Origin of the sequence: Pseudomonas sp. 30_B, from assembly GCF_017491605.1 — a bacterium.
Classification (GTDB): Bacteria; Pseudomonadota; Gammaproteobacteria; order Pseudomonadales; family Pseudomonadaceae; genus Pseudomonas.
This window is the reverse complement of the sequence record NZ_JAFGYY010000012.1, coordinates 72,934-188,276: the sequence shown is the minus strand read 5'-3', so window position 1 is coordinate 188,276 and position 115,343 is coordinate 72,934. Positions and strand designations below refer to the sequence as shown.

Annotated in this window: 82 protein-coding genes (1 of these 82 running past the window's edge); 51 read left to right on the top strand and 31 right to left on the bottom strand. The window is 66.3% G+C overall.

The features are described 5' to 3' along the window. A protein-coding gene (locus tag J5M67_RS15565; protein ID WP_207886238.1) for an efflux transporter outer membrane subunit crosses the window boundary here: on the top strand, nt 1-398 show its 3' end. 1,099 nt of this gene lie to the left of the window's left edge; only the last 398 of its 1,497 coding nucleotides appear in the window; its start codon lies beyond the left edge, outside the window; it ends in the stop codon at nt 396-398. Here the strand turns inward: J5M67_RS15565 and J5M67_RS15560 are convergent. Then, on the bottom strand, nt 395-1,018 hold the full coding sequence (locus J5M67_RS15560; RefSeq protein WP_207886237.1) for a DUF4157 domain-containing protein: 624 nt from the start codon (nt 1,016-1,018) through the stop codon (nt 395-397). The genes J5M67_RS15565 and J5M67_RS15560 overlap by 4 nt on opposite strands. A gap of 273 nt (nt 1,019-1,291) precedes the next feature. On the opposite strand from J5M67_RS15560, the gene J5M67_RS15555 reads away from it, so the two are divergent. The 11 genes from J5M67_RS15555 to lysA all read left to right on the top strand — a co-directional run bounded on the left by J5M67_RS15555 (nt 1,292) and on the right by lysA (nt 16,751). Then, nucleotides 1,292-1,696 carry an SgcJ/EcaC family oxidoreductase gene (locus J5M67_RS15555; protein ID WP_207886236.1) on the top strand — a complete coding sequence of 135 codons (405 nt, stop codon included), beginning with the start codon at nt 1,292-1,294 and terminating at the stop codon, nt 1,694-1,696. Then, a complete protein-coding gene (locus tag J5M67_RS15550; protein ID WP_207886235.1) occupies nt 1,693-2,178 on the top strand; it encodes an ATP-binding protein in 486 nt (161 codons plus the stop codon). Before J5M67_RS15555 ends, J5M67_RS15550 begins: the two co-directional genes overlap by 4 nt. A 51-nt stretch (nt 2,179-2,229) precedes the next feature. Continuing rightward, nucleotides 2,230-3,168: a class I SAM-dependent methyltransferase gene (locus tag J5M67_RS15545; RefSeq protein ID WP_207886234.1), complete on the top strand. Its 939-nt coding sequence runs from the start codon at nt 2,230-2,232 to the stop codon at nt 3,166-3,168. Between the two features lie 229 nt (nt 3,169-3,397). Next, entirely contained in the window at nt 3,398-5,047 is a 1,650-nt protein-coding gene (locus J5M67_RS15540; protein ID WP_207886233.1) for a VRR-NUC domain-containing protein, read from the top strand. Next, entirely contained in the window at nt 5,044-7,359 is a 2,316-nt protein-coding gene (locus J5M67_RS15535; RefSeq protein ID WP_207886232.1) for an ATP-dependent DNA helicase, read from the top strand. Before J5M67_RS15540 ends, J5M67_RS15535 begins: the two co-directional genes overlap by 4 nt. Nucleotides 7,360-8,042: 683 nt before the next feature. Continuing rightward, on the top strand, nt 8,043-8,657 hold the full coding sequence (gene imuA / locus J5M67_RS15530) for a translesion DNA synthesis-associated protein ImuA (protein ID WP_207886231.1): 615 nt from the start codon (nt 8,043-8,045) through the stop codon (nt 8,655-8,657). Between the two features lie 7 nt (nt 8,658-8,664). Further along, on the top strand, nt 8,665-10,074 hold the full coding sequence (locus J5M67_RS15525; RefSeq protein WP_207886230.1) for a DNA polymerase Y family protein: 1,410 nt from the start codon (nt 8,665-8,667) through the stop codon (nt 10,072-10,074). Beyond that, nucleotides 10,071-13,157, top strand: a complete 3,087-nt coding sequence (locus J5M67_RS15520) for an error-prone DNA polymerase (RefSeq protein ID WP_207886229.1) — start codon at nt 10,071-10,073, stop codon at nt 13,155-13,157. The genes J5M67_RS15525 and J5M67_RS15520 overlap by 4 nt, the downstream gene beginning before the upstream one ends. Before the next feature lie 665 nt (nt 13,158-13,822). Next, nucleotides 13,823-14,176 carry a DUF1428 domain-containing protein gene (locus J5M67_RS15515; RefSeq protein ID WP_207886228.1) on the top strand — a complete coding sequence of 118 codons (354 nt, stop codon included), beginning with the start codon at nt 13,823-13,825 and terminating at the stop codon, nt 14,174-14,176. Between the two features lie 315 nt (nt 14,177-14,491). Continuing rightward, nucleotides 14,492-15,427, top strand: a complete 936-nt coding sequence (locus tag J5M67_RS15510) for a LysR family transcriptional regulator (protein WP_207886227.1) — start codon at nt 14,492-14,494, stop codon at nt 15,425-15,427. Nucleotides 15,428-15,506: 79 nt separating this feature from the next. After that, nucleotides 15,507-16,751, top strand: a complete 1,245-nt coding sequence (lysA, locus tag J5M67_RS15505) for a diaminopimelate decarboxylase (RefSeq protein WP_207886226.1) — start codon at nt 15,507-15,509, stop codon at nt 16,749-16,751. Between the two features lie 299 nt (nt 16,752-17,050). Here the strand turns inward: lysA and J5M67_RS15500 are convergent, their stop codons facing one another. Then, complete coding sequence (locus J5M67_RS15500) at nt 17,051-17,848, bottom strand: helix-turn-helix domain-containing protein (protein ID WP_207886225.1); 798 nt, start codon at nt 17,846-17,848, stop codon at nt 17,051-17,053. Between the two features lie 94 nt (nt 17,849-17,942). Between J5M67_RS15500 and J5M67_RS15495 the strand changes: the two genes are divergently transcribed. Continuing rightward, nucleotides 17,943-18,836 (top strand): DMT family transporter, encoded by an 894-nt coding sequence (locus J5M67_RS15495; RefSeq protein ID WP_207886224.1) that lies wholly within the window; start codon nt 17,943-17,945, stop codon nt 18,834-18,836. 100 nt (nt 18,837-18,936) lie between these two features. On the opposite strand, the gene J5M67_RS15490 is transcribed toward J5M67_RS15495, so the two are convergent. Continuing rightward, a complete protein-coding gene (locus tag J5M67_RS15490) occupies nt 18,937-19,989 on the bottom strand; it encodes a nitronate monooxygenase family protein (protein ID WP_207886223.1) in 1,053 nt (350 codons plus the stop codon). A gap of 98 nt (nt 19,990-20,087) precedes the next feature. Between J5M67_RS15490 and J5M67_RS15485 the strand changes: the two genes are divergently transcribed. Both J5M67_RS15485 and J5M67_RS15480 read left to right on the top strand, forming a co-directional pair. Then, complete coding sequence (locus J5M67_RS15485; protein ID WP_207886222.1) at nt 20,088-20,960, top strand: LysR family transcriptional regulator; 873 nt, start codon at nt 20,088-20,090, stop codon at nt 20,958-20,960. After that, nucleotides 20,957-22,111 carry a YbfB/YjiJ family MFS transporter gene (locus J5M67_RS15480; protein ID WP_207886221.1) on the top strand — a complete coding sequence of 385 codons (1,155 nt, stop codon included), beginning with the start codon at nt 20,957-20,959 and terminating at the stop codon, nt 22,109-22,111. Before J5M67_RS15485 ends, J5M67_RS15480 begins: the two co-directional genes overlap by 4 nt. A 206-nt stretch (nt 22,112-22,317) precedes the next feature. Here the strand turns inward: J5M67_RS15480 and J5M67_RS15475 are convergent, their stop codons facing one another. Then, entirely contained in the window at nt 22,318-22,758 is a 441-nt protein-coding gene (locus J5M67_RS15475) for a carboxymuconolactone decarboxylase family protein (protein WP_207886220.1), read from the bottom strand. Nucleotides 22,759-22,908: 150 nt separating this feature from the next. Between J5M67_RS15475 and J5M67_RS15470 the strand changes: the two genes are divergently transcribed. Together J5M67_RS15470 and J5M67_RS15465 are read left to right on the top strand one after the other, a co-directional pair. Then, the gene (locus J5M67_RS15470; protein ID WP_207886219.1) at nt 22,909-24,342 is read left to right on the top strand and encodes a PLP-dependent aminotransferase family protein; all 1,434 of its coding nucleotides are present in this window, start codon (nt 22,909-22,911) and stop codon (nt 24,340-24,342) included. Between the two features lie 583 nt (nt 24,343-24,925). Then, nucleotides 24,926-25,216 carry a putative quinol monooxygenase gene (locus tag J5M67_RS15465; protein ID WP_207886218.1) on the top strand — a complete coding sequence of 97 codons (291 nt, stop codon included), beginning with the start codon at nt 24,926-24,928 and terminating at the stop codon, nt 25,214-25,216. A 14-nt stretch (nt 25,217-25,230) separates the two neighbouring features. Here J5M67_RS15465 and J5M67_RS15460 read toward each other — a convergent pair whose 3' ends face one another. Beyond that, nucleotides 25,231-26,874 (bottom strand): mechanosensitive ion channel family protein, encoded by a 1,644-nt coding sequence (locus tag J5M67_RS15460; RefSeq protein WP_243434683.1) that lies wholly within the window; start codon nt 26,872-26,874, stop codon nt 25,231-25,233. A 291-nt stretch (nt 26,875-27,165) separates the two neighbouring features. Here J5M67_RS15460 and J5M67_RS15455 point away from each other — a divergent pair, with 291 nt between their 5' ends. From J5M67_RS15455 to J5M67_RS15435, 5 genes are read left to right on the top strand one after another with little or no spacing between them, the layout of a single operon-like run. Next, nucleotides 27,166-38,526 (top strand): VCBS domain-containing protein, encoded by an 11,361-nt coding sequence (locus J5M67_RS15455; RefSeq protein WP_207886217.1) that lies wholly within the window; start codon nt 27,166-27,168, stop codon nt 38,524-38,526. Nucleotides 38,527-38,578: 52 nt separating this feature from the next. Further along, nucleotides 38,579-40,129 (top strand): TolC family protein, encoded by a 1,551-nt coding sequence (locus J5M67_RS15450; protein ID WP_207886216.1) that lies wholly within the window; start codon nt 38,579-38,581, stop codon nt 40,127-40,129. Then, nucleotides 40,110-40,880, top strand: coding sequence for an efflux RND transporter periplasmic adaptor subunit (locus tag J5M67_RS15445; RefSeq protein WP_207886215.1), 771 nt, complete (start codon nt 40,110-40,112; stop codon nt 40,878-40,880). The genes J5M67_RS15450 and J5M67_RS15445 overlap by 20 nt, the downstream gene beginning before the upstream one ends. Next, a complete protein-coding gene (locus J5M67_RS15440) occupies nt 40,873-42,213 on the top strand; it encodes an efflux RND transporter periplasmic adaptor subunit (RefSeq protein WP_207886214.1) in 1,341 nt (446 codons plus the stop codon). The genes J5M67_RS15445 and J5M67_RS15440 overlap by 8 nt, the downstream gene beginning before the upstream one ends. A 5-nt stretch (nt 42,214-42,218) precedes the next feature. Then, nucleotides 42,219-44,318: an HlyD family efflux transporter periplasmic adaptor subunit gene (locus J5M67_RS15435; protein WP_207886213.1), complete on the top strand. Its 2,100-nt coding sequence runs from the start codon at nt 42,219-42,221 to the stop codon at nt 44,316-44,318. Nucleotides 44,319-44,629: 311 nt separating this feature from the next. On the opposite strand, the gene J5M67_RS15430 is transcribed toward J5M67_RS15435, so the two are convergent. Next, entirely contained in the window at nt 44,630-45,862 is a 1,233-nt protein-coding gene (locus J5M67_RS15430; RefSeq protein ID WP_207886212.1) for an NADH:flavin oxidoreductase/NADH oxidase family protein, read from the bottom strand. Between the two features lie 132 nt (nt 45,863-45,994). Then, nucleotides 45,995-46,681 (bottom strand): type 1 glutamine amidotransferase domain-containing protein, encoded by a 687-nt coding sequence (locus tag J5M67_RS15425; protein ID WP_207886211.1) that lies wholly within the window; start codon nt 46,679-46,681, stop codon nt 45,995-45,997. A gap of 292 nt (nt 46,682-46,973) precedes the next feature. Here J5M67_RS15425 and J5M67_RS15420 point away from each other — a divergent pair, with 292 nt between their 5' ends. Continuing rightward, on the top strand, nt 46,974-47,975 hold the full coding sequence (locus tag J5M67_RS15420; protein ID WP_207886210.1) for an acetoacetate decarboxylase (ADC): 1,002 nt from the start codon (nt 46,974-46,976) through the stop codon (nt 47,973-47,975). Between the two features lie 42 nt (nt 47,976-48,017). Here J5M67_RS15420 and J5M67_RS15415 read toward each other — a convergent pair whose 3' ends face one another. Then, the gene (locus J5M67_RS15415) at nt 48,018-48,482 is read right to left on the bottom strand and encodes a MerR family transcriptional regulator (RefSeq protein WP_207886209.1); all 465 of its coding nucleotides are present in this window, start codon (nt 48,480-48,482) and stop codon (nt 48,018-48,020) included. Nucleotides 48,483-48,824: 342 nt separating this feature from the next. Between J5M67_RS15415 and J5M67_RS15410 the strand changes: the two genes are divergently transcribed. Further along, nucleotides 48,825-49,655 (top strand): alpha/beta fold hydrolase, encoded by an 831-nt coding sequence (locus tag J5M67_RS15410; RefSeq protein WP_207886208.1) that lies wholly within the window; start codon nt 48,825-48,827, stop codon nt 49,653-49,655. Nucleotides 49,656-49,798: 143 nt separating this feature from the next. Beyond that, on the top strand, nt 49,799-50,785 hold the full coding sequence (locus J5M67_RS15405; protein WP_207886256.1) for an NAD(P)H-quinone oxidoreductase: 987 nt from the start codon (nt 49,799-49,801) through the stop codon (nt 50,783-50,785). A gap of 113 nt (nt 50,786-50,898) precedes the next feature. Here the strand turns inward: J5M67_RS15405 and J5M67_RS15400 are convergent, their stop codons facing one another. Then, nucleotides 50,899-52,359, bottom strand: coding sequence for a serine hydrolase (locus J5M67_RS15400; protein ID WP_207886207.1), 1,461 nt, complete (start codon nt 52,357-52,359; stop codon nt 50,899-50,901). Nucleotides 52,360-52,559: 200 nt separating this feature from the next. Between J5M67_RS15400 and J5M67_RS15395 the strand changes: the two genes are divergently transcribed. Continuing rightward, nucleotides 52,560-53,552, top strand: coding sequence for a helix-turn-helix domain-containing protein (locus J5M67_RS15395; RefSeq protein WP_207886206.1), 993 nt, complete (start codon nt 52,560-52,562; stop codon nt 53,550-53,552). 191 nt (nt 53,553-53,743) lie between these two features. Here J5M67_RS15395 and glsB read toward each other — a convergent pair whose 3' ends face one another. The 4 genes from glsB to J5M67_RS15375 form a co-directional block, all read right to left on the bottom strand. After that, complete coding sequence (gene glsB, locus J5M67_RS15390) at nt 53,744-54,652, bottom strand: glutaminase B (protein WP_207886205.1); 909 nt, start codon at nt 54,650-54,652, stop codon at nt 53,744-53,746. Between the two features lie 90 nt (nt 54,653-54,742). Beyond that, nucleotides 54,743-56,899 (bottom strand): bifunctional diguanylate cyclase/phosphodiesterase, encoded by a 2,157-nt coding sequence (locus tag J5M67_RS15385; RefSeq protein ID WP_207886204.1) that lies wholly within the window; start codon nt 56,897-56,899, stop codon nt 54,743-54,745. Further along, nucleotides 56,880-60,605, bottom strand: coding sequence for a response regulator (locus J5M67_RS15380; RefSeq protein WP_207886203.1), 3,726 nt, complete (start codon nt 60,603-60,605; stop codon nt 56,880-56,882). The genes J5M67_RS15385 and J5M67_RS15380 overlap by 20 nt, the downstream gene beginning before the upstream one ends. A gap of 255 nt (nt 60,606-60,860) precedes the next feature. Then, the gene (locus tag J5M67_RS15375) at nt 60,861-61,778 is read right to left on the bottom strand and encodes a LysR substrate-binding domain-containing protein (protein ID WP_207886202.1); all 918 of its coding nucleotides are present in this window, start codon (nt 61,776-61,778) and stop codon (nt 60,861-60,863) included. A 134-nt stretch (nt 61,779-61,912) separates the two neighbouring features. Here J5M67_RS15375 and J5M67_RS15370 point away from each other — a divergent pair, with 134 nt between their 5' ends. The 5 genes from J5M67_RS15370 (at nt 61,913) to J5M67_RS15350 (ending at nt 66,199) form a co-directional block, all read left to right on the top strand. Beyond that, nucleotides 61,913-62,251 (top strand): hypothetical protein, encoded by a 339-nt coding sequence (locus tag J5M67_RS15370; RefSeq protein ID WP_207886201.1) that lies wholly within the window; start codon nt 61,913-61,915, stop codon nt 62,249-62,251. Nucleotides 62,252-62,254: 3 nt separating this feature from the next. Next, nucleotides 62,255-62,863 (top strand): glutathione S-transferase, encoded by a 609-nt coding sequence (locus J5M67_RS15365; protein ID WP_207886200.1) that lies wholly within the window; start codon nt 62,255-62,257, stop codon nt 62,861-62,863. Between the two features lie 264 nt (nt 62,864-63,127). Further along, on the top strand, nt 63,128-63,946 hold the full coding sequence (locus J5M67_RS15360; RefSeq protein ID WP_207886199.1) for a transporter substrate-binding domain-containing protein: 819 nt from the start codon (nt 63,128-63,130) through the stop codon (nt 63,944-63,946). After that, entirely contained in the window at nt 63,943-64,782 is an 840-nt protein-coding gene (locus J5M67_RS15355; protein WP_207886198.1) for an amino acid ABC transporter permease, read from the top strand. The genes J5M67_RS15360 and J5M67_RS15355 overlap by 4 nt, the downstream gene beginning before the upstream one ends. 43 nt (nt 64,783-64,825) lie before the next feature. Continuing rightward, nucleotides 64,826-66,199 carry an LLM class flavin-dependent oxidoreductase gene (locus J5M67_RS15350; RefSeq protein ID WP_207886197.1) on the top strand — a complete coding sequence of 458 codons (1,374 nt, stop codon included), beginning with the start codon at nt 64,826-64,828 and terminating at the stop codon, nt 66,197-66,199. A 77-nt stretch (nt 66,200-66,276) separates the two neighbouring features. On the opposite strand, the gene J5M67_RS15345 is transcribed toward J5M67_RS15350, so the two are convergent. The 5 genes from J5M67_RS15345 to J5M67_RS15325 form a co-directional block, all read right to left on the bottom strand. Further along, nucleotides 66,277-69,372 carry an efflux RND transporter permease subunit gene (locus J5M67_RS15345; protein WP_207886196.1) on the bottom strand — a complete coding sequence of 1,032 codons (3,096 nt, stop codon included), beginning with the start codon at nt 69,370-69,372 and terminating at the stop codon, nt 66,277-66,279. Beyond that, nucleotides 69,369-70,478: an efflux RND transporter periplasmic adaptor subunit gene (locus J5M67_RS15340; RefSeq protein ID WP_207886195.1), complete on the bottom strand. Its 1,110-nt coding sequence runs from the start codon at nt 70,476-70,478 to the stop codon at nt 69,369-69,371. The genes J5M67_RS15345 and J5M67_RS15340 overlap by 4 nt, the downstream gene beginning before the upstream one ends. Before the next feature lie 28 nt (nt 70,479-70,506). Beyond that, nucleotides 70,507-71,994 carry a TolC family protein gene (locus tag J5M67_RS15335; protein ID WP_207886194.1) on the bottom strand — a complete coding sequence of 496 codons (1,488 nt, stop codon included), beginning with the start codon at nt 71,992-71,994 and terminating at the stop codon, nt 70,507-70,509. Nucleotides 71,995-72,111: 117 nt separating this feature from the next. Next, the gene (locus J5M67_RS15330) at nt 72,112-72,327 is read right to left on the bottom strand and encodes a hypothetical protein (RefSeq protein ID WP_207886193.1); all 216 of its coding nucleotides are present in this window, start codon (nt 72,325-72,327) and stop codon (nt 72,112-72,114) included. A gap of 127 nt (nt 72,328-72,454) precedes the next feature. Further along, the gene (locus J5M67_RS15325) at nt 72,455-75,382 is read right to left on the bottom strand and encodes an AAA family ATPase (protein WP_243434681.1); all 2,928 of its coding nucleotides are present in this window, start codon (nt 75,380-75,382) and stop codon (nt 72,455-72,457) included. 228 nt (nt 75,383-75,610) lie between these two features. Here J5M67_RS15325 and J5M67_RS15320 point away from each other — a divergent pair, with 228 nt between their 5' ends. The 7 genes from J5M67_RS15320 to J5M67_RS15290 all read left to right on the top strand — a co-directional run bounded on the left by J5M67_RS15320 (nt 75,611) and on the right by J5M67_RS15290 (nt 84,524). Continuing rightward, nucleotides 75,611-77,266 (top strand): bifunctional 3-(3-hydroxy-phenyl)propionate/3-hydroxycinnamic acid hydroxylase, encoded by a 1,656-nt coding sequence (locus tag J5M67_RS15320; RefSeq protein WP_207886192.1) that lies wholly within the window; start codon nt 75,611-75,613, stop codon nt 77,264-77,266. Nucleotides 77,267-77,268: 2 nt separating this feature from the next. Continuing rightward, nucleotides 77,269-77,931, top strand: a complete 663-nt coding sequence (locus tag J5M67_RS15315) for a TetR/AcrR family transcriptional regulator (protein WP_207886191.1) — start codon at nt 77,269-77,271, stop codon at nt 77,929-77,931. Nucleotides 77,932-78,226: 295 nt separating this feature from the next. Next, nucleotides 78,227-78,841 (top strand): TetR/AcrR family transcriptional regulator, encoded by a 615-nt coding sequence (locus J5M67_RS15310; RefSeq protein WP_207886190.1) that lies wholly within the window; start codon nt 78,227-78,229, stop codon nt 78,839-78,841. Nucleotides 78,842-78,925: 84 nt separating this feature from the next. Further along, nucleotides 78,926-80,017 (top strand): 2,4,5-trihydroxytoluene oxygenase, encoded by a 1,092-nt coding sequence (locus J5M67_RS15305; RefSeq protein WP_207886189.1) that lies wholly within the window; start codon nt 78,926-78,928, stop codon nt 80,015-80,017. A gap of 168 nt (nt 80,018-80,185) precedes the next feature. Next, nucleotides 80,186-81,142 (top strand): fumarylacetoacetate hydrolase family protein, encoded by a 957-nt coding sequence (locus tag J5M67_RS15300; protein WP_207886188.1) that lies wholly within the window; start codon nt 80,186-80,188, stop codon nt 81,140-81,142. Beyond that, a complete protein-coding gene (locus J5M67_RS15295) occupies nt 81,142-83,043 on the top strand; it encodes an acyl-CoA synthetase (RefSeq protein ID WP_207886187.1) in 1,902 nt (633 codons plus the stop codon). Before J5M67_RS15300 ends, J5M67_RS15295 begins: the two co-directional genes overlap by 1 nt. Nucleotides 83,044-83,204: 161 nt before the next feature. Next, nucleotides 83,205-84,524: an OmpP1/FadL family transporter gene (locus J5M67_RS15290; RefSeq protein WP_207886186.1), complete on the top strand. Its 1,320-nt coding sequence runs from the start codon at nt 83,205-83,207 to the stop codon at nt 84,522-84,524. A gap of 379 nt (nt 84,525-84,903) precedes the next feature. Here the strand turns inward: J5M67_RS15290 and J5M67_RS15285 are convergent, their stop codons facing one another. The 5 genes from J5M67_RS15285 to J5M67_RS15265 form a co-directional block, all read right to left on the bottom strand. Next, complete coding sequence (locus J5M67_RS15285; RefSeq protein WP_207886254.1) at nt 84,904-85,191, bottom strand: DUF2845 domain-containing protein; 288 nt, start codon at nt 85,189-85,191, stop codon at nt 84,904-84,906. Between the two features lie 195 nt (nt 85,192-85,386). Then, on the bottom strand, nt 85,387-86,250 hold the full coding sequence (locus J5M67_RS15280; protein WP_207886185.1) for an OST-HTH/LOTUS domain-containing protein: 864 nt from the start codon (nt 86,248-86,250) through the stop codon (nt 85,387-85,389). A 251-nt stretch (nt 86,251-86,501) separates the two neighbouring features. After that, nucleotides 86,502-90,917: a response regulator gene (locus J5M67_RS15275; RefSeq protein WP_207886184.1), complete on the bottom strand. Its 4,416-nt coding sequence runs from the start codon at nt 90,915-90,917 to the stop codon at nt 86,502-86,504. 42 nt (nt 90,918-90,959) lie between these two features. Beyond that, nucleotides 90,960-92,117 (bottom strand): two-component system response regulator, encoded by a 1,158-nt coding sequence (locus J5M67_RS15270; RefSeq protein ID WP_207886183.1) that lies wholly within the window; start codon nt 92,115-92,117, stop codon nt 90,960-90,962. Nucleotides 92,118-92,359: 242 nt separating this feature from the next. Then, a complete protein-coding gene (locus tag J5M67_RS15265; protein ID WP_368735934.1) occupies nt 92,360-93,307 on the bottom strand; it encodes a transporter in 948 nt (315 codons plus the stop codon). 292 nt (nt 93,308-93,599) lie between these two features. On the opposite strand from J5M67_RS15265, the gene J5M67_RS15260 reads away from it, so the two are divergent. Next, nucleotides 93,600-94,091, top strand: coding sequence for a GNAT family N-acetyltransferase (locus tag J5M67_RS15260; protein WP_207886182.1), 492 nt, complete (start codon nt 93,600-93,602; stop codon nt 94,089-94,091). A 110-nt stretch (nt 94,092-94,201) separates the two neighbouring features. On the opposite strand, the gene J5M67_RS15255 is transcribed toward J5M67_RS15260, so the two are convergent. The 3 genes from J5M67_RS15255 to J5M67_RS15245 are packed head-to-tail and all read right to left on the bottom strand — an operon-like array spanning nt 94,202 to nt 97,057. Continuing rightward, entirely contained in the window at nt 94,202-95,458 is a 1,257-nt protein-coding gene (locus J5M67_RS15255) for an NAD(P)/FAD-dependent oxidoreductase (RefSeq protein ID WP_207886181.1), read from the bottom strand. A gap of 40 nt (nt 95,459-95,498) precedes the next feature. After that, nucleotides 95,499-96,257, bottom strand: coding sequence for an SDR family NAD(P)-dependent oxidoreductase (locus tag J5M67_RS15250; protein WP_207886180.1), 759 nt, complete (start codon nt 96,255-96,257; stop codon nt 95,499-95,501). 20 nt (nt 96,258-96,277) lie between these two features. Further along, a complete protein-coding gene (locus tag J5M67_RS15245) occupies nt 96,278-97,057 on the bottom strand; it encodes an SDR family NAD(P)-dependent oxidoreductase (protein WP_207886179.1) in 780 nt (259 codons plus the stop codon). A gap of 180 nt (nt 97,058-97,237) precedes the next feature. On the opposite strand from J5M67_RS15245, the gene J5M67_RS15240 reads away from it, so the two are divergent. The 4 genes from J5M67_RS15240 to J5M67_RS15225 all read left to right on the top strand — a co-directional run bounded on the left by J5M67_RS15240 (nt 97,238) and on the right by J5M67_RS15225 (nt 101,435). After that, complete coding sequence (locus J5M67_RS15240) at nt 97,238-98,143, top strand: LysR family transcriptional regulator (RefSeq protein ID WP_207886178.1); 906 nt, start codon at nt 97,238-97,240, stop codon at nt 98,141-98,143. A gap of 98 nt (nt 98,144-98,241) precedes the next feature. Further along, on the top strand, nt 98,242-98,721 hold the full coding sequence (locus tag J5M67_RS15235; RefSeq protein ID WP_207886177.1) for a MarR family winged helix-turn-helix transcriptional regulator: 480 nt from the start codon (nt 98,242-98,244) through the stop codon (nt 98,719-98,721). Between the two features lie 166 nt (nt 98,722-98,887). Further along, nucleotides 98,888-100,108 carry a 3-(3-hydroxy-phenyl)propionate transporter MhpT gene (gene mhpT / locus J5M67_RS15230; protein WP_207886176.1) on the top strand — a complete coding sequence of 407 codons (1,221 nt, stop codon included), beginning with the start codon at nt 98,888-98,890 and terminating at the stop codon, nt 100,106-100,108. Between the two features lie 73 nt (nt 100,109-100,181). Next, complete coding sequence (locus tag J5M67_RS15225; RefSeq protein WP_207886175.1) at nt 100,182-101,435, top strand: thiolase family protein; 1,254 nt, start codon at nt 100,182-100,184, stop codon at nt 101,433-101,435. A 110-nt stretch (nt 101,436-101,545) separates the two neighbouring features. Here the strand turns inward: J5M67_RS15225 and J5M67_RS15220 are convergent, their stop codons facing one another. The 5 genes from J5M67_RS15220 to J5M67_RS15200 all read right to left on the bottom strand — a co-directional run bounded on the left by J5M67_RS15220 (nt 101,546) and on the right by J5M67_RS15200 (nt 106,883). Further along, complete coding sequence (locus J5M67_RS15220; RefSeq protein ID WP_207886174.1) at nt 101,546-103,402, bottom strand: feruloyl-CoA synthase; 1,857 nt, start codon at nt 103,400-103,402, stop codon at nt 101,546-101,548. Between the two features lie 101 nt (nt 103,403-103,503). Further along, nucleotides 103,504-104,955 carry an aldehyde dehydrogenase gene (locus J5M67_RS15215; RefSeq protein ID WP_207886173.1) on the bottom strand — a complete coding sequence of 484 codons (1,452 nt, stop codon included), beginning with the start codon at nt 104,953-104,955 and terminating at the stop codon, nt 103,504-103,506. Nucleotides 104,956-105,015: 60 nt separating this feature from the next. After that, entirely contained in the window at nt 105,016-105,846 is an 831-nt protein-coding gene (locus J5M67_RS15210) for a p-hydroxycinnamoyl CoA hydratase/lyase (protein ID WP_207886172.1), read from the bottom strand. Between the two features lie 61 nt (nt 105,847-105,907). Further along, a complete protein-coding gene (locus J5M67_RS15205) occupies nt 105,908-106,354 on the bottom strand; it encodes a thioesterase family protein (protein WP_207886171.1) in 447 nt (148 codons plus the stop codon). Between the two features lie 358 nt (nt 106,355-106,712). Next, the gene (locus J5M67_RS15200) at nt 106,713-106,883 is read right to left on the bottom strand and encodes a hypothetical protein (RefSeq protein WP_207886170.1); all 171 of its coding nucleotides are present in this window, start codon (nt 106,881-106,883) and stop codon (nt 106,713-106,715) included. Nucleotides 106,884-107,220: 337 nt separating this feature from the next. Here J5M67_RS15200 and J5M67_RS15195 point away from each other — a divergent pair, with 337 nt between their 5' ends. The 8 genes from J5M67_RS15195 to J5M67_RS15160 all read left to right on the top strand — a co-directional run bounded on the left by J5M67_RS15195 (nt 107,221) and on the right by J5M67_RS15160 (nt 115,329). Next, nucleotides 107,221-107,700, top strand: coding sequence for a DUF2846 domain-containing protein (locus J5M67_RS15195; protein ID WP_207886169.1), 480 nt, complete (start codon nt 107,221-107,223; stop codon nt 107,698-107,700). Between the two features lie 14 nt (nt 107,701-107,714). Beyond that, complete coding sequence (locus J5M67_RS15190) at nt 107,715-108,317, top strand: hypothetical protein (protein ID WP_207886168.1); 603 nt, start codon at nt 107,715-107,717, stop codon at nt 108,315-108,317. A 134-nt stretch (nt 108,318-108,451) separates the two neighbouring features. Then, nucleotides 108,452-108,853 (top strand): MAPEG family protein, encoded by a 402-nt coding sequence (locus tag J5M67_RS15185; protein ID WP_207886167.1) that lies wholly within the window; start codon nt 108,452-108,454, stop codon nt 108,851-108,853. 408 nt (nt 108,854-109,261) lie between these two features. Further along, complete coding sequence (gfa, locus tag J5M67_RS15180) at nt 109,262-109,840, top strand: S-(hydroxymethyl)glutathione synthase (RefSeq protein ID WP_207886166.1); 579 nt, start codon at nt 109,262-109,264, stop codon at nt 109,838-109,840. Between the two features lie 356 nt (nt 109,841-110,196). Continuing rightward, nucleotides 110,197-110,679, top strand: a complete 483-nt coding sequence (locus J5M67_RS15175) for a formate dehydrogenase subunit gamma (RefSeq protein WP_152223241.1) — start codon at nt 110,197-110,199, stop codon at nt 110,677-110,679. Further along, nucleotides 110,673-112,232, top strand: coding sequence for an NADH-quinone oxidoreductase subunit NuoF (locus J5M67_RS15170; RefSeq protein WP_207886165.1), 1,560 nt, complete (start codon nt 110,673-110,675; stop codon nt 112,230-112,232). The genes J5M67_RS15175 and J5M67_RS15170 overlap by 7 nt, the downstream gene beginning before the upstream one ends. Further along, nucleotides 112,229-115,111, top strand: coding sequence for a formate dehydrogenase subunit alpha (gene fdhF / locus J5M67_RS15165; protein ID WP_207886164.1), 2,883 nt, complete (start codon nt 112,229-112,231; stop codon nt 115,109-115,111). Before J5M67_RS15170 ends, fdhF begins: the two co-directional genes overlap by 4 nt. After that, nucleotides 115,108-115,329, top strand: coding sequence for a formate dehydrogenase subunit delta (locus J5M67_RS15160; RefSeq protein ID WP_207886163.1), 222 nt, complete (start codon nt 115,108-115,110; stop codon nt 115,327-115,329). Before fdhF ends, J5M67_RS15160 begins: the two co-directional genes overlap by 4 nt. Nucleotides 115,330-115,343 lie beyond the last annotated feature (14 nt).

Below are 115,343 nucleotides of genomic sequence, written 5' to 3'. Positions count from 1 at the left end.
CGGTGCCGATCTTCGACAATGGCCGGCGACGCTCCAGCATCAACCTGCGCAAACTGGAGCAGCAGGAAGCCGCCGTGGCCTACCAGCAGACCGTGCTCAAGGCCTGGCAGGAAGTCGACGACAGCCTCAGCCAGTACGGTGCCGAACGCCAGCGCAACCGCCAGTTGCAGGACAAGCAGCGCAGCGCCGACATCGCCTACGGCATGGCCAAGGCGCGTTACGCCGGCGGGATGACCGACTTCCTGGTGGAACTGGACGCCCAGCGCGCCTACCTGCAATCGCGCCGCGACCTGGTGGACAGCGATACCCAGCTGCGCCTGAGCCTGATCGCCCTGTGCAAGGCGCTCGGTGGCGGGACGCCTACGCCAGAGGCTGCCGGAGCCTCCGCCAGCCGCTAGTGCTGTACGGCGGCCGTCTGCCGGCTGTCGCGCAGGTCCTTGGCTACCCGCCGCTGCATGGCGTAGGCCGGCATTTCCACGGCCTCGTAGTCGTCGCTGTAGCGGCTGGCGAAGCCCTGCACGCCCCACTCCTGGAACTGCTTCACGTGCCACAGCTCGTGGGCCCAGAGGGCGACGTCGTTCTGCGCGTCTTCCTCGCGGCGGAAGACGATCACGTCCACCAGAGTGACGGCCTCGGTGTCGGGGTTCTGCATCATGGTCTGGGCGGCGTTCAGTTCGTCCAGCGCGCCGGTGGAATAGCGCGCCGCCATCAGCACCTCATCCGGGAAATAGGCTTGGAGCTGCGCGCGGATTTCCAGCGGAATCGGCTGGGTGCCGCCCTGCTCCGCCTGGTCGCGGGACTGCTGCAGCCACACGCCCAGCGCCTGCCCGGCCATCTTGCGGGTATCGGCGATCACCGGACCGAGCACGGCGCCCAGGTCCGGCAGGCAGACGCAGGTGTCCAGGCAGACCTGGCGCTGCCCCGTGGGGCAGCTGACGGCGGGCGTTTCGGCGGACATGACCAACCCGGCGAGCAGCGCCAGCGCGCGCAGGATGCGGGTTGGATGGGGGGATGGCATGGGGGTGCTCCGCTACAGCGAGGAGAAAGACTTGGCCGTTGGACCACGGCGCGGCGCGATCATGCCATGACGCCAGCAAAAAAAGAGTGCTGGCGCGACGGACGAAACTTCTGCTAGCTTCTGACCCCATGAATGCCGCCAACCGCACCTTCCAGCAGATTATTACCACCATCGCTCCGATGGTGGGTTAGCGCATTCCGCGAACAACCAAACCCGCCTCCCGGCGGGTTTTTTAATGCCCGCCGTCCGAGGCTCCCGATCGAGGAGACACTGATGGACCTGGCAAACCACCCTGCACCGCATCCCGTGCAAGCGCTCATCCAGGCCGCCGACGAAGCCATCGGCCGCGAGGATTTCGACGCGCTGCTGGCGTTCTACACCGACGATGCCGTGCTGGTGGTCAAGCCCGGCCTGCTGGCGCGCGGCAAGGAGCAGATCCGCCGCGCCTTCGTCGCCATCGCCGAGCATTTCGGGCACAAGCTGCGGGTACGCCAGGGTCGCCTGGAAATCCTCGAAACCGGCGACACCGCTCTGGTGGTCGCGCAGACCCTGCTCGACACCCGCCACGGCAAGCTGAGCCGCCGCGCCACCTACGTGTTCCGCCGCGAGGCCGACGGCGCCTGGCGCTGCGCCGTGGACAACTCCTATGGCACCGACCTGCTGGAGGCCTCGACATGAGTACCGGCACATTGCACTTGTTGTGCGGCAAGGCCGCGTCGGGCAAATCCTGCCTCGCGCGGCAGCTGGCCGAGGCGCCGGGCACCGTGATGCTGGCCGAGGAACAATGGTTGGCCGAACTCTTCCCCTGGGGCATCAGCAACCCCGACGACTACCAGCTCTACGCCCGCCGCGTGCGCAAGGTCATGGGCCCGCACGTGGTCGGCCTGCTGCGCGCCGGCACCAGCGTGGTGCTGGACATCCCTGCCAACACACTGGCCGACCGCCGCTGGCTGATCGACCTGGCGCAGCAGGCCGGCGCCGCGCACTGCCTGCATTTCCTCGACGTCGACCCGGCCACCTGCCGCAGCCGCCTGCTGGCGCGCCACGCCCTGGCGCCCCTGGCCGCGCCGCTGGACCCGGCCGGCTACGAGGCGCTCAACCGCTACTTCGTCGCCCCGCGTCCGGAGGAAAAGCTGCAGGTGCGGCGCCATGGCGCGTAGAATCGCCGCCCCGATTGGCCCCAATCGCCTGAACTCAGAAAGACCAGAAAGATGAACACCGAAGCCATCGCCACCCTTCGCGAGCAACTGCTCAGCGCCCTGAACCCCGCCCCCGCGGAAACCCGCCGCCTGTTCCATGGCCGCGGCCGCCGCTGGCCGGGGTTGGAGCAGGTCACCGCCGACTGGCTGGAAGGCGTGCTGCTGGTGTCGCTATTCCGCGAGCCGGCCGAAGACGAACTGGCCGCGCTGCGGGCGATGCTGGTGAAAGTGGCACAAGGCGATATCTGGCGCGCCACCGGCGCCCGCAGCCTGATGCTGCAGCACCGCTACACCCTGGAAAGCACCATGGAAGTGCTGTTTGGCGAAGCCTTCGACGGCTGGCAGATCAGCGAACACGGCCTGCGCTACCAGTTGGACCTGGGCCGCAAGCAGAACAACGGCCTGTTCCTCGACATGCGCTACGGCCGCCAGTGGGTGCAGGCCAACGCCAAAGACCTGCGCGTGCTCAACCTGTTCGCCTACACCTGCGGCTTCTCGGTGGCGGCGATTGCCGGCGGCGCGCAGAAGGTGGTCAACCTCGACATGGCCCGCGCCGCCCTCAGCCGTGGCCGCGACAACCACCGCCTGAACGGCCACGACCTGTCGAAGGTCAGCTTCCTCGACCACGACCTGTTCAAGTCCTGGGGCAAGGTGAAGAAATCCGGCCCGTACGACCTGATCATCATCGACCCACCGAGCTTCCAGAAAGGCAGCTTCGTCCTCGACAAGGACTACGCCCGCGTCCTGCGCCGCCTGCCGGAGCTGCTGGACGGCACCGGCACCGTGCTGGCCTGCGTGAACGATCCGGCCGTGGGCGTGGACTTCCTCCTCCAGGGCATGGCTGCCGAGGCGCCGCAGCTGCGCTTCGTCGAGCGCCTGGAAAACCCGCCGGAGTTTGCCGATATCGAGGAAGACAGCGGGCTCAAGGCACTGGTGTTCCGGCTGGATTGATCCGGTGAAACACCGTGGGGCGTGAAGAGCGTCCGTAGGATGGCGTGGAGCGAAGCGATACCCATCGATCCTGCGCACCTAGCCGCATGGGTATCGCAAGCTCCACCCATCCTACAAAAGAGCCCCTCAGCCGATGTCGGACATATCCCGATAAAAGGCCGCCACAACCCTTGCGGCCAAGCCCCCATCACGCCATCCTTGCCACTGTATGTAAAACCAGTGCCTGCCGATGTCCGCGCCGCTCGACCCCAGCCTTTACTACCTGACCAACTTCCACCGCGCCCTCGACTGGATCGACGAACGCTACGCCGACCTGCTCGACGCCGAGGAAGCCCGGTTCATCGCCGATTTCCGCTCCCTGCCGCTGCCCTCGCGGGCGCTGCTGGTGCGGCTGGTGATGCGCAAGGGGCCGCATTTTCGCGCCGGCAAGCTGAGCTACGCGGAGATCGGTGACATCCCCAGTGCCGCTGCGCCGCTGCTGGAGCTGGGCTGGCTGGACGACGCCTGCCCGCTGGCATTGGAAGAGCTGCTGCCGCTGCTGCTCAAGGACGAATTGCTCGCGCGCTTTCGCGATGACCTGCCGCGCGGCACGCTGAAGAAGGCTGAGCTCTACGAGCACCTGCACGCCTACCACGGGCAGGTGCAGCCCTTCGGCGCCTGGTATCCGGACCTCGACCCGCTCTACACGCTGATGGCGACACCGCTGTGCGACCGCCTGCGCCTGCTGTTCTTCGGCAACCTGCAGCAGGACTGGTCCGAATTCGTCCTCGCCGACCTCGGCATCTTCCGTTACGAAAGCGTGCCCTTCACCGCCGATTCCCGCGCCTTCCGCCGCCGCGACGACTTGGAGGCCTACATCCACCTGTGGAACGGCGCCGTCCGCTTCGATAGCGGCGACCCCATCGCCGAGCTGCTGGCCGAACTGGGCGATTTCCACAGCGACAACCCCTACCTGCAAGCCCGCCACGGCCGCCTGCTGTACCGCATGGCCTACCAGCTGGAGCGCGAAGGCGAGCTGGACGCCGCGCTGGCGCTGTACCAGCGCACCACCGCCGGAGGTTCGCGACAGCGGCAGATCCGAGTGCTGGAACGCCTGCAACGCTTCGAGGAAGCCCACGCGCTGGTCCAGGCCGCACTGGCCGAGCCGGAAAGCGATGGCGAGCTGCAGCTTGTAGAGCGCGCGCTGACCCGGCTGGTCCGCCAGCTCGGTCTGCCGAAGGAGAAAGCCGCCAAGGCCGTGCCGCCGCTGCGCATCGACCTGGAGCTGCAGCGCCCGGACGTCAACGTCGAGTTCGCCGTGCAGGCCGTCCTCCATGAGGACGAAGCGCCGGTGCACTACGTTGAAAACGCGCTGGTCTGCAGCCTGTTCGGCCTGCTCTGCTGGGAGGTGATCTTCGCGCCGCTGCCCGGCGCCTTCTTCCACCCCTTCCAGGCCGGCCCCAGCGACCTCTACCGCAGCGACTTCGTCAGCCGCCGTGCCGAAGCCTTTGCCGCACGCCTGGCGTTGCTGGACAGCGACGCGTACCGGACGGCGATCCGCGAAACCTGGGCCGCCAAGTCCGGCATCCTCTCCCCCTTCGTGCACTGGGACCTGCTCGACGAAAACCTGCTGGAACAGGCGCTGCACTGCCTGCCGGCGGCGCACCTGAAGCTGTGGTTCGAACGCCTGCTGGCCGACCCTAAGGCCAACCGCGCCGGCATGCCCGACCTGATCCAGTTCTGGCCCGGCGAGGCGCGCTACCGGATGATCGAGGTGAAAGGCCCCGGCGACCGCCTGCAGGATAACCAGAAGCGCTGGCTGGCCTTCTGCGCCGAGCACGGCATGCCGGTGGAAGTCTGCTACGTGCGCTGGGCGGACGAAATGGCGGAAAGCGCGTGAGCTACGCTATCGCCGTGCGCGCGCTGTGCGAATTCACCGCCAAGGAAGGTGACCTCGACCTGCGCTTCACCCCCGCCCCCACGGCTCAGGAAGGCATGGCCGGGCACGCCACGGTGGTCTCCCGCCGGGGGCTGGGCTACATCGCCGAATTGCCGTTGCGCGGCGAATATCCGGGGCTGGTGGTCAGCGGCCGCGCCGACGGCTACGACCCGAGCGAAAACCTGCTGGAAGAGATCAAGACCCACCGCGGCGACGTCGCGCGCATCCCGCAGAACCACCGGCTGCTGCACTGTGCGCAGGTGAAGGTCTACGGCTGGCTCCTGTGCCAGACGCTGGAGATCGACGCCATCGATCTCGCCGTCGTCTACTTCAACGTCATCACCCAGAAGGAAACCGAGTTCCGCGAGCGCTTCGCCGCCGAGGACCTGCGCGCCTTCTTCGAGCTGCAATGCCAGCGCTTCGTGCAGTGGGCCGAGCAGGAAAGCGCCCACCGCGTCGAGCGCGACCAGGGACTGGAAGCGCTGCGCTTCCCCTATGCCGACTTCCGCCAGGGCCAGCGCATGCTCGCCGAGTCGGTCTACCGCGCCGCCCGTGACGGCCAGACCCTGATGGCGCAGGCCACCACTGGCATCGGCAAGACTCTCGGCACGCTGTTCCCGCAGCTCAAGGCCTTCCCCGGCCAGCAGCTGGACCGACTGTTCTTCCTCACCGCCAAGACCCCCGGCCGACGCCTGGCCCTGGACGCCCTCGCCACGTTGCGCCAGCAGGAGGCCGCCCAGCCGCTGCGGGTACTGGAGCACGTCGCCCGCGACAAGGCCTGCGAGCACCCGGACAAGGCCTGCCACGGCGAATCCTGCCCGCTGGCCAAGGGGTTCTACGACCGCCTGCCCGCCGCCCGCGAGGCCGCGCTCAAGCAGTGCTGGCTGACCCAGGAAGCGGTGCGCCAGGTGGCGCTGGAGCACCAGGTCTGCCCGTACTACCTGAGCCAGGAGCTGTGCCGCTGGTCCGACGTGGTGGTGGGCGACTACAACTACTACTTCGACATGACCGCCCTGCTCTACGGCCTCACCGTGCTCAACGACTGGAAGGTCACCCTGCTGGTGGACGAGGCGCATAACCTCATCGAGCGCGGCCGCGGCATGTACAGCGCCGAGCTGGACCAGGGCGAGTTCAACGCCCTGCGCAAGGTCGCCCCGGCCAAGCTGAAAAGCGCGCTGGAGCGCGTCGGCCGGCACTGGAACCAGCTGCACCAGGACCAGGATGCGGAGTACCAGATCTACCCGACCATCCCCGACCTGTTCATCGCCGCGCTGCAGAAGGCCGTCAGCGCCATCACCGACCACCTCACCGACCAGCCCACCGGCAACGAGGCCGAGCTGCTGCGCTTCTACCTCGACGCCATGCTGTTCTGCCGGCTGGCCGAGGCCTACGGGCCGCACTCGCTGTTCGACATAACCCGCCACGACGTCAGCGCGCGGCGGGTGCTCTCGACCCTGTGCCTGCGCAACGTGGTGCCGGCGCCCTTCCTCGCCGAGCGCTTCAAGGTGGCCCACAGCACCACGCTATTCTCCGCCACCCTGACCCCGGCGCACTACTACGCCGACCTCCTCGGCCTGCCCGAAGACACCGGCTGGCGTGAGGTGGAATCGCCCTTCCACGCCCAGCAGCTGGAAGTCCACACGCTGAGCAACCTGTCCACCCGCTACCAGCACCGCGAGGCCAGCCTCACGCCGATCAGCACCCTGATGGCCCGGCAGTTCCGCGCGCGCCCCGGCAACTACCTGGCCTTCTTCAGCAGCTACGCCTACCTGCAGCAGGCGCTGGAGCGCTTCACCGCCGAGCACCCGGATATTCCCTGTTGGGTGCAGTCGCGCAGCATGAACGAGATCGAGCGCCAGGCCTTTCTCGACCGTTTCACCACCCAGTCACGCGGCATCGGCTTCGCCGTGCTCGGCGGCGCTTTCGGCGAAGGTATCGACCTGCCGGGCGAGCGGCTGATCGGCGCCTTCATCGCCACGCTGGGCCTGCCGCAGGTGAACGAGGTCAACGAGGAGATCAAGCAGCGCATGCAGGGGATGTTCGGCGACGGCTACGACTACACCTACCTGTTCCCCGGCTTGCAGAAGGTCGTCCAGGCGGCCGGGCGGGTGATCCGCACGACGACGGATTCGGGGGTGATCTACCTGCTGGATGACCGCTTCAACCAGCCGGCGGTGAGGAGGTTGCTGCCGGGGTGGTGGAAGCCGGAGCGGTTGAAGTTCATCGCCGACCCGCCGCGGTTCAAGGCGCCGCAGGGGTATCTGCTGCTGTAGCCCTTTGCACGAAGCCCTTGTAGGAGCGGGCCTTGTCCGCGAAATCCATCGCGGTGGATTGAGAAGGTACAGGGATACTCCGCGTACGGCCTGCCGACGATTCGCGGAGAAGCTCCGCTCCTACGAGAGCGGCAAAGCCAGCGCCCAGGCTTTGGCTCTTGAAGTCTTCCAGAGAAACCTCCGCACACGCCGAATGCCCCGTTCAGGAGGCCTCGTTGAAGCGGAGTTTCAGGGGTTGAGCGACATGGATGTCGCGAGAGCTGCGATGGGCCAGGGATGGCCCTTCGCAGCGTGCCCCTGAAACTTCGATTCAGCGAGGGCATTTTTCGCCCCAAGCGAAAAACCGGATGTCCGGGGCAAGACCTTTTGGTTCCTTTTGGGAGGGCGGCTATCCGACGTTTGCCAAAAGGGACTCGCCCGAGGGGGCGAAACACAAAGTCTGCGCGCGCACCGCAGCGACGCGTAACACCCAAACTAGAAGCATCGCGGACAGAGTCCGCTCCTACAGGCCAACCCCGGCGAGCCTGAATAGCCTCCAGACCAACCACCATTGACGGCCCCATTCCACCGGATAAACTGTATATCCATACAGCCATATTCGAGCCACCCATGCCCCGCCATCCCATCCCCCAGCTCGCCCGCCGGACGCATGACCGCCTCCGCTCGCCGACCAGGAGCGCGTGATGGGCAGCGTAGTCGCGCTCGACACCCTGTTTAACCAGCGCCAGGTCTGGAAGGGTCAGCCCCAGGGTCTGCCGCCCAACCTGCAACCCACCGGCCATGCCGCGCTGGATGCCGTCCTGCCCAGCGGCGGTTGGCCGGAAGCGGCGCTCAGCGAAATCCTCCTGGCCGCCGAAGGCACCGGCGAACTGCAGCTGGTCTGGCCGACCCTTGCGCGGCTCAGCGCGGCGGGAGAGCGCATCGTGCTGGTCGCACCGCCCCACATCCCCTACCCGGCCGCCTGGCAGGCCGCCGGCGTCATACTGGACCAGCTCACCATCGTCCAGGCAACCGGTCGCGATGCGCTCTGGGCCGCCGAGCAGTGCCTGCGCTCGGGCAGTTGCGGCGCCGTGCTGTGCTGGCCGCAGCAAGCCGACGACCGCGCCCTGCGCCGCCTGCAGGTGGCCGCCGAAACCGGGCAGACCCTGGCCATCGCCTACCGCTCGCAGCGCGAAGCACTCAACCCGTCGCCCGCCGCGTTGCGCCTGGCGCTGGACGCCAACCCGGCGCAACTGCGCGTGCTCAAGTGCCGTGGCGGCCTGGCGCCGGCGCGGCCCATCCCGCTGCCCTGGCACTGAGGCCGCCATGCTCTGGGCCTGCATTCTCCTGCCGCAGCTGGCGATGGACGGCGTGCTGCGCGGCCGCTCCGAGCCGGACGCCGCCCTGGCGCTGCTCGCCGGACCGCCCCAGCGCCGTGTGCTGCAAGCGGTGAACCCGGCCGCGCGGGCGCTGGGCCTCAAGCCCGGCCAGTCTCTCACCGCCGCCCAGGCCCTGAGCCGCGACTTCGAAACCGCCGAATACGACCTGCGCGACGTGCAGCGCTGGCAGAACCTGCTGGCCGCCTGGGCCTACGGCTTCAGCTCGCAGGTCAGCCAGCATTACCCGCGCGCGCTGCTGCTGGAGGTAGAGTCCAGCCTGCAACTGTTCGGCCCCTGGCCGCGCTTCGAAGCGCGCCTGCGCGAGGAGTTGAGCGGACTGGGCTTCCGCCATCGCATCACCGCCGCGCCCAATCCGGCCGCGGCGCGCATCCTCGCCAACGGCCACGACGGCCTGGCGATCCACGACAACCAGCAGCTGCGCCAGTACCTGGGCCGGATGCCGCTGGAGCGCCTGGGCCTGGACCGCGACGCCGCCACCTCCCTGGGCCGCATGGGCCTGCGCAGCCTGCAGCAGCTGCTCGTCCTGCCCCGCGAGAGCCTGGCCCGGCGCTTCCCGCCGCAGGTGCTGCGGCAGGTCGACACCCTGCTCGGTCAGCGCCCGCTGACCCTGGAGTTCTACCGGCCGCCGGACCGCTTCGAGTCGCGCATCGAACTGAACTTCGATGTGGAATCCACCCAGGCACTGCTGTTCCCGCTGCGCCGCCTGACCGCCGACCTCGCCGCCTTCCTCGCCGGGCGCGACAGCGGCGTGCAGCGCTTCGTCCTCTATCTGGAGCACCACGAAGGCAGCGACACGCAGATGCCGGTCGGCCTGCTCAGCGCCGAGCGCGAGGCAGCGATGCTCTTCGAGCTGACCCGTGGCCGCCTGGAACAACTGCAACTGCGCGCCCCGGTGCACAGCGTGCGGCTGCTGGCTGACGACCTGCCGCCCTTCGTGCCGCAGCACCGCGAGCTGTTCGACGACCGCCCGCAGCAGTCGCTGCCCTGGGAACAGCTGCGCGAACGCCTGCGCGCACGCCTGGGCGACGACGCCGTACACAGTCTCGGTGGCCGCGCCGACCATCGCCCCGAGCGCGCCTGGCAAGACAGCACCACGCCGCTGCAGATCGTCACCGATGACCCGCGCCCCGGCTGGCTACTGGCCGAACCCCAACCGCTGCGCGAATTCGCCCCGGCGCTGCTGGCCGGGCCCGAGCGCATCGAATCCGGCTGGTGGGACGGCGAGGACATCCGCCGCGACTACTACCAGGTGCGCACCCGCAGCGGCCAGCGCGCCTGGGCGTTCCGCCCGGTGGGCGACGACGGGCCATTGCTGCTGCACGGCTGGTTCGCATGAGCGCGCCGGCCGAAGGCATCGGCTATGCCGAGCTGCATTGCCTGTCCAACTTCAGCTTCCAGCGCGGCGCCTCCAGCGCGGCCGAGCTGTTCGAGCGGGCAAAGAAGCTCGGCTACCGGGCACTGGCGATCACCGACGAATGCAGCCTGGCCGGCATCGTCCGCGCCTGGCAGGCGGCGAAGGAACACAAAGTCCCGCTGATCACTGGCAGCGAACTGGCCATCGAGCAAGGCCCAAAGCTGGTGCTGCTGGCGGAGAACCTGACCGGCTACGAGAACCTCTGCCGCCTGCTCACCCACGCCCGGCGCCGCGCGGAGAAAGGCAGCTATCGCCTGGTGCGCGCGGACTTCGACGGCAGCCTCGACCACCTGCTGGCGATCTGGCTGCCGCGAGACGACGGGGACGACGACGGCCGCTGGCTACGGGAGCTGTTTCCTGAACGCCTGTGGCTCGGCGTCGAGTTGCACAAGGGGCCGGACGACGCCAGCAAACTGCGCCGCCTGCAGGAACAAGCCGTACGCCTGGGCATCCCCGCCGTGGCCTGCGGCGACGTGCACATGCACGCCCGTGGCCGCCGCGCCCTGCAGGACTGCATGACCGCCATCCGCCAGCACCTGCCGGTGCACGAGGCCGGCCGGTTTCTCTATCCCAATGGCGAACGGCATCTGCGGCCGTGGGAGGCACTGGCGTCGATCTACCCCGCCGAGTTGCTGGCAGAGACGCTGAAGATTGCCGGGCGCTGTACCTTCGATCTGAGCGATCTGAAGTACCAATACCCGCGCGAGCTGGTGCCCGAAGGGCATACGCCCACTACCTGGCTGCGGGAGAAGACCGAGGAAGGCATCAAGCGGCGCTGGCCCGATGGCGAAACCGAGAAAACGCGCACACAGGTGGAATACGAGCTGGAGCTGATCGCCGAGCTGGGCTACGACAGCTACTTCCTCACCGTCCACGACATCGTCGCCTTCGCCCGCAGCCAGAACATCCTCTGCCAGGGACGCGGCTCGGCGGCCAACTCGGTGGTCTGTTTTGCCCTGGGCATCACCGAACTGGACCCATCCAAGGCCAAGCTGCTGTTCGAACGCTTCATCTCCCGCGAGCGCAACGAGCCGCCGGACATCGACGTCGACTTCGAGCACGACCGCCGCGAGGAGGTCATCCAGTACGTGTTCCGCCGTTATGGCCGCAGCCGCGCCGCGCTCACCGCCGTGGCCAGCACCTACCGGGGCGCCGGCGCGGTACGCGACGTGGCCAAGGCGCTGGGGCTGCCGCCGGACCAGATCGGCGCGCTGGCCGACTGCTGCGGCAGCTGGAGCCGTGAAGCGCCGCCGCCCGAGCGCCTGGTGGAAGCCGGTTTCGACCCGGACAGCCCGATTCTGCGCCGCGTGCTGGCCCTGACGTCGCAACTGGTCGGCTTCCCCCGGCACCTGTCGCAGCACCCCGGCGGCTTCGTCATTTCCCAGCAGCCGCTGGAAACCCTGGTGCCGGTGGAAAACGCGGCGATGCCCGAGCGCACCCTGATCCAGTGGGACAAGGACGACCTCGACGCCGTCGGCCTGCTCAAGGTCGACGTGCTCGCTCTCGGCATGCTCAGCGCCCTGCGCCGCTGCTTCAACCTGATCGCCGGCTATCGCGGCAAGCAATGGACCCTCGCCACACTGCCGCAGGACTGCGCCAAGACCTACGAAATGATCAGCCGCGCCGACACCGTGGGCGTATTCCAGATCGAGTCCCGCGCGCAGATGGCCATGCTGCCGCGCCTCAAGCCCGAAAAGTTTTATGACCTGGTCATCGAAGTGGCCATCGTCCGCCCCGGCCCGATCCAGGGCGACATGGTCCATCCCTATCTGCGGCGGCGGAACAAGGAAGAGCCGGTCGACTACCCCTCAGAGGAACTCAAGCCGGTATTCGAGCGCACTCTGGGCGTGCCGCTGTTCCAGGAACAGGTGATGCAACTGGCGATCATCGCCGCCAACTACAAGCCCGGGGAGGCCGATGACCTGCGCCGTTCCATGGCTGCCTGGAAACGCCACGGCGGGCTGGAGCCGCACCGCAAGAAACTGTTCGAACGCATGACCGCCAAGGGCTACGAACAGGAGTACATCGCGCGCATCTTCGAGCAGATCAAAGGCTTCGGCAGCTACGGCTTCCCCGAGTCCCATGCCGCCAGTTTCGCCCTGCTCACCTACGCCAGCTGCTGGCTGAAATGCCACGAGCCGGCGGCCTTCACCTGCGCGCTGATCAACAGCTGGCCCATGGGCTTCTACAGCCCCGACCAGTTGCTGCAGGACGCCCGCCGCCACGGTCTGGAAATCCGTCCGGTCGACGTGCGCTACAGCCACTGGGACTGCACCCTGGAGCCCATCGCCGACCGCCAGCCGGCGGTCCGCCTCGGCCTGCGCATGGTGCGCGGGCTGCGCGAAGAGGTCGCCAGTGCCATCGCCCAGGCGCGCGAACAACGCCCCTTCGCCGACGTCGCCGACCTCTGCCTGCGCGCCCACCTCGACGGCCGCGCCCGCGAACAGCTGGCCGACGCCGGCGCCCTGCGCGGCCTCGCCGGCCACCGGCACAAGGCGCGCTGGGCGATCGCCGGGGTCGAGCCGCAGCTGCCGCTGTTCGCAGGGCAAGTCACCGAGGAAGCGCCGGTCAGCCTGCCGCTGCCCAGCCGTGGCGAAGACCTGCTCACCGACTACGCGACCCTCGGCACCACCCTCGGTCCACACCCCATGACCTTGCTGCGCGGCGCCCTCAAGGCCCGCCGTTGCCGTAGTTCGCGCGACCTGCTGAAGCTGGAAGCCGACCGCCCGGTGCGCGTCGCCGGCCTCGTCGTCGGCCGCCAGCGCCCCGGCACCGCCAGCGGCGTCACCTTCGTCACCCTGGAAGACGAGTTCGGCATGATCAACGTGATCGTCTGGCGCGACCTCGCCGAACAGCAGCGCCGCCCCTTCCTCAGCGCCCACCTGATGCAGGTGGACGGCACCCTGGAAGCCAAGGATGGCGTGCGCCATGTGATCGCCGGAAGGCTGACGGATCTGAGCGAGCTGCTGGAAGGGCTGGATGTGCGGAGTCGGGATTTCCACTGAGCCCAGTTGGCGAACGAATCTCGCAGGAATGCAGGTTCGTAGGATGGTGTGGAGCGCAGCGATACCCATCACGGCGGATAGCTCGGCGTTGCCTGTAACTCTAATCGCGGGCATGGCCCGCTCCTACAAGAGACGCCTTGCACTCACCCGTAGGAGCGGGCCATGCCCGCGATGCTCTTGCTCTTGCTCTTGCTCTTGCTCTTGAAGACTTCCAGAGAAACCTCCGCGCACTCCGAGCGCCCCTTCAGGAGGCCGAGTGGAATCGGAGTTTCAGGGGTTGAGCGGCATGGATGCCGCGAGAGCCGCGATGGGCCAGGGATGGCCCTTCGCGGCGTGCCCCTGAAACTTCGATGGAGCGAGGGAAGTCCCGCGAAGCGGGACCCGGATGATGGGGCAAAGACCTTTGGTTACTTTCTGTCGTTTGAGAAAGTAACTCGCCCGAGGGGGCGAAACAGAAGACATCCGAGCACGCCGAAGCGGCGCAGAAACACCGAACAAGACGGCAGATAACCGCGAACAGTCGTACCCCAACGTGCCGGCTCCTGCCCCCTCGCCGACCGCCCGTCGCCCCACTCCTCCATCCTGTCGATCCCGCCCTTCGCCCTTCGACTACTGATCAAAGGCAGGCGGCATCCGGCCGTCCGTCCACCCGCAGGAGATGAACGATGACCTATGTCGATGGCTTCCTCGTACCAGTGCCCACCGCCAGCCGCGAGCGCTACATAGAGGTGGCGCGCAAGGCGGCGGCGATGTTCAAGGAGTACGGCGCGCTCGGCGTCGTCGAGTGCTGGGGCAACGACGTTCCCGAGGGCAAGGTGACCTCCTTCCCCATGGCGGTGAAGCTCAAGGAAGACGAGACCGTGGTGTTCTCCTGGATCACCTGGCCCAGCAAGGAAGTGCGGGACGCGGGCATGAAGAAGTTCATGGAGGACCCACGGATGAAGACCGAATTCAGTGACATGCCCTTCGACGGGCAACGCATGATCTTCGGCGGCTTCGAAGTGATAGTCCAAGCCTGATGCCGCCCAGTTCCAGCAACGTAGGGCGCATAACCTGGAACGGGTTATCCGCCAAACGGCGAATAACGCCCTATGTGATTCCATCCTGACGCCATGCGCTGGGCCTGTCGCAGGCATGGCCAGCTCCTACAGGTCGACCGCGCACTATTCCTGTAGGAGCGGGCCATGCCCGCGATAAGCGGACAAAGTCCGCACCGACATACCGCGCCAGACCTCGATACGCTCCCAATCCGTCCGCGAACGCGCTGCCTGGCCCCACTGGTGCCCTAACCCGAACAACGACACAATGACCCGCACTCCAGCATCGGACCCAGCATGATCACCCTCCGCCACATCGAAGTCTTCCGCGCGGTCATGACCACCGGCAGCGTCACCCGCGCCGCAGCGTTCCTGCACACCAGCCAGCCCACAGTGAGCCGCGAGCTGGCACGGCTGGAGCAACTGGTCGGCTTCGAGCTGTTCCTGCGCGAGCGCGGGCGGCTGGCGCCGACGGCGCGGGCGTTGATGCTGTTCGAGGAGGTGGAGCGTTCCTTCACCGGGCTGGACCGCATCGTCGCCTTCGCCGGGAGCCTGGGGCAGTTCGCCGAGGGCAAGTTCTCCATCGGCTGCCTGCCGGCGCTGTCCCAGGCGCTGCTGCCGGAAGCCTGCAAGCGTTTCAGCCGGGAGAACCCGGCCATCAGCCTGGAGGTGGCGGCGCTGGAGTCGCCGCACCTGGAGGAGGCGCTCAGCGCCCAGCACCACGACATCGGCCTGATCGAGAACGACGACGCACCCCGCGGCACCGAACTGCAGCCGCTGCTGGCGGTGGATGAGGTGTGCATCCTCCCGGACGGCCATCCGCTGCTGGCCCGCGAGCGCCTTGAAGCGGCGGACTTCGCCGGCCAGCCCTTCGTCAGCCTGGCCACCAGCGACCGCTACCGGCACCTGATCGACGCCGTATTCCTCGCTGCTGGGGTGCAGCGGCAGATGCAGGTGGAAACCCACAGCGCCGTCTCGGTGTGCAGCATGGTCCGCTCGGGATTGGGCCTGGCCGTGGTCAACCCGATCACCGCGCTGATGTTCCAGGGCCAGGGCATCCAGTTGCGCCCGCTGGCATTCTCGCTGCCGTTCCAGGTGAGCGTGGCAAAGCCGCTGTACCGCCCCGCCACGCCGCTGCGCGAACGCTTCGTGGCGGCGCTTCAGGCAGAAGCCGGGGTGCTGGTGCAGCGCCTGCGCGAGGCCGGCGTGGGCTGCACCCTATATCAAAATTGAATTGATCCGATAACAAGCGGCATTATTCAGACATGCAAAGGGCCGGTAGACTAGCGCCATCTACCTTCGGAGCCCATTCATGCCCTTCCTCGCCCTGCCCCGCGCCGAACAGCTCGCCCTGCAATTCGGCACCCCGCTGTGGGTCTACGACGCCGCCACCATCCGCGGCCAGATCGAGCGCCTGAAGAGCTTCGACATCATCCGCTTCGCCCAGAAGGCCTGCTCCAACCTGCACATCCTGCGCCTGATGCGCGAACAGGGGGTGAAGGTCGACGCGGTGTCCCAGGGAGAGCTGCTGCGCGCCCTGGCCGCCGGCTACTCGTGCCGCGAGGATGAATCCGAGATCGTCTTCACCGCCGACCTGCTGGACCGCGCCACCCTGGAAACCGTGGTCGAGCACGGCATCCCGGTGAACGCCGGCTCCATCGACATGCTCCGCCAGCTGGGCGAAGTCGCCCCCGGCCACCCGGTGTGGCTGCGCATCAACCCCGGTTTCGGCCACGGCCACAGCAACAAGACCAACACCGGCGGCGAACACTCCAAGCACGGTATCTGGCACGCCGACCTGCATGCCGCCCTGGACGTGATCCGCGAACGCGGCCTGCGCCTGGTGGGGCTGCACATGCACATCGGCTCGGGCGTCGACTACGGCCACCTGGCCCAGGTCGGCGAGGCCATGCTCGGCCTGGTGCGTCTGGTGAAGGACGCCGGCCATGACCTGTCCGGGATTTCCGCCGGCGGCGGCCTGTCCATCCCCTACCGCGACGGCGACCCGGAAGTCGACACCGCGCACTACTTCCAGCTGTGGGACAACGCGCGCAAGGCGGCCGAAGCCGTGGTCGGCCACAAGCTGCACCTGGAGATCGAGCCGGGCCGCTACCTGGTCGCCCAGGCCGGTTGCCTGCTCAGCGAAGTGCGCGCCACCAAGGACGCCGGCCGCAATCACTTCGTGCTGGTGGACGCCGGCTTCAACGAGCTGATGCGCCCGTCCATGTACGGCAGCTACCACGGCATCAGCGTGCTGGCCGGCGACGTGGCCAGCCGCGAGGTGATCGACACCGTGGTGGCCGGCCCGCTGTGCGAGTCCGGCGACGTGTTCACCCAGGGCGATGGCGGCGTGGTCATCCCCCGCGCCCTGCCGCGCGCCCAGGTCGGCGACCTGCTGCTGATCCACGACACCGGTGCCTACGGCGCGTCCATGTCGTCGAACTACAACAGCCGTCCGCTGATCGCCGAGGTGCTGCTGGAAGGCGCGGAGGCGAAGCTGATCCGCCGCCGCCAGCGCGTGGAAGAGCTGCTGGCGCTGGAAGGCGACCTGGGCTGATCGCGTCTCCCGCTGGAGAGCATCGCGGACGAAGTCCGCTCCTACGAGATAAATCTGCGCTCAGGTTGGCCCTCACCCTAACCCTCTCCCAGGGGGAGAGGGCTGGGGTGAGGGGGATGTATCGGCACGCCCCCCCAGAAGGAGACAGTTGCTCCTACGAGGCGGTACTGCGTTCGCAACCGTCGTGTTGTGCGCACGCGGCCCTTGTAGGAGCGAACTTGCTCGCGAACTGCCCCAGCTTTGAAGTCGCCGGGAAATCCGTTCGCGAGCAAGCTCGCTCCTACGAAATCACAAGTCCCTCACGCCTGCTCCAGCGCGCGGAAGGTGGCGCGGTACTGCTCTGGCGTGGTACCCGAGAGCCGGCGGAACATCGCGATGAACGCCGACGGGCTGCTGTAGCCCAGGTTGAAGGCGATCTGCTGCACCCCTTCCCCCGATCCCAGCGCCTCGATGGCGGCGAGAAATCGCAAACGCTGGCGCCATTCCCCGAACGACATTCCCAACTCCCGCTGGCAGGCCCGCGCCAGGGTGCGCTCGGTGCTGTGCACGCGCTCAGCCCACTGGGCAAGGGTGCGGTTGTCGCCGGGCACGGCCTGCAGCGCGGCCAGCACTTCGCCCAGTGAGCCGCCGCTGGCGTATGGCAGGTAATCGTCGTGGGGCTGCGCAGCCTGCAACTGGTCGATCACCACGTCGGCCAGGCGCCGGTCCGCATCGCTTTGCGGGACGTTCACCTCACGGGCGGCGAAGTCGGAAAGGATAGCCTTGAGGATGTCGCTGATCGCCAGGGTGCAGGGCGCGGTCGGCAGCTTGCGCGACAGCTCGGCGGACACATAGAGCGACCGGTAGACAATGGCCTGGCGGTTGTAGCAGCTGTGCTCCCGTCCCGGCGGCACCCACACGGCGTACTGCGGCGGCGAGAGAAAACGCTGGCCGTCCACCTCCAGCTCCATCACCCCGTGGGAGGCGTAGTTGAGCTGGCCCCAGGCGTGGCGATGGCTGGGCGAGTGGCTGCCGGCGTCGAACTCGTCGTAGCGGAAGTAGATGTCCGACGGCAAGGCGTCGAAAGCGGGCGGGAAAAGTGCCGTGGCGCGGGTCATGTCCGAATGCCGGGGTGGATTGTCCGGATTTCATTATACGTCTCGATTCGGACGGGCCGACAATACGCACCGTTATCCCCGGAAGCGTTCCACCATGAATTACCTGTTCCCCCTGCTGGCCGTGGTCATCTGGTCCGGCAACACCGTCGTCAACAAGCTCGCCGTGGGGCAGATCGCCCCGGCGGAGATCGGTTTCTTCCGCTGGCTGCTGGCCGGCCTGCTGCTGACACCCTTCCTGCTGCGCGCCACCCTCGCCCACTGGCCGGTGATCCGCGCCAACCTCGGCAAGATCGTCACCCTCGGCCTGCTCGGCATGGCCGTCTACCAGTGCCTGGCCTATTACGCCGCCGCGCTGACCTCGGCCACCAACATGGGCATCATCCTCTCGCTGATGCCGCTGATGTCCCTCGCGTTGGCGTCGACCCTGCTGGGCCACCGGATGAGTGTCGCGGCCCTGCTCGGCGCACTGGTGTCGCTGAGCGGCGTGCTGCTGGTGATCACCCAGGGCAACCCGCACCAGTTGCTCAGCCATGGCGTGAACCTGGGCGACGGCATGATGATCGTCGCCACCCTCGCCTATGGGGTGTATGGCGTGCTGCTGAAGAAGTGGAACCTGCGCCTGCCGCCGCTGGTGATGCTCTACCTGCAGGTGCTCGTGGCGATCCTCGCGCTGCTGCCGCTGTACCTGGCCTCGCCACACATGGGGCTGAGCGCCGCCAACCTGCCGCTGGTGCTCTATGCAGCCCTGTTCGCCTCCATCGTCGGTGCGCTGGCGTGGATGCAAGGCGTGGCGCGCATGGGGCCGAGCCGCATGTCGCTGTTCTTCAACCTGCTGCCGGTGCTGACCGCCGCCATCGCCGCCGTGGTACTGGGCGAACGGCTGACCGGCTATCACCTGGTCGGCGGCGCACTGACGCTCGGCGGGGTGCTGCTGGCCGAACTCTGGCGGCCTCGAGCGAAGCCCACGGCCGCCGTCGGCGCCCAGTGAACCATGCGCTCGGAGCCGGCACTTCTTGTCGGAGCGAGCTTGCTCGCGAACAGGCTCCCCGATGGCGCCGGCGTCAGGTGGTTCGCGAGCAAGCTCGCTCCTACAGACCCGAGCGGAACTCGGCCATGAGGGTTTCCAGCAGCTCCGCCGCCGGCATCTCCCGCGACAGCGGCGCGCCCTGCCCAGCCCACTGCACGGCGAAGTCGGTATTGCCCTTGGCGGTAGCCGCGGCGGTCAGCGCCTTGGCCGCGTCGTAGGTGATGGGATAGTCGGGCAACGCTGGCGCATCCGCGCGCCCGACGTCGGTGAACAGCCGGTTGACCATGCCCCGCGCGGCGCGGCCGGAAATCGCCGCCGTCACCTCGGTGCGTTCGCCCCGCTCGCCACGCAGCGCCGCCTTGAATGCGGCATTGGCCGAGGATTCGTCGGCGGAGATGAACGCCGTGCCCATCTGCACCGCCTGCGCGCCCAGTTCGAACATCGCGCGCATGCCCTGCCCATCCATGATCCCGCCCGCCGCGATCACCGGCAGCCCAGCCCCCTTCACCAGCGTGCGGACCAGAGCGAAGGTGCCGATGCGCGCGTCCTTCTCCGGCTCGAACACGCCACGGTGGCCGCCGGCTTCGTAGCCTTGCGCAACGATGGCATCGATACCCGCCGCCTCGATGGCGCGGCCTTCGTCCAGGCAGGTGGCGGTTGCCAGCAGACGGATGCCGGCGGTCTTGAGGCGGTCGATCCACGCCTGCGGCGGCAGGCCGAAGTGGAAACTGACCACCGCCGGGCGCGCTTCGATCAGGAATTCCAGCATCTCGGGATCGGCCAGGAAGCTGCGGTAGATCTCGGTGATCTTCGCTGGCGGCTGCGCATCGAACTCGGCGAACAACGGGCGCAGGTGCTCCAGCCAGGCCGCTTCGCGCTCGGCATCCGCCTGCGCCGGGCGATGGCAGAACAGGTTGAGGTTCAGCGGCCCGTCGGTGAGCGCACGGGTCTGCTCCAGCAGCGTGCGGGCCTGCGTGGCATTGCTCGCGCCAAGGCCGATGGAACCAAGGCCACCGGCATTGGACACCGCCGCCGCCAGCGCCGGCGTGGACACGCCGACCATGGGTGCCTGGATGATGGGGTGCTGGATGCCGAGCAGTTCGGTGATGGGCATGACGGAGTCCTCGTCGTCGATCCGGCGGTATCGCCGCTTGACTTACCATCTCATGAAGAGAATATTTGCCGCAACACGTTCTCTATTGAAGATTAATCATGGATCTCTCCAGTCTGGAAATCTTCCGCTGCGTGGCCGAGGAACAGAGCGTCACCCGTGCCGCCGCTCGCCTTCAACGGGTGCAGTCCAACGTCACCACGCGCATCCGCCAGCTCGAAGAGGACCTCGGCGCGGCGCTGTTCCTGCGTGACGGCAAACGCATGACGCTGACCGACCAGGGCCGCGAATTCCTCCGCTATGCCGAACAGCTGCTGGCCCTCGCCAACGAGGCACGCCAGTCGCTGCACCCGCAGAGCGCCACCGGCAGCCTGCGCCTGGGCAGCATGGAAGCCGCCGCGGCGAGCCGGTTGCCGGAAATCCTCGCGCGCTTTCATCGCGCTTACCCGGAGGTGGAACTGCACGTCACTACCGGGCACAGCCAGAAACTGATCAATGAGGTGCTGGAGCGTCGGCTGGACTGCGCGCTGATCTCCCACCCGGACATCCTGCATGCCGAGCCCGGCTTCGAATCGCTGCTGGAGCGCGGCCTGTGCGCCGAACCGGTATTCCGCGAGGAGTTGCTGCTGGTGCTGCCCGGCGACCACCCGCCGGTAACCCGCCCCGAGGATGTGCAGATCCGCACCCTGGTGGGCTTCGCCCGCGGCTGCACTTACCGCCAGCTGCTGGAACGCTGGTTGAAGGGCGCATCGCTCGCCGTGCAGGAAGTCGGCTCCTACCACGGCATCCTCGCCTGCGTGAACGCCGGCTCCTGCTTCGGCGTGCTGCCGCGTTCGGTGCTGGAACTGCAACGGGAGATGCCGGACCTGCAGGTCGTCCCGCTGATGGAAGTCGACACCCTGCTGATCTGGCGCGACGGCTATGCCACCGGTGCCTTCCAGCGCTGGCGGGAAACCCTGGAGGCCCGTCCGTGAAGCCCTCGCGACGCCTGCCTGCCGCCTTCTCCGCCGCGCTGATCCTCGCCGTGGGCATGGGCTTTGGTCGCTTCGCCTTCACCGGCCTGTATCCGCTGATGGTGCGCGACGGCCTGCTCAGCGTCAGCGGCGGTTCCCTGGCCGCCTCGGCCAACTACACCGGCTACCTGCTCGGCGCGCTGCTGCTGGCGCGCAGCCATGAACGCCATGCCGCACGCATCAGTGCGATCGCCCTGGCCGGTACGCTGATTGCCCTGGCCGCCATGGCCATCCCGGCGCCAACCGGGTTCGCCATCGGCGTGCGCCTGCTGGCCGGCGTGCTCAGTGCCATGGCGCTGGTGGGCGCGGCGCAGTGGCTGCTGCAATGCATGGGCGAAAGCCAGGGGGCGCCGATGATGTTCGCCGGCGTCGGTATCGGCATCCTCGTTTCGGCGGAGCTGATCGTCGCCGGCAACGCCTTCGGCCTGGGCAGCGCGGCGATCTGGTGCGTGCTGGCGCTGGCCGGATTGGTGCTGGCGCTGCTGGCCGCGCCGGCGCTCCGGCAATCGGGGCCATCCACCGCGCAGCAGGCGGCGCCCCATGCAGGCCAGGCGCCACAGTTCTCCGCGCCGATCATCCTGCTGGTCTACGGGCTCGCGGGGTTCGGCTACATCATCACCGCCACCTACCTGCCGCTGCTGATGAAGAGCGGCCTGGGCGCCATCGACCCGTTGCAGGTGTGGGCGGCCTTCGGTCTGGGCGCGGCGCCGTCGTGCTTTCTCTGGCACCGCCTGCACCTGCGCCTGGGCAGCCGACGGGCACTGGCGCTGAACCTGCTGGTACAGGCGGTGGGCGTGATGCTGCCGGCGCTGGGCGAGTCGGCCTTCCTCTATCTGGGCAGCGCGGTGCTGGTCGGCGGCAGCTTCATGGGCACCGTGACCATTGCCATGCCGGCAGCGCGTGCAGTGGCCGGCCGAGTGCGCTTCAACATGCTGGCGGCGATGACGGCGCTGTATGGCGTCGGGCAGATCGTCGGGCCACTGGTGGCCAGCGGCCTGCGCGGGCTGACCGGCAGCTTCGTCCCGGCACTGGGCGCCGCCGCCGGGGCCTTGCTGGTCGGGGCGTTGTGCTGCCTGCCGTTGCGGCGGCCCGCCGTGGCGCAACCCTTGTAGGAGCTGGGTTTTGCTCTGGAACGAATTAATGGGTAGCCATGTCGCTGAGGCGGTTCGCGAGCAAGCTCGCTCCTACAGAGGAACCCAGCGCTCCCGGCTGGCGGTTTGCGCCAGTGGCTTTTCGTAGGAGCGAGCTTGCTCGCGAACAATTTCCCGGCCACATTGGTGCTGGCCGGTTCGCACGCGCCCCCAGCCCTACAAGAACCTCAGACCGGCGGCAACTGGCGGAACGACACGCCCAGCCGATTCCACACATTGATCGCCCCGATCGCCACCGTAAGGTCCACCAGCTCGCGTTCGCTGAACTGCTCCCGCGCCTGTTGGAACACCGCCTCCGGCACCTTCGACTCTGACAGCAGCGTCACCGCCTCGCACCAGTCCAGCGCCGCCCGCTCGCGCTCGGTGAAGAACGGTGATTCGCGCCAGACGCTGACGGCGAACAGCCGCCGCTCCGTCTCCCCGGCGCGCCGGGCTTCCATCGCGTGCATGTCGGCGCAGAAGGCGCAGTTGTTCACCTGCGAGACGCGCAGGCGCACCAGCTCCAGCAGGGGTCGCTCGACGGACAATTCGAAGATCGCCGCCTCCAGGGCCAGTACCGCCTTCAGGGCCTCGGGGGATGCGGTGTAATAGTCCAGGCGCGGCTGCATGGTGCTTTCCTCGGGATGGGCACAATCGCATTGTGCGGGGCGCCGGACGCGGCAGCGGTGGCCAATTCGCGGGAAATTCACCACGCAACTTCACCGGCCAATCCGCCCGGCGCTACTCTTCCAGCTCTGCCACGCCTGCCGGAGCCAGCTTTGGAGCTTCACCTGATCATCCACGGCCAGAAAGACCTGGCCGGGCAACTCTATCGCCAGCTGCGCGAAGCCATCGATTCCGGGCGCCTCGCCGCCGGCACCCGGCTGCCGCCCAGCCGCCTGCTGGCCGAGCAGCTGGGTATCTCGCGCAAGACCATTTCCGACACCTACGCGCAGCTCACCTACGAGGGCGTACTGGTGGGCAAGGTCGGCAGCGGCACCTTCGTCAACGCGCGGGTACCCCACAACGAACGACGCCAGGCGAATTTCCGCTTCGCAAGCCAGGCCAACATCGATCACTGGGCCAGCCTCGACCCGCGCCTCAGCCACCCCGGCCACGCAGGCACGGCCAGGGCCGACTTCATCGGCGGCGCCACCACCCAGCTGCAGTTTCCCCTGGAGGAATGGCGGCGCTGCGTGAATTACGCGATTCGCCAGATGAACACGCCGCGCGGGCACTACAGCCGCTCCGAAGGCATCGCGCCGCTGCGTGACGGCATTGCCCGGCACATTGCCTATGCACGCGGGGTGAACTGCCAGCTGGACGACGTGATGGTCTGCAACGGTGCGCAGCAGGCGCTGGACCTGCTGGCGCGGGTGATGCTGCGCCCGGGCGAGAAGGTCGCCATGGAAGACCCCGGCTACCCGCCGGCGCGGCTGCTGTTCCGCATGCTCGGCGCCGAGGTGGTGAGCGTGCCGGTGGACGCCGAAGGCATGCAGGTGGAGCGCATTCCCGACGGCACGCGAATGATCTACACCACACCCTCGCACCAGTTCCCGCTGGGCATGCCGATGAGCCCGGCGCGCCGCGAGGCGCTGCTGGCGCGGGCGGTGGAGCTGGGCGCACTGGTGATCGAGGACGACTACGACAGCGAGTTTCGCTACGAAGGGCGCCCCACCGACGCCCTGCAGAGCCTCGACCGCCACGGCGTGGTGGCCTATATCGGCACCTTCTCCAAGGTACTGCTGCCGGAGCTGCGCCTGGGCTACCTGATCCTGCCGCCCTCGCTGTTCCCGGCGGTGATCCGCGCCCGCCAGCTGTGCGACTGGCACAGTTCCACCCTGCCGCAATGGGCGCTGGCCAAGTTCATGGCCGAGGGCTACCTGCTCAAGCACATCCGCCGCTGCCACGGCATCTACGCCGGCCGCCGCGAGCGCATCCTCACCCGGCTGGAGGGCGACCTCTCGCCCTGGCTGGAGCCGGTGCCCACGGTGGCCGGTTTCCACCTCACCGCGCTGCTGCGCCAGCCGACCAACGTGCCGCTGCTGATGGAGCTGGCGCGCAAGGTCGAGGTCGGTCTCTATGGCCTGGCGCCCTTCTACGACCGGGAGCCGGCGCGCGACGGGCTGGTGCTGGGCTTTGGCGCCATCGACACGCTGGACATCGACCCGGCGCTGGACAAGGTGCGGGACCTGTTGCAGCAGTTGGGCTGATCTGGCGCGCTCGTTGTAGGGCGCATAACCCGGAACGGGTCATCCGCCACGACGGCGGATAACGCCCGAGGCGTTATGCGCCCTACATCTGCCTTCCGTGCCTGCACTTCCCCTCACCCCAGCCCTCGGCTTTGGCATCCTGCGTCGCTCTACCTCCTGCATCCATGCAGTCGTCTCCCGGAGGGAGAGGGAGATGTCCGTGCCGGCTGAGAGCGAGATTTCCTCCTGCACCGAATGGTCCCCTCTCCCCTTGAGCGGGGCGCGCAGCCAGGGTTAGGGTGAGGGCCGACCCGAGCGCACGAGTTTCCCTGTAGGAGCGGACTCTGTCCGCGATCAATGTCACCAGCCGCACCAGCGTGACGATTCAATCGAAAAGCATCGCGGACGGAGTCCGCTCCTACGGGGACTCCTGCATGAAGCGAATGGATTGGCCTGGTGCTTTTCCGGGGAATTGGCGGTTCAAGCTCAGGAGCGGCGCGCTTAACCTTCCAGCATCGGTTTTGAAAGCCGGTTCCGGCCTTTACCGGCCAACCGCTGCCCGCGCCCAATGGCGCCTGACCAGTCCGCAGAAAGGAGCCCCGCCATGTCCCCGTCCGCCATTGCCACCGTCCGCGTCCAGGCGTTCCCCGGCCAGGCCACCGCGCTGGGTGACTACCTCGGCGAACTACTGGAGCAGGTCCGCCTGCAACCCGGCTGCCAGTCCGGCGAGTTGACGCCGCTGGATGCCACCCATTGGCAGCTGCAGACCTGCTGGGCGAGCCGAGCCGAGCTGGAAGCGCACCTGTCCGGCGCAAAGGCCCAGCAATGGCTCAGCCGGCTCGGCTGCGGCGATCTGGCGCTGGGCCTTGAGTTCGAGAGCCGCAACATCGATTGAATGAGCGGTCGCCCTTATTCATTTCGCGACACATCGCCGCCCGGCGGGCGAGCTGGGGCGCTGTACCACTGGTCCCTCGGCACCCATTTGGGATGGTTCGGATCGCCCAGGTAGTGCGGCGACATGATCTGCACGCCGTACTCGTTGAACACATCCTGGATATTGGCGTGCAGCACGCTCAGCAGCTCGGCGCGCGGCCGCGGCTCGCTGGGAATGGCCTGGGCCACCAGGCGGTATTCGGGGTAGAAGTCCGACAGCGCGGTCTGGAACACGGCGGGCGCCGGCTTGTCGAGGATGCCCTCGGTGCGCCGCGCCGCCTCGATCAGCATGGCCTCCACCTGGCGCCAGGGCGTGTCGTAGCCGATGGTCACCACGGTATCCACCACATAGCCCTGGCCCTGGACGATGCGCGAGTAGTTCTTGGTCACCGAACCGGTGATCATCGAGTTGGGCAGCGTCAGCACCTCGCCCAGGCCGGTACGGATGGTGGTGTTGAACATGCCGACCTCGGTCACCGTGCCCTCATGCTCGCCGACCCGCACGAACTCCCCGGCGCGCAGGGTCCGCGAATAGGTGAGGATCAGTCCGGCGGCGGCCTGGCCGACCACGCTGGAGGCGCCGAGGGAGATCATCAGGCCGATCAGCACCGAGACGCCCTTGAAGGCCTCCGTACCCGAGCCCGGCAGATACGGATAGGCCATCACCAGGGCGAACAGCCAGATCGCCAGGGAGGTCAGCCGGGTGGTCGGCTGCAGCGTTTCCTCGGTCAGCCAGCCCAGGGTGCCGGGGCGCGCCAGGCGCTGCAGCAGGCGCCGGGAAAAGCTGCTGACCCCTCGCGCGATCAGCACGATGCACAGCGCCACCGCCAGCCCCGGCAAGGCGTCGAGCACGCCGTTGAGCAGGTAGCGCGCCAGGTCGATCAGGTGCACGTTGAGGCTCTCGCCCCACGGCCGGGTGTAGGGGAACTGCGACAGCACGAAGCTCAGCCACTGGTAGCTGAACAGGAACACCACCACCCAGTAGAGCAGCCAGACCAGCCGGCCGAACAGGTAATAGAGGTACTGCACGTCGAGCAGCGTCGTGTTGCCCATCCTGAACCACTGCTTGTGCTGGCTCATCAGGCGCGGCATGCGTTCGAACAAGCGACGCCGCCCCAGGCTGACGCCGCGCAGCAGCAAGAAATAGATCACGGTGGCCAGCGCCGAATAGCCCAGTGCCATCAGCAGGAAGCGCAGGTTGCGCGCCTGACCGCTCTCGGTCACCACGCGGCGCAGGTTGTCGGCCGCCTGCTCCGCCGCGACGCGCACCGAGCTGCCCGGCGGGTCGACATCCTGCGGAGTGACGATGAAGGCGCGGCTGTATCCCAGCAGCACGATGTAACTGCTCTGGATCGGGTCGACGCTCACCGCGAGCTCGCCGGCGCCCTGCAGGGCGTCCTCGATGGCCGCCTTGGCCCGGCGTACGCGCAGCTCCGGGGTTTCGCCCAGCAGGTTGCCCCGGAAAGTCATGACCGTGCGGTTCTCGATCCGCAGCTCGGCCGGCACCGCGTCAGGCGCCGCGTCAGGTGCCACCACGGCAATATCGCTGCCCGCCGGATCGGCAAAACCCGCCAGTGGCCAGAACACCAGCGCACACCACAGCAACATCCCGTAACGCATCCCCCGCTCTCCCCTTGCCCTGTCCGCGGTCGGCCTTTTGTTCGCGAATAGCCTGGCCGTTCCCTGAGGCTCAAGCGTAGCCATTCGGAAAATGCCTGGGAAGCGGCTTGGAGCGCCTATGAATCAACTCGACTCACTGTCTGAACAGTCAGAAACCAACCAAAGACGTGTCGCGAAATGCACACGGATATTCCTATTCGCTATCGAGAATCCGCGGCTAAGCTTGCCCCTCGTATGTGCTTGAGATTGTGTTCCAAGCCGTGATCATTGACCGATCCGACGGGTACTGAAATGGATAATCAGGGCAAGGCGCGCGCCGCATTCCTTCTTCGCCCCCACACCCACGCTCTGGCTCTGGAGCAACGCATTCTCTTCGACGGCGCCGCTGCAGCGGCAGTCGACCAGCAACACCACGACTCCCAGCCCACCGAGGCCAAGGACAGCACCCCGCCCGCCACCGCCGTGGAGGCACGCGCCCAGGCCGCCGCGCCCGCGCCCGGCGCACCGCGCAATCTGGTGGTGATCGACGCGCGCCTGGAGAACCGCGACCAGCTGGCCGCCAACCTGCCGGTCGGCAGCACCGCGCTGGTGGTCGACGCAGGCCAGGACGCCATTGCCGCCATCAGCAACGCCCTGGCGCAACTGGGCAAGGTGGACTCCATCCAGGTGTTCTCCCACGGTGCCACGGGCCAATTCACCCTGGGCAACCAGACCTTCACCGCACAGACCGTCGACCAGCTCGGCGAACGCCTGAGCGCCTGGCGCAGCGAGCTCAGCCCCGGCGCGGACATCCAGCTCTACGGCTGCGACACGGGCGCCGGCAGCGCGGGCCAGACCCTGGTCAACGAGCTGGCGCGCTGGACCGGCGCCGACGTCGGCGCCTCCAGCAACGCCACCGGTTCCACCGCCGCCGGCGGCGACTGGAACCTGGAAGTCCGCGCGGGCGATCTGGACAAGAAAATCGCCCTCTCCGCCTCGACCCTCGACCACTTCCAGGGCCTGCTGGCCAACGCCAGCCCGACCGTGAGCATCAGCATCCCCAGCCCCGACGTCCTGCTCGGCGATCAGTTCACCTTCAACGTCGACCTGCGCAACACCTCCAGCCAGGTCGGTTTCGCGCCCTACATCGACCTGTTCCTGCCTGCCACCGGCAAGGACGGCGACGACGGCATCCGCTTCGTCAGCGCCAGCTACCTGGGGCATGCGGTCAAATCCTACGTAGTGACCTTCGACGCGGCCGGCAACGCCACCCACCCGCTGGCCAAGGACGCCAGCGGCAAGGCGCTGGTGATCACCGCCGCCAGCGTCGGCATGAAACCGGGCGACCAGTTCGTGGTACTGCAGGTGCCCTACGCCAGCGTCTCGCAGGACCAGCCGGTCATTTCCCTGCAGGTCACCGCGACCCTCAGCAACCTGGCCGACACCAGCCTCACCACCGGCAGCCCGGACCTGACCATCAACGCCCGTGGCGGTTTCGAATACGGCAACGACTCGCTGAACAACCCCACGGTCGACCCCAGCCTGGTGGAGGCCAGCCTTCACCCCCTGGTGATCCACCCGACCCTGCTCGACATCACCCAGAGCATCAACATGACCGAAGGCGAGACCGCCACCGGTCCCAACTTCGTGCACACGCAAACCGTCACCGTCACCCCGGCCGACGGCCAGACGCTGCACAACGTTGTGGTCACCCAGAGCGTGCCGGCGGACGTGCGGGTCACCGCCATCACCCCCGGCGCCGGTGGCACCCTGACCTCGGTGACCCTGCGCAACGGCACGGTGCTGACCAATCCGGCGCTGATCAATGCGGCCATCGCCGACCCGAACATCTTCGTCGTTTCCTACAGCATCACCTATGCGACCCTGAGCGCGCCGACCAGCTCCACCGTGGACTTCTACGTGCCGGAAGTCGGGGCCGACGGCGACCCGGTGATCGACCCCACCACGGGCAATCCCGTCACCATCAGCTTCGGCGCGCCCACCGCTACCGGGCAGTGGGCGCCGCTGGACCCGCGCGACGTGACGCCCCCCGCCACCGATGTCGACTTCAGCGCCACCGGCGACGGCACCGGCGCGCAGTTCGTGGCCAAGAGCATCACCCTGCAGAAGCAGGCGCTGCTGCAGAACGACATCGGCAGCACCGGCCTGAGCCCGGGCGACACCCTGCGCTATGTGCTCAACGTGGCGCTGTCGGACTACTTCGCCTTCGGCGAGAACCTCTTGCGCGAAGGCCAGTTCACCGTCACCGACACCCTCGCCGATGGCCAGCGCATCGTCGGCACGCCGACCATGACCATCAGCCAGAACGGCGTCCCCCAGACCATCGCCCTGGTCTACAGCGCCGTTGCCAACGCCGACGGCACCACCACCCTCACCGTCGATATCGGCGCATCGATACTCAACGCCGTGAACAACCTGGGGCTGGGCGCGCTGTACGGTGACCTGGCCTTCGACGACGTACAGACCGCCGCCACCACCGCGGTGATCAGCTACAACGCGATCATCAACCAGGCCTATACCACCAGCCACCCGCCGCACACCGAGATCAACGAAGGCGACCGCCTGGGCAACAACGCGACGGTGAGCGCCACCGTCCTCGAAGATGCCATCAACATCGGGGCACTGCAGACCGACGGCTCCAGCACCCTCAGCACCATTCCCACCAGCCAGGTCGACATCAACCTGTTCAAGGTCAATGGCGGCAATCCACCGGCCGATGGCGAGCTGCGCCCCGGCGACGTGGTGACCTTCCAGCTGTCCTATAACCTGGTCACCGGCGACTACGAGAACTTCAGCCTCACCGCCTACCTGCCCTTGCCCCTGCTCAACGTCAGCGGTATCGGCTGGAACGTCGGCAACGGCGTCGGCCAGTGGAGTCTCGGCGCCGGCAACAGCGACCCGGGACGCGCGATCACCGTCAGCAGCGGCGCCGGAAACTCGGTGGTGTTCAACTTCGGCAACTACACGGTCAACCAGACCACCGGCGGGCGCATCGAGCTGACCTTCACCCTGCGCGTGGGCGACCAGCCTTTCGCCGACCAGCGCTCGCTGGACGTGCTGGCGCAATCCAGCCAGACCACCACGATCGACAAGACCGTGCTGGTGTCGTCCGACGTCGCAGTGGTCCAGTCGATCGCCGAGCCCGTGCTCAACATCAAGCACGGCGTGGTCTCCAGCTACAACGGCACGGTGACCGGGACCACTGGCACCTGGAACAAGCCGGGCACCAGCGGTGTGCCCTTCGGCGGCAGCGTCACCGACCTTGCCGCCATCGACGGCAACATCACCGGCATCGACGGCGGCGACATGCTGCGCCTGGCCACGGCCATCGAGAACACCGGTGGCGGCGGCGCCTTCGACGTGGTCACCAGCATCACCCTGCCCCCGGACCTGGCCTTCGTCGGCGGCAGCCTGGCGGCGGCCAACCTGCAGATCTACCGGGGCGACGGCACCCTGCTGCGCGCAGGCGTGGACTACAGCGTCTCCGGCAGCCAGATCACCTTCCTCGATGCCAACTTCACCGCCAGCCTGCTGCCGGGCCGCGCCGGCACCACGGCGGATACCAGCGGGCAGAACATCGTCGTCATCACCTACGACGTCGTCGCCAACAACGCCATCGCCGCCGGCCGCACGCTGCAGAGCACGGCGATCCTGAGCAATTACGCCAGCGTCAACAACGGCACCGACTTCACCCCCACCGACCTCACCGACATCGCCAACCAGCAGGTGGCCGCACCGGAAATCCGCAAGGTGTTCGCCGGCGGCAGCCTGAGCGACAACGACTCCAGCGCCAGCCACACCACCGGCAACAACCTGGTGGTGGGCGAGAGCATGCTCTACGACATCGTCGTCACCCTGCCCGAGGGCACCACGCGCAACCTCTCGATCGACGACCTGATCCCCGCCGGCCTGCGCCTGGACACCAGCTTCAACGGTGGCCGGGGCTACCAGTTGATCCTCACCGCCGCGGGCAGCGGCGGCTCGCTCAGCCGGGACTTCCTCGGCAGCATCGTCATCAGCGGCATGAGTGGCGTGGGCGGCGCGCTGGGCGCCGACGGCGTCGATGCACGCTTCGCCTTCAGCGCCTCCACGGCCGGCGTCGACAACGAGGCCGGCAACAGCAGCTTCGTCATCCGGGTACAGCTGGTGGTCAGCAACGTCATCGGCAACCAGGCGACCCGCTCGCTGCAGAACGACGCCCGCCTGGTTTACCAGGACCCGGACGGCGACACCCCTAACGGCACGATCCCGCTGGACCGCACCGTCAACCGCAGCGGCGGCGCACCGACGGTCATCGTCCGCGAGCCGACCCTGCAGATCACCCAGGCCATCACCTCCACCCCCGGCATCGGCGGCTACGACCAGGGCGACCGGGTGGACTTCACCGTCACCCTCAGCAATGGCAACGGCGCCAACGACTACGCGGCGTTCGACATCAACCTGCTGGACATCCTGCCCACCGAGCTGGACAACATCACCCTCACCGGCGTGCTCTACCAGGGCGGCGCCACCAACAACGGCGGCGTCGACTTCGTCATCCAGAACGGCCAGCTGATCACCGCCAACGGCGCCAACATCGACATCGCCAAGGGCGGCAGCATCACCCTGCGCCTCACCGGCGTGGTCAACGCCACGGCGGCCGGCCAGGCGACCTTCGCCAACAACGCACGGGTGCAATGGACCAGCCTGGATGGCACAAATGCGGGCGAACGCACCGGCGCCGACGGGGTGCTCAACGGCGGCACGCTCAATGACTACCGGCAGATTTCCGCGCTGCTCTTCCCGGTCTCCAACGGCATCCTGATCTCCCGCGTCGGCGGCCTGCCGGATACCCCGCCGCCCAGCGACGGCGCCGGCGTCACCACCTCCGCGATCAACGAGAACGTGGCCGTCGGCGAACTGATCCGCTACCGCGTGGTGGTCCTGGTGCCGGCCGGCGACAACCCCAATTACCAGCTGCGTCTCGAACTGGCCGCCGGGCTGCAATTCCTCCCGGCCGACCTGAACAACATCCTCATCGCGCTGATCTCGGACAATCCCAACGGCCTGACCACCGACGCCAGCCTGATCAAGGGCGGCACCCTGTGGATGGCCGGCAGCGAAGCCAGCCCGGTGGCCGGGTACATCACGCCCGACCTCAGCGGCGTGAACCCCACCGGCATCTTCGACGGCAATGCCACCAACCTGAACATCGTCACCAACGCCAATGGCAGCCAGACCGTCACCTTCAACCTGGGCAACGTGATCAACCGCGAAACCGTGGACGGCAACATCGAGGGCATCGTCCTCGACTTCAACGTGCGGATCACCAACGTCGCCAGCAACCAGGCGGGCTCGACCCTGGGCGTGAAGGCCATCGAGCACGTCGGCCTGCCCGGCCAGGACGTCGACCGCGGCACCAGCAACACCCTGCTCGAACACGTGGTGGAGCCCAGCTTCGACCGCGTGCACAAGCAGGTCGTCGACATCCAGCCGGGCCCCAGTACCACCACCGCCACCGTGTCGGTGGACTTCACCCAGAACGGCGGCGTCCCCGCCTACAACGTGCACCTGCAGGACCAGTTCCCCAGCGGCAGCAATTACCAGGTGCAGAGCATCCTGCTCAACGGTACCGCGCTGAACCTCGGCAGCCTGCCCGCGGGCATACGGGTCAGCACCGGCGGCGCCCTCTCGGTGGACTTCGACCGCCTGGCAGTGGGCGACAAGGTGCAGGTCATCTACCGCGTCACCGTGCCCAGCGCGGTGGTGGTCGACAACGCCGCCAGCTCCGCGGTGCTGACCTGGACCAGCCTGCCGACCAGCTTCGAGACCGGCGGCTGGGGCGGCTCGGTGCCCGGCGCCGCCGGCACCGCCAGCGGCGAACGCACCGGCCAGGACGGCGCAGCCGGGCTGAACAACTATGTGCTCAGCGACGGCGTGGGCCTGGGCGTCGTCCAGGGCACCCTGTGGAACGACACCAACTCGGCCACCGGCAGCATCACCCCCGACGGCCCCGGCTTTGCCGGACGCGCCGTGCAGCTGACCTGGGCCGGCGCCGACAACAGCTTCGGCACCGCCGATGACCGCGTGTTCAACACCGTCACCGACGCCAACGGCCAGTACAAGTTCGCCGTGCTACCGACCGGCAACTACCTGGTGGTCATGCCCAAGTCCTTCCAGCTCGCCGCCGACAACCGCTTCAACGTGCGCATCGACACCGATACCGGCACCAGCGCCAGCGGCCTGGGCAGCGTCGCCGTGTCGCTGGGCGAAGGCGCCGTGCGCAATGCCGACGCCGGCTACGTGCACCTCAACGAAGCGCCGGTCAATACCCTCGCCGGCCAGCATGGCCGCGAAGACACCGTGCTGCACCTGCTGGGCCTGGCCGTCGCCGATGCCGATGCCGGCAGCGGCATCCTCAGCGTCACCCTGAGCGTCCAGCACGGTGTGCTCTGGCAGACCGCCACCGCCCCCGGCCCCAATGCCGTACCGCCGGGCGGCGCCGGGCGCAGCCTGACGCTGACCGGTACCCTGGCGCAGCTGAACGTGCTGCTGTCGCAGGTCTATTACAAGGGCGACCAGGACTTCAACACCTTCCGCAACGCCGAAACCCTGACCATGACCACCAATGACCAGGGCAATTTCGGCGACGCCAACGGCGACGGTATTCCCGGCCAGAACCCGGCCGATGCGCTGACCGATGTCGACCAGGTGCAGATCATCGTCGACCCGGTCAACGACGCCCCCATTGCCCGCAACGACGCCGCCGACGCGGTGGAAGCCGGCGGCACCAACAACCAGACGCCGGGCAGCAATCCGTCGTTCAACGCGCTGGACAACGACAGCGATGTCGACATCGCCACCAACAACGACGTCATCCGGGTCGCCACCGCGGGCCGCCAGGGCGGCACTCAGTTCCTGGTGCCGAACGGCTCGTTCCAGGCCATTGCCGGCGGGCATGGCCTGCTGGTGATCTACAGCTCCGGGGCGGTGACCTACACCGTCGACAACACTGACGCCGCCGTCCAGGCGCTGCGGCAGTTCAGCGATACCCTGACGGACACCTTCACCTACACCATCACCGACCTGGCCGGTGCCACCTCCACCGCCACCATTACCATCACCATCCACGGCGCCAACGACGCCCCGGTGGCCGTCGACGATCCCGACAGCGCCGCCGAGGCCGGCGGCGTGAACAACAGCAGCGGCGGCCAGGACGCCGTCGGCAACGTGCTGACCAATGACACCGACGTCGATCAGTTCGGTGAAACCAAGACGGTCACCGGCATCCGCACCCTGCGCGAACGGGTCCCCGGTCCGATCACCGACGTGGTCAGCGGCGTGCCGCAGGTCATCGTCGGCACCTACGGCACCCTGACCATCAACTCCGACGGCTCCTACCGCTATGTGGTCGACAACACCAAGACCGCCGTCGAGCGGCTGGTGCCCGGCGACACCCTGAACGAGTACTTCACCTACCGGGTGACCGATGCCGGCGGCCTCAGCGACCTGGCCGAGCTGCGCATCACCATCAGCGGCAACCACGACAACCCGGTGGCCAGCGACGACCGCGCCGTGGCCCAGGCCGCGGCCACCAACGATCCGACGCTGGAAAGCAACCCCACCGGCAACGTCATCCTCTTCCCCAGCCGCCCCGGCTCGATCACCCAGCCCGGCGGTAACGGCGTGGACACCGACGTCGACCGTATCGACCGGCCGAGCTCCAAGCTCTCGGTGATCGGCATCGGCTCGATGCGCGAGGACCCGTCGACCCCGCTCGCCGGCGTCGGCGCCGGCACCACCTCCAGCAACGGTACGGCCATCAGCGCCTCCTACGCCGAGATCAATGGCGCCGTCGTGACCGACCCCGATCCCTTCGGTACCCTGACCATCGGCGCCGATGGCTCCTTCAGGTTCGACGTCAACAGTGACAACGCTACCATCCAGGGCCTGCCGGCCGGCCAGGCGGTGGTGGTCTACTACACCTACGAGATCGTCGACCAGGAAGGGCTCAAGGATCGCGCACAACTGGTCATCACCATCCGTGGCGTCAACGACCCGCCCGTGGCGCAGATCGTCGTGGCCACCGCCGTGGAGAAAGGCGGCGTCGGCAACGGCAGCGGCGGCAGTGATCCGAGCGGCGACATCACCCTCAACGCCACCGACCCGGACGGCGACCTGATCAGCGTGTATTCGGTGAACGGCCAGACCTTCCCGGCCGATCCGAGCCTGCCGCTGGTGGTCAACGGTACCTACGGCACCCTGACCATCTTCCGCGACGGCACCTACCGCTACGCGCTGAACAATGACGACCCGACCGTCGATGGCCTGCGCCTGAACACCGACCACCTGTTCGACGGCTTCACCTACGTGCTCGCCGACGACAACGCCTCCGTCGGTCTCTCCGATCCGTCCTTCGTCCTCATCGTCATCCACGGCGCCAACGACAATCCGGTGGCCAGCGACGATGGCGTAGCGCCCGGCGCCCCCGTGGTGGCGGTCGAAGCCGGCGGCGTCAACAACAACCAGCCCGGCAGCGACCCCAGCGGCAACGTGCTGGACAACGACAGCGACGTGGATTCGGTCGACCTTGGCGAAACCAAGGCCGTCGACTCGGTGCGCACCGGCAGCGAGTTCGCCACCGGCACCGCCGGCAGCCTGGGCGTGGAACTGCGCGGGACCTATGGCTGGCTGACCCTCAACGCCGACGGCAGCTACCACTACCGGCTGGACAACAACGACCCGCGCGTACAGGCGCTGCGCAGTGCCGCCGACCAGCTGACGGACGACTTCACCTACGCGGTAATCGATACCGAGGGTGCCCAGGACCTGGCCACCCTGCGCATCACCATCCACGGCGCCAACGACACGCCGGTGGCGCAGAACGACAACGTCATCGCCATCGAAAAGGGCGGCCGCGACAACAACCTCCCCGGCTTCAACCCCAGCGGCAACGTCCTGGCCAACGACAGCGACGTGGACGCCGGCGACACCCTGGTGGTGACTGGTGTCCGCCAGGGCCTGAACAACGGCGCCCTGGGTACCGCCTTCGTCGGCACCTACGGCACCCTCACCCTCAACGCCGACGGTACCTTCAGCTACGTCCTGGACAACGACAACCCGCTGGTCGAGGCGTTGCGCAACGACAACGACAGGCTGGAAGAAACCTTCACCTACAGCATCCGCGACCTGGCCGGCGCCACCTCGGTGGCCCAACTGACCATCAGCATCCACGGTCGCAACGACGCGCCCCATGCGCCCGCCCTGGCGGTCTTCGCCACCGAGGCCGGCGGTACCTTCAACGGCACCCCCGGCATATCACCCACCGGCAACTCGCTCACCGATGTCCGCGACGTGGATGCCTACGGCGAAACCCGCCTGGTGAATGGCATCCGCAACGGCGACCGCAACTCCAACGGCACCTTCAATGCCGTCGGCAACGCCGATACCACCCTGCTCGGCCGCTACGGCGTGCTGCACATCCGGGCGGACGGTCAGTTCCAGTACTTCATCAACAACCGCCTGCCGGAGGTGGAAGCGCTGAAACCCGGCGAGAGCCTGGTGGAGTTCTTCTCCTATCAGGTCGTCGACGCCGATGGCGCCAGCGACATCGGCGTGCTGCGCGTCACCGTCCTCGGCGCCTGGGACGCCCCCGTTGCCCATGACGACCTGTCCCTGGCCCTGGCGCAGACCCAGGACGGCGGCACCGGCTACAACCCCAGCGGAAACGTGCTGAACAACGACACCGACGTGGACGCCGGCGACGGCAAGGTGGTCAGCGGCATCCGCGTCGGCACCGAGGCGGCCGGCGGCACGCTGGAGGCGGTGACTGCGGGCACCAGCAACGCCGACGGCACCCTCATCCAGGGGCTGTACGGGCAACTGATCATCGGCTCCGACGGCAGCTACACCTACAACGTCGACTCGAACAACCCGGCGGTGCAGGCGCTTTCCCTGCTGGAGACGCTGGTCGAACGCTTCACCTATGAAGTACGCGACAACGGCGGCCTGGTCGACCTGGCCCAGTTGAACATCATCGTCTTCGGCCGCAACGACGCGCCCCACGCCAACCCCGACGCGGCGGAAGCCATCGAGGCCGGCGGCCTGCACAACGCAACGCCGGGGCTCAACCCCAGCGGCAACGTGGTGGCCAACGACACCGACCTGGAAGGCGACACGCTCACCGTGTTCGACATCCGCACCGGGGGCGATGCCTCCGGGCCGGCCAACGGCGTGGTCGGCACCCCGCTGCGCGGCCTCTACGGCACACTGCTGATGAATGCCGACGGCAGCTGGAGCTACGAGGTCGACAACAGCCTTCCCGCCGTGGAAGCCCTGCGCCTCTCCGGCCAGACGCTGACCGAGGTCTTCACCTACGGCATCCATGACAAGTTCAACGCCTCGGACTACGCCCGCCTGACCATCGTCATCCGCGGCGCCAACGACACCCCCATCGCCCGCGACGATGCCGCCACCGCTGTGGAAGCCGGCGGCGTGAACAATGGCACCCCCGGCGTCGACCCCAGCGGCAACGTGCTGGACAACGACAGCGACGTCGACGGCGTGGCCAACGGCGAAACCCGCCAGGTGGTGCAGTTCAGCGCCCAGAACGGCCGCAGCGCCAACGCCGGGCAAAGCCTGCAGGGGCTTTACGGCACCCTGGTGATCAATGCCGACGGCAGCTACCGCTACCTGGTGGACAACAGCAACCCCACCGTGCAGGCCCTGCGCAGTGCCGGCGAGACCCTCACCGAAGTCTTCACCTACCGCATGCGCGACACCGCCGGGGCCACCTCCGACGCGCGCCTGACCCTGACCATCCAGGGCGCCAACGACAACCCGGTGGCACGCGACGACAGCAACTTCGCCAGCGACCAGGTGCCGGCGCCGCACACCAGCGGCAACGTGCTGCCCAACGACAGCGACGTGGATGGCGGCGACCAGCTCAGCGTCAGCGGCATCCGCACCGGCCAGGAGAACGAAAGCGGCACCGCAGGCACCGTCGGCCAGCCCATCGCCGGCCGCTACGGCACCCTCGTGCTCAATGCGGACGGCAGCTACACCTACACCATCGACCTGAGCAATCCCGAGGTGCTGGCGGCGGCCGGCCTCGGGCAGGTGCTGAAGGACTACTTCACCTACACCGTGAGCGACCTTGCCGGCGCCACCGACCAGGCGTTGCTGACCATCACCCTGGACATCTCGACGCCCTACATCCCGCCGGGCCCCTACGTCGGCCTCTTCGCCGAGGACGGCCGCCCGCTCGACCCGGTGCTGGGGCTGGAGCCGGCGATCTTCGTGCAGCCGGTAGTGGAGCGCATCGACCACAACCTCTCGCTGTCCGCCTGGGGTGCGGACGGCAGCAACATCAACCTCTTCGCCACCCCGGAAATCCAGAGCCAATCCCTCGGCGCCCAGCTCGGCCAGATCAAGGGCCAGTTCGTCGCCCGCGCGGTGGGCGAAAGCCGCCGCGCCAGCGACCTGGACAAGCGCTGGGTGGAGGGCCGCCACGGCGTCACCAGCCTCAGCGCCGACGGCCTGCTGCCCGACCCGTCGCTGTGGGCGCCACTGCCCGGCGACATGGTGGCCAAACCCGACAAGACCGCGCAGACCGCAAGGGGCTTCCGCGCCCAGCTGCGCGACGCCGCCCAGCGCAGGAGCGGCAACCCATGATGCTTCGCAACAATCACGGATGGAGCCCTTACGGATGGAGCGAGGACTGAACATGCCCGCATACGCCCTGAAATGCCTGAGCGCCACGATTGCCAGCAGCGTACTGCTGGCTGCCTGCTCGCACTTCGAACCCAAGCCCTACACCCAGGACGAAATGCGCCAGCGGGTCATCGAAGACCAGGCTCGGATGTACAAGGAACAGGAGCCGGTGAACGGGCCGATCACCTTCTACGAGGCCTCGGCGCGCGCGTTGAAATACAACCTCGACTATCGCCTGAAGCTGCTGGAAAGCGCGCTGGCCTCCGACCTGCGCGACGTCACCAGCCACGAGATGCTGCCACGCCTGGTCGCCTCGGCAGGCTACGCCGGGCGCAACAACGACTCGGGCGGCACCTCCATCGGCATCGAGGACCGTCAGGTCAGCCTGCGCCCGTCCACCTCCGAGGAGCGCTACCGCACCCTCTACAGCCTGGGCCTGTCCTGGAGCCTGCTGGACTTCGGCGTTGCGTACTACCGCACCCAGCAGAAGAACGACCAGATGCTGATGGCCGAGGAGCGCCGCGAGAAGGTCGCGCAGAACGTCCTGCAGGACGTGCGCAACGCCTACTGGCGCGCCTTGGGCGCCCAGCGCCTGCTGCCGGAAGTGGACGGCCTGCTGATGCGCACCCACCGCGCGCTGACCGCCGCCCGCGAGGCCGAGGGCAAGGGCCTGCTGCCGCGCCAGGACATCCTCGCCTACCAGCGCGCCCTGCTCGACTCGGTGTACATGCTCACCGTGCGCCGCCAGGACCTGGAATTCGCCCGCGCCGAACTGGCCGCGCTGATGTCGCTGCCACCGAACACGAAAATGGTCCTGGCCGATATCGGCGAACAGCCGCTGCCGCTGGTGACCAACAACACCGACCAGCTGGAGCGCCTGTCCCTGGAGCACCGCCCGGAGATCATGGAGGAGTGGTACCGCAAACGCGTCGACATGAACGACCTGAAGATCGCCAAGGCCCAGCTGTGGCCGAACGTGAGCTTCAACTACGGCTACGAGTACGACTCCAACAAATACCTCTACAACAACGACTGGAACCAGACCGGCATCAATGTCTCGATGAACCTGCTGCGCCTGCTGCAGTACCCGGACATCCAGGCCGCCGAAGAGAGCCAGGAGAAGACCGACGACATGCGCCGCACCGCGCTGTCCATGGCCATCCTCACCCAGGTCCGGGTGGGCCTGCTGCGCTACCAGCTGGCGCGCCAGGAAGTGGAATTCGCCGACGAAAGCCTGCGGGTGGACAAGAGCCTGCTCGACTACGCCCAGTCCGCCCGTGGCGCCGCCCTGGGCAGCGAACTGGAGCTGATCCGCGCCGAGGGCCGCTACCTGCTTTCGCGTTACCAGCGCGAAGCCGCCTACTCCGACGCCCAGGCGGCCTGGGGGCGGCTGTACAACTCGGTGGGCTTCGAGGTGATGCCCAAGGAAGTCCAGAGCCACGACGTGAAGACCCTGGCGCGGGAAATCCAGCGCACCCTCGAACAGCAGTCCAGCACCAACCTGCTCGTCAGCAGCGTATCCCGTGCTGAAGAAGGAAGCGCCAATGCCGCACCCGTGCAATAAGCCGTACCTGCTCCTCCCGCTGTGCCTGATGCTGCTGCACCCGGCATGGGCCGACGATGCCCTGCCGACGCCGCCGGACAACGATCCGGGGGCGATCCGCGTGCTGCTGGTCTCCGACCTGGAAACCACCCTTTCCGCGCAGATGAACGGCACCCTCGGTGCGCTCAAGGCCAGCCTCGGCGAGAAGGTCGCCAAGGACGCGCAGCTCGCCCAGCTGGGCTGCACGGAAGTGAACGCGCGCGCCAAGGTCGCCGCCGCCGAGCTGAACATGGCCCGCGCCAACCTCGCGGCCAAGCGCAACCTGCGCAAGCTCGACGCCGTGGGCGACCTGGAAGTGGCCCTGGCCAGCACCGAGGTGGAAAAGGCCGACGGCGCCCTCACCCTGGCCCGCGCCCAGGCCGGCTACTGCCTGGTGGACGCGCCCTTCGCCGGGCGCATTGCCAAGGTCTACGTCAAGCCGTACCAGACGGTTTCCGCCGGTACGCCGCTGTTCGACCTGGTCAGCGACGGCGCCCTGAAGGTCCGTCTCAACGTGCCCTCCTCGCTGCTGCCGCGCCTGCAAGCGGGGATGCCGCTGCAGGTGGACATCCATGAAACCGGCCAGCACTACCCGGCGAAGATCAGCGCGATCAACGCGCGGGTCGATGCGGTGGCGCAGACCGTGGAGCTGGAGGCCAAGCTGGACGCCAGCTACCCCGAACTGATCGCCGGCATGAGCGGGGTCGCGCGCTTCCCCGAAAACCATGAGTGAGCTGCTGCCACCCCCTCAGCTGCTGCTGAGCCTGGCCAACGTCCGCGACCGGGCACTGGCGGCCGACTCGCTGAACGCCCTGGCTTTCAGCATCGCCAACGACCTGTTCCCGCTGCTGCGTTTCCACCAGGCGCTGGTGTTCGCCTGCCACGATGCGCGCAACGAGCTGCTGGCCGTCTCCGGCCTGGCCAGGCCGACGGAAGACTCGCCCTACCTGGTGTGGCTAGAACGCGCCAGCCGCTGGGTTGCCACGCAGCTGCCCGACGGCACGCCCAACTGGCTCGCCCGCGAAGCCCTCGATCCGCCGGCGGACATCGCCGAAGGCTGGGCCGAATGGTGGCCCGCCGGGCTCTGGTGCGTGCCGCTGCATGATCGTGCCGGCCAACGCCAGGGCTTGGTGCTGTTCCTCCTCGACGAAGCGCCCGCGCGCAACCTGCAACCGCTGCTGCAAGGCATCTGGCAGACCTGGGCCCACGCCTGGGCCGCCTTCGGCCCGCGCCCGCGCCTGCGCTTCTGGCGGCCGAGCAAGCGCCAGGTGCTGGTCGGGGTAATTGCCCTCGCCGCACTGCTGCTGATCCCGGTCCGGCAGACCGCCCTGGCGCCGGCCGAGGTCGTCTCGCGCAACGCCCAGGTAATCAGCTCGCCCATCGACGGGGTGATCGCCCGGATGCTGGTGCGCCCCAACCAACCGGTGGAGGTCGGCACGCCGCTGTTCGTGCTGGACGAAACCACCCTGCGCAGCCGCGCCGAGGTGCTGGCCAAGGAAGTCGCCGTGGCCGACGCCGAACTCCTGGCCGCCAGCCAGCGCGCCTTCGACAACCCACAGAGCAAGGGCGAACTCTCGGTGCTCGATGGCCGCGCCCGCCAGCGCCGCGCCGAGCTGGCCGCCGTGCAGGCGCAACTGGCACGCACCCGTGTGCTCTCGCCGCGTGCCGGGGTCGCCGTGTACAGCGACCCCAACGACTGGCTGGGCAAGCCGGTGGTGACCGGCGAGCGCATCCTCCAGGTGGCCGACCCGAGCGAGCCGGGCATGCGCATCCAGTTGCCAGTGGCCGACGCCATCGCGCTGGAGCCGGGGGCGAAAGTGGCGCTGTTCCTCACCGCCTACCCGCTCGACCCGCTGCACGGGGAAATCCTCGACACCAGCTACCAGGCCAAGCCCAGCGACGAAGGCGTGGCCTCCTACCGCCTGCTGGCCAGCGTGGAAAACACCCCGCCCCACGCCCGCCTGGGTCTGCACGGCACCGCCAAGCTCTACGGCGAACGCGTGGTGCTCGGCTACTACCTGCTGCGCCGCCCGCTGGCCTCGCTGCGCGCCTGGACCGGCTGGTGACGGGGATGGACGTCGCCGTCGAAGACCTGCCCACCCCGCCGCTGCGCGACGATCTGCGCCTGTCCGAAGCCGCGCCCGGCCCGGATGGCGAACCGGTATGGGTGATCCAGGACAGCGTGCTCAACCGCTTCTACCGCATCGGCTGGCTGGAGTTCGAGTGCCTGCTGCGCTGGGAGCAGACGCCCCGGCAGATCAGCGAGCAGATCGCCGAACAGACTGCGCTCAAGCCGGACGCCGAGCAGGTGCTGGGATTCCGCCAGTTCCTCGAACACCACCAGCTGCTGCGTTCCGGGCCCGAGGCGCTGGCGCGCTTGCAGGCCCGCAGCGAGGGCAGGCAGTGGACCACCTGGAACTGGTGGCTGCACCACTACCTGTTCTTCCGCATCCCGCTGCTCCGCCCGCAGCGCTTCCTGCGCGCCATCGCTGGCAGCCTCGACTGGCTGTTCAATCGCTACGTGGCGATGCTGGTGGTGCTCCTGAGCCTCGCCGGCATCGTGATGGTGACGCACCAGTGGGACACCTTCACCCATGATGTGGTGGAGTCCTTCTCCTTCGAAGGCCTGCTCAGCTTCGCCGCCGCGCTCATGGTGGCCAAGACGCTCCACGAGCTGGGCCACGCGCTGGTGGCGACCCGGCTGGGGCTGAAGGTCGCGCACATGGGCGTCGCCTTCGTGGTGATGTGGCCGATGCTCTACACCGACACCGGGGAAAGCTGGAAGCTGCGCAGCAACCGCCAGCGCCTGGCCATCGCCAGCGCGGGGATCGTTACCGAGCTGGGGCTGGCCGGGCTTTCCACCCTGGGCTGGGCGCTGGCCGATCCGGGGCCGCTGCGCAATGGCTTGCTGTACCTGGCCACCACCAGCTGGGCGCTGTCTGTCGCGCTGAACGCCAGCCCCTTCATGCGCTTCGACGGCTACTTCATCTTCTCCGACCTGCTGGACTTCCCCAACCTGCACGAGCGCGCCGGCGCCCTCGCCCGCACCACATTGCGGCGCAACCTGCTGGGGCTGGAGGAGCCCTGGCCGGAGCACTTCCCCGCCGGCAAGCGCCGCCTGCTGGTGGCCTTCGCCTTCGGCACCTGGGTCTACCGCCTGCTGCTGTTCCTCGGCATCGCCGTGGCGGTCTACTACTTCTTCTTCAAACTGCTGGGGATCTTCCTGTTCGCCGTGGAAATCAGCTGGTTCATCGTTCAGCCCGTGTGGCGCGAACTCAAGGTCTGGGGGCAGCGCCGCACGGAAGTGAAGCCGCGGCGCAAGCTGGTGTTCCTCACGCTGCTCGGCGCCCTGCTGCTCCTGCTCGCCATCCCCTGGCGCACCCAGGTGCACGCCATGGGCGTGGCCCGCGCGGCGCAGCAGCTGCACGTCTACGCGCCCTTCCCCGCGCTGCTGCGTGACGTGCGCGCCGGTGGCGAAGTGGCCAAGGGCGAGACCCTGGCGGTGATGGAGGAACCGGACATCGCCGCCAAGGTGCGCGGCAGCGAGGCGAGCATCCGTGGCTACGAAGGCCGCCTGGCGGGCATGCTCGCCGACCCGGCGGGCCTCTCCGAGGAAGCCGTCACCCGCCAGCGCCTGGGGGTGGAATACCAGCAGGCCCGCGCCGCCCGCAACGAGATGGCCCGCCTTACCCTGCAGGCCCCCTTCGCCGGCCGCTGGATGGACGTCGGCCCGGAATGGAAGGCCGGCCAGTGGATCAACAGCCGCGAACCGCTTGGCGTGCTGGTCGATCCGAGTTCCTGGCTGGTGGACGCCTACGTCAAGCAGGACGAAGTCCAGCGCCTCACCGACGGCGGCCGCGTGCGCTTCTATCCCGAAGGCGTGCCCAGCCCCATCGACGGCCAGGTGGTGCTGATCGGCACCACGCGCGTCAGCCAGCTGGAGCAACCGATGCTCGCCTCGCGCTACGGCGGCCCGCTGAACGTCAATGCCCAGGGCGAAGTACTGGTGCCCAACCCGGCGCTGTTCCATGTACTGGTGAAACTCGACGCACCGCCGCCGAACCTGCACGAGACCCGTGGTCACCTGCAGATCGACGGGGCACGGCGCAGCTGGCTGGGGGAAAGCGTTACCCGCCTGCTGGCGGTGGCGTTGCGCGAGAGCGGCTTCTAGTTGCGAATGCAGGGCTGGCTGCAGCCAAGGTCAGACGGCGTATAACGTCGAACGTTATACGCCCTACGTCCCCGCACCCAGGTTGCAGTATGAACACCTGTAGGACCGAGGGGGACGCCCAGTCCTTGCTCGCGAACCGCCCGACATTGATGTGTCCGGGAGACTCTGTTCGCGAGCAAGCTCGCTCCTACGAAGAGCAGCCCGGTGCACGGCGTGTACCCTGTAGGGCGTACAACCGCGAGCGGTTGTACGCCGATACGCCGTGCGCATGGTCGGCTCCATGGCCAACTCGGGATAGGCTGCAGCCAAGGTCAGGCGGCGATACGCCGGACCCAACGCCGATACCGCCAGGTCCGCACCTGCGTATCCAGTTGCTGCTCCAGCAGCGCCAACGCCGGCGCGACATCCGGGTTGGCGGCCCTGCCGAGGCTCAGGCGGCGCAGTTGGTGCTTCACCATCGCCATGTAGCCGATCGATGCGAGCACCTTGTTCTTCCAGGTGATTGGCCTGAGCATCGGGGCACTTGCGAGCCCCGCCCGCCACTCCTTGGGCAGGTTGGGGTTGATGGCCAGCGCCGTGCCCATTCCCACCATGTCGATGCCGCTCTCCAGCACCTGCTCGGCCACCGACAACCGGCGTACGCCGCCCGTGACCATCACCGGCATCTGCGCGACGGCGGAAATGTCCTTGGCGAACTCCAGGAAGTAGGCCTCCCGTGCCAGCGTGCGGCCGTCGCGGGCCTGCCCGTGCATGGCCGGTGCTTCATAGCTGCCGCCCGACAGTTCGATCAGGTCCACGCCCAGGGGATTGAGCAGCTCGATGACCCGCTTCGCATCGTCGGTGCTGAACCCGCCGCGCTGGAAGTCGGCCGAGTTGATCTTCACCGCCACCGCGAAGCGCGGCTTCACCACCGCTCGGACTTCCTTGACCACGTCCACCAGCAGGCGGGCCCGGTTCTCGATCGAACCGCCCCACTGGTCCGTGCGCTTGTTGGTGATCGGCGACAGGAACTGGCTGATCAGGTAGCCGTGCGCCGCATGGATCTGCACGCCGTCGAAGCCGAAGCGTTCGGCGAGTACGGCTGTCCTGACGAAGCGCGCCTTGACCTCCGCGATATCCCCGGCGGTCATCGCCCGTGGCGGAATGAACTGCTTGGAGAAGTTGCCCAGGTCCATGGGGACCTCGGACGGCGCGATGGTGTCCTGCTTCAGCGCCGCCGGCATCTGGCGCCCCGGATGGTTGATCTGCATCCACACATGGCCACCGTGGGAGCGCGCCGCCTCCGCCCAGGCCCGGAAGCGTTCGCCATGGCGCTCGGACTCCAGCACAACGCCGCCCGGACCGGTCATGGCGCGGTGGTCGATCATGACGTTGCCGGTGATCATCAGGCCGGTTTCTCCCTCGGCCCAGGTGCGATAGAGACGGATCAACGCCTCCGATGGCGCATGGTCCTTGTCCGCCATGTTTTCTTCCATGGCGGCTTTGGCGAGACGATTCGGAATCACTGCCCCACTGGGCAAGGTCAACGGAGAGAAGGCGCTCATCACGGGCTCCAGGATGGGTGATGGCAGCACCATAACCTTGAAGCAAACTTTAAGGTCAAGCGAATATTCCGGAGCAGGGAGAGAGGTCGAATGCTCCGATCGACTCTCCCCCTCCAAGCGCTCCGAACACCCTCAGCTCAGCAGCGCGACCACCCGCTCCGCCGTCGCCTTTGCCGATTGCGGGTTCTGCCCCGTGACCAGCCGACCATCGACGGCGACATTGGATACGAACGGCAGCAAGGCCTTCTCGTAGCGTGCGCCGCGGCGCTTCATTTCTTCCTCTGAGTTGTAGGGCACCTGCTTCGCGACACCCGCCAGCACTTCCTCGATCCAGGAATAACCGGTCAGTCGCTTGCCGGCGACCAGCAGGCGGCCGTCCGAAAGCCGGGTATTCAGCAACCCGCAGTAGCCATGGCACACGGAAGACACTATCCCGCCGCGCTCGTAGATTTCCCGGGTGAGCCGCTGCAATCCGGCATCGTCGGGAAAGTCCCACATCACGGCATGCCCACCGGTGAAGTAGATGGCGTCGAAGTCGGCGGAGTCGATGTCCTCCGGCCGCGCCGTGGTCGCCAGGCGCGACATGCTGCCCTCATCGTTCAGCCAGGCCTTGGCCGTGCGGTCGAGCAGCGGCCATTTCAGGGCGCGCGGCTCCAGGGGCGACAGCCCGCCCCTGGGGCTCACCAGGTGCTGCTCGTAGCCCATGGCGGAAAAGACGTGATAGGCGTGGGTCAGCTCGCTCAGCCACAAGCCGGTGGGCTTCGACGGATCGGCGTAATGAGCGACGTTGGTAACGACGTGAAGAATGCGCTTGGCCATGTTTCGGGTGTCCTCCTGTCCAGCCGCCTTCACTCTAAGGTTGAACTCAACTTCAAGGTCAATGCCGTCGTTCCTTATGGCGTACATTCACAGAATTTATTGAGAGGTGCACGGAATATCATCAGGAACCCCGGAAATCGCCGTGCTGCCCGGTTAAACGCCCCCTCGGGGCTGACTCTCCAGACACGAAAAGCCGTCTTGACCTTAAAGTTTAGTTAAAGGTTAGGGTTCCGCCGGCAAGCCGCTGAAAGCGTGCCGCCAAGGCCACCCATGACTCTGGAGACAGTTGAAGATGAAACTCGGAAGTGTTGCCGCAATAGCCGGACTGTTCGTCAATGCCCTTGCGGCCACCGCCTGGGCTGAAGTTCCGCCAACGAAGTCGGAAAGTACCCTCATCGATATCGCCGGTCATCAGGTGCCCGTGGTCAAGGGCGGCCTGTACGACCGCTACCGTTCGAACCCTCCGCTCTCGGTCATCGCCAGCGAAGCGCCGGATATCGACCTGAGCTGGTTCAAGGGGCTGATCAAGACGAAGGTGGACATCGGCTTCGAATCCTATTCGCCGAATTTCTACTACAGGAACAGCCGGGTCACCGCGGTCTTTACCGCCGATATCGAGAAACTGCGGGAACTGATGCCGGCCAAGGTGCTGGAGCAGGTGCAGCCGCTGCAGATCTGGCCGGGGCGCGGCCTGGTGGCCTTTACCGCCTATTCCTATCACTACTGCGACAATGACAGCTACAACGAGGTCGCCCTCTCGATCATCACCAACAAGCCCGGCAACTCCAACCTCGGCCCGATCACGCTGATCGGCCAGTCAATCTCCAAGGATTTCTGGGGCTATGTGCTCAAGCTTCCGGTGAATACCGAGCTGGCCCGGGTGCGCGGCGTCGTGGGTTACAACCTGCCCAAGTGGCTCACCGGCATAAACGTCAGGGAGGACGAGCACAGCGTCTCCTACGACATCATCGATAGCCAGACGGGGAAAGTGGATGTCGTCTTCCGCGGCGACAAACTCGACGGACTCTCGAAGGACGCTGAGCTGGTGACCAACAGCTTCACCAATACCGACAAGGCCGGTGAGCTGACCTATGGCTATGCGGTTTCGCGGCAACTCAGCCACGCCTCCAGTACCAGTGGCGATTCGGCGCGACTGACGCTCGGCGATGGCAGCCTCTCGGCCTACATCAAGCCGCTGAAGCTGGGGAAGATGATGAAGTATGAGTACGTTCCGGACTTCCAGAGCGCGCTGTACGCCCCCAAGCCGCTTGCCACGCTGATCGGGAAGAACTGACCCCATCAAGCCTGGCCGACAAGGCCTGGCTTTTCCCAGGGGTTACTCCTCGGCTCCCGCCAGGGCCGCGCCGACAGCTTTGCGCGGCTTGGCGAGTGTCCGCGCTTCCTCGCGCAGGCGCTCCAGCACGCGTTGCGTGTTGTCAACGCAGTGCATGCCTTCGGGCTTGCTCTCGATGCCGTCGATGACCATCAGCAACTGCGCCCTGCTCTGCTTCAGGCGTTCCTGCAGCACCTCGATTTCCGCCACCTTGCGCTTGAGGCCGGCGAGCAGTTCGCCGTGCTGCCAGCCATTGGCATTGACCGGCAGCAGGTGACGGATCTCCTCCAGGGAGAACCCCGCACTCTGGGCGCCCGTGATGATCTCCAGAATCCACACGGTGTCTTCGCTGTAGTCCCGGTAACCATTGGCCTTGCGCTCGACGGAATGGATCAGTCCGCTCGCCTCGTAGAAGCGAATGCGCGACGGCGCCAGCCCACAGCGCTTCGCCAGTTCTCCAATTCTCATGCCGTACCCTCGAAAAAAGCTTTGACCTTAAAGCTTACTTTAATCCTAGAGTGAACAGACGGCCAAGCGATGGGTTGCCCCATCCAGCGTGCGACAACGCCACGGCCGCTCATGGAAGAGCCCCCGCCAAGCGCAGACCGGCCATGCTCCGGTAAGCGAGCCGTTCCGGGGGGAGCCGGACGGAGCTGTTCGAAGCGTGCGTGCCGGGCCCAGGCGGTCCGCCACCTCAATCGAACCTCGCTCTGTCCGGTGAGAACGGAAATGAACTCCCGTCACGAGCGGCAATGACCAGCAAGGCTGATTGCTGGGTGCCGAACTCCACCCACCACAGGAGATGCAAACATGGGATACGTCACTACAAAGGACGGCGTAGAAATCTTCTACAAAGACTGGGGCCCGCGTGATGCCCAGGTGATCCACTTCCACCATGGTTGGCCGCTCAGTGCCGACGATTGGGATGCCCAGATGCTGTTCTTCCTGGCCAACGGCTTCCGCGTCGTCGCCCACGATCGCCGCGGGCATGGGCGTTCCAGCCAGGTCTGGGACGGCCACGACATGGACCACTACGCCGATGACGTGGCCGCGGTGGTGCAGCACCTCGGCACCCAGGGGGCGGTGCATGTCGGCCACTCCACGGGTGGCGGCGAGGTCGTCCACTACATCGCCCGGCATCGCGAGGACCCGGTGCCCAAGGCCGCCATCATCGCTGCGGTCCCTCCGCTGATGGTGAAGACGGCGAGCAATCCCGGCGGCCTGCCCAAGGATGTCTTCGACGACCTCCAGGCCCAGCTCGCGGCCAACCGCGCGCAGTTCTACCACGACATCCCGGCGGGCCCCTTCTATGGCTACAACCGCCCCGGTGCGAAGCCTTCGGAAGGCATCATCTGGAACTGGTGGCGGCAAGGCATGATGGGGTGTGCCAAGGCGCATTACGACGGCATCGTCGCCTTCTCGCAGACGGACTTCACCGAGGACCTGAAGAACATCGCCATTCCGGTGCTGGTGATGCATGGCGACGACGACCAGATCGTCCCCTATGAAAACTCCGGCCTGCTCTCGGCGAAGCTGCTGCAGAACGGCACGCTGAAGACGTACTCCGGCTTCCCGCACGGCATGCCGACCACCCAGGCCGATACCATCAACGCCGACCTGCTCGCCTTCATCCGCGGCTGACAGGCGCGGGAGCCAGGGATTCGCTCCTGGCTCCCTTCCTCCTTCGGCCGTTCGCGGCCTCGCTGCGCACCCGCCGAACGCCCTTCTCCTGTCGACTCCCACGCGAGACTCGCACCATGAACGCTCATGCTATTCCCACCCACATGACCGCCATCGAAATCAGCCAGCCGGGAGGGCCGGAAGTCCTGGTTCCCGCCGAGCGGCCTACCCCCAGCCCGGGCGCAAGGGAGGTGCTGATCAAGGTGCACGCGGCCGGCGTGAACGGCCCGGACGTACTCCAGCGCAAAGGCCTGTATGACCCGCCGCCCGGCGCCTCGGACATTCCAGGGCTGGAAATTTCCGGCGTGGTGGTGGCCCTCGGAGCGCAGGTGAGCGGTTTCGCCCTGGGCGACGAAGTCATGGCGCTGGTACCCGGCGGTGGCTACGCGCAGTACGCCGTGGCGGACGAACGCACCACCCTCCACCTTCCCAATGGCTTGAGCCGGGTGGAGGCCGCTGCGCTGCCGGAAACCTTCATGACCGTCTGGGCCAACCTGTTCCAGCGCGGGCAGTTCAAGGCCGGCGAATCGGTACTGATCCACGGTGGCGCATCGGGCATCGGCACAACCGCCACCATGCTCGCCCGGGCGTTCGGCGCCTCGACAATATTCACCACGGTGAAGAACGAAGAACAGCAGGCCGCGAGCCGGTCCCTGGGCGCCCACCATCCGATCAACTACACCGAGCAGGACTTCGTCGCCGAAGTGATGCGGGAAACCCAGGGACGCGGCGTCGACGTGGTGGTCGACATCATCGGCGGCGATTACGTCGATCGGAACTTCCAGGTCGCGGCCATGAATGGCCGGATCGTGCAGATCGGCGTCATCAAGGGGCCCGCCACCCAGGTCAATCTCTTCCCGATGCTGGTGAAGCGCCTGACGCATATCGGCTCCACCCTGCGCTCCCGGACCGCCGACGAAAAGAAGGCGATCATCGACGAACTTGAGACCCAGGTCTGGCCCCACGTCCGCAATGGCGAGGTGAAACCGCTCATCTTCAAGACCTTCGGCCTGGCGGAGGCCGGCGCGGCCCATGAGCTGATGGACTCGGGCAAACATATCGGCAAGATCGTGCTCCTCAGCGGGTCCTGACGATCGGGATCGCCTCGCCCCAGCCGGGGCCGGTCTGCGGGAGTATCAGAATTCTCACATCCGGCTGCGGTTAAAAATGCAGGGGGCCCCCTCTGACGCCCCCTGCACGTGCATCAATGCAGCGCGGTAATCATGGCGTTCAGGAAGGTCGATTCTTCACCATAGGGGTTGCTGGCGAGATAGCTTGATTCCGATACGTCACAGCAGGTCGGATCGGGCTTGTCCCAGACCGACCACTGGACAACCACGAGATTCTCTTTCTGGTTGATCGCAATCATCTGGCCGAAGACCCCGATTGCCGCGAACGTCCAGTCGGACACCGAGCCCGGCAACCCCTGGACGGCTGCGCGCCCCTGTACCGGTACCGCCCCGGCCGGATTGGTGGTGTTTTGCAGCGGGGCGCCAACAGGGGCGAACAGAGGTGATGGCTTGTGGACGCCATCATCGTATGCGGGGCTGAACCACCACATGTATCCGTATTGGCCGTTATCCGAAACCGCGGGTTCGGCCGACGCCAGCGTCCAGGTCGTAGCGTCCCGCACCCAATTGTCCGGAAGCACCGAGGAGCCGTCGGACAGGCGTCCGTTATTGAGGACGAACAACCCGAAGCGGCCATAATCCCGCAGCGTCGCATTGAACCCACCGCCACCGAAGGACACACCATCGGAAGTCCAATAGTTACCGTCGGCCTCCATGCCAAAGGGTTGCCAGATCTTCTGTTCGAGGTATTTGGCCAGGGTCTTCCCGGTGGCCCGTTGAACCACCAGGCCGCTCAGGTAGGCCTCGCCGGTGCTGTAGTTGAAGACGTCACCCGGTGCGACGGGCTTCCCCGTTGCGGGATCAACCGTACGTTTCAACGTCCGCATGAGGTTGAGCATGCAGCCCGCCGTGTCGCCCTTGTCACGCTGGCAAGCCAGCTGCGCCACGATGTCGGACTTCGGGTCCAGATAGTTTTCGTCCCAGCTCACGCCTGAAGTCATCCGCAGCATGTCGCGCAGCGACACCCCTTCATAGGCTGACCCCTTGAGCTCGGGGATGTACTTCTCCACGGTGTCGTCCAGGCTCTTGATGTAGCCATCCTTGATGGCCACGCCCATCAGCGTGGAGGTGACCGACTTACCGACCGATTTGCTGTCCCATACCGTGGAGGCGTTGACACCCATCGCGTATTTTTCGAGGACGATGGCTCCGTCCTTGATTACCAGGAGGCCCGTGGCCTTGCTGTGAGCCATGTAGTCATCGACCGTATTGTCACGCTTCGGCGCGCCATCGGCGCCGCTCCCGTATTGATAGGTGACGGCCTGCGCACGTTCTATCAGGGCGCTGCTTCCCGAGGGAAGCGCCAGCACGTCAGCCCCGCGCCGAAAGGCCTCGGTACCATACAAGTCGGCGCTATGGCTGAACCCGGCCACCTTTTCCTGCGTCGTCCACGAGAAAAGATTCTTCGGGTTCGGCAACGGCAGCTTGAGTGCCGTGGGAGTGACGGCATCGGCGCTCCCGTATGCGCTGAGCGCACCGATTGCCGAAATTGACGCCGCGATCAGCGTCGTGATGCCACGGGTTCTCAGGTTCATAGCGTCCTTGTTTCCTTCGCGGGTTCGGTTGTTGTCGGCTCATCCATCGTCGTGGGAGCGCAAGGCGCAAGTTCAACAAGAGGCCAGTCCTCCGCCAACCCTGCATTTGCAGTGGCAATGCTGTGTAGGCGCTCCGGCGTCAGCTGCGTAGAATCGGGCAATCATCTTGTCACTGGCCTGGGGAAGGGCCCCGCGACGACATGCAACTCGCAACCCTGTCATCCCTGCTCCTGGCATGGCACCGGCTCTCCACACAGTCGACGCTCGAGGGTTTCCGCGAAGGCGCCCTGGCCTTGCTGGAGGACCATATCCCCATCAGCGCCGCATGGTGGGGAGTAGCGCATCTGAGAGGTGGCTCGCCCAGGGTGCTCCAGAGCTACCTTCATCGGCTCCCGGCGGGATTTGCCGATGACTGGCTCTCCAGCGCCGGGATCGATGAGCTGGCCCACACGGTCATCGAGCATCCCGGCGTCACGGTGAGGTACACCGGTTGCGAACCGCCAGAGGACTTCGATGCGAACTACGGAATCGCATCCGCCCTGTCGACTGCGATGCCCGCCCAGAACACGGGGCTCGTCCATTTTCTGTCGATCTATCGCGACGACGCGTTGCCGTTATTTACGGAAGAAGACCGCGCACTGGTCGAGTTGCTGATGCCCCACCTGTTCCTGGCCGAAGAAAAACACGCGCTGGCAACATGGCAAGGCGAGCCGGCCGATGCCCACCAGTTGACCGCGACGGTGAGCAAACAGGCATGGCTGGAGCAAGCCACGCCCGCTTTCTGTCAGGTGCTGATGGCGGAGTTTCCCGAGTGGTTCGGGGGCCACCTGCCCAATGCGCTGCTCGACCTGATTCGTACCGGTGCCGGCCAATGGCAGGGGCGCACGCTGGACGTGTCGGTGTCCCGGGGCGAGGATGGCGGCTGTCACCTGAACCTGCAGCTACGAGCCAGCCTCGGGCTGACACGCCGCGAGGAAATGGTGGCGCGTGCCTATGCTGCCGGGAGCTCGTACAAGGAGATTGCCCGCGACCTCGGGCTTCAACCGGCAACGGTCCGTGGCTACCTTCAGCAGTGCTACCTGAAGCTCGATGTGACGAACAAGGTTTCGCTGGGAGAGGTATTGAGAGGTCGCGGCAGACCTCACCCGGATATCGCCCGGCGCCAGATGACTTCCCGCCACGAAAGAGTTTGAGTTCGAGACCGTGGGCAAGCACCGGCGGCTGGAGATCGTTGCAGATGACGCGCCTGATGCCGGGGAGCAGTTACGCTGTCGTTTCCGCCCCCGGCCTGGCGAAGAGTCGCCTCCCGTTGCAAACACTGTGGCGCTTGTCCAGAAAGAAACTCTGGACCGACTCGCGCACCTCGCATGGCCCCGCCCGCCGATCAGAACACCGACCAGCCAATCCGCGAGCTGAGCAGCTCAAGTGCCGCCATCCCGGCGTAGGAATTGCCCGCGGCATTCAACTCCGGCGACCACACGCACACGGTGAACCGCCCCGGCACGACTGCCACAATCCCTCCCCCCACGCCACTCTTGCCTGGCAAGCCCACGCGGTAGGCGAAATTCCCGGCTTCGTCGTACAGCCCGCTGGTGGCCATGATCGAGTTCACCTGCTGGGTCTGGCGCCGGGTCAGGATTTGCTCGCCGCTGTGCTTGCAGAACCCGTCGTTGGCCAGGAAACAGAATGCACGGGCCAGATCGAGGCAACTCATCTGCAGCGCGCAGTAACTGAAATAACTGCGCAGCACCGTCTCGACCTCGTTATGGAAGTTGCCGAACGACTGCATCAGGTAAGCCATGGCAGCGTTGCGCGCGCGGAACTGATATTCCGAATCCGCTACACGGGTATCGATCGATACGTGGGGATTGCCCGATAGGCGCCGTACGAAATCGCGCATCGACAAGATGGGGGCTGCGAAGCGCGATTGGTTGATATCGCAGATCACCAACGCGCCCGCATTGATGAAGGGATTGCGCGGGCGCCCGCGCTCGAACTCCAACTGCACCAGCGAGTTGAACGGCTGGCCCGAGGGCTCATGACCCAGTCGCTCCCATATGGCTTCACCGGAGTGGCCAATCGCCTGAACCAGGCTGAACACCTTGGAAATACTCTGCACCGAAAACGGCACCAATGCGTCGCCGGCGCAGTAGTAGCTGCCATCGTTGCCATAGACGGCGATGCCCAGCTGATGCGCCGGCACGTCAGCCAGTGCGGGAATGTAGTCAGCCACTTTGCCCTTGCCGATCAAGGGACGTACTTCTTCAAGAATCTCGTTCAACAGCGTTTGCATGGAAGGCCCTGTTATCAGTCCCCAGACAACGGCACGGGGCAGCATCCTTGACGCAGGCTGAGCAGGAGAAATCACACATTCGCAATCAATTCAGGGCGAGCGGCTGGCAGTGAGGGCCCCCTCTTGCAAAGCCTGCCAGTCCACTACACGAGGAAAGGCCTCGGCCCTGGCCACGGGGAGCCCCGGCGCCACCAGGAAACCCTGCATGTAGGTGCAGCCATGTTCCAGCAGCCAGTCGCGCTGGGCAGCGGTTTCCACACCTTCGGCGATGACTTCCAGGCCCAGGTGGCGGCTGAGGTCGATGATGGTGCTGACCACCGCGGCATCGCGCCGCGACTCCAGCATGTTGGAGATGAACAGGCGGTCGATCTTCAGGGTATCCAGCTCGAAATGGCGCAGGTAGGCCAGGGACGAATAGCCGGTGCCGAAGTCGTCGATGGCGATGCGCACGCCCAGGGCGCGCAGTTGCCGGAGCTGTTCGCGGGTCAGTTCCAGGTCCTGCATCAGTGCGCTTTCGGTGACCTCCACTTCCAGCTGCGAGGGCCGCAGCCTGAAGTCGTCCAGCACCCGCCGCAGGTCATCCACCAGTTGCGGCATGCCGAACTGCAACGGGCAGACGTTGAGGCTGACCACCAGGTCGTCGCCGAAGCCCTGCCTCCAGGCGCTGCACTGGCTGGCTCCCTCGCGCAGCACCCAGTCGCCCAGGCGGTTGATCAGGCGGGTTTCCTCCAGCAGCGGAATGAACACGCTGGGCGGCACCGTGCCGGCCACCCGGTGTTCCCAGCGCAGCAACGCCTCGAAGCCGCGCAGGCGGCCGGTCTCGAGGTGGATCTGGGGCTGGTAGACCAGATGGAAGTCGTTCTGCTCGATGGCATTGCGCAGGCTCTCTTCCAGCATCAACCGGGAGCGGGCGCGGCCGTTCATTTCCGGCGAGTAGAAGCGGTACTGCTGGCGGCCGGCGCGCTTGGCCTCGTACATGGCGATATCCGCCGCGCGCAACAGGCCGTCCACAGTCTGTCCGCACTCGGGGAAGCTGGCGATGCCGACGCTGGCGCCAATGGTGACATCGATGCCGTCGATGCGATGGCGCACCGAAACCATCTCGATCAGTTTCTCAGCCACCCGCGCGGCATCTTCGGGGTGATCGAGGCTGTCGAGCAGCGCAGTGAACTCGTCGCCGCCCATGCGCGCCAGGATGTCGTAGGGGCGCAGGCAACTCTTCAGCTGTTCCGCTACCCGCCGCAGCACACGGTCGCCGGCCTCGTGGCCGAGGGAATCGTTGATCAGCTTGAAGCCATCCAGATCCAGGTAGAGCACCGCCATGCGCTTGCCATTGCGCTCGACGCGAGCCAGGGATGCATCCAGCGCATTATGGAATCCGCGGCGGTTGAGCAGCCCGGTGAGGGCATCGGTGATGGCCTGGGATTCCAGTTGCGCGTGGAGCTGGTGCACCACCGACATGTCCAGGGCGATGACTACCATGGAGCGTTGCAACCGTGGCAGGGGCGACGACGACAGCGCCACCGGCAGGTGCTCGCCGCCCCTGGTTTTGAGGCTGGCATCGTGCAGGCGGTAGGTCTCGTTGCGCTTCCAGTGGCGGTAGAAATCCGACAGCTTCCACTCGCCGCTCATCTCCGGGTGGGCGATCAGGTTCAGCAGCGGCTTGCCCTGCAGATCCCCCACCGAGCCCTGGACCATCTGCGCAAAGGCCGGGTTGGCAAAACTGACGAGGCCGTCCTCGCCGACGACCAGGATGCCTTCGGCGGCGTTCTCCAGCACCGAGGCGTTGAAGGCTCGGGCGCTGTCCAGTTGCTGGTTGAGTTGCAGCAGGTCGCGCCGGTTGCGTTCATGGGCCAGCAGGGACTGGATCTTGAGGCGCAGCACCTCGGGGTCGAAGGGCTTGAGGATGAAATCTACCGCCCCGGACGAATAGCCGTGCAGCACCGCCTCATGGGTATGGGCGATGGCGGAAATGAAGATGATCGGCGTATAGCGGGTCAACGGACTGCTGCGCATCAGTCGCGCCACCTCGAAACCGTCCATGCGTGGCATCTGCACATCCAGCAGCACCAGGCCGATCTCCTCCTCCAGCAGGCATTTCAGCGCCGCCTCGCCGGAATCCACGGTAAGCACCTGCCATTCACCGTCGTCCAGCAACGCTTCCATGGCAGTGAGGTTTTCCTGGCGGTCATCCACCACCAGCAGGGTATTGGCCGCAGGGACCGCCTTAAGCTGCAGGTGCGCCATGGCGAGCCCCCGGTTGTTCCAGCCAGCGGTAAAGCATGTCCAGCAACTCCTGGCGACTCACCGGCTTGGCCAGGTAATCGTCGGCGCCGGCGGTGATACATTTCTCCCGGTCGCCCTTCATCGCATGGGCGGTCAGGGCGATGATCGGGATGCCGCAGCCGTGCTCCTGCTTGAGCACGCGGGTGGCGGTGTAGCCGTCCATGTTGGGCATGGCCATGTCCATCAGGATCAGGTCGAAGGGTTCGCGCTGGAAGCAGGCGATGGCCTCCAGGCCGTCGCGGGCGGCGGTGACCTTCATGCCGGTTTCATCCAGCAGGGCACTGAGGGCGTAGATGTTGCGCACATCATCGTCCACCAGCAGCACGCGGCCGCCTTCCAGCGGGTCCGACCACTGGCTGGGCTGCGGTTCGCGCAGACCGGCGAGAAAGCCCTGGACCGCCGAACTGAGGTTTTCGAGGTCGCCGCCCGCCTTGCGCACCACCACCGCCGAATAGCGGCGCAAACGTTGCAGGTTCTGCTGGTTGACGTCGACACCGGTGTTGATGACCACCCGCGAACCCTCCAGCGGGCGTTCGCGATGAAGACTGTCGAGCAGCTCGAAACCATCCTGGTCAGGCAGGTCGAGGTCGATCACCAGGGCAGAGAAGTCGTTCTCCGCGTAGGCCTTGCGGGCACCTTCGCCATTGGCACTGGCCACCACCTTGAAGCCCAGTTGCTCCAGGTGCTCGCGATAGTGCTCGCGCTCCACGTCCACGTCCTCCACCAGCAACAGCGTGCGCTCCGCCGGCGGGCAGCCGCCTTCCAGGCCCTGGAAAACCTGCTCCAGGTCCTCGCGGGCGATGGGTTTGACCAGGTAGCGGGTAGCGTCCTCGTTCCAGTCCTGGGGCTGGGGCACGCAGGAAATGATGTTCACCGGGGTCGTACGGTGGTTCGAATGGCTACGCAAACGCCGGTAGATCTGCCAGCCACTGACGTCCGGCAGCAGGATGTCGAGGATGACCGCCGCGAAGCGCTCGTTCTGCAGCAACGCGATAGCCTGCTTGCCACTGCGGCAGTGGACGCTGGAGAAGCCACGAGCCTGGGCTTCCTCGGCGATCACCGAGGCGAAGTTGACGTCGTCTTCGACGATCAGCACCGCCGGCCCCTGGCCGCCACGCACCGGCTGTGCGGGGAGTTCATCGTCCTTCGGCTGGCTCGCGGCCACCGCCACCGGCAGCCGGACGATGAAGCGCGAACCCTGCCCCGGCACGCTTTCCAGGGTGATGGTGCCGTCCAGGGCAAGCACCAGCTGGCGGGTGATGGCCAGGCCCAGGCCAGTGCCGCCGAAGCGCCGGCTGGTGGAACCATCGATTTGCTGGAAGGCCTGGAAGATGCGTTCGTGCTGGTCCTCGGGGATACCGACACCCGTATCACGGACGACGAAGCACAACACTTCGCGCTCATCGATCGCCGCCGCCGGGTCCAGTTCCACGGACAGGTCCACCTCGCCGTGCTCGGTGAACTTCAGGGCATTGGACAGCAGGTTGCGCAGGATCTGGTGCATGCGCACCCGGTCGCTATGGATGACCCTTGGCACGCCGGCCTGGATGTGGGTGGACAGGCGCAGGCCCTTGATCTCGGCCATGGGCCGCAGGCTGCCGTCCAGCTCGGCGAGCATGTCCTGCACATTGAGCGGCTCCAGCTTGAGCTGCATACGCCCTGCCTCGACCTTGGCCAGGTCGAGCACGTCGTTGATCAACTGCAGCAGGTCACTGCCGGCGCGGTGGACGATATCGGCGTGGCGGGTCTGCTTCTCGGTGAGATTGCCGGCCATGTTCTGCCGCAGCTGATCGCTGAGGATCAGGATGCTGTTCAGTGGCGTGCGCAACTCGTGGGACATGTTGGCGAGGAATTCCGACTTGTAGCGGTTGGCCAGCATCAGTTGCTCGGCCTGGTCACGCAGTCGCTGCTCGGCGGCCTTGCGCTCGCTGATGTCGATGATCACGGCCTGCACAAGCAGTTCGCGGCCGGCGCGGATCGGCGACAGGCCCACCTCCATCGGGATCATGTGGCCATCCCGGTGTACGCCGAACAACTCCCGGTTGTTGCCCATGCGCCGCTGCTCGGGCTTGCGCTGGAAGCTTTCGCGCAATCCCACGTGGGCCTCGCGCAGGGCCTCGGGAAGGAGCATTTCCACGGACGATTCGAGCAGGTCGTGACGGCTATAGCCGAACAGTTGTTCGGTCTGTCGATTGACCATCGCGATCCGACCACCGGCATCCACCAGGACGATGGCATTGGGCGAGGCTTCGACCACCAGGCGGAAGCGCTCCTCGGCACTCTTGCGCGCCTGCAGGTCCACAAGGTTGAGCAGGTAGCGCTGGTCATTGCCGTGCTTGAAGGTGCTCAGGCTGAAAGCCACGGCAACCCGCTCACCATCCTCCTGCAAGGCCTCGATTTCCGTCAGGTCGGTGGGAGCCTGCCTGGCCAATTGTTGCGGCAGGTCCACCAGGCTTGGCACGAACCGGCTCAGGTTCTGCCCTACCAGGCTCTCCGTCGCGCAGGCGAACAGTTCCCCGGCGCGGGCATTGGCCATCTCGATACGGCCATTTTCCCCGCAGGTCAGCGTGGCCACCGGCAAATGCCGCAGCAGCAGGCGGAAACGCTCCTCGCGCTCGGTCAGTTCGGCGGTCGCGGACAAACTGAGCTGCAGACTCCGTTCTCGCTGGTAGAGGTAGCTGCCGATCAACAGGGACAGCAGCAACGCGGCAGACAGCCCGGTCCAGAGGCTGAAGGTGATGCGGTTGTTGCTCTGCATGGCCTCGTACTCGGCCGTGCTGCCCACGCCCAGGGCCCAGGTACGGCCGAACAGCTTCAGCTCCTCGACCTGGTGGAAGCGTGGCTGGTGACCTTTGTCGGATGCCTGCAGCATCAGCTCGGAGCTGCCGACATCCCTGAGATCGATGCTGTAGAGGTTGCTCTGGGCACCGAGGATGCCGGCCATCAGGTCGTTTATGCGAAAAGCACCGCAGACCATGCCGAACAGCGCGGCGCGGCGCTCTTCGACCGAGGTGCTGGGCGCGTCCGGGCGATACACCGGCATATAGAGGAGCACGCCGCTCTGCGCTTGCTGCTCGGTTTCCTGCCTGAGTTTCAGCGGCCCGGTGAGACTCGCCTCGCCGGTTTCCCGGGCGAGGTCGAGAGCCGCCCGGCGCACCGGCTCGGTCAGCATGTCGAACCCCAGGGTGCGGCGATTGCGCCAGTCCATGGGGCTGCTGTACTGCACCACGATGTATTCGTCCCGCGGCTCCGGAGGGATGATGCGGAAATCGCGATTGCCCTGATTCCAGTTATCGCTGACGAACTCGTTGACTTCTTCACGCTTCAGGTAGCGCGCCCACGCCAGCGCCTGGATGCCCGGGTAGCGGTCCTGCAACTGCAACTGGTCGGTGGCCCGCGCCCACTCCTCGGCCGATACCGCGTTAGTGCCGACGATCAGGCCGGACATACCGCGCAGCACCATCTCGTAGGAGCGCATCCGGTTGCTGACGCGATGGGCGATTTCCTCGGCCTCGAGCTTGAAGCGCTGCTCGTACTCGGTACGGTTGCGCGCTTCCAGATCCAGCCACTGCCAGAGCACCAGCCCTCCGAAAACGAGCATCAGGGTGAGGGTTACCAGCAATGGCAGCAGATACTGGCGCGATGGCGGGAATTGACGTCCGTCCATGTAGTTTCCTGTCCTTTCCCTGGCGGCCACGCCTCTGGGTATGTGGGAAATCGGCTAAGGCCGGGCACGATAAGCCCTGCATCGCAGTCTAGACAGGAATGTAGGAACTGGCGTTGAGCCAGTATTGGAGCGACGAGCGGCGGGGCTTACTGAGCATCCGATGCCAGACTTCTGGCGCCGGATTTCTTATGTCTTTCCAACAGGAACTGCTCGACCAGGGTGACCTCGTAACAGTGAGGGTGAACTAACGCGAGCTCACGCGTTCATCGTTTCCTTGCTGCCGTGATCCAGTTTGCCCAGGTATTCAGCGACCTCATCCGTCAGCCAACTGGAAAACAGCCGTTGCTTGATTTCCGACCGCTCCCGGTTGGGCAGTACCAGCCAGTACGGGTAGGGATAGGGCGCAATCACCGGGGAGAGTTGTACCAACTCCCCTCGCTGGATCGCGTCGTGCACCAGGCTGCGGCGCTCCAGGGCGATCCCCTGCCCCAGGCGCACGGCTTGAAGTACCAGGTTGGAATCATTGCTGCACAGGCCGCTGCGTGGGACGTCGATATCCAGCCCTGCGGCCTGGCACCACGGTCGCCATGACTCCATGTTGAAGATGATCCTGCTGCCGAGGATCTCTTCAGGGGTCCGCGGCAGTTCCCCGCCATTGAAATGCGGAGCGGCAACCACCAGCGCCTCGTCATGGAACAACAGACGTTTTTCCACTCCATCCCAGTCGCCCTTGCCCATGCGGATTCCGACATCGACGGATTCCCGGCTCAGGTTCGATACCGCCAGGTTGGCCTGCAGCCGGATGCTGATGTGCGGCTGCAATTGCTGGAAGCGTGGCAAGCGCGGCAGCAGCCAGTTGAAGCCGAACGAAGGGAGAACGGCGACTACCAGTTCCGTTGACTTGGGCTGGGTCTTGATCAGCTGTGTGGCTTCGGCGATTCGGCTCAATGATTCGCGGACCTGCAAGGCATACAGCCGCCCATCCTCGCTCACCCGTAGCCCCCGTCCCTCACGGACGAACAGGATGACGCCGATCATCTCCTCCAGCACCTTGATCTGCTGGCTGATGGCCGAATGGGTCACATGCAGTTCCCTGGCGGCGGCGGTAACGCTTCCCAGCCTTGCAACCGCTTCGAAACTGCGCAGGCAGGTGATTGGAGGAATGTTCGACATGTAAGTATTTCTTACTAATTTTGGAAAAAAATATCGATATATAAGCGCCAAGGCTCTCACTAATGTAAGGGACGGTAAAGTCTTGGACTGGTAAGAGGATGGCTGCCATGGGCGCTGCATGGAGAGCACGGCAAATGACCACGGGAGGTCCCGACGGTGACGATCACCCGTGGCTGCAGGTTTCATTGACCAGGGCGCAATTGCTCTCGGTGCGTTTTGCCTGCGACATCTACACGCGTGTGGTGAGCGGCCAGCATTGGATCAGCGCCAACGGTGTCGACTTCTCGATCGGCCCCGGCGAGCGCGTGAAATTGTCAGCCGGGCTGGCGCTGATCGACGGCGAAGGAGTTCTGCAACTGGCGCCAGCCAAGGCCGAGAAACAGCGCCAGGCGTATCCGCTCCCCTGGCCTTTGCCCCGAGTGTTCAAGCGCCGGACTACCGCATTAGAGATCAATATCAATCAAGGAGAGTGATGGATGAAGCTCATTGGCATGCTGGATTCACCTTACGTTCGCCGGGTGGCCATATCCCTGGACCTTATGGGCATCGAGTTCGAACATGACCCGTTGTCGGTGTTCCGCACCTTCGAGGAATTTTCCCGAATCAACCCGGTGGTCAAGGCCCCGACCCTGCTGCTCGATGACGGCTCGGTGCTGATGGACTCGACGCTGATCATCGATTATTTCGAGGCCCTCAGCACACCCGACAGGAAACTGTTGCCAAGCCAACCGCAGGCATTGGCCAGTGCCTTGCGTACGTTGGGCCTGGCGTTGGCGGCATGCGAGAAAACCGTGCAGATCGTCTATGAGCACAAGCTTCGTCCGGCGGAAAAGCTTCATCAGCCCTGGGTCGAGCGCGTTACCCGGCAGTTGCTGGCGGCTTGCGCTGAGCTGGACAAGCAGTTGGCGGCACAACCGCCGCAAGGTGAGCGCCCCGACCAGGCCGAGGTCACTTGTGCAGTGGCCTGGTCATTCATGCAGTTGATGCTGCCCGACGTGGTCAAGGCCGGCGATTTCCCGGCCATCAAGATCCATGCGGACCGCCTGGAACGGACCGATCTGTTCAAGCGTTATCCGATTGCCTGAGCAATGGCGTGGTTCGGGCTGGGCTCGACCACGCCGATTTCCCCTCTCGCCAGCGCCTGGCTTTTGCGAGCCTTTACCTTGCGCACACGGGGTGTCCCAGCGAAAGGTCCCTCCTTCTCAGGGGCGCGCCAACTGAGCTCTCCACCCCGTTCATGACGAAAACGATATAGCTCGAATGGAGCGATAAATTCCACAACGATATTAGAAAAATATTTCTTATGTCGTTTTAATCTTTATCGATCCCCGTCCATTCCGGAGCCCGTTTTGAAACTCTCCCTCCCCGTTATCGGCCTGGCGCTGGCCGCCAGCTGCGCATCCGCCTTCGCCGGCACTACTCTCGATCGAGTCCAGCACCAGGGTGAACTGGTGGGCGTGCTGATGGAAAACTACCCGCCGTTTTCCTTCCTCAATGCCCAGAACCAGCTCGATGGCTTCGACGTCGACATCGCCAAGGCCGTGGCGGAGCGCCTGGGCGTCAAGCTACGTCTGGAAACGCCGTCCTGGGACGTGATCGCCGCCGGCCACTGGAGCGGTCGATACGACGTCTGCGTCTGCTCCATGACCCCCAGCCAGGCGCGCGCCCAGGTCTTCGATTTCCCGGTGAAGTACTACGAGTCGCCGGCGGTGATCGTGGTCAATGCCAAGGACTCGCGCATTGCCTCGGCCAAGGATCTGGACGGCAAGAAAGTCGGCGTGATCAGCGCTTCGACCTACGAGAGTTACCTGCGCAAGGACCTGGTCATCGAGGGCGCGGAAGACAAGCCGCTGAGCTACCCCTTCGAGCAGGTCGAGATCGCGCCTTACGACAACGAGACCGTCGCCTTCCAGGACCTCGCCCTGGGTAGCGGCGTGCGCCTGGACGCCATGGTCACCAACCTGGTGACGGCACGCGAACGAATCGCCCAGGACCCACGCTTCAAGATCGTCGGCCAGCCGCTCTATGGCGAGCCCAACGTGGTGGCCATCGAGAAAGGCGACCCGCAGTGGAACGCCAAGATCACCGAGATCATCGGCCAGCTGCGCCAGGACGGCACGCTCGCCCGCATCTCGAATAAATGGATCGGTTCAGACATCACCCGATGAGCGCGTTCCAGAATCCCCCCTCCAGACTGCGCGACGCGCCGGCAGAGCCCCTGCTGGCGCGCCTGTTCGGCTTCCGTACCCGGCTGTACCTGACCTGGGCGGTCATGCTGCTCCTGTGCGTGGCGTTTTTCCTCAGCTTCGACCTGAAGCTGGCAATCATCCTCGACAAGTGGCGCAACCTGGTGGGCATCAACCTCGCGCCCAACGGCTTCCTGCAGGGGGCGGCGCTGACGCTGTTCCTCAGCTTCTGCTCGATCTGGGTCTCGTTGCTGCTGGGTTTCGTAACGGCGTTGGGCCGGATGTCGAGCAGCGCCGTCGCCTTCGGCGTGGCCAGCTTCTACGCGTCCTTCTTCCGCAGGACGCCGCTGCTGATCCAGATCCTGCTGATCTACCTGGGCCTGCCGCAGCTGGGCGTGGTTCCAGGTGCCATCAGCGCGGGCATCCTGGCGCTGTCGCTCAACTACGGCGCTTACCTGAGCGAAATCTTCCGCGCAGGCATCATCGGCGTGCCGCAGGGGCAACGCGAAGCCGCGGCGGCGCTGGGCATGAACCGCACCCTGACCTTCTGGCGCATCGTCCTGCCGCAGGCCATGCGTACCATCATTCCGCCGACCACCAACCAGTTCATCTCGATGCTCAAGGATTCGTCGCTGGTCTCGGTGATGGGGGTCTGGGAGGTGATGTTCCTCGCCCAGTCCTACGGCCGCGCCTCCTACCGCTACATCGAAATGCTCAGTGCCGCCGCCCTGCTCTACTGGCTGATGTCCATCGGACTGGAGCTGATCCAGGCCCGGCTGGAGCGCCATTACGGCCGGGCCTACGACACTCGCCGCTGAATACACGCGCGCGCCTCCGACCATCATTCTCCAGGAAATCCGGATGTCCGACCCCAAACCCCTGCTCTTCGCCCTCTATGAACAAGCCAGCGTCGGCTGCGGCGGCGCGCCCAGCCTCTGGACCCACCCGGCCGACGAGCGCCTGCGCATCAACACCCTCGGCTACTGGACCGATCTGGCCCGCAGTGCCGAGCAGGCCAACCTCGACATGCTGTTCTTCGCCGACGTGCTCGGTCTGTATGACGTTTATGGCGGCTCCCATGAGGCCGCGCTGAAGTGGGCGGTCGAGGCACCGGCCAACGACCCGCTGCTGCATCTCCCAGCGCTCGCGGCGGTAACCGAACGCCTGGCCTTCGGCGTGACCATCAGCACCACCTACGAACACCCGTTCAGCCACGCCCGGCGCCTGAGCACCCTCGACCACCTGAGCAACGGCCGCGTCGGCTGGAACGTCGTCACCTCCTACCTGAGCAGCGCGGCGCGCAACTTCGGACTCGATGAGATGATCCGCCATGGCGACCGCTACGCCCGCGCCGAGGAGTTCCTCGATGTGGTGTACAAGCTCTGGGAAGGCAGCTGGGCGGATGACGCCCTGGTGGCCGACAAGCACGGGCAGACCTATGCCCGTGGCGACCGCGTTCGCCCCATCGAGCACCACGGCGAGCACTACCGGGTGCAGGGCGCGCATCTCTGCGCCCCCTCCCCCCAGCGCACGCCGGTGCTGATCCAGGCAGGCTGGTCCGAGCGCGGCCGCGCCTTCGCCGCCAAGCATGCCGAACTGATCTTCATCGCCAAGTCGCGTCCGGAAGAAATCCGCGCCGGTCTCGAGGACATCTGGTCCCAGGCCGAGGCCCGTGGCCGTACCCAGGACGACATCAAATCGCTCACGGTGCTGCGCATCGTCACCGCCCGCACGGCCATCGAGGCGCAGAAGAAGTACGACCAGCTGCAGAGCAACTATCACCTGCAGGCGCAGTTGGTGAGCTATGCCGGGGACACCGGCATCGATCTCGACCGCTACGCCGACAACGAGCCGCTGACCACCGAGACCCAGGGGCTGACGTCCTATGTCATGCGCCCGGACGGCAGCGGCCAGCCGCTCACCGCCGGCGATGTGCGCAAGCGCTTCGCCCAGGTGACCCGTGGCACCGACCTGATCCTGGTGGGCACGCCGGAGCAGGTGGCCGACCGCATCGAAGAACACGCCCGCCTCTCCGGCACGAGCGGCTACATGCTCAATCCGTTGGTCAGTCCCGGCACCTTCGACGACTTCGCCGAGCTGGTGATCCCCGAACTGCAGAAGCGCGGCCTCTATCGCACCCAAGCGCAAAGCGGGACCTTCCGTTCCCGCCTGCGTGTCGATCGCAGCGATCGCCTGCCACAGAGCGCTTACGGCGCTTCCTTCCGCTTTGAATGACAGTGCGCGCCCTGAATGGGCGCGCTTCTTTCGTCTCCGCGACCACCAGGGAGGCAGATCGATCTCATACTGCGCTTTCAGTTCACAATGCCGGTGACGCCAATTTCCTCCCGGGTACCGGGCACCGGTACGCGGCGGACCCTGTACCACGCGGCGTACAGCGCCGGCACGAAGAAGATGGTCAGCAGCGTCGCCACGGTGAGGCCACCCATGATCGCGATCGCCATCGGCCCCCAGAACACGCTGCGCGTCAGTGGAATCATCGCCAGGACAGTCGCCAGGGCGGTCAGCATCACCGGGCGGGTCCGGTGAATCGCTGCATCGAGCACCGCATTCCACGGATCACGGCCTTCGGCGATCTCGATCTGCACCTGGTCGATCAGGATCACGGCGTTGCGCATGATCATGCCGCCCAGGGCGATGATGCCCAGGATCGCGACGAAGCCCAGCGGCGCCTGGAATGCCAGCAGGGCCGGCACCACGCCGATCAGCCCCAGCGGGGCGGTGAGAACCACCATCGCCATGCGCGAGAAGCTTTTCAATTGCAGCATCAGCAGCATCAGGATGGTCAGCAGCATCAGCGGCGCCACGGCGAGTAGCGCCTGGTTGGCCTTGTCGCTCTCCTCCACGGCGCCACCCACGTCGATGCGATAGCCCGAAGGCAGCTTCGCCTCGATGTCCTTGAGCAGCGGCCGGATTTCCTGGGTTGCCGATACGCCCTGCTCGCCATCTTTCACGTCGGCGCGCACGGTGATCGCCATGTCACGGTTGCGACGCCAGAGCACCGGCTCTTCGAGTTCGTAGCGAATCTGCGCCACTTCCGACAACGGTACGACCGTCCCGTTACGCGTGTAGAGGTTGATGTCCTTCAGCGTCTCCAGGTTGAGGCGTTCCTCGGGCACCGCGCGGGCGACGATGTCGGTGAGGTCCTCGTGCTCGCGCAGGTGCGACAGGGTGGCGCCGTTCATCAGGGTCTGGGTCGCCAGCGACACATCGGCCGGGGTGAGCCCCAGCGCGCGGGCCTTGTCCTGGTCCAGCACCACCTTCAGGGCGCGCACCGGGTCGTTCCAGTCGAGCTGGACATCACGCACCTTCGGACTCGAGGCCACCACCTTCTGCACTTCGCCGGCGATGCGGCGCACCACCTGGGTGTCGGCGCCGACGATGCGGAACTGCACCGGGAAGCCCACCGGCGGGCCCAGCTCAAGCCGGGTGACGCGCACCCAGGCCTGCGGGAACTGTTGATCCACCAGGCCCAGCAGACGGGAACGCACGCGCTCCCGGGCCTGCAGGTCCTTCGTCATGACGACGAACTGGGCGAAGGCCGGGTTGGGCAGCTCGGGATTGAGCGCCAGGTAGAAACGCGGGGCGCCGGCGCCGGTGTAGGCCGTATAGAAGTTGACGTCCTCGTCCTTGGCCAGCACCGCTTCCAGGCGTTTCACCTGCTCGGCCGTGGCGGCGAACGAGGCGCCCTCCTTCATGCGCAGGTCGATGACCAGCTCGGGCCGCGAACTGCTGGGGAAGAATTGCTGGGGCACGAACTTCATGCCCGCCAGCGCCAGTGCCAGGGCGCCGAAAGTCACCCCGATGACCCGCCAGCGCCGCGCGATGGCCAGGTCGATCAGGCCGCGCAGCGCGCGGAAGAATCGCGTGTCGTAGGGATCGCCGGCATGCTGCTGGTGAGCGAAATTCTGCGGCAGCATCTTCACCGCGAGGTAGGGCGTGAAAATGCCCGAGCAGATCCAGGACAACAGCACGGCGGCGCCGACGATCCAGAAGATGCCGCCGGCATACTCGCCCGTGGTCGACTTAGACAGGCCGATGGGCATGAAGCCCGCCGCGGTGATCAGCGCGCCGGTCAGCCGTGGCATGGCGGTGGACTGATAGGAGAAGCCCGCTGCCCTCACCCGGTCCCAGCCGGCCTCCATCTTCACCACCATCATTTCGATGGCGATGATCGCGTCGTCCACCAGCAGGCCCAGCGCGATGATCAGCGAACCCAGGGAGATACGCTCCAGGTTCCAGCCCATCGCCAGCATCAGCAACGCGACACCGCCCAGTACCAGCGGCACCGAGGTGGCGACCACGATGCCGGTACGCCAGCCCAGGCTGGCGAAGCTGACGGCGATGACGATGATCAGCGCTTCCATCAGCGAGCGCTCGAAGTCCCAGATGGCGTCCTTGACCGTGGTCGGCTGGTCCGCCACGCGCTCGAGCTCCAGGCCGTGGGGCAGCTCGGACTGGATCCTGGCGACGGCGACGTCCATTGCCTTGCCCAGTTCGACGATGTTGCCGTCGTCGCTCATCGAGATGCCCAGCATCAGCACCGGCTGGCCGTTGTGGCGTACGGTGTAGCTGGGCGGGTCTTCATAGCCACGGCTGATGGTGGTGAAATCGCCCAGCTTGATCGCCCGCCCGCCCACCGTGATCGGCACATTGCGGATGTCCTCGAGGCTGGAGAACTGGCCACTCACACGCACCACCACGCGGTCGCCGTCGGTGTCGATCTGGCCCGCCGGGAGCAAGGCGTTCTGGCTCCTGAGGCTGTCGGCGATAGCCTGCGGCGTCACGCCCAGCGCGGCAAGGCGCGCATGGGAGAACTCCACATGGATGCGCTTGGCCTGCTTGCCGATCAGGTCGACCTTCTTGACCATCGGCACCTTCAGCAGGCTGCGCTTGATGTCTTCGGCCGTATCGGCCAACTCGCCCTGGTCGAAACCATCGCCCTTGACCGCATACATCAGCCCGTACACGTCGCCGTACTCGTCGTTGACGACCGGGCCGATGACGCCCTCGGGCAGCTCCAGGCGCAGGTCATTGAGCTTCTTGCGCGCCTGGTACCAGGCCTCGCGCTGATCCGCCTTCGAGGTGCCGCCACGCACGGTCAGCGTCATGCCGCCATAGCCCTGGCGGGCGAAGGTGACCACCTTCTCGAAGTGGTCGATCTGCTCGAATTTCTTCTCCATGCGGTTCAGCACTTCGTCCTGGATCTGCTGGGCGGTCGCACCCGGCCAGACGACACCCGCGGTCATGGACGGGACAGAGAAGTTCGGGTCCTCCAGCTGACCCAGCCTGGTGAAGCTGAACAGGCCGGCAATGGCCACGACGAGGAGCAGGAAGAGAACGATGGCGCGATTGTTCAGCGTCCACTCGGTGAGATTGAACTTGTTCATCGCGCAACCACTGCCTTGTCTTCGGCGGCGCCGCTGGCCAGCGCCACCTTGAGTCCCGGCGACATCTTCTGCACACCGGCCGTCACGACCCGTTCACCCGCGGGCGGACCGGAGACGAGCACCTCTTCGTTGCGATAGCCCCACACCGCCACGGGAACCCGCTCGACCGTGCCCAGCGCTTCCCCGCCGGTCGGCCTGACCACCCACACCGCCGGCTGCCCGCTGCTTTGCGTCAGCGCCGTCGCCGGCACGGCCGCCACCTGAGTGCCGGCCATGACGCGCGCCGCCTCCAGGGTCGCGGTGGCGCCGAGCGGCAGCTGCTGCATGTCCAGGGGCTTCAACCGCGCGCGGTAGGTCCGCGTCTGCGCCGAGGCCTGCGGCGCCAGTTCACGCAAGGCGACGGCGAAGGTCTTGCCCGGCAAGCTGGTCAGCGCCGCCTGGAAGCTCGACTGCTGGAAGGTCACGAGACGATCTTCCGGCACGTCCACCACGATCTCGGGGAGGCTGGGGTCGGCGATGGAGATAACCGGCGTGCCTTCGGCCACCACCTGCCCGACCTCGAAACGGACCGTCGTGACCACGCCGCTGCGCGAGGCACGCAAGACCGTGTACTTGAGTCGGTTGCGAGCCAGCTCCAGCTGGCGCGCCTCGGCCTCGGCGTTCGACTGCGCGGTCCGGGCACTGGTGCGGGCACGCTCGTCGTCGGCCGCGCTGACAGAGCCATCGGCCTTGAGCGCGCTCAGGCGCTGACGGTCGGAGTCGGCCTGGCGGGCCTGCGCGACGCTGGCTTCCCACGCGCGTTGCGATGCCTCTTCGGCCAGTCGGTAGTCGCTGTCGTCCAGCACGGCGAGCACGTCGCCTTCCTGCACGGATTGGCCGACATCGACCTTGCGCTGGACGACTTTGCCGCCCACGCGGAAAGCCTGGTCCACCTCATAGCGCGACTGCACGGTGCCGACGTAGCGATTGCTCTCGCGGGCGTTGTCGTAATGGAGTTCGACGGTGCGTACGGGCCGAGGTGCCAGTACAGCCGGTTGGCTGGGACTGCATGCACAAAGCAGCGCGGCGGCGGTCAGCGCGCCGGCTGCGACTAGTGGATTGTTCAAGACGATTCCTCGTTCTGGGCGTCGGTATTCAGGAAAGCGGGTGGCCGCTGGCGGCCGGGGTCACGGGTTCGAAGACCTGCCAGCCGCCACCCAGCGCCTTGTAGAGCTGGACGCTGTCGAGCAGCAGGCGCGTGCTGCTGTCGTTGGCGTTCAGCCGGGCTGTCAGGCGAGCGCGCTGCGCGTCCAGCAGCGGCAGCAGGTCGATCTGCCCTCGGCTGTAGAGCGACTGGGCATGCCCCAGCGCAGCCTCGGCAGTGGCCGATGCGGCCTGCAGCGAGCCTGCGCGCTGGTGTTCCTGCCCCAGGGCGACAAGTGCGTTTTCCACGTCTTCGAGGGCGCGGGCGATTCCGTCCTCGGTACGCAGCAGCGCTTCACGCTGACCGCTCTCGGCAACCTCGTTGATGGCGCGGGTGCGACCGGCGTTGAACAGCGGCATGGCGAGCAGGCCCGCCACATTGGTGAATCGGGCAGTGCCGAGGTTGACCCCATTCAGCGCCAGCTCCTGGCTGCCGAAGGAAGCGCCCAGGAACAGGCGCGGGAACCACTCGGCGGCGGCTTGCTGCCGGCGGGCATTGGCAGCATCCAGCTGCGCCATCAACGCCAGGACGTCGGGTCGACGCTGCAGGAGCGTGGCCGGTTGTCCGGACTGTGGCCGGGGTACGAGCGCCTCGTTGGCGGATGGCACGATGGCGTCGGCATTGAAGGCCTGATCACCGATCAGCACCGCAATGCGATGGCGCGCCACCGCCGCCAGGGTTTCCATCGGCGGGATTTGCGCGCGTGCAGAGGCCGCTTCGGTCTGCGCACGCTCGACGTCGAAATCGGACGCCAGGCCCGCGCGCTTGCGCGCAGAAACAAGGCGTAGCGTTTCGTCCTGCGCCGCCGCAATGGCACGCAGCGTCTCCGCCTGCAGCAACGCACCGCGCAGGGTGAAGTAATTGCTGGCGATATCGCTCATCACCAGCAGGCGCACGCCACGTTCGCCGTATTCGGCGGCCAGGGCGTCTGCCTTGGCCGCTGCCGCGCCGGCGCGCAGCCGGCCGCTCAGGTCAAGCTCCCAGGAGACGTCCAGGCCCGCACTGGCGGTCCGGGTATCGGGATAGAGCTGCCGCGTGGCCGAGTCGTAACCGCTGCGGCGGTCGGAACCACCGGCGGACAGCCCCACGCTGGGAAACAGCCAGGAACGGCTGATCGTCTCGCCTGCCCGCGCGGCCCCCAGGCGCTCGGCGGCGATCTTCACGTCGCGGTTCTCGCGCATCGCGCGCTGCACCAGATCGCTGAGTACCGGGTCATTGAAAGCCGTCCACCACGCCGCCTCCGGTTCCATCTGGGAGGCCGTGGCGGCGGCGAACCGCGAAGGCAGCTCCTCTGACGGTTTCAGCATCGACGTGGAACAACCGGTCAAAGCCAGCGCGATGCTCGCGGCAAGCGCACCGGCGAGCAGGAATTCGCCACGCAGACCGGCTACCGGCCTGCGGCGGCGGACCGGCGAATAGAGGGGTGAAAATCGCAACATCGATAGGGACTCGCAGGAATTCGGCAGTGCTGAGCGTGAGGTTTTTACGCGGCGAAGTTGTCAGCCAACGGTCGCGATTCGGTCGCTACGCTCGGGCATCCAGCCGGGTGTCAGAGGTCAGTCTTCGGCGGAGTCTTCTGCCTGCGGGCCTGCCGAGACGGCCAGGTCGGCGCTGATGGCACGCAGCAGCTCGCCGGCGCAGGCGAACTCGCGCTGATGCCCGGTAACCAGGTTCTCGACGCGGCCGACGAGCGTGGCCGGCGTCGCATCGTTCTGCAGTTTCACCACGTAGGCGCGGCGAGTCGGGTATTTGGATTCGGGGTTGAGGACCATGGCTAGACCAGAAGATCGAAAGTTCGATCGCAGCCTAGACAGGTCGAATCGCGGAGTCGTAAGCGGACAGTCAGGCTTCGGTCAGGACGCTCACCAGCACGCGCAGCAGGCCTGACGCAGCGACCGTTCAGCCGACCCGATCGAGGGGAAGCAGCAGCGCCCTGGCACGCCTCATCGGCTCGCTGCCCTCTGCTTCGGGAAGCCGCTCGACGAGCCGTTCCAGCGCCTGGCGCTCCTGGTCCGTCGCTTCGCATTGGGTGCATAGCTCGACGAGCGCAAGGAGTTCGAGCCAGGGCGCTTCCTGCTCGCGCGCCTCCTGAAGGGCACTGCGCACCGCAGCGCCGGCGCTTTCGCCCTCCCCCAGCGCCCGGGCGATGGCGGCCCGGAGCAGGAGCAGTTGCGGCAGATAAACGCTCTCGCCCAGTTCGGCGGCCACCCGCAGCGCTTCCTGCAGTTCGCCTTGCGCACCTTCAATATCGCCCGCCAGCAGCAGCGCCTCGGCCGCATAGCCAAGCACTTCGCTGGAGCCGGCGCGCATGCCAAGACTGGCATGGGCTTCGAAGGCCTCGCGTATGCGCCGATGGCCATCACGCGGCGAACCCAGGCGTGCCTCCACCCAGCCACGCCACCAACCGCAGGCCGTCCGCCCGAGGGCAAGCGCGTGTTCGTCGACCAGTGCCTGCAGGTCTTCCACCCGTTCCCGCACGCGCTCGGCATTGCCCAGGCGAACTTCCATCAGCAACTCATGCCAGCAGGCGACCAACTGTGCCATTGGCTGTCGCAGCATCGCTGCGCGGGCCTGCGCCCGCCGCATGCTGTGGCGGGCCTGCTCGAGCAGCCCGCCGCGCAGCAGCTCGATGGCCAGCATGCCCAGCAGCATTACCTGGGGATCTGCCGCGACGACTTCACCCGCTCCGATATCCAGGGATTCGGCAATGGCGAGCGCGCGCTCAAGCCAATCGCGAGCCGGCTGTGTACGGCCCTGGAGATGCAGTACCTCGCTATGCACGATGCAGGCCGCCAGCATCAGCTGCGGATCGTTTGCCAGCGCGGAAAGCGCCTCGGCGCGTTGGGCTACGGCCAGTGCTCGGGCGTATTCCCCGCGCAGACTCAGCAGGTAGCCATAACCGTGCAGGAGACGTCCGCTCATGGGATGTCCCGGCAACTTTTCCAGCAGTCCGTAGGCACGTTCGAAAGCCTCTCCCGCCTGCCCGTCGAGGCCGAACATCTGGAAAGCCGCGACGCCCTCCAGCGTGGCCAGGCTGATCGCCAGCGCATCGCGCTCGGCTCCTGCCGGTGCACGCTCCAACTGGAGCGCGACGCGCGGGCTCAGGCCAAGCGCCGACGCCGGGCTGAAGTGCAGCAGCGCCGCTTCCATCGCCTCCGCGTAATAACGCAGCGCAGCCAAGGGCTGCCGTGCCCGGTCGAAATGCATCGCCAGCTCAGCGGCGGGCACGGGCACCCCGGCGCAGCGCTCACGCTCGAGGGCAACGCCGACCTGCAGGTGAAGACGCGCCCGGACCGGATGAGGCGTGCGCTCGTACACCATCCGGCGAAACAGTGCATGGCGGAAGGCGTAATGCGATTCGCTGCCGTATTCGCCATCAGAAACGCGCGAATGCGCCAACCAGAGATGCGCAAGCACCATCTGCTCGCAGGCATTGGCGACCTCGGCCAGGTCGCGTCCGATAACCTCCGAGACGGTCTCCAGGCGAAACTCGACACCGCATACCGCAGCGGTTGTCAGCAGGACGCGCTGTTCGCCGTCGAGCCTTGCGAGGTAATTGTCGAGGATCGCCAGCAGGCCCTGTGGTACGCCAACCTGGGCAAGGGCGGCCGTGGCGTCACGGGTTTCGCGTGTCGGGTCGATCACTTCGTCGATGATCGACGACACGAACAGGGGTACGCCGTCGGTACGCTGGTGCAAGGCCCGAACGAAGGATTCGTCGCGGGCGAGCGCCGGCGAAGACAGCGCCACGTAGTCGGCGACTTCGGTCTCGGAGAAGGGATCGAGCATTATCTCGTCGCACAGCCGCTGCAAGCGAAGCTCATGGCGCAAGGCGCCCAGCGGGTGATCGAGCGCGACCACCTCCGCCACCCGGAAGCTCGCCAGCCACATCATGCGGATACGCCCGCGACGGCGCGCGAGGTAGGCGATCAGCTGGACGGTGGATCGATCGCTCCAGTGCAGGTCCTCGGTCACCAGCAGCAACGGTCGCTGCTCGGTGTAGCGCTCCAGCAACTCGCCCATTTCGCGCAGCATGCGCTCCGGGCCGACGCCCACCATTTCCCTCCGCAACGCTTCCCGCTCCATTACGCTGCACAGCCAGGGAAACTGCATCAGCCAGGTCGGCGCAACGCTACGGAGCAGTTCCGGCAGCTGCGGATCGGCACGGCACAATTGCGAGAGCGCCTCGAGAACCGGCAGGTAGGGTTCAGCAGTTCCGAAGTGCTCGACGCAATGACCGCGTGCGCAGGCAACGCCTTCCAGCCCGCTGACGAACTGGTCGATGAGTGTTGTCTTCCCCATCCCGGGCTCCCCCGCCAGCCAGACCAGCGCCCGCTGCCCACCCTGCACACGTTGCCAGGCCCCATCCAGCCTGGACAGCGCGGCGGCCCTCCCGACGAACGGCGGCGCCGGGGAGCCGCCCGCATCCGGCGCCGCGACGCTTCCACTCGGATGCGCCGGTGAGGTATGGGCAATGAAGCGGTAACCATGGCGCGACACGGTCTCGATGATGCTCGGCTGTCTCGGGTTGTCGCCCAGGGCCAGGCGCAGTTCGCTGATGGCCGTCTTGAGCACCGACTCGCTGACGAACCGGTGGCCCCAGACCGCATCCAGCAAGGCGTCCTTTCGCCACAACCTGCCCGGCTCGCGCGCCAGTGCGCAGAGCAGCGCGAAAGGCGTTGGCGTGAGCGCCACGGCCTCGCCATGCCGCATCAGGCAGGCATTGGCCTCGTCGAGCTCGAAATCGGCGAAACGGATCCGCAGAGGGTCTGGACTGGCCTGCAAACGCGCCACGTTCGGTACCTGTTGGCTCGGAAGAATACCCATCGATGCCCCGTCACGAACCGGGGACCAGCAGCCGTCTCGGCGGGCCCCGGACAACGGTTGTGCCGGAGCTTGTCGCATGCCGGAGCGCATCGCGCAGGTGAATCCTGCAGCCATGAAATACTGACACAAAATCCAATATTGATACTAGTCTCATTTTTAATTAACCTGAGTCACGCCTGACGATGGGACCTTCGTGTCTCACGACCTCAATCACAACAAGGGCTCGGTATGAACAACAAGAAACCCCCTGAACTGCTTCCGGAAGCGACAGATGTACTGATCATCGGCAATGGTCCCGCCGGCGCGACCCTCGCCGCGCTGCTGGGACGCCATGGTGTGCGGACGCTGGTCCTGGACAAGGCCCATGAGGTCCTGCTGATGCCTCGCGCGATCGCCCTGGACAACGAGGCGCTGCGCATCCTGCAGCTCGCCGGGCTGGCGGAAGATGCCTTCGAGAAGAAGGTGATTTCAGAAGTGCGGATGCACTCGCCCCTGCTCGGGCAGTTCGGCCGAGCCAACACCGCGGGCTGTATCGATGGCCACCCGAAGCTGGTGACCTTCTACCAACCCGACCTCGAGCATGCGATGCGGGACAAGGCCGCCCAGCTGGAATCGGTCAGCAGCCTGGGCGGCTATGAGCTGGAAGGCATGGACGAGGAAGCGGACGGCGTGGTCGCTTCCGTGCGCGATGAGCAGGGCCAGGTGCACCTCATTCGTGCCCGTTACCTGGTCGGCGCCGACGGCGCCAGCTCCAGGGTCAGGAGCCTGATCGGCCAGGACTTCGAAGGCCAGACCTATGCCGAGGACTGGCTGATCGTCGACGCCGGTGATCGACATGCAAAGGCCATCGACCACGTCGAGTTCATCTGCGACCCCAACCGCCCGATCCCGCACATGCCCGCGCCCGGCGGCCGGGAGCGCTGGGAGTTCATGCTGCAGCCGGGAGAAACCCGGGAAGAAATGGAAGACCCGGAAAACATCGCGCGACTCATCGCCCCCTGGATCGACCCGCGAGAACTGAAGATCGAACGCAAGGCCGTGTACCGGTTCCACGCCCGCTGCTGCAACCGCTTCAGCAAGGGGCGCGTCTTCCTCGTCGGCGATGCCGCCCATATCACCCCGCCCTTCGTCGGCCAGGGCCTGGTGGCCGGTCTCCGCGATGTGTCCAACCTTGCCTGGAAGCTCGCCTGGGTGCTGCGCGGCCAGGCCAGCGCCTCGGTACTGGATACCTACGACCAGGAACGCCGCCCGCACGCCAAGGCGATGATCGACATGGCCAAGCTCATGGGGCGCCTCGTGATGCCCAGGAGCAGGCTCGCCGCCGTGCTGACCCACGGCCTGATGCGCCTGCTGGCATTGACGCCCGCCACGCGCAAGTACTTCGAGGACCTGGAGATCAAGCCGAAGAACCGCTTCCGGCAGGGCCTGTTCAAGCCCCATCGCCGAAGCGGCCGGCTGGTGAGCGGCGGCCTGTTCCCCCAGGCTTGGGTTCGCAACGCGCTGGGCGGGATACAACTGAGCGACGTCGCGCTGGGCGACAGCCTCACCCTGGTAGGACTGGGCGTCGACCCGACGGCGCACCTGTCCCCTGCCCAGGTCACCGCCTGGAAAGGCATCGGCGGCGGTTTCCTCCAGGTGGTGCCCTGTGGCCAGCACCCGGCGGGCAACGCAACGACGGTGGAAGACCTGAACCACCATCTCCTGTCACTGGCAGCCAAGGGCACGCTGGTCGCGGTCCGCCCCGATCGCCACATCATGCATTACGCCCCGGCCGCGGACGCGGGCCAACTGCTGGAGGCGTGCCGCGTGCTACTGGCAGGGGACGACTCCAACGGTCGTGGCGTTTCCGCTACCATCGTGGAGCCTCCCCGATTGCGAGCCTGACGATGTCCACCCCCACCCCTGAGTCCGAAACGGACTCGCCACAGCCACTCACGCGCGGCCACAAGAAGCGCGAACGCACTCGCCGCGGTCTGATCGATGCGGCGTTGCGCCTGGTTGCGCGCAAGGAGGTGGGGGAAATTGCCCTGCTCGAAGTGGCCACCGAGGCGGAAGTCTCCAACGGCACCATCTACAACTACTTCCGCACCCGCGAAGAAGTGCTCGAAGCCGTGGGCATCGCGATGGCCGACGAATTTTCCGATGCCATTTCTGCGTTGAGCGCTGACGTGCGCAGCGGTGCCCAGCGGCTTTCCATCGGCGTGCGCATGTTCATACGCCGGGCCGCCGAGGATCATCAATGGGCCAGCGCACTGCTGCGCATCTTCCATTTCGACCAGGCGATTCGCTCGCGCCTGGCCGCCCACGTGCTCGAAGACTTGCAGGAAGGTCTGCGTGAAGGCGCGCTCTCCTACCACGACGAGAGCGTCGCCCTGGACCTGGTGGTTTCCTGCACCACCGGGGCGATGCGCTCGGTCGTCGAGGGGCGCGCCGTCGCCGGCCATGACATGCAGGTCGCGGAAATGATCCTCAAGGCCCTGGGCGCCACGCCGGCCAGGGCCAGGAAGATCGCCAGCCTGCCGCTGCCCGACGCTTCTGTGGGCGCCTGACGGCCAGCCAAGTCGCTGGCTGTGCTGCGGCGCAATCCTGTTCCGTCGGGTTTGGCTTCCGCTCCTGAGGCGCCGTCCAGCGCAGGCCAGGCCTGAGGAATATGCAGCCCGCGCTGCGACCCATAATTGAACAATTACGTTCAAACAAACCCGCAAAAAATCAGCATCCAGCCGCCCAAAGGCCAAGCATATAGCTGGAAATTCCACGCATCACGGCAGACATTCGAAAATTCTCATTGACCGAAATTGAACATGAGTGTTCAATTCTATCCAGAGACAATTCTGGAGAGTGCCCGTGAAATCCCTGAGCCCTGCACAGCGACGCATCCATCAGGCCGCCCTGCGACTCTTCGCCGAACGCGGCGCGGCCGATGTGAGCATCAGCGACCTGGCGGTCGAGGCCAACGTCGCCCGCGGCACCGTCTACAACAACGTGCCCAGCATGGAGCAGCTCTTCGAATCGGTTGCCGCCCATCTCAGCGCCGAGATGCATGAACGGGTCAGGAAGAGTTTCGAGGAACTCGCCGACCCCGCCCAACGGCTTGCCAATGGCGTCCGCTTCTTCATCCGGCGCGCCCATGACGAACCCCAGTGGGGCTCCTTCATCCATCGCTTCGCCATGAGCGACTCGTCCCTGCGCGAGATGTTCGTCAGCCAGGCGACCAAGGACCTGCTGGAAGGCTTCGCCAGCCAGCGCTACCGCTTCCAGCAGGACCAGCTGCTCTCGGTCATCACGCTGATATCCAGCGCGGTGCTGGGGGCGATGTTCCTGGTGCTGGAAGGACACAAGACCTGGCGCGAAGCCGGCACCGACACGTCGGAATTCCTGCTGCGGGCGCTGGGCGTGCCCTTCGAGGAAGCCAGAAACCTCGCGACGACGGAGCTGCCGGCACTCCCCGCACTCGGCTAGATCCGCCCAATCGATGTGGTTGTCGCCCCGCCCGGACGGGGCGCGGCCGACTGTTGCCCGAAAAAAGTTCGGAGAACAAGAACAATGACCAGCACTCCTGCATTACCTCGCCTGGCAACACCTGAACCGGCCCGGCATTCCGCCCCCACGGTGAAGGCCCAGCGGCTCGCCCACCTGATCTTCGAGCGCCCCGACCTGGACGAGGCGGCGCGCTTCCTGACTGATTTCGGCCTGACGATCAGCCATCGGGATGCGGATGCGCTGTACCTGCGCGCCGCCGATCCGACGCCCTATTGCTACCGCGTCCACCGTGCCGAGCAGGCGCGCTTCCTGGGTTTCGGACTGGAAGTGGACAGTCGGGAGGACCTGGAGCGGCTGGCCCGGATTCCGGGGGTGTCGGCGATCGAAGAGATTTCCCATCCGGGCGGTGGACGGCAGGTCAGGCTGACCGATCCCTCCGGATTCATCGTCGAGGTCATCCACGGGCAATCGCCCAGCGATCCCCTCTCCCATCGGCAGGCGCTGGCGCTCAATTTCGCCCTGCAGCAACCGCGCATCAACAGCACCCAGCGCCCTCCGATTGCCCCACCGGAGGTGCTGAGGCTCGGCCACGTCGTCCTCGAAGTCGCCGACTACCAGGCCACCTGCGGCTGGTACACGCAGCATCTCGGCTTCATTCCCAGCGACGTGCAGGTACTTGCGGACGGGTCGCCCATCGTGGCCTTCATGCGCCTGAACCGGGGCGAAACGCCGGCGGATCACCATACCCTGGCAATCGCCCAGGGCTTCGTGGCGACGTACAGCCACAGCGCCTATGAACTGGTCGATGCCGACGCCGTGGGCATGGGCCAGCGCGTCCTGCGCGAGCGCGACTGGAAGCATGCCTGGGGCATCGGCCGGCACATCCTCGGCAGCCAGATCTTCGACTACTGGCAGGACCCCTGGGGCGACAAGCACGAGCACTACTGCGACGGCGACCTGTTCACGGCCTCGGCCCCCACCGGCGTTCATTACGTCAGCGCCGAAGCCATGGCGCAGTGGGGGCAGCGCATGCCCAAGAGCTTCACCCGGCCCAGGCTCAGCCTGAGCAATCTGCGCGCGTTGTTGCGCAACCTGCGACGCAGCCCGGACCTGACGCTGCGCAAGCTGACCGCACTGATGCGCCTGTTCGGATAACGCCGCGCCCTTGCCCCGATGAATGTCAGTCGGCGAACCGCCCTGCGATGCGCTGCCGCGATGGCGGGCTGGATGCTCGCCGGCGGCCCGAGCGCATTCGCCGCATGCCCACAACCAAGCCCCCGCCCGCGCGAGCAGGGGCGAAACGATGCTCCAGGAGTGCCTTCAATGCCAGCCGTACATGTCGTCCGTTTCGAACACCAGAACACCGTCCAGTGGGGCGTGATCCGCCAGGGACGCATCACCCCGATCCCCGGCGCCTTCGCCACGACCGGCGATTTCATCCGCCAGAACAGCGTCGAGGAACTCGCCCGGCTGAGAGGCGGCGAACTGGCCGAGAGCGAGGTCAAGGTGCTGTCGCCGGTGACCCGCAACCAGCAGTTCGTCTGCCAGGGCGCCAACTACCGCCAGCACATGATCGAGTCCGGCATGGACCCCGACGCGAAGAAATACAACATGATCTTCACCAAGGCGACCAGCTGCCTGGTGGCCGCCGACAGCGATCTGATCAAGCCGCGCAACGTACGCTTCCTCGACTATGAGATCGAGCTGGGCCTGATCATGAAACGCGCGATCAGCGGCGCCGTTTCCGTCACCGACAAGAACCTCCACGAGTTCATCGCCGGCGTCGTCATCGTCAACGACTACTCGGCCCGCGACATCCAGATTCCGCAGATGCAGTTCTACAAAGGCAAGAGTTTCCGCACCTTCGGCCCGGTCGGCCCCTACCTCTGCCTGCTGGGCGAAAAGGACATGCACTACCTCAAGGCCCTGCAATTGCGCCTGACGGTCAATGGCCAGGTGCGCCAGGAGGACTCCACCGCCAACCTGGTCTATGGGCCCGCGGAAACCCTGACCGAACTCTCGACGGTCCAGGACCTGGATACGGGCGACCTGATCGCCACCGGCACGCCGGCCGGCTGCGCCCTGTCCATCCCCTCGCCCGCCAAGCAGCGCATCGCCGCCCTGATGCCCGAAGCCACCAAGTGGAAACTGTTCCTCAAGGCGCAGGAAAGCCGTCCGCAATACCTCAAAGTCGGCGACCTCGTCGAAGCACGCATTCGCAGCACCGATGGCGTGATCGACCTGGGAGAGCAACGCAACCGCGTCGTGGGGGAAGCCTGATGAGCGTGCAGACACTGGCCGACATCACGGCGCTCGAAAGCGCCCCGCTGGCGGAACACCTGCTGGCCGCGAGCACCTATGAAGCCCTGCGCCGCAGCGCCGAGCGCTGTCCCGATGCGCCGGCGCTGAGCTTCATTCCCCAGGCTTCGAACTTCAGACGCACCTTCGACTGGACCTACGCGCAGCTGTTCGCGGACATCACCCGCGCGGCGAACGCCTTCCATGCACTGGGAATAACGCCGACAGAGGTCGTCGCCTTCCTCCTGCCCAACCTGCCCGAGACCCATTTCACCATCTGGGGCGGCGAGGCTGCGGGCATCGTCATGGCGATCAACCCCCTGCTCGAAGCCCGGCAGATCGCCAGCCTGCTGCAGTCGGCCAATGCCTCCGTCGTGGTGACGCTGGCTCCCACGCCGGGCAGCGACTCCTGGGCAAAACTGGCCCCCCAGCTCGGCGACTTGCCGGCGGTCCGGCATGTCGTCTGGGTGAGCGTGGAGGCCTATGCCAACGAACAGCAACGCGCCGTGCTCCGGGCCCTGGCAGAACGGGAGCGGGCGCAGCACAGCGGCGTCCCCATCCACGATCTGCGCGCCCTGATGGACGCCCAACCCGCAACCCATCTCACCAGTGGCCGGCAGATTCGCCCGCAGGAGCGCTCCTCCTACTTCTGTACCGGCGGCACCACCGGCCTGCCCAAGATCGCCACGCGCACGCACGGCTCGGAAGTCTTCAACGCCTGGGCGATGGCCGCCCACCTACAACCGCGCAGCGGTAGCCAGGTGATCTTCTGCGGCCTTCCCCTCTTCCACGTCAACGGGCAACTGGTCACCGGGCTGATGCCCTGGTCCCAGGGCGATCACGTGATTCTCGGCACGGCCCAGGGCTATCGCGATCCCGAGGTCATTCCCCACTTCTGGGACATGGTCGAACACTTCGGTATCAATTTCTTCTCCGGCGTGCCAACCGTCTATTCGGCGCTGCTCAGGTGCGACCCTTCCACCCGCGACCTGTCGAGCCTGCGCTATGCGCTCTGCGGCGCGGCGCCGATGCCGGTCGAGCTGTTCCGCGAATTCGAGAATCGGACCGGCGTGCGCATCCTCGAAGGATACGGCCTGACCGAAGGGGCCTGCGTCTCCTCGGTCAACCCGCCCCATGGCGAGCGGCGTGTCGGCTCCATCGGCATACGCCTCGCCTACCAGGACATGCGTGCGGTGATTCTCGACCCCGCGGGCGAATACGAACGCGACGCCCACACCGACGAGGTCGGCATCATCGCCATTCGCGGCCCGAATCTGTTCGACGGCTATCTGGACCAAAGCCACAACCAGGGCATCTGGATCGACATCGACGGCCAACGCTGGCTGAACACCGGCGACCTCGGCCGCCAGGACGCCGAGGGCTACTTCTGGCTGACCGGCCGCAAGAAGGAACTGATCATCCGCGGCGGCCACAACATCGACCCGAAGCAGATCGAGGAAGCGCTGCAAGCCCACCCTGCCGTCGCTTTGGCTGCGGCAATCGGTAGCCCGGACGCCTATTCCGGCGAAGTTCCGGTGGCCTATGTCCAGTTGAAGCCGGGGGTTTCCTGCAGCGGCGAAGCGCTCCTGGCATTCGCCAGCGAGCACATCAGCGAACGTGCCGCGATTCCCAGGCGAGTCGAAGTCCTGAACGAACTGCCACTGACTGCGGTGGGCAAGATATTCAAACCCGGCCTGCAACAGCGCGAGGCCATCGCTGTCGTCAAACGGGAAATTGCCGATCTGGGACTTCCGGACATTCGAGTGGAAGCGATACAGGACAACAAGCGCGGACTGCTCCTGAACATTTACGCAGGAACATTCCAACCGTCACTGGCCCCCGTCCTGGGGCGATACAGCCTGCAGATCCAATGGCATGACTGAAGCCGTCCCGCTTCGGTAGATCGAAAGCGCAGCGGCAACCGGCGCCCTTGCAGGCCGGTTAATGAAAAACCACCCCTGGCGATCCTGGCATATGCGCAGGCGGGCAGCGCTTTGCCTGCTGTTTCCGTCTGCGCCCCGACAAAAACAAGAAGAGGTGAAGGATGTATCAGAAGCATTGCGTGAAATGCGCGGAACCCGCTCATCGACACTATTCGGCGTGGGTCCTGGCGGCCGCCACCGCTGGATTGATCGGCAGTTCGACGACGGCGTTCGCCAACGGCCTTACGCTCAATGAGCAGAGCGCGAGCAGCGCGGGCACCGCCTACGCGGGAAGATCGTCTTCCGCCCTGGACGCCAGCACGATCTATGGAAACCCCGCCGGGCTGACCCGGTTACGGCGCAGCGAAGTGAGCGGTGGCGTCGCGGTACTCGCAGTCAGCGACGATATCAGCGACGTCGAAAGCACGGCGTCAGGGACGAACAAGGGCGACTCGGTACCCACCGCCGTCATTCCCTTCGCCTACATGTCGACCCCCATCGATGAGCGCCTGGCGGTGGGATTGGGACTCTATGTACCCTTCGGTCTCGTCAACGATTACGAAAACACTTTCCAGGGCCGCTACTTCGGCTCGTACAGCATGACCCGTATCATCACCCTGCAACCAACGATCGCGTATCGAATAAACGAACACCTCTCTATCGGTGGCGGCCCGACCCTCAACCGCTTCGACGCGAAACTTCAAAACAATCTGGCCACCGGCAACTTGAATAACGGCAAGGAAACACTGGTCACCATCAAAGGCGACGATACTGCCATTGGCTACAACATCGGTTTCCTGGTCGACTTCAACGAGGCGACGAGCTGGGGTGTCACCTATCACTCCAAGGTCAGCTACGAGTTGAAGGGACATACAAAAATTTCAGACGCCCCTGACTTCCTGGCCTTGAACGGGAAATACGACGCCAAGGTCGACCTCGATACACCGGAGTCGCTGGACACCTCCATCACCCATCACTTCGATGATCGCTGGACCGGCTACCTGGGCACCACCTGGACACGCTGGAGTCGCTTCAAGAAATTCGAGGCCGTCAACAGCAATGTCTCTCCACTCGGCCAGGCGGCTGGCCTTGGGCAGGTAGGGGAAGATTTGAACTGGCACGATACCTGGTCGACGGCGGTTGGCGCGTCTTACCAGTTGGATCCCCAATGGCTGCTGCGCGCGGGCTTCGCCTACGATCCCGCTCCGCTCCGCAACGCCGACCGGAGCGTGCGCATCCCCGTCGCCAACCGCAAGTCCGTCACCCTGGGCGCGGCCTATTCGCCGAACAGCGACATGACGATCGACGCCGCGTACGGATACCTGTGGGACTCCGAAGCATCGGTCAACCAGACCAACGACTCCGGCCTTCAGCCAGACTACAGCGCGAAGTTCAACAGCAGCGCGAACGGCCTGGCGGTGCAATTGACCTATCGCTACTGATCGAAGATCGGTCAACCGATTGCAGGCCTGCATCGTCGCGTTCGGCAGCGCAGCCGGATGACAACTGCTTGTGCGCACCTCTGGGGTGTGGATTCAGCCGGTGGCCATGCAAACAGAAAAGGGAGGCCATCGGCCTCCCTTTTTCACGCCCCTGCAGGAGCGCGCTTGCTCCCCCCCTACCCTGCGGTTGCCCCTGACGATCCTGAGCTGCGCAAGTGCACTCGTCTGACCCTGCAGTTGCATTCGTTCTGACTCGGCTTGCATCCGAGCTGAGCAGCGAGTTGTAGAGAAGGTTGACCCGACGCGCGTTCAGAGCATTGATCTGCACATCAAGCTCAGACGCCAGCACTGCCTCAGGCTCTCAGTTCTTGCAGAGGAGCTATTTGCGTTCCATTTCGACTTGAACCAAACGGTCATCGATGAAACGCAGCTTTCGGTAAACGCCCCCAGAAGGGCCATATGTCCAGAACTCTAGCTTCGCCGCCCCCTTTTCAGGAACACCATTCACCCTCAGTTTCGGCTGCCAGACTTCCTTTGAGTCAGGAGGGCCGCACTTATCCAGCACTTGCTGCATAGTGTCACCTTCCACAACGATGGAGGTTCCACATCGCATCGATGACGCTTCTGATGAAGTAGAGAGGGCCAGGAGCATCCATCCAAGACCCATGATGCGCTTACCATTTACCATAAAGCCCAAATCCGAATGATTACGCCTAGCGGCAATATCCATTTTTATCGAGACACTGCCATTGACAAGGGGCAGTTTCCGACCCTTAGCTGCCGGTCGTGAATGGCTGAGGTCAGCGGTCATTGAGACGTGCCTGCAAAAGGGCGGCAAGTCAGAGTGGCATGGCTAGCTGACTTAGAGCTGTGGCTTGCTGCGATACCAGAGAGCGGATCCGCCTGCCTGTTGCTCTCGGCGTCGCTCAGTCTGGAAGAGCTTCGACTCATGCACTAACTGGCGCCACGTTGTGCAGCCGTACTTTCTCGGCGTAAGCCCCTGGTTCCGCAGCTCAATGTGGCGAATCGCATCCGTCAGCCGCGTCCATCCATTGATGGCACAGGCCTGCTCGGCGTTCTGCAACCAGTGCACGATAGTCGTCGCTGGCCAGTGCATGGGGGCACCGCCCGGCATGATGCCGTAGACGAACATATCGTTGCCCTCCTCCGAGGCGAGAAGGGCCCCCAACTCTTGCCGGACTTCATCCATTGCCTTGGCCATGGTGCGAAGTACACGATCCTGTGTATCGATTTCGATGAAGGCTGCGTCCAGATGGGTGATGGCCGCCGCGCAACCATCGGGACTAAACACATCGAAGCGCTCCACGAAGTGATGCACGAGGTCATTCCGAAGTGCGACTAGGTTCGTGAGTGCGTCTTTCAGGTTGGTGTGGTCATCGCTCTCCAGTTGAACGCACCAAGACATTCGGAAATAGCACGGCCTGGGATCTGCGGAGAGATCCTCTGGGGTGTCATCTTCTTCCAGGGGGCGCACATAGGATCCAACGAATTCGCCAGTAAGTTGGCCCAATGTTTTGTTGGCTAAGGCCTTCTTGCGCTTCTCCAAGTTAGCCGACAGCTCCTCGGCCGGCCCCTCAATGCTGCTGTAGCTCAGCATCGCCTTAGTCAATAGCTCTACCTGCTGGAGACGGAGGATGCACCGCCCCATCTTTTGGCTGACCACGCCTTGGAGGGCGGCGAGTCCCTCGTTTACCTGCTCGTCCAATGCTAGTTTTCCCCTCGCGCCAAGCTTGAGACAAAGCTACATGAATCGCCCCTCGTGTCGTAGACACCTTCGGGCAACAGAGCCAATCGGCAGCTATAGGGCGATTTCAGCCGGCCCTAGCAGGCAGCTTCTGGCCGCTCTCTGCCGATCATGCTTCCAAACCATTCCGGTCAAATTCGCTGCAATCGGTGTTCGGAACGAATGCAACGGATGATCGAGTGCACCGCACTTCTGCACTGAGCGGCTTGGACCTATCCGTCCTGCAACCCCTGCAGCAACTCCAGGGCCTTGTCGAACTCGAACAGCTCGACCTGCTGCGCCACCTGGTTCAGCAGTGCCGCTTCCGCGGAACCGGGCACCATGGCCTGCAGTGCTTTCAGGCTGTCCACGGCGAGCATGTCGCATTCGTCCAGCAACCGCTTCAACTCGGCGAGACGGGCGCCGAACTGCGGATGAGTACGCAGCGTGACGGTCGTCGGCTCGGCGGTGGGGCTCGGAGGGAGTAGTCCGGCCAGTGCATCCAGCACAGGTCCCAGGCACTGCTCGACCTCGGTGAGACAGGCCTGGATCCGCTCAGCGGCCTCGCCGGAGAGACACGCCTGCTCCAAGGCGCCGGCGGCCTGCGCCACCTTCTTCGCACCAATATTGCCGGCGGTGCCGCGCAAGCTATGGGCCTGCCGCGCCGCCGCCGTGGGATCGTCGCTGGTACGGGCCGCCTGGAACTCTTCCGCAAAGCGCGACTGACTGGCATGGAACTTACGCAGCAGGCGCAGGTAAAGGTCGCGGTTGCCCATGCAGGTCGCAAGCCCCGCCTCCATGTCGATACCCGCCAGGCTCTCGGGCAACCCCGTCGCCGGTGCGGCCGGCAGAGCATTCGCCGGCGGCGCCGCTGGCTTGCGGCCGGCTCCCGGCTTGATCCACCTGGCCAGCGTGGCGAACATGTCGGTCACGTTCAGCGGCTTGGAAATATGGTCGTTCATGCCGCATGCCAGCGCCTGCTCGCGATCGCCAGCCATGGCATTGGCAGTCATCGCGATCACCGGCATTTCGGCGAATCGGGGTTGCTGGCGGATATGGCGCGTTGCGGTATAGCCATCCATGACCGGCATCTGGCAGTCCATCAATACGCCATCGAACTCGGCGTCCCGCTCCAGCAGGTCGAGAGCCTGTTGCCCGTCGAAGGCCTGGCAGAGTTCGATACCCACGCTCTGCAGCAGCTCGCAGGCCAGTTCCCGGTTGAGTTCGTTGTCTTCCACCAGCAGCAGGCGCGCGCCCTTCAGGCTGGCCACATCGTTGGTACTCTGCCCGAAGCGTTCACTGGCGCGGGTTCCGGCGTGCGGCACCTTGCCGAGCACGGTGCCCAAAGCCTCCAGCAAGGTGGAGGGGGTCACCGGCTTGGTCAGCACCACGGGCAGGTGCACATTCTGACGCTCAGCCTGTTCGCGCACATCCTCCCGGCCAAAGGCCGTCACCATGATGACCGATGGCGTGTGCGTCAGGTTTGCCTCGCGCATTCGCCGTACCGTCTCCACGCCGTCCATGCCAGGCATGCGCCAATCCATCAGCACCAGGTCGTAGGGCATCTCCCGCTGTTCGGCCTCCACCAGCATCCGCAAGGCGAGGCCGCCGCTGTCCGCCACGTCCACCTCCACGCCATACCCGCTGGCCATGGTGGAGAGGATTTCGCGGGCGCTGGCATTGTCGTCCACCACCAGTACCCGCGTGCCGAGCAGTTCATCGGCGGTGAACATGCGCCGAGGCTGCGCCTCGCCCTGCAGCGCCAGGCTCAGGCTGAAGTGGAAGGTCGAGCCCTGGCCGGGTTCGCTTTCCACCCAGATGCGCCCGCCCATCCGCTCCACCAGGTGCTTGGAAATCGCCAGGCCCAGCCCGGTCCCGCCGTACTTGCGGGTGGTGGAGCTGTCGGCCTGGCTGAAGGACTGGAACATCCGCTTGCACTGTTCCCGGGTCATGCCGATGCCGGTGTCCTTCACCCAGAAATGCAGCTCCACCTGCTTGTCGTCGCCTCCGGTGCGCTCCATGCCCACCACGATCTCGCCGCGCTCGGTGAACTTTGCGGCGTTGTTGCCCAGGTTGATCAGTATCTGCCCCAGGCGCAGCGGGTCGCCCAGTAGTGCGGTGGGCAGGTTGGGCTGGATGTTGTAGAGCAGCTCCAGGCCCTTGTCCTCCACTTTCAGGCCGACCATGCCGGCGAAGCTCTCCAGTACGTCCTCCAGGTAGAAGGGAATGACCTCGATCTCCATCTTGCCGGCTTCGATCTTGGAGAAGTCGAGGATGTCATTGATGATGCCCAGCAGGTTTTCCGCCGAGCGATGCACCTTCTCGATGTAGTTGCGCTGCCGTGCATCCAGTTCCGTACGCAGGGCCAGGTGGCTCATGCCGATGATGGCATTCATCGGTGTGCGGATTTCATGGCTCATGTTGGCCAGGAAATCACTCTTGGCGCGGGTCGCCTCCTCGGCCATCGCGCGGGCCTTGACCAGCTCCGTCACGTCGATGTTCACCCCGGTCGCGCGCAACGGTGTACCGTCAGGCGCCCGGGTGAAGCGACTCAGCGACCTGAAGGTGCGCACTTCACCGTCGTTCTGCCGGACGATACGGAAGTCGCACTCGTAGCGATCAGCCCCGCTGGCGGCGGCCTCCGCATAGGCCCGGTCGACCGCTTCGGCATCATCGGGATGCAGCAACGCCTTCCACGCCGCCATCGTTCCACCGAAACCGCCGGGTTCGAGCCCGAACATCTTCTCCAGCTGGGGCGTCCAGTAATCCGTGTCATTCACGAAGTCGACGTCGAACAGGCCGATGTCGCCGGCCTCCTGGGCCAGGCTCAGGCGATCGCTAGCGGTACGCAGCTTGCTTTCCATTGCCCGGCGGTCGCTGACATCGCGCACCGAGGCGCACACGCAGGTACCGCGCCCTTCCAGGGCCGGTAGGTGCGAAAGCCCGATTTCCACGGAGAAGAAGCTGCCGTCCTTGCGCATGCCCTGCAGGTTCTCCAGGGAGCCGCCCATCTGCCGGGTCCCGCCATGGCCGATGAAACCGTTGCGCAGTGCCACATGGCGCCCCCGCACGGCGGGCGGCACGAGGCACTCGATGGACTCGCCGATCAGCTCGCCGGGCGCATAGCCGAACAGGCTGTCCAACTGCGGGTTGGTCATCAGGATGTGGCCGCCCTCGTCGATCACCAGCATGCCGTCCGGCGACGCTTCGATGATGCCCCGGTACCAGGCCTCGGTGGAGCGCAGGGCACCCTGCTGAGCCTCCAGCTCTTGCGCCTGGCGCTCCAGTTGCAGCGCCTGGGCGCCCATTTCGTCGGCCTGCCGGCGTGTCTCCTCCAGTAGCTCCTGCACCGCCAGATTGCGCTCCAGCAGCGCCATGGCGCCGGCCAGTCTGGGCAGCGTTTCATGCAGCAGGGCCATCTCGCGCTCGCCCAGGGGCCGGACCCCGGCCAATTCGAGCACGCCGTGCAACCGGTTACCTCGCTGGATCGGGTGCAGCAGCCGATAACTGGCAGGCAGTTCGCCCAACTCGGACTGCAGCCGGCCGAACTCCGGCGGCACACCATCGAACTGGCGCGGCACACCGTCGAGCCCGCACTGCCCAACCAGGCCGGAGCCCAGCGCCACCACCGGCTTGGGCGGATACTCCGGATCGATGGCGTAGCTGCTCATGAGCTCCAGATGATCGCTGCCCTGGCGCAGACCGTAGACCACTCCCTGGCAGATGCCGAGCATGCCGGCCATATGCCGGAGGAAGCTCTGGGCCAGTTCATCCGGTGCAGTCGCCTGCGGCAGGTCAGCCTGCAATTGCGCCGTCTGTGCCTGGATCCAGCGTTGACGCTCCAGTTGCTGGGCCTTGGTCTGCAAGGTGGCAATGGCGCGCGCCATGTCGCCGGTCTCGTTCTGCAGGTCGGTATGCGGGATAGGCTGGTCGAGCTGCCCCGTCGCCAACTGGTCGACCGCGACGCGCACGCGGTTGAGCGGCTGCCGGATCGAACGGCTCATCAACCCGGAGAACAGCAGCGCCAGCGCCAGCCCGCCCAGCAGCAGGATATAGGTCAGCGTGGTGCTGGCCTGGGCGTAATCGGCGATCTGCTTGGCCGTGTCATGGATGAAGTTCTCCTTGACCTGGGCCATGCGGTTGAGCACTTCGTCGGCCCGTTGATTCAGGCTCTGGAAATCATTGCTGCTGAGCTGCGCCAAGGCCTGACCCTGATACCCCCTGCCTGCCAGGTCCAGCGCTTCCTCACCGCCGCGCCGAATGCGATCCACCAGTACTTCCAGCTCGGCCATCAGCACATGGCTCTGCGGAAGGCGCAGGACCGGTTTCGCCAGGGCCAGGGACTCCTGCAAGCGCCGCTGGGCATTATTCATCTGCTCCAGGGCATTGACGCGGACTTCTGCGCTGCTGGTACCCACGGCAAGCTGCTGCTCCAGGACCAGGCGTGGCAACAGGGCACGCGCCTCCTGAAGATGGGCCGCGCCGACCAGGTCTTCCTGATACAGCTTCTCCATGTCGCGCTTCAACAACGCCTGGGTACGGAGGCTTTGCACACCCAGCAGCAGGATCAGCACGAGCAGCGCGACCAGCCCCAGAATCAGTTTGCTGCGCAGCGACAGACGCTCAAGCAGAGCGGAGATCTTGTTCATGGCAACTCCCTATTGCCGAAACTGGACGGGCCACGCCGAGGCTCACGGTTCCTGCGCGATGAACGCCAGGGCAGCGACTTGCCTGGCCATGTCCTGGTCGCTATCGGCGTAACGTGCGGCAATCGCCTGGAATTGCTCATGGTTACCCAGGAACGCGTCGCAGATATCCGGATCGAAGTGCGCGCCACGTCCCTGGCGGATGATCTCCAGCGCCTGCTCGTGAGTCATGCCGGCCTTGTACACGCGCCGGCTGATCAGCGCGTCATAGACATCCGCCACCGCCATCAGGCGGGCGCTGATAGGGATATCGTCAGCCGCCAGCCCCTCGGGATAACCGCTGCCGTCCCACTTTTCCTGGTGACTGTAGGCGATTTCCTTGGCCAGACGCAGGAACCCCACGGAAATGCCCAGCTGGTCCTCGGCATGCTGGATGGCGTCGCGCCCCAGGGTGGTGTGGGTTTTCATGATTTCGAACTCTTCCGGCGTCAGGCGACCCGGCTTGAGCAGGATGTAATCGGGAATGCCGATCTTGCCGATGTCATGCATCGGCGCCGACTTGAACAGCAGGCGAATGGTCTCGTCATTGAGGAAGTGCCGGAAGCGCGGATGCTCACGCAGGATTTCGGCCAGCAGCTTCACGTAGTGCTGGGTTCGGCGGATATGGTTTCCGGTCTCGTTGTCGCGGGTTTCGGCCAGCGAGGTCATGGCCTGGATGGTCACGTCCTGGATGGCCATGACCTCGGCGGTACGACGCTGCACCTCTTGCTCCAGGTACTCCTTCTGGTCACGCAGGAAGTCGGCGGCGGCCTTGATCTTCAGCTGGGTTTCCACACGCGCCAGCACAATAGGCGGATTGATCGGCTTGGTGATGTAGTCCACCGCGCCCATCTGCAGCCCGCGAACCTCGTCCTCCATCGCGGCCATGGCGGTGAGAAAGATGATGGGAATGTCGGCGGTACGCGGGTCGCTCTTGAGCTTTTCCGCCACCTGATGGCCGGAAAGATCCGGCATCATGATGTCGAGCAGGATCAGGTCCGGCAGCGAGTCGCCCTGCAGCAGGCGAAGGGCCTTCTCGCCACTGTTGGCAACCTTGACCCGATAGGCATCCTTCAACAGCTCAGCCATGAGCATCAGGTTTTCTGGCGTATCGTCGACCACCAGAACGGTCGCGGGTTTATAAATTTCCTGCGTATTGCCCATGGTCACGTTCCTTTTGCCAGCCAAAGAGCGGTACGGACTTCCACCGCTCGGTTATAGCCGAGATTAGATGATCCCTAATCCGGCGCACGCCGCCGCACAACCCTGACGACCTGATCGCCCCGCTCCCCGCCGGAAACCACACGTGCGATTGAGCGGACAGGCAGAGGAAATCCCGATTTCCGACCGTCCGGCGGACGAACTGAACATCAGCCGAAGCTATTCATGCACCGCTTGCCAAGGGCTCAGATCCCGCCGCCGAAGCGATACTGCCAGGCGACCCCGACGACGTCGTATTCGCTGCCGGTGCGGCTATAGGCGCCATTGCTCGCATACAGCTTCAGCGAATGTTGTCGGCTCAATGGCAGCGCGAGGGTGGCGCCATAGCGCGTGTTTTCCTGGAAGTCATGGTTGCCGACACCATTGATCGACGTACTTCCGCCCTCGAAGTAGGTCGCATCCAGCGCCGCCCATATGCCATTGGCAAAGGCATAGATCAGATGGCTCTGCATCTGATAGATCGGATTCTGGGAAAGCACCCGGTGGCCGTAGAACTCGTCATTGTCGGTGAAAAAGGTGGCTGCGCCGGACAACTCCAGGGTCACGGCGCCCAGGCGCTTGGAAATGCCCAGCTCCGGCTTGAACGACCAGCGATTGTTGCCGAGATTGATCAGCCTGCTCGAATCGTATTGGCCGAGCGGCGGCGTGACCGCGAAGCTGGCGCCGATGATGACGTCCTGCTGGTAACTGGGGAATTCGGCCATTGAAAGTGCCGGAGCACCGTAGAGATTGACCGAGAAGCGCAGTCTCGGGTCGATCAGGCCGCTGACATCGCGCTCGCGGGGCTCGCCAGCGACCCGCGCAGAACCCTTCAGGTGAGCCTCCGGCAGCACGATATCGAACTTTCCGGAGCGGCCCCACACGTCCAGGGATCGGGAAAAGGCGAAGACGGACGTCTTGATGTTGAGCTTGGCGTCCTGCAACTGGGTAGAGGGATTGGCAGTCACGCTGCCATCCATGTCGCTGTACCCCAGGATCAGGAAGTTCATCCCGACCGGTGTATTGGAGTAGGTCCGGGGTTCGAGATCCTCTGCGACGGCATGGGAGCCGAAGGCAACCAGCGATGCTGACAGCAGACGAACGAACCCGATGGCATGGCGTTCGCTCCAGCAATATCCCTTCAGTTTGATCACGCAACGTCGTCCTTTCGCTCGCCCGGACCGCTAGATTACCGGCACTTTGCCAGCTCAGGAATGGGCCAGCCGACCGACACCCCGTGCAGACTGCCGAAGGCAGGCGCGTGCAGCTTCCCGGCGCATCGAGCATCCCTGTCAATCGGCAGCGACCTGAGCCATCGGCAATCGCGCTCGCGTGCATGCATTTCATCCCGTACCGAACCCAATGCACTTCACGCGGCTTGATGAACATTTACCATAGCCACCCGCATTCACCTGCGCCCTTGCATGGGCAGGAAATCGACTCATCATGACCGTCCCCACCTTCCGCATGGCCGTGCCGGCCGATACCGCGCGTTGCTACCAGATCGAGATCTCCGCCTATGAAGGCGATGAAGCGGCGACCGAGGCGAAGATCGCCACGCGCATCGCCCAGTACCCGCAAGGCTTCCTGATCATGGAGCTGGACGGCGAAGTGATCGGCTTCATCAACAGCGGCTGCGCCCATGACGTGGTGATGTCCGACGAGGCATTCAAGGAGCTGGTCGGCCATGACCCTGACGCACCCAACGCAGTGATCATGTCGGTGGTCATCGACCCTGCCCACCAGGGCAAGGGCTATGCCTCACTGATGATGCGCACCTTCATCGAACGCATGAGGGGCATGCACAAACGGACCATTCACCTGATGTGCAAGGATCGCCACGTCGATCTCTATCGCCATTACGGCTACGAGTACGTGCGCCCGTCGGCGTCGGACCACGGCGGCATGGCGTGGCACGAGATGGTGATGACGCTATAGCTCGCGGCCCCACTCGTGCATTTGCATGAACGACAGCGGCCCACCCCGGGAATGCACGACAGATAGCGCCGGACCTCTATCACACCCGGCGCGAGAAGCCCCGCCAGCGTTCAGCGCATCGCCTCCACCGCACGCGCCCAGGCCTGCAGGGCATCGCGGGCGGCCAGGGCGATGTCCTCGTCGCTGCGGCCGCTGAACTGCCGCTCGACCGCGTCCGCCGCGATCAATCCGGCCACCGTGGGCTTGCCCACCGCATCGGTCAGGTCCAGCCATTCGACCCAGCTTGCCGGCGTGTCGTACCAGCGCAAGTAGCCCGTGGGTGACCGCGGCCACCAGCGTTCCTCGAACTGCAACACCACCTTCTCCAACGTGCCCATGCCCAGGTGGGCCAGGGCGTCCTGCTGGGGTTCCGGCAACGCCGGGACGAACTGCAGCGTCTTGAGCACACCCAGCGGCACGCTGCAGATGCAAAAATCACCGCGCTCGTCGTTCACCCGGACTCCACCTTCCTGCCAGTCGATCCGCGCGACCGGCTGCTCCAGGCGGATGTCGAGCCCGGCTGCCAGGTGGTCGATGAGCTGGCGGTAGCCGCCGGGCAGGAAATGGTCGTTGGCGCCGACGCCCTCCTCGTCCAGCGAGTCCACCGACAGCTCCTCCAGTGGCCGGCAAGCCTCGATGATCAGGTTGCCATCGATGGCGTAACGCGTCGCCCGCGCCTCAGCCGGCGTGAGGGTAGCCAGGTAGCGTGCCACGCCCTCGGCCAGGGGCAGGCGCCGATCGATGCCCCGGCGCAGCGCCTCCCAGGCGGCATCGATGCCATCGACCGGGCCGTCGCTGGCAGCGGCCAGCGGCTGGCCGAAGTCGGTCGCCACCAGGCGCACCCCGAAGCGCTCTGCCTCGCGGGCCAGGGCGTTGTCGTCGAACTGCTGCAGCCAGGCGGCGCCGACATCCACCGTCACCGCCCCCAGTTGCAGGCTATGCGTGCGGCCTCCAATGCGCTCCCGGGCTTCGAGCACGACGCAGTCGATACCTTGTGCCCGCAGATGGCGCGCGGCGCCCAGGCCCGCGCAGCCCGCGCCGATCACGATGACCCGCCGGGCGCCGGCACGAACGGCCAGCTTCGCAGCGCGAATGCCGTCGTCCCAAGCACCGTGCACCATGGCCGGCGCCCTGGGGTTGCAGGCCTCGCCCGCGATGACCAGACGGCCCCCCAGACACTCGCCCAGGGTCGCGCGATGTACGGGCGTACCTCCGGGCAGCAGCGTGCTGTAGGCGCCCCGGCAATAGCTGTCGCGGCTCCAGTGGGTGACGTGCCAGGCGGTGGGGCGATGCACGGGCGATTCCTTTTCAGGGTGCAGGGTGTTCATGGACGAGACCTTCCTTGGGTTCTGGTTATTACGATGGCGCTCAGTTGCCCGCCGAGACGCCACGATCGATCGCCAGGTCCGCACCGGTGATCGAGCGCGCGGAAGGCTGGCAGAGGAAATGCACCAGCTCGGCCACTTCCGCCGGCTGGATGAACGCGGCCCGCTCGCCCTGGGGGTATTTGGCGAGCAGCTCACGGTAGTAACCCTCAGGGTCGCCGCCACCGTAGCGCTCGGCCTGGAAGCGCAGCATGGGCGTCTCGATGTCGCCCGGCGAGACCGTGTTGCAGCGCACGCCGAAAGGCGCCAGGTCCAGCGCCAGCGTCTTGCTCAGCAGCGTCACGCCACCCTTGCTCGCGCAGTACGCGGCGGCGTTGCGGTTGCCCTGGCGCCCGGCATCGCTGGAGATATTGACGATCGCTCCTTCGGTTTCCTTGAGGTGCGGAATCGCCGCCGAACACATGAAGAAGGTGCCCTTGAGGTTGACGTCCAGCACGATGTCGAAGTCCTCTTCGCTGCACGCCTCGACCTGCCCCTCGCGCCAGACACCGGCGGCATTGACCAGCGCATCGATGCGCCCGGTCGCCTGCATCGCATCGGCCACTATGCGCCGGCATTCGGCGGGCTGGCGGATGTCGCCCGCGCTGCTGCCAGCCAGGCCCTCCGCTTCCGCCAGACGCCGCAACGCCTCGCCGTCCAGGTCGGTGACGAACACCCGCCAACCCGAGGAGGCGAACCGCTGCACCAGCGCCCGCCCCACTCCACCGCACGCACCGGTTATCAGAACCACAGGCTTGTTCATGGCTGTCTTCCTTCGTGGCCTCAGGGCGCCTTGTTCTCGACCAGGCAGTTGCCGCCGTCGACCACCAGCAGTTCACCGGTCACGTAACTCGCTTCCGGCGACGCCAGGAAGGCCACCGCGGCGGCCACCTCCTCCGGTCGCCCCGCCCGGCCGACCGGCGTGTAGCGCGCGGCGATGGCTTCCTCTTCGGTGGAGGACCCGGTGGCGATCCACCCCGGCGCCACGCTGTTCACGGTGATGCCATGGCGGGCGACTTCCAGCGCCAGCCCCATGTTCATGCCGACCATTCCGGCCTTGGCCGCACTGTAGGCGGCCTCGCCGGGGTTGCTGCCACGGGTCCCGGTGGTGGAGCTGATCTGCACCACCCGCCCGTAGCCGCGCGCCTTCATGCCGCGCAGCACACCACGGGTGAGCAGGAAGGCCGTGGTCAGGTTGCGCGCCAGCGACAGGTTCCATGCCGCCAGGTCGGTGTCGACCACATCGGCGAAGGGCTCCGGGCTGCCCTGCATGGCCATGCCGGCGTTATTGACCAGAATGTCGATGCGCCCCCAGAGCGCTTCGGCCCATTCCACCAGGGCGTTTACCTGGGCCTCGTCGGTCAGGTCCGCCAGTCGTCCTTCGGCCTCGAAACCCTCGGCGCGCAGTTCTTCTACGCGGTCGAACAGACGCGGACTGCTGGCGGTGACGATGAGCTTCACGCCGTTCCGGCCAAGCCGCCGCGCGATCGCCATGCCAATCCCCTGTTCGCTGCCAGCGCCGCTGATCAACGCGACCTGGCCCTGCCACTGTGCATTGGGCATCTCTGTCTCCTTTCGTTCTGCAGATGCTGTTGGCAGCCAAAGTAAGCGCGCTCCGGAGATCGAAAAAGACGATTACCATCAGTTATTCTGACAACCAGCCAGGCCCATTCGAAAATTTCGGCGGGATCAGCCCCCGAACTCCAGCCCCGGCGAAGACCGTCATCAGGATTATTGAAAACCATGGCCTTCTCCAGCGACTCGCTCGCGATCTTCCTCGCCGTGCTCGACAGCGGCTCCTTCTCCGCCGCCGCACGCAAGCTCGGCCGCGTACCGTCCGCCGTCAGCATGGCGGTGGCGCAACTGGAGGCGGAGCTGGACCTCACGCTGTTCGACCGCAGCACGCGCAAGGCCCTGCCCACCACCGCCGCACTGGCGCTGGAGCCCCAGGCGCGGCAGGTGATCTGCCAGCTGAACCTGCTGGATGCCCAGGCGTTGCAGCTGCACAAGGGACTCGAACAACGGTTGAGCCTCGCGATAGCGCCGGAACTGCAAACCGGTCGCTGGGGCGAGCCGCTGGCGATTCTTGCCGAGGAATTCCCCGGCCTTGAGATCGAGGTCCGCTCGGCCACCCAGGCCGAAGCGGTACGCATGCTTCACGAGGGCGCCGTGCAACTGGCCCTGGTGTTCGAGCGCCCCGGCATCGACGAACGCGAATCCTTCCTCGAAGCAGGCAGCCAGCTGCTGGTGGCGGTGGCCTCGCCGCAACATCCCGTCGCCCCGCACGACGGCGTGCCGCTGCGCGAGGAACAGCTCGCGGAGCAGCGGCAGATCATAGTCGCCTCGGGCAAGCCCACCGGGTCCGACCCGCGCATGGTGCTGTCACGGCGCATCTGGCTGACCGACAGCTACCTGGCCACCCTCGAGTTCATCCAGTCCGGCCTTGGCTGGGCCTACCTGCCGCACCCCCTGGTGCAGCCCCTGCTGGCCTCGGGCGCGGTCACGGAAGTGCGCTTCGACAACATGGCCAGCCGCCTGCGGCTCTGGGTCGACGTCATCTGGATCAAATCCCGTCCACTCGGCCTGGGTGCCCGGCGCTACCTTGAGCTGATGCGCCAGGTGTTCAAGGACGAGCCACCCCGATCCTGAGGTCCATCGCATCGCTGCGCGTAGAAAATCCGCCCCATCTGGCCAGCGCCGTAGAAAAAGTGCGAAGATCGCCCAAAATCGTTAACACGAGTAACCGTATGGCCAAGAAAAGCGCTGCTCCCGATGACGAGATCCAGGAGGCCGCCAGCCCGGACCTGAGTTCGCCCCTGGACAACTACGTCGGCTACGCCCTGCGCAGGGCCCAGTTGTCGGTGTTCCAGCACCTGGTGAATGAACTGGCCAAGTTCGACCTGCGCCCGGCACAGTTCACCGCCCTGGCAATCATCGAGAGCAATCCCGGCCTGATGCAGGCTGATCTCGCCCGCGCTCTGAGCGTCGAGCCACCGCAACTGGTGCCGCTGCTGAACAAGCTGGAGACCCGTGCCCTCGCGGTGCGCGTGCGCTGCAAGCCGGACAAGCGCTCCTACGGCATCTTCCTCAGCAAGGCCGGCGAAACCCTGCTCAAGCAGCTCAAGGACGTCGCCCTGCAGAGCGACCTCGCCGCCACCGCCGGCCTCTCCGACGCCGAACGCGAACAACTGCTCGGCCTGCTGCAGAAGATCCACTCCCCCGCGTAATCCCCTCCTCGCTCGCCCTCCCATTTTCCGATCGCGCCTCGTCCACCGCCCTCCGGCGGTGGACGGCCGTGCCGTTGACGAATGCGTCCAAGCCTCCTAGCATCGCAAACTAGTTAATTTAATTAACTAGTTTGCGATCAACAACAACTACAAGAGCGCTATCGGCATGAACGACATCACTCCCGCCCCGGCGGCGCAGCGAACCGCTGCCACTCGCCTCACCATCCTGCTGTGCTTCATCGTCGCCCTGCTGGAGGGCGTCGACATCCAGTCCTCGGGCATCGCCGGGCCGGGTATCGCCGCGCATTTCGGCCTGGACAAGGTCCAGCTCGGCTGGGTGTTCAGCGCCAGCATCGTCGGCCTGCTGCCCGGCGCCTTCCTCGGCGGCCTGCTGGCAGACCGCATCGGCCGCAAGCGCGTGCTGACCGCGGCGGTGGCCCTGTTCGGCCTGTTCTCCCTGGCCACTACCCAGAGCTGGAACCTCGACAGCCTGCTGGCGGCGCGCTTCATGACCGGTCTGGGCCTGGGCGCCGCGCTGCCCAACCTGATCGCCCTGACCTCCGAGTCCGCCGGCAGCGCCCGCCGCGCCACCGCGGTCAGCCTGATGTATTGCGGGGTGCCGCTGGGCGGCGCGCTGGCCTCCCTGGCCGGCATGTCGGCCGGCGCCGAACACTGGCAACTGGTGTTCCACATCGGCGGCTGGGCGCCGCTGCTGGTGGCGCCGCTACTCTACCTGCGCCTGCCGGAATCCCGGGCCTATCAGCATCCGGCCGGCGACGGCCAGCGCATCGGCGTGTACCAGGGGCTGTTCCGCTCCGGCCAGGCGCTGCCGACCCTGCTGCTGTGGCTGAGCTGCTTCTTCACCCTGATGGTGGTGTACATGCTGCTCAACTGGCTGCCGTCGCTGCTCATGGGCCAGGGCTTCAGCCGCATCCAGGCCGGCAGCGTGCAACTGCTGTTGAACCTGGGCATGGCGCTGGGCTCGGTGCTGGCCGGCGTGCTGCTCGACCGCTGGCGGCCGACGCTGCTGGTGGCGCTGATCTACACCGGCATCCTGCTCGCCCTGGCGGGCCTGGGCTCCCTCGACGGCTTCGCCAGCATGCTGCTGGTGGGCTTCGCCGCCGGCTTCTTCGTCCTCGCCGCGCAGCTGGTGCTCTATGCCCTGGCGCCGCAGTTCTACCCGGCCGGCATCCGTGCCACCGGAGTCGGCTCGGCGGTCGCCGTGGGCCGCCTGGGCTCCATCGGCGGGCCCCTGCTCGCCGGCCAAATGCTGGCCTCCGGTGCCGGCGCCTCGGGCCTGATGACCGTTGCCGCGCCCGGCATCGTGGTAGCCGCCGCCGGGATCATCCTCCTGCTGCGGCACCGTCCGGCCAACCAGAACGACTGACCTGCCCCCTTTCCCCGGCGCGGCCTGGCGCTGCGCCACCGATCCACTCACGTAACATTCAGGAATCCAGCCAATGAACCAACCCGGACTCTTCAGCGCCTTCGACGACGCCCTGCTCGTCGAGGCCGTGCGCACCCCCTGGATCGACTACCGGGGCGCCCTCGCCCCCGTCTCGCCCACCGACCTGGGCATCTGCGCCGGTCGTGCCGTGCTCGCGCGCAGCGGCGTCGACCCGACCGGCATCGACAGCGTGCTGGCGGGCAACATGGCCCAGGCCAGCTTCGATGCCTACATGCTGCCGCGCCACATCGGCCTGTATTGCGGCGTCCCGCAGCAGGTCCCGGCCCTGGGCGTGCAGCGCATCTGCGGCACCGGCCTGGAGCTGCTGCGCCAGGGCGCCGAGCAACTCCAGCGCGGCCAGGCCCGCAGCGTGCTGTGCGTGGCAGCCGAATCCATGTCGCGCAATCCCATCGCCAGCTACAGCCACCGCAACGGTTTCGCCCTGGGCCAGCCGGTGGAGTTCAAGGACTTCCTCTGGGAAGCGCTGCTCGACCCGGCCGTGGGCCTGAGCATGATGCAGACCGCCGAGAACCTTGCCCGCCGCTATGGGCTGCGTCGTGAAGAAGTGGACGCCTATGCCCTGCGCAGCTTCGAGCGTGCCCTGCGGGCCCAGGCCGAGGGCTGGTTCGCCGGGGAAATCCAGGAAGTGCTCGAACAGACCTTCGAGCAACCCGGCCTCGACCCGCGCCGACTGAAGCTCGCCAGCCGCCAGGCGCGCGCCGCCCAGGACAGCCATATCCGCGAAACCTCCGCCGAAGCCCTGGCGCGCCTGAACGCGCTCTACCCCGACGGCGTGCAGACCGCCGGCAACAGCTGCGCCGTGGTCGATGGCGCAGCCGCCGCGTTGCTGATGTCCAGCGCTGAAGCCAAGGGCCGACCGGTGCTGGCCCAGGTGCGAGCGGCATCCGCAGTCGGCGTCGATCCGGCGTACATGGGCATCGGCCCGGCCCCGGCGATCCGCCGTCTGCTCGATGGCTGCGGGCTGCGCCTGGATCAGATCGGCCACTTCGAGATCAACGAAGCCCAGGCCGCCCAGGTGCTGGCCGTGCAACGCGAGCTGGAACTGGACGACGAGCGCCTGAACAGCCATGGCGGTGCCATCGCCCTGGGTCACCCGCTGGCCGCCACCGGCCTGCGCCTGGCCCATACCGTGGCCCGGCAGATGGCCGCCAGCGGCCGCCGCTACGGCATCGCCTCCGCCTGCATCGGCGGCGGCCAGGGCATGGCCGTGCTGCTGGAAAACCCGCAGCCCACCGCTTTCAACTGAGACCCCATCAAGCGGCGCCACCCGGCGCCGCTTTTCTTCCCGCCGAACTTCACGCACAAAAAAACGGGCCGCCTTGCTCTCACAAGGCGGCCCGTTTCGCTCGCTCAGGTTCAGGGCGCGGGAATCAACCGCGCATCGTCACCCCGGTACAGACCCTCGATCAGTTCGGCACGCGAGGCCAGGATGGCACGCTGATTCAGCGAACCCTTGTCGGTGATCTCGCCGCGATCGATGGACGGCGCCTCATCGAGCAGCGCGGCCCAGCCGAAGAAGTTCGCATTGCCGGTCGCCTGCTGGTTGAGTTGCCCCAGCCACTCGCCGAACCAGGCACGCACCGGCGCGCTGCCCAGCACCTGGGCTTCGCTGGCGTCCTTGCCCAGGCCGGCCAGCGCACGGCACTCGGCCATGCGCGGGAACACCAGCAACCCCAGGCTCGGACGGTTGGGCGCCAGTACCACCACATCCTGCACGTAGCGCGCCCCGGCGAGCACCGCGCGGGTACGCAGCGGGCCGACGTTGACGAACACGCCGGAGGACAGCTTGAAGTCCTCGGCCAGACGGCCATCGAACATCAGGCCCAGCTGCGGATTGGCCTCGTCGGCCAGGCGCAGGGCGTCGCCGGAGCAGTAGAAGCCCTCCTCGTCGAAGACCTCGGCGTTCTGCTCGGGGTTGCGCCAGTAGCCGCGCATCAGGTTCGGACCGCGATAGCGTGCTTCCAGCTTGCCTTCCCACGGCACCAGCTTGACCTCGCAACCCGGCGCCGGCAGCCCCACGTAGCCGGCCTCGGACAGCGGGCCGGTGGTGAAGGTGCAGGACGGCGCCGCCTCGGTCATGCCCAGGCCCGCCATCATGCGGATGCGTTCGCCGCAATGGGCTTCGGCCAGGCGATCCAGGCGATCCCAGATGTCCTGGGACAACCCGGCGGCGGCGAAGAAGAACAGGCGGATGCGCGAGAAGAAGCTCTCCCGCAACTGCGCGTCATTCTCCAGCGCGCCGGCCAGTTCCTCCCAGCCGCGCGGCACGGTGAGGTAGGCGGTGGGCGAGATGTCCTTGAGGTTGCGCAGCGTTTCGGCAAAGCCCTGGGGCGTCGGGCGGCCGCCGTCGATGTAGAAGCTGCCGCCGTTGTAGAGCACGATGCCGAGGTTGTGGCTGCCGCCGAAGGTGTGGTTCCACGGCAGCCAGTCCACCAGCACCGGCGGCTCCTTGGCGAACTCGGGGAAGGTCTGCAGCAGCATCTGCTGGTTGGAGCAGAGCATGCGCTGGGTGGTGGGCACCGCCTTGGGCAGCTTGGTCGAGCCGGAGGTGAAGAGGAACTTGGCGATGGTGTCGCCGTCGGTGGCGGCGAAGACGGCGTCCGCCTCGCTGCAGTCCTCTGCCAGCAACAGCTCGGCGAAGGCGCGGCACTGACGTCCGGCTACTTCGCCACGGGTGAACAGCAGCGGCACCTGGGCATCGATCACGGTTTCGATGGCACGGCGGAACGGCGTGGCATCGGCGGCGAAGATCAGCCCCGGTTGCAGCAGCGAGACGATATGGCGCAGCTTCGCCAGGTCCTGGGAGACCAGCGAATAGGCCGGCGACACCGGGCAATAGGGAATGCCGGCGTACAGCGCGCCGAAGGCCAGTTGCAGGTGCTCCAGGTCGTTGCCCGAGAGAATCAGCAGCGGGCGTTCCGGGCCGAGCCCGTAGGCCAGCAGGCTCTGGGCGATACGCCGGGTGCTGTCGAGCATCTGCACATAGCTGATGCGGCGCCAGTCGCCGGATTCGTCACGGGCGGCGACGAAGGTCTGCTGCGGCCGTTCGGCCGCCCACAGTTGCAGGCGCTCCAGCAGGCGTTCGGGCGCTTGCTCCAGGGCTTCGCGGGCCCGCATGTAGAGGGTGCCGTCGGCTTCGCGGCGCACGTCCACTTCGGGATGGCCGATGGCGACCGGCCGGTAGCGCGGCCGGGTATTGGAGTCGAGGTTCATGGAGTGTGCTCCATCGAGACACGCCGCCGGGCCCTTCGGCGCGGCGGCGTAAATCTTGTTCTTGTTCTGCACGGCGTCCTGCCGGGCGCTCGGATCGGTACTTAGATGGGATAGTGACGCGGCGTGGTCTGCAGGGTGACCCAGCGCAGCTGGGTGAAGTGATCGAGCGCGGCGCGGCTGCCGAAGCTACCGTAACCGCTGGCCTTGACGCCACCGAAAGGAATCTGCGCTTCGTCGTGCACGGTGGGCCCGTTGATGTGGCAGATGCCCGACTCGACGCGCCGCGCCAGGTTCAGCGCACGGGCCTGGTCGCGACTGAAGATCGCCGCCGACAAGCCGTATTCGCTGTCGTTGGCCACCCGCAGGGCTTCCTCGTCACCGTCCACGCGGATTACCGAAAGCACCGGGCCGAAGGATTCCTCGGCATACAGGCGCATCTCCGGCGTCACGCCGTCGAGCAACGCCGGCTGCATCACCGCGCCCTCGCATTCGCCGCCGCAGAGCAGGCGTGCGCCCTTCGCCACCGCGTCGTCGATCAGCGCGCGAATGCGCCGGGCGGAGGCTTCGTCCACCAGGCTGCCGAGTACCGAGTCCGGCGCGGCGGGATGGCCGGCGCGCAGGGTGGCGGTCTTCTTCGCCAGGCGTTCGACGAAGGCATCGGCCACCCGCGCATCGACGATCACCCGCTCGGTGGACATGCAGATCTGTCCCTGGTTGAAGTAGCCGCCGAAGGCAGCGGCCTCGACGGCGTCGTCCAGGTCGGCGTCGTCCAGCACCAGCAGCGGCGCCTTGCCACCCAGCTCCAGCAGCGCGGGCTTCAGGTGACGGGCGCTGAGCTCGCCGATGATGCGGCCGACGCGGGTCGAGCCGGTGAAGTTGACGCGCTTGACCGCCGGGTTGGCGATCAGCCGCTCGACCAGCGCGGCGGCGTCTTCCGGGGCGTTGCTCAGCACGTTGACCACGCCATCGCCCAGGCCCGCGTCGTGCAGCACCTGGCCGATCAGCCGGTGTACCGCCGGGCAGTGCTCGGAAGCCTTGAGCACCACGGTATTGCCACACGCCAGGGCCATGGCCAGGGCGCGGGTGGCGAGGATCACCGGGGCGTTCCAGGGCGCGATACCGAGCACCACGCCGACTGCCTGGCGCATGGCCATGGACAACGAGCCCGGTACATCGGAAGGGATCACCTCGCCCAGCACCTGGGTGGTCATGCCAGCGGCCTCACGCAGGATGCCGGCGGCCAGGTGGACGTTGAAGCCGTACCAGTTGGCCATGGCCCCGGTTTCACGGGCGCCGGCGGCGATGAACTCGGCGCTGCGCGCCTCCATCAGCCGCGCCGCTTCCAGCAGGCGCAGGCGGCGCTCGCCGGGGCCCAGCGCCGACCAGGCAGGAAATGCCGCGGCGGCGGCAGCCACGGCGGCATCGGCATCTTCGAGGGTGGCGGCGGCCGCGACACTGGCCGGCGTACCCGTCAGCGGGTCGAGCCGGGTGAAGGTGCGCCCATTGCTGGCAGGCAAGGCCCGTCCGCCGATCAACAGCGAGACTTCGTTCATGCAGCGATTCCTCTTGTCATTGTTCTGGCCGCGGGGCCTGCGCCCCGCGGCGGCTGCCCGTCAGCGGCGGTAGGCCTGGAGGCCCGGCTTGATGCTCTTGTCGTCGAGGAACTGCTTGAGTCCCTGTTCGCGGCCGTGCTCCGGGTCGCGCAGCTGGGCCTGGTCGAGCTTGGCGTAGAGGTAGTCCTCGTTCTGCTCCCAGGTCAGTTCGCGACAGCGTTTGAAGCCGTTCTTCGCCGCGCGCAGCACCACCGGGTTCTTGTCCAGCAGGTCGGCGGCCAGTTCCAGCACGGCCTCGCGCAGTTGCGCCAGCGGCACGCTGCGGTTGACCAGGCCCATCTCGGCGGCCTTGCGGCCATCGAAGGTCTTGCCGGTCATGATGTAGTAGAGCGACTCGCGGTGGCCCACAGTGTCGGCCATGGCCTTGCTCACCAGGTTGCCCGGCGGGATGCCCCAGTTGATTTCGGACAGGCCGAATACCGCCTCGTCCGCGGCGATGGCCAGGTCGCACGCCACCAGCGGGCTGAAGCCGCCGCCGAAGCACCAGCCGTTGACCATGGCGATGGTCGGCTTGGAGTACAGGCGCAGCAACTTCCACTGCCATTCGGAGGCGTCGCGGCGGATGCGCTCCTGGAGGATTTCCGGGCCGGCGTCCACTTCGCGGAAGTATTCCTTCAGGTCCATGCCCGCGGTCCAGGCGGAGCCGGCACCGGTCAGCACCAGCACGCGCGCGTCGGCATCCTGCTCGACGGTTTCCAGCACGTCGCGCATTTCGCGGTTGAGCGTCGGGCTCATGGCGTTGCGCTTCTCGGGGCGGTTCAGGGTGACCCAGGCGATGCCGCCTTCCACGTCGACGGTTACGGTCTGCCAGCGGCCTTCGTACTTGTTCATGTCTCACCTTTGCTCTTGTTTTGCTCGATGAGGGAAAAGCTATCCTGCCAAATTAGTTATGTCAATTAACTATATTTGCGAAATCCACAGTCTGGAGCTGGTGCCCGACGAGCAGCGCACGCACCTCGGCCGGAATCTCGCGGGAGGCCAGCCGCTCGCCGTCGGAGCCGGTCCAGACGCGGATGTCGTGCCCCTCCACGGCCAGCGCACCGTCGGCATGGAAGGCCCGGTGGCAGAGGGTGAAACTGCTGCGGCGCAGCTCGGCCACGTGGGTTTCGATGCGCAGGATGTCGCCGAAACTGCTGGGCTTCAGGAAGCGCGCACGGGTATCGACCATCGGCCAGCCAACGATGCCGTAGCGCTCCGTGGCCTTCCTCAGGGGCAGGTCGATGCTGGCGAACAGGGCGTCGGTGGCACGGTTGAAGTAAGCGAAATAGTTGGGATAGAAGACGATCCCAGCCGGGTCGCAATCGCCCCAGCTGATTTCGATCTCGATGCGATTGGGCATCATCGGCCTCGCTACATGGGTTATTAGTTAATTAAAATAACCATATGGCCGAACCAAGGTGCCGTCAACGACGGTTTCTGGCGTGAAGAAGCCGTGCCAGTTGTAAAGCTCAATGGGTGCGAGCCAGAACGCCGGCGTCACGCTGCGCGCGGCCGGGCGAGAGAGAAAAGGGAATCTGGGCGATGAGCGAACATCGCCTGCGGCGGGGGCTGCCCGATACACGACGTGGCGTCAGCAGCCGGCAAATGACTTGCCGTGCCCGGCCAGCGTCGATACCCGCTCAGTCAGGCGCGGCCGCACCCTGCCCTGCATGCACGCCCGCGCCATCGGCGACGAGCCAGGCGGCTGAAACAGGAGATCAGGGCAACAGGCGGCTGATGGAGGGCACCGGTACGTAGCAGCTGGGGTAGCTGGCGTTGCAGTACACAGCACTGGCCACGGCAGCTGGCTTGGGCTGGACCAGTAGCAGGACATAGGCTGCGGAAAGCGCACAGAGAACCACAGCCAGGCAGATTTTTTTTGTTTTCATTGCCTTCACCGCCCTTGAGGGAGAACAGGGGTGGTTCGAGACTATGAAAAAGATGCGGCGCATCACCTCGTCCAAACGGACTAGGCCGCGCAGTCGCCATGCTCGCGCCGTCCGCCGGCCGCGACCGACGAGGTGGCAATCGCTCTATTTCGAGCCTTCGCGCCAGTCTGACAGTCCGCCAAAGCGCAGCCGAGGCGACAGGCGGCCACCGCTTGGCGCCATCCCTGATCAACCACACACCGCCAGCGGAAGGCGCAGGATTCGTACAACCGCGCATTGAACGGCGCGCGGGGGCTCTGTTACGCTGCGCCGATCCAGGCCGCCACGAAGGACCGTCATGCGCCGGCTCCCCATTTTCCTCGCGTTCCTTCTCCTGCTCACGGGCTGCAGCGGCCCCGGTTATTTCGAACCCATTCCCCCCAGCAGTCCGCACCAGGCAACCCTCTACCTGTATCGCCCCAAGGCCGACAATCCTGGCCGGCAACCCCTGCGCTTCTCCTATCCGGACATCCTGATCGACGAGCAGAGCGTCGGTACGCTGGAGTTCAACTCCTATCGCCGCGTCGAGCTTGCGCCCGGCAATCACAGCCTCCGCGTGACCGGGCTGACGCGCAAGGCGAGCTGGGAACCGCGCGACATCAAGCAGACCTTTTCCATCGCGCCGGGCGAGATCAAGTACCTCAAGCTCGACGTGCGCTTCAACCTGAATGAAATGATGCTCGGCCAGCCCGGCCCCAGCTATCTGATCCGCGTGACGCCTATGCGTCCGGACAACGCGATCTACGAGATCCGCGAAACCGAACCTCAAACACCATGAAGCAAGGACCCGCCGTGAGTGCATCCCGTTTTGTTTTCCTGCCGCTGGCCGCGGCCCTGTTGGTCGGTTGCCAGAGCCAGGCCGACCAGCCGCTGAACACCCAGTACGACCGTTCCGAGTCGGTCGACAAGGGCGTGCCGGGCGGCGCGATCACCGAGACCGAAGAGCTGCAGGCCACCGTCTCGGCCATTGACCCGGCCAAGCGCACCTTCACCCTCAAGGACGACCAGGGCAACAGCCGCACCATCCAGGCACCGCCGGAAATGCGCAACTTCAACCAGCTCAAGGTCGGCGACCGGGTCAAGGCGGTTGTCGTCATGGAGCGCGTCGTCTACCTGCGCAAACCCGGCGAACCCGCCGTGGACGGTGCCGCCGGCATGGTCGCCACCGCTCGCCTGGGCGAGAAGCCGGCCATGGTCTCGGCCGACACCATCGAGATCACCGCCCTGGTCAAGTCCCTCGATACCACCCAGCGCACCGCCACCCTGCAGCTCGCCGACGGCGGCCTGCACACCGTCAAGGTTCGCCCGGACGTGGAAATGAAGCGCGAATACATCGGCCGCCAGGTCGTGCTGCGCATCACCTCCGCCGTCGCTGTCAGCGTCGAGCCGCAATAAGCCACGGCGCCGGCGGCCGGGAAAGGCCGCTGGCGCCGCTGTAGCGCAGCCATCTCTCTGCGCCCTCATTCAGAACCTTCGCGCAGGACTCCAACCTGCCGATGCAACACACCGCACAATGAGGGCAATCCAGCGTGCACCCACTCATCGCCCCCATGTCAGCGCACATAGCACTGACAGCCTTCCTCTACGTACTCCTGACTGTCGCGCGGGCGCCGAAAGTCTGGGGGATCGGTAAACGCCGGGATGGCAGCAACCCCTGGGCGGCGGTAGAGCCGCGCATCAGCGCCAATCTCTCCAACCAGTTCGAATGGCCGGTAATCTTCTACGCCGCCTGCCTGCTGCTGATACAGAACCAGCTCGCTGGCACTGCCGCCATCTGGCTTGCCTGGATCTTCGTACTCGGACGCGTGGTCCACAGCGGCGTGCAGATACTCACCACCAATGTGCGGTTGCGCGGGCTGGTCTTCACCGTCAACTTCCTCGCCACGCTTGGCATGTGGGTAGTGCTGGTGCTGTCGCTCCAGGCTAAGTAGCGCCGGCAGCGAAGCCCGTGCAGCGCCGCGGGACTGAGCGCGGCCCGGCACCCTGAATCCCCTCCTCTGAAAACTCGCCTATCGTGATTGAGAGCAGTCGATCGCTGTCGGCGACACCGACGCCGGTACGACCACTGCCTCCGTCCCTTCCCATGCCCCGGCCGTAGCCGGAAGGAACGGCCGTCGACGGCGCCCCCCAGTTTCCCGGCAGGGTGGAAGATGCGATGAAGAACAGGATCGATCTCGCCTCTGCTCCACCCTGGACCTCGAAGGCATCGACAAGGCCCTCCAGCTGATGCACAACGACCCATCCAGTCGCGCCGTCATCCATGTCGACGGACAGGGCATCCCGACGCGGCATGGCGCTGCGTCCTCCCTGTCGGACCGAACACGAGGAGGATTAATTCCATGAGCGCGATTCATATTCACCCTTCCGTGGACAGCGGCATCCGCCCGGAGAAACCCGGCTTCAGCGGCGGCACGCTGCAGTGCCGGTGCGCGACCGACAAGGTGGAAGTCACAGTCGGCGCCCAGACGCTGCACAACCATGCCTGCGGCTGCACCAAATGCTGGAAGCCCGTCGGGGCGACCTTTGCGGTGATCGCCGTGGTTCCGCGCGACAAGGTCAGCGTGACGGCCCACCCCGAAAAACTGCAGATCGTCGACGAAAGCGCTGTCATCCAGCGACATGCCTGCCGTGAATGCGGCGTACACCTGTTCGGCCGCATCGAGAACAAGGGCCATGCGTTCTACGGCCTCGACTTCGTGCACACCGAACTCTCCCCGCAGGAGGGCTGGTCGGCGCCGGGCTTCGCCGCCTTCGTCTCCTCGGTGATCGAAAGCGGCACCCCGCCCTCACAGATGGACGCCATCCGCCAACGCCTGCGTGAGCTTCACCTGGAGCCCTACGACTGCCTGTCACCACCGCTGATGGATGCCTTGGCCAGCCACGCCGCCAAGCAAAAGGGCACCTACCGCGACGCCTGACCGGCCTCGCCCGCCGCCGAAGCCTGGAGCGCGAGGCGCATCGCACCGGCTCCGGCGGCGGGCAGGATGCTTCCAAATTCGCTCCTGACGGGCGGTCAGCACGCCGCTTGCGCCTGCCTGCACGGCCCTCTGTCGGTTTCAGGATGCGACGTGTCGTTCAGGTGCAATCCGCCGGCAGCCGGGATGGCAAGCTTCCATACTGTTAAGGACCAGGTGCGCCCAGATGCCTGGCCGGATAACAAGAATGGCGCTCCGAAGAGCCACGCTCCCGTGACGTGGCCGGCACGCCGCAGCCGAAGAGTTCCGAACCGCTGCCGGGGGACGGCAGGCGCGTTCGCGATGTCGAGGTTCGCTGAATGTCTGATGACTCGCTCCACCTGCCCCTGATTCACGACGTGCTGGAACGCCAGAAGGCGACTCCCGGCGCCTTGTTGCCGATCCTCCACACCATTCAGGATGGCATCGGGTACATCCCCGATGTCGCCGTTCCAGAAATCGCCCACGCGCTCAACCTCAGCGTTGCCGAGGTACGCGGGGTAATCAGCTTCTACCACGACTTCCGCACCTCCGCGCCCGCCCGCCATACCCTGCGCCTGTGCCGGGCCGAGTCGTGCCAGAGCATGGGCGCCGAGGGCCTGGCCGCCCAGCTGCGCGAACAGCTTGCGCTGGACGACCACGGCACCAGCGCCGACGGCCAGATAGCCCTGCGCCCGGTGTACTGCCTGGGCGCTTGCGCCTGCTCGCCGGCCCTGGAGCTGGACGGCCGCGTACATGCGCGCCTCACCCCCGAACGCCTGCGCGAGCTGGTGAACGGCTGCCTGGAGGACGGCGCATGCTGAAGCTCTTCGTTTCCTGCGATTCGGTCGCCCGCTCGGTGGGCGCCGATGAGGTCGCCGCCGCGCTGGCCGCCGAGGCCGAACGCCGCCAGGTGCCGCTGGACGTGCAGCGCACCAGCTCGCGTGGCCTGTATTGGCTGGAGCCGCTGGTCGAGCTGGAAAGCGCCGATGGCCGCCTGGGCTTCGGCCCGCTGACGGCGGACCAGGTTCCTGCCCTGCTCGATGCCCTGACCAGCGACCCCATCCGCCATCCGCTGGCCCTCGGCCCGGTGGAAGAGATTCCCTACCTGAAGACCCAGCAGCGCCTGCTGTTCGCCCGCGCCGGTATCACCCAGCCGCTGTCGCTGGACGACTACCGCGCCCACGGCGGTTTCGAGGGCCTGAGCCGCGCCATCGGCATGGACGGCGCCGAGGTGGTTGCTGCAGTACTCGACTCCGGCCTGCGCGGCCGTGGCGGCGCGGCCTTCCCCGCCGGCATCAAGTGGCGCACCGTGCGTGACGCCAAGGCGACGCAGAAATACGTGGTGTGCAACGCCGACGAAGGCGACTCCGGCACCTTCGCCGACCGCATGCTGATGGAAGGCGACCCCTTCCTGCTGATCGAAGGCATGGCCATCGCCGGCCTCGCCGTCGGCGCGACCATGGGCTACATCTATGTGCGCTCCGAGTACCCGGATTCCATCACCGCCCTCAACCAGGCCATCCAGATCGCCCGCGACGCCGGCTTCCTGGGTGAAGACGTGTGCGGCAGCGGCCGCACCTTCGAGCTGGAAGTGCGGATGGGCGCCGGCGCCTACATCTGCGGCGAGGAGACGGCCCTGCTGGACTCCCTGGAAGGCAAGCGCGGCGTGGTCCGCGCCAAGCCGCCGCTGCCGGCGCTGCAAGGCCTGTTCGGCCAGCCGACGCTGGTGCACAACGTGCTCACCCTGGCCTCCGTGCCGGTGATCCTGGCCAAGGGCGCGCAGTTCTACCGCGACTTCGGCATGGGCCGCTCGCTTGGCACCATGCCCTTCCAGCTGGCCGGCAACATTCGCCACGGCGGACTGGTCGAGCGTGCCTTCGGCCTGACCCTGCGCGAGCTGGTGGAAGGCTACGGCGGCGGCACCGCCACTGGCCGACCGCTGAAGGCCGCGCAAGTAGGCGGCCCGCTGGGCGCCTGGGTACCGCCGTCGCAGTTCGATACCCCGCTGGATTACGAAGCCTTCGCCGCCATGGGCGCGATGCTCGGCCACGGCGGCGTGGTAGTGGCCGACGACAGCCTCGACATGGCCCGCATGGCGCGCTTCGCCTTGCAGTTCTGCGCCGAGGAATCCTGCGGCAAGTGCACGCCCTGCCGCATCGGCTCCACCCGTGGCGTGGAAGTGGTCGACCGCCTGCTGGCGGCGACCGACGCCCAGGCGCGGGACGAGCAGGTGATCCTGCTCAAGGACCTCTGCGACACCCTGACCTACGGCTCGCTCTGCGCACTGGGCGGCATGACCGCCTTCCCGGTGACCAGCGCGCTCAAGCACTTCCCCGCCGACTTCGGTCTGGAAACCTCGGAGGCCGACCAATGATCACCATCTTCGACCCCGCCAACTCTGGCGAAATCGACCTCGGCACTCCCGCCCGCGAGAGCGACGTTCAGGTCAGCCTGAACATCGACGGTCGCGAGATCAGCGTGCCCGCTGGCACCTCGGTGATGCGCGCCGCGGCGCTGCTGGGCACCACCATTCCCAAGCTCTGCGCCACCGACAGCCTGGAAGCCTTCGGCTCCTGCCGCATGTGCCTGGTGGAAATCGATGGCATGCGCGGCTACCCGGCCTCCTGCACCACGCCGGTGACCGAAGGCATGGTGGTGCGCACGCAGACGCCGAAGCTGGCGAGCCTGCGCCGCAACGTCATGGAGCTGTACATCTCCGACCACCCGCTGGACTGCCTGACCTGCTCGGCCAACGGCAACTGCGAACTGCAGACGGTGGCCGGCCAGGTGGGCCTGCGCGAAGTGCGTTACGGCTATGAAGGCGCCAACCACCTGAGCGATGCGAAGGACGTCTCCAACCCCTACTTCGACTACGACCCGAGCAAGTGCATCGTCTGCAACCGCTGCGTGCGCGCCTGCGAGGAAACCCAGGGCACCTTCGCCCTGACCATTGAGGGGCGCGGCTTCGAGTCCCGCGTGGCGGCCGCTGGCGGCGATAACTTCCTCGACTCCGAGTGCGTCTCCTGCGGCGCCTGCGTGCAGGCCTGCCCCACCGCCACGCTGATGGAAAAGAGCGTGGTCGAGATCGGCCAGCCGGAACGCAGTGTCATCACCACCTGCGCTTATTGCGGCGTGGGCTGCTCCTTCCGCGCCGAGATGAAGGGCAACCAGCTGGTGCGCATGGTCCCGGACAAGAACGGCCAGGCCAACCACGGCCACTCCTGCGTCAAGGGCCGCTTCGCCTGGGGCTACGCGACCCACCCGGACCGCATCACCAAGCCGATGATCCGCAAGCACATCAGCGACCCATGGCAGGAAGTCAGCTGGGACGAGGCGGTCACCTACGCCGCCAGCGAGTTCCGCCGCATCCAGGCGAAATACGGCCGCGACTCCATCGGCGGCATCACCTCCAGCCGCTGCACCAACGAAGAGTCCTACCTGGTGCAGAAACTGGTGCGCGCGGCATTCGGCAACAACAACGTCGACACCTGCGCCCGCGTCTGCCACTCCCCAACCGGCTATGGCCTCAAGCAGACCCTCGGCGAATCCGCCGGCACCCAGAGCTTCGACTCGGTGATGCAGGCCGACGTCGTCCTGGTGATCGGCGCCAACCCCACCGACGCCCACCCGGTGTTCGGCTCGCAGCTCAAGCGCCGCCTGCGCGAAGGCGCGCAACTGATCGTCATCGACCCGCGCCGCATCGACCTGGTGGATTCGCCCCACGCCCGCGCCGAGCTGCACCTGCAACTGCGCCCCGGCACCAACGTGGCCATGCTCAACGCGCTGGCCCACGTCATCGTCACCGAAGGCCTGGTCAAGCAGGACTTCGTCGATGCGCGCTGCGAGGCCGCCGACTTCGCCCGCTGGCGCGATTTCGTCAGCCTGCCGGAACATGCCCCCGAGGTGCTCGGCCCGGTCTGCGGCGTGCCCGCTGAAGAAATCCGCGCCGCCGCCCGCCTCTATGCCACCGGCGGCAACGCGGCCATCTACTATGGCCTGGGCGTCACCGAACACAGCCAGGGCAGCACCGCGGTGATGGGTATCGCCAACCTCGCCATGGCCACCGGCAACGTCGGCCGCGAAGGCGTGGGCGTGAACCCGCTGCGCGGGCAGAACAACGTCCAGGGCTCCTGCGACATGGGCTCCTTCCCCCACGAGCTGCCGGGCTACCGCCACGTTTCCAACGAGGCCGTGCGCGCGCAGTTCGAACAGGCCTGGGGCGTGACCCTGCAGCCCGATCCGGGCCTGCGCATCCCCAACATGTTCGAAGCGGCACTGGGCGGCAGCTTCAAGGCGCTCTACTGCCAGGGCGAGGATATCGCCCAGAGCGACCCCAACACCCAGCACGTCACCGCCGCCCTGTCAGCCATGGAGTGCGTGGTGGTGCAGGACATCTTCCTCAACGAGACGGCCAAGTTCGCCCACGTGTTCCTGCCGGGCTGCTCCTTCCTTGAGAAAGACGGCACCTTCACCAACGCCGAACGCCGCATCTCCCGCGTGCGCAAGGTGATGGAGCCGCTGGGCGGCAAGGCCGACTGGGAAGGCACCGTGGCCCTGGCCAATGCCCTGGGCTACCCGATGAACTACACCCACCCGTCGCAGATCATGGACGAGATCGCCCGCCTGACGCCGACCTTCACCCGCGTCAGCTACGAGGAACTCGACCGCCACGGCAGCCTGCAATGGCCGTGCAACGACGCGGCGCCGGATGGCACCCCGACCATGCACATCGACGAGTTCGTGCGTGGCAAGGGGCGCTTCATGCTCACCGGCTACGTGCCCACCGACGAGAAGGTCAACGCCCGCTATCCGCTGCTGCTGACCACCGGGCGCATCCTCAGCCAGTACAACGTCGGCGCCCAGACCCGGCGCACCGACAACGTCGCCTGGCATGAGCAGGACCGCCTGGAGATCCACCCCAGCGACGCCGAAAGCCGTGGCATCCAGGACGGCGACTGGGTCGGCGTGGGCAGCCGCGCCGGGCAAACGGTACTGCGCGCCAAGGTCAGCGAGCGGGTGGCGCCGGGGGTGGTCTACACGACCTTCCACTTCCCGGAATCGGGCGCCAACGTGATCACCACCGACAACTCCGACTGGGCCACCAACTGCCCGGAATACAAGGTCACGGCGGTGGAAGTCACGCGCGTCTACGAGCCATCCGAATGGCAGAAGCGCTTCCAGTCGTTCAGTGACGAACAACGGCGCCTGCTGAAGGAACGTCGCCAGACCGAGAAAGCCGAGGCCCGCCGATGAGCATCGAGAACCTGATCAAGATGGCCAACCAGATCGGCCAGTACTTCGCCAGCGAGCCGGACCGCGAGCAAGCCGTGCGCGGTGTGCGCCAGCACCTGAAGAGCTTCTGGACGCCCGCGATGCTCCGCGACCTGAAGGCCTGGCTGGAGCAACATCCGGACGGCGACCTGCACCTGCTGGTACAGGCCGCGCTGCTGGAAGAGACCGCGAAGGCCTAGCCCCACCTGCGCCG

Coding starts and splice junctions, on each gene's coding strand:
- imuA (WP_207886231.1), top strand. CDS start 8,043: ATGGGCAGCGTAGTCGCGCTCGACACCCTGTTTAACCAGCGCCAGGTC.
- J5M67_RS15500 (WP_207886225.1), bottom strand. CDS start 17,848: ATGACCCGCGCCACGGCACTTTTCCCGCCCGCTTTCGACGCCTTGCCG.
- J5M67_RS15420 (WP_207886210.1), top strand. CDS start 46,974: ATGAAACTCGGAAGTGTTGCCGCAATAGCCGGACTGTTCGTCAATGCC.
- J5M67_RS15325 (WP_243434681.1), bottom strand. CDS start 75,382: ATGGGTATTCTTCCGAGCCAACAGGTACCGAACGTGGCGCGTTTGCAG.
- J5M67_RS15460 (WP_243434683.1), bottom strand. CDS start 26,874: ATGCGTTACGGGATGTTGCTGTGGTGTGCGCTGGTGTTCTGGCCACTG.
- J5M67_RS15260 (WP_207886182.1), top strand. CDS start 93,600: ATGACCGTCCCCACCTTCCGCATGGCCGTGCCGGCCGATACCGCGCGT.
- J5M67_RS15545 (WP_207886234.1), top strand. CDS start 2,230: ATGAACACCGAAGCCATCGCCACCCTTCGCGAGCAACTGCTCAGCGCC.
- J5M67_RS15495 (WP_207886224.1), top strand. CDS start 17,943: ATGAATTACCTGTTCCCCCTGCTGGCCGTGGTCATCTGGTCCGGCAAC.
- J5M67_RS15305 (WP_207886189.1), top strand. CDS start 78,926: ATGACCAGCACTCCTGCATTACCTCGCCTGGCAACACCTGAACCGGCC.
- J5M67_RS15375 (WP_207886202.1), bottom strand. CDS start 61,778: ATGTCGAACATTCCTCCAATCACCTGCCTGCGCAGTTTCGAAGCGGTT.
- J5M67_RS15300 (WP_207886188.1), top strand. CDS start 80,186: ATGCCAGCCGTACATGTCGTCCGTTTCGAACACCAGAACACCGTCCAG.
- J5M67_RS15520 (WP_207886229.1), top strand. CDS start 10,071: ATGAGCGCGCCGGCCGAAGGCATCGGCTATGCCGAGCTGCATTGCCTG.
- J5M67_RS15525 (WP_207886230.1), top strand. CDS start 8,665: ATGCTCTGGGCCTGCATTCTCCTGCCGCAGCTGGCGATGGACGGCGTG.
- J5M67_RS15170 (WP_207886165.1), top strand. CDS start 110,673: ATGCTGAAGCTCTTCGTTTCCTGCGATTCGGTCGCCCGCTCGGTGGGC.
- J5M67_RS15205 (WP_207886171.1), bottom strand. CDS start 106,354: ATGCCCAATCGCATCGAGATCGAAATCAGCTGGGGCGATTGCGACCCG.
- J5M67_RS15195 (WP_207886169.1), top strand. CDS start 107,221: ATGCGCCGGCTCCCCATTTTCCTCGCGTTCCTTCTCCTGCTCACGGGC.
- J5M67_RS15295 (WP_207886187.1), top strand. CDS start 81,142: ATGAGCGTGCAGACACTGGCCGACATCACGGCGCTCGAAAGCGCCCCG.
- J5M67_RS15320 (WP_207886192.1), top strand. CDS start 75,611: ATGAACAACAAGAAACCCCCTGAACTGCTTCCGGAAGCGACAGATGTA.
- J5M67_RS15450 (WP_207886216.1), top strand. CDS start 38,579: ATGCCCGCATACGCCCTGAAATGCCTGAGCGCCACGATTGCCAGCAGC.
- J5M67_RS15245 (WP_207886179.1), bottom strand. CDS start 97,057: ATGCCCAATGCACAGTGGCAGGGCCAGGTCGCGTTGATCAGCGGCGCT.
- J5M67_RS15465 (WP_207886218.1), top strand. CDS start 24,926: ATGTCCCCGTCCGCCATTGCCACCGTCCGCGTCCAGGCGTTCCCCGGC.
- J5M67_RS15210 (WP_207886172.1), bottom strand. CDS start 105,846: ATGAACAAGTACGAAGGCCGCTGGCAGACCGTAACCGTCGACGTGGAA.
- J5M67_RS15235 (WP_207886177.1), top strand. CDS start 98,242: ATGGCCAAGAAAAGCGCTGCTCCCGATGACGAGATCCAGGAGGCCGCC.
- J5M67_RS15315 (WP_207886191.1), top strand. CDS start 77,269: ATGTCCACCCCCACCCCTGAGTCCGAAACGGACTCGCCACAGCCACTC.
- mhpT (WP_207886176.1), top strand. CDS start 98,888: ATGAACGACATCACTCCCGCCCCGGCGGCGCAGCGAACCGCTGCCACT.
- J5M67_RS15275 (WP_207886184.1), bottom strand. CDS start 90,917: ATGAACAAGATCTCCGCTCTGCTTGAGCGTCTGTCGCTGCGCAGCAAA.
- J5M67_RS15380 (WP_207886203.1), bottom strand. CDS start 60,605: ATGGACGGACGTCAATTCCCGCCATCGCGCCAGTATCTGCTGCCATTG.
- J5M67_RS15370 (WP_207886201.1), top strand. CDS start 61,913: ATGACCACGGGAGGTCCCGACGGTGACGATCACCCGTGGCTGCAGGTT.
- J5M67_RS15215 (WP_207886173.1), bottom strand. CDS start 104,955: ATGAACGAAGTCTCGCTGTTGATCGGCGGACGGGCCTTGCCTGCCAGC.
- J5M67_RS15200 (WP_207886170.1), bottom strand. CDS start 106,883: ATGAAAACAAAAAAAATCTGCCTGGCTGTGGTTCTCTGTGCGCTTTCC.
- glsB (WP_207886205.1), bottom strand. CDS start 54,652: ATGCAAACGCTGTTGAACGAGATTCTTGAAGAAGTACGTCCCTTGATC.
- J5M67_RS15550 (WP_207886235.1), top strand. CDS start 1,693: ATGAGTACCGGCACATTGCACTTGTTGTGCGGCAAGGCCGCGTCGGGC.
- J5M67_RS15540 (WP_207886233.1), top strand. CDS start 3,398: ATGTCCGCGCCGCTCGACCCCAGCCTTTACTACCTGACCAACTTCCAC.
- J5M67_RS15220 (WP_207886174.1), bottom strand. CDS start 103,402: ATGAACCTCGACTCCAATACCCGGCCGCGCTACCGGCCGGTCGCCATC.
- J5M67_RS15175 (WP_152223241.1), top strand. CDS start 110,197: ATGTCTGATGACTCGCTCCACCTGCCCCTGATTCACGACGTGCTGGAA.
- J5M67_RS15395 (WP_207886206.1), top strand. CDS start 52,560: ATGCAACTCGCAACCCTGTCATCCCTGCTCCTGGCATGGCACCGGCTC.
- J5M67_RS15445 (WP_207886215.1), top strand. CDS start 40,110: ATGCCGCACCCGTGCAATAAGCCGTACCTGCTCCTCCCGCTGTGCCTG.
- J5M67_RS15510 (WP_207886227.1), top strand. CDS start 14,492: ATGATCACCCTCCGCCACATCGAAGTCTTCCGCGCGGTCATGACCACC.
- J5M67_RS15365 (WP_207886200.1), top strand. CDS start 62,255: ATGAAGCTCATTGGCATGCTGGATTCACCTTACGTTCGCCGGGTGGCC.
- J5M67_RS15555 (WP_207886236.1), top strand. CDS start 1,292: ATGGACCTGGCAAACCACCCTGCACCGCATCCCGTGCAAGCGCTCATC.
- J5M67_RS15330 (WP_207886193.1), bottom strand. CDS start 72,327: ATGGTCCTCAACCCCGAATCCAAATACCCGACTCGCCGCGCCTACGTG.
- fdhF (WP_207886164.1), top strand. CDS start 112,229: ATGATCACCATCTTCGACCCCGCCAACTCTGGCGAAATCGACCTCGGC.
- J5M67_RS15290 (WP_207886186.1), top strand. CDS start 83,205: ATGTATCAGAAGCATTGCGTGAAATGCGCGGAACCCGCTCATCGACAC.
- J5M67_RS15430 (WP_207886212.1), bottom strand. CDS start 45,862: ATGAGCGCCTTCTCTCCGTTGACCTTGCCCAGTGGGGCAGTGATTCCG.
- J5M67_RS15350 (WP_207886197.1), top strand. CDS start 64,826: ATGTCCGACCCCAAACCCCTGCTCTTCGCCCTCTATGAACAAGCCAGC.
- gfa (WP_207886166.1), top strand. CDS start 109,262: ATGAGCGCGATTCATATTCACCCTTCCGTGGACAGCGGCATCCGCCCG.
- J5M67_RS15255 (WP_207886181.1), bottom strand. CDS start 95,458: ATGAACACCCTGCACCCTGAAAAGGAATCGCCCGTGCATCGCCCCACC.
- J5M67_RS15425 (WP_207886211.1), bottom strand. CDS start 46,681: ATGGCCAAGCGCATTCTTCACGTCGTTACCAACGTCGCTCATTACGCC.
- J5M67_RS15285 (WP_207886254.1), bottom strand. CDS start 85,191: ATGGGTCTTGGATGGATGCTCCTGGCCCTCTCTACTTCATCAGAAGCG.
- J5M67_RS15240 (WP_207886178.1), top strand. CDS start 97,238: ATGGCCTTCTCCAGCGACTCGCTCGCGATCTTCCTCGCCGTGCTCGAC.
- J5M67_RS15410 (WP_207886208.1), top strand. CDS start 48,825: ATGGGATACGTCACTACAAAGGACGGCGTAGAAATCTTCTACAAAGAC.
- J5M67_RS15335 (WP_207886194.1), bottom strand. CDS start 71,994: ATGTTGCGATTTTCACCCCTCTATTCGCCGGTCCGCCGCCGCAGGCCG.
- J5M67_RS15475 (WP_207886220.1), bottom strand. CDS start 22,758: ATGCAGCCGCGCCTGGACTATTACACCGCATCCCCCGAGGCCCTGAAG.
- J5M67_RS15270 (WP_207886183.1), bottom strand. CDS start 92,117: ATGGGCAATACGCAGGAAATTTATAAACCCGCGACCGTTCTGGTGGTC.
- J5M67_RS15455 (WP_207886217.1), top strand. CDS start 27,166: ATGGATAATCAGGGCAAGGCGCGCGCCGCATTCCTTCTTCGCCCCCAC.
- J5M67_RS15405 (WP_207886256.1), top strand. CDS start 49,799: ATGACCGCCATCGAAATCAGCCAGCCGGGAGGGCCGGAAGTCCTGGTT.
- J5M67_RS15355 (WP_207886198.1), top strand. CDS start 63,943: ATGAGCGCGTTCCAGAATCCCCCCTCCAGACTGCGCGACGCGCCGGCA.
- J5M67_RS15225 (WP_207886175.1), top strand. CDS start 100,182: ATGAACCAACCCGGACTCTTCAGCGCCTTCGACGACGCCCTGCTCGTC.
- J5M67_RS15160 (WP_207886163.1), top strand. CDS start 115,108: ATGAGCATCGAGAACCTGATCAAGATGGCCAACCAGATCGGCCAGTAC.
- J5M67_RS15400 (WP_207886207.1), bottom strand. CDS start 52,359: ATGAACCTGAGAACCCGTGGCATCACGACGCTGATCGCGGCGTCAATT.
- J5M67_RS15250 (WP_207886180.1), bottom strand. CDS start 96,257: ATGAACAAGCCTGTGGTTCTGATAACCGGTGCGTGCGGTGGAGTGGGG.
- J5M67_RS15560 (WP_207886237.1), bottom strand. CDS start 1,018: ATGCCATCCCCCCATCCAACCCGCATCCTGCGCGCGCTGGCGCTGCTC.
- J5M67_RS15515 (WP_207886228.1), top strand. CDS start 13,823: ATGACCTATGTCGATGGCTTCCTCGTACCAGTGCCCACCGCCAGCCGC.
- J5M67_RS15485 (WP_207886222.1), top strand. CDS start 20,088: ATGGATCTCTCCAGTCTGGAAATCTTCCGCTGCGTGGCCGAGGAACAG.
- J5M67_RS15490 (WP_207886223.1), bottom strand. CDS start 19,989: ATGCCCATCACCGAACTGCTCGGCATCCAGCACCCCATCATCCAGGCA.
- lysA (WP_207886226.1), top strand. CDS start 15,507: ATGCCCTTCCTCGCCCTGCCCCGCGCCGAACAGCTCGCCCTGCAATTC.
- J5M67_RS15440 (WP_207886214.1), top strand. CDS start 40,873: ATGAGTGAGCTGCTGCCACCCCCTCAGCTGCTGCTGAGCCTGGCCAAC.
- J5M67_RS15415 (WP_207886209.1), bottom strand. CDS start 48,482: ATGAGAATTGGAGAACTGGCGAAGCGCTGTGGGCTGGCGCCGTCGCGC.
- J5M67_RS15385 (WP_207886204.1), bottom strand. CDS start 56,899: ATGGCGCACCTGCAGCTTAAGGCGGTCCCTGCGGCCAATACCCTGCTG.
- J5M67_RS15435 (WP_207886213.1), top strand. CDS start 42,219: ATGGACGTCGCCGTCGAAGACCTGCCCACCCCGCCGCTGCGCGACGAT.
- J5M67_RS15345 (WP_207886196.1), bottom strand. CDS start 69,372: ATGAACAAGTTCAATCTCACCGAGTGGACGCTGAACAATCGCGCCATC.